Source organism: Lentzea sp. NPDC102401, from assembly GCF_044765805.1.
GTDB classification, from domain to species: domain Bacteria; phylum Actinomycetota; class Actinomycetes; order Mycobacteriales; family Pseudonocardiaceae; genus Lentzea; species Lentzea sokolovensis.
The window spans coordinates 336,848-449,022 of the sequence record NZ_JBIWKS010000004.1 but is presented as its reverse complement, the minus strand read 5'-3'; the positions used below and the strand labels follow the sequence as shown (position 1 = coordinate 449,022).

Here is a 112,175-nt window from a genome sequence, read left to right as displayed (position 1 = left end):
CCTGCGGGATCTCATTGATGCGTATGAATCCGGAAACGTGGTCCGGGCAAAAGAAATCCACGAGTCGCTGCTGCCGTTGCTGCGACCATTCCGCCGGGTTCCCGGCGTGACGTACACGAAGGCTGCGCTGCGCCTGCGCGGACTGGACGTGGGTGAGCCCCGTCTGCCGCTGGTGCCTGCCGCAGCCGAGGACATCGAGGCCATCGCGGCCGAACTGGGAGTCAACGCGTGACCCAATCGACCGAACTACCGCCCGCACTGCCGGAAGGCGGCCTCCGCGTCGTCGCACTCGGCGGAATTGGCGAGATCGGCCGCAACATGACCGTCTTCGAGCATGCCGGAAGGCTGCTCGTGGTCGACTGCGGCGTTCTTTTCCCCGAAGACGACCAACCGGGCGTGGACCTGATCCTGCCCGACTTCCGCGCCATCGAGGACCGGCTCGACGACATCGAGGCCATCGTCCTGACGCACGGCCACGAGGACCACATCGGCGCGGTCCCGTTCCTGCTGAAGCTGCGCCCCGACGTGCAGGTCGTGGGTTCCCGCTTCACGCTGGCGCTGCTCGCCGCCAAGTGCCGTGAGCACCGCCAGACCCCACGGCTCGTGGAGGTCAAGGAGGGGGAGCGGCGCTCGTACGGGCCGTTCGAGCTCGAGTTCTTCGCCGTCAACCACTCCATCCCGGACGCGCTGGCCGTGGCCATCCGCACCGCCGCGGGGCTCGTCCTGCACACCGGCGACATCAAGCTCGACCAGCTGCCCCTGGACGGCCGCCTGACCGACCTGGCGGGCTTCTCGCGCCTCGGCGACGAGGGCGTCGACCTCTTCCTGGTCGACTCGACCAACGCCGAGGTGCCCGGCTTCGTGGTGCCCGAGCGCGAGATCGGCCCCGTGCTGGAGAACGTGATCCGCAAGGCGGACCAGCGGGTCATCGTGGCCTGCTTCGCCTCGCACGTGCACCGCGTCCAGCAGGTCCTCGACGTCGCCGTGCAGTACAAGCGCAAGATCGCGTTCGTCGGCCGGTCGATGGTCCGCAACATGGGCATCGCGTCCGACCTGGGCTTCCTGAACGTGCCCGACGGTCTGTTCGTCGACCTCGACGTCGCGATGCGGATGGAGGAGGACGAGGTCATCTTCGTCTCCACCGGGTCGCAGGGAGAGCCGCTGTCGGCGCTGTCTCGCATGGCCCGCGGCGACCACCGCCAGATCTCGATCCGGGAGGGCGACACGGTGATCCTCGCGTCGTCGCTGATCCCCGGCAACGAGAACGCGGTCTTCAACGTCGTCAACGGCCTCGCCAAGCTCGGCGCGACCGTCGTGCACCAGGGCAACGCCAAGGTGCACGTCTCCGGCCACTCACCGGCCGGCGAGCTCCTGTTCCTCTACAACGCCGTGCGGCCGTCCAACGTGATGCCGGTGCACGGCGAGTGGAGGCACTTGAGGGCGAACGCGGCTCTGGCGGTCGCCACCGGCGTTGCCGAGGACCACGTGGTGATCGCCGAGGACGGCGTCGTCGTGGACCTGATCGACGGCAAGGCGGCGGTGTCCGGCCGCGTCGTCGTCGGCCACGTGTACGTCGACGGCCTGTCCGTGGGCGACGTCGGCGAGTCGACGCTGTCGGACCGGCTGGTGCTGGGAGAGGGCGGCTTCATCTCGATCTCGGTCGCCATCGACCAGACGACCGGGCGGGCCGTGACGGCGCCGACGATCTCCGGCCGCGGCTTCTCCGACGACCCCAAGGCGCTGGAGGCCGTGGTGCCGCTCGTGGAGATGGAGCTGGCGCGCACCGAGGCCGAGGGCATCGCCGACACGCACCGCGTGGCTCAGGCCGTGCGCCGCGTCGTCGGGCGTTGGGTGGCGGAGACCTACCGCCGCCGGCCGATGATCGTGCCGACCGTCATTCCGGTGTGACCGTGACCCTGCTGTGATCTGCGTCCCCCTCGTCCGCTAAAGTCTGGTCCCAGACCATGGACGAGGGGGTTCGCCCTATGGCCGGTAACGACGTCTTCAGCCCTCCGGGCAAAGAAGACATTCTGCTTCCACCTATTTTCACCTGGCGCGAGCCGCTGGGTCTGCCGTTCGACTTCTCCGTCACCAAACCGCAGGCGCTGCTGGTCCTGTCGGTGGCGATCATCCTGGCGTTCTTCCTGGTCACCACCAGGAGCATGAAGCTGATCCCGTCGCGCTGGCAGTTCGCCGCCGAGTCGGTCTACGACTTCGGTCGCAACACCATCGCGCGTGAGCAGATAGGCGCCAAAGAATTCGCGCCGTACGTGCCGCTGATCGTCAGCATCTTCTGCTTCGTGCTCGTGAACAACCTCTACGGGTTGATTCCGTTCATCCAGTTCCCGACGTTCACGCACAGCGGGTTCCCCGCGGCCGTCGCGTTGCTGATCATTTTCCCGCTCTACCACTACGTGGGCATCAGGAAGTTCGGGCTCAGGGGCTATCTGCGCAACCAGTTCGTCATTCCGGACGTGCCGAAGCCCGTGCTGTGGGGCCTGCTGATCCCGACCGAGGTCATCCTCAAGTTCTTCTTCGACCCGGTGAACCTCGCGATCCGGGTGTTCGCGGCGATGTTCGCGGGCCACCTGCTGATCCTGGTGTTCACGATCGGCAGCGAGTTCCTGCTGTTCAACGCGCCGATCTACCTCAAGCCGGTGTCGCTGCTGGGCTTCGCGCTCGCCATCGCGCTGTTCTTCCTGGAGGCGCTGGTGCAGGTTCTGCAGGCCTACATCTTCGCCCTGTTGTCGGCGCACTTCATCGGCCGAGCGCTGGCGGAGCAGCACTGATGGGGATGTACGTCGGTGTGCGCGGCTGGGTCGAGTTCACCCACGGACAGCGCGAAGTGGTCGAGCAGGTGCTGGCCACGCACCACCACGACCTGTACTCCGCCGGGTGGGCGATTCCGTCGCGGCCGTTCAACTCGACGCTGTACGTGTTCTACGGCGGCGACATCCGTGAGCAGTCCGTCGACTGGCTGCGCGCGCAGGTCGCCGAACTGGCGCGGCTGGTGGATGCCGACGGCGATCGGCCGGTCGGGTTCTTCCTGCTGACCGACGAGCGGTTGCAGGCGAGCGCGTGGACCGTGCAGGACGGCGACGTGCGTGAAGGTGCGGCGCCGGTCGAGCTCCGCCCGTTCGCTCGCTAGCGCCGCTGGACTAAGGGCGCTGGCACACCAGGTGCAGCGACTCCTCGGGCATGGCGCCGGGGTAGGACGGGGTGAAGACCGGCCGGCTCCGGCGCACGACCCGCAGGCCGACCTGGCCCAGGTGCGCCTCGAAGTTCTCCTCGGAGAACGACGACACCTCGATCTCCTGGCCCATCCAGGGCAGGGTGACCTGTTCGACGTCGACGGCGACGGTGGCGAGGAAGAAGTGGCCGCCGGGCCGCAGCCAGGTCGAGATCCGGCCGAGGGTCTGGATGATCTCGGCCTGGGTCATCTGCAGCAGCGAGAAGACGGCGCAGATGACGTCCCACGAACCGGGAGGTGACTCGAAGTCGCGGATGTCGATCTTGTGGAACGTGGCGTCGGGGACCTGGGTGGTCGCGATGTCGACCATCACCGGGGAGACGTCGAGACCGGTGACCCTCATGCCCGCCTTGGCCAGCGTCCGCGCCACGGGAACGCCCGTGCCGCAGCCGATGTCCAGGACGCGCGAGCCGGAGGGCTGGGTCGCGGCGAACCACGCGAGAGTGCCGTGCAGTGCGGGCTGGTGCGACCAAGCGCGTTGGTATTCCAGCCCGAGAGTGTCGAATACCTCGGCCGCGTTCATTCCCCGCCCCTCATTTCGGCCCAATCCACCTGAGTGAAGTGTGGAGAACCTCTCTGCACGCCTTCTGGATGGCTTCTGGACGAAAACTGACGGTAGGTTGCTAGCTGAACGCGGACAGCGACGAAGTGAGACACAGGGTGCAGAACGAGTTGCGCGTCAGCTTGCTGGGCGCGCTCGCGGCCACGGTGGACGGCAAGGAGCTCACGCTCGGTCCGCCGCGGCAGAGAGCTGTGCTCGCCGTGCTCGCGTTGCGCGCGAATCACGTCGTGTCGCGCAGTGAGCTCATCGACGCCGTGTGGGGCGAAGATCCACCCGCCAGCGCCGACAACGGCATCCACACCTACGTCGCGGGGCTCCGCAGGCTCTTCGAACCGGACAGGGCGTCGCGGGCGCCGAGTTCCGTGCTGCTCTCCACGAACGCTGGATACTTGCTGAGGTTGCCGTCCGGTAGTTCGGACGCCGCTGTTTTCCGCGCGCGTCTGGACGAGGCCGGGCGTCTGCGCGACAGGCCCGCCGAGGCCATCACGGCGTTCGACACCGCGCTGGATCTGTGGCGGGGCCTCGCTCTGGACGGTGTCCCCGGGCCGTTCGCGGCGGTGGAACGCGCGCGCCTGGCCGAGATGCGACTCACGGCCGTGGAGCAGCGTGCGGCGTTGATGCTGACGGTCGGGCGTGAGGCCGAGGTGGCGGCGGAACTCACCACGTTGGTCAGCGCGCATCCGTTGCGCGAGAGGCTGCACGGCCTGCTGATGTCCGCGCTGTTCCGCGGCGGACGGCAGGCGGAGGCGCTCGCCGTCTACACGGACCTGCGCCGGCTGCTGATCGAGGAACTGGGCATCGAGCCCGGTCCGGAACTGCGCCACCTGCACGAACAGGTGCTCGTCGGCCGTCACGACCCGCAGCCGGAACCCGCGGCGCCCGTGCTGGTGCCGGTCCAGTTGCCGCACGAGATCCGCGACTTCACCGGCAGGGAGAAGGAGCTCGCGAAGCTCGCCGAGGTCGTTCCGCACGACCACTCGCCGGTGCTCGTCGCGATCACCGGCACCGGCGGCGTCGGCAAGACCGCGCTGGCCGTGCGGTTCGCGCATCAGGTGGCGTCGCGGTTCCCGGACGGTCAGCTGCACGTCGACCTGCGCGGGTTCGACTCGTCGGCGCCGCCCGTGCAGCCCGCCGCCGCGTTGCACCAGTTGCTGCAGAGCCTCGGCGTGCCGTCCGAACGCATTCCGGAGGACCTGCCCGCGAAGTCCGCGCTGTACCGCAGTGTCCTTGCGGGCAAACGGGTTCTGGTGCTGCTCGACAACGCGCGGCTGGCCGAGCAGGTCCGTCCGCTGCTGCCGGGCCGGTCGACGTCGATGGTGCTCGTGACGTCCCGCAACCACCTCGGCGGCCTGGTCGCCCGTGATGGCGCGCATTCGCTGACGTTGTCGATCCTGACCCGTGACGAGGGGCTGGCGCTGCTGACGTCCGCGGTGGGCGCGGACCGCGTCGCCGCCGAACCCGCCGCCGCGGCCAAGCTCGTCGAACTGTGCGGGCATCTGCCACTGGCGGTGCGGATCGCGGCCGAACGCGTCGTCACGCGCCCGCATCTCACGCTGGCCGATCTCGCGAGCGATCTCGCCGACGAGCACGACCGGTTGAACGTGCTGGCCACGGGCGACGACGAGGACACGGCCGTGCGTGCCGCCTTCTCGTGGTCGTACCTCGCGCTGAAACCGGACGCCGCCAGGATGTTCCGGCTGATCGGACTGCATCCCGGCGCCGAGATCAGTCTGAACGCCGCGGCAGCGCTCGTGGGTGCGCCGGTGTCGCGGGCGCGAACGTTGCTGGACGTGCTGGCTGGCGGGCACATGGTGGAGGAGGTCGCGCGCGGCCGGTTCCGGCTGCACGACCTGCTTCGCCTGTACGCCACGGAACTCAGTGCCACCGAGGAGTCGTCGGACGGCCGCGACGAGGCCGTGAAACGCCTGCTGGGCTGGTACTTCGACACCGCGAACGCCGCGGGCACCGTCATCGCACCGCCGGACCACCCCGCGTTCCTGCTGCCTCCACTGTCCACTCAGGACTTCATCGCGCACGACGAGGCCTTCACCTGGTGCCGCACGGAATCCGCGAACCTGCTGGCGGCGGCGAGGCTCGCGGAGGAGCACCACTCGCCGGCGGCGTGGCAGATCCCGGTGGCGCTGTGGAACTACTTCATCGTGTCGAGTGCACTGGACGAGTGGACTCGCACGTACCGCGTCGCCGAACGCACCGCCGCCCGTGACGGCAACCAGGCCGCGCGCGCGTGGGCGGTGCACGGCCAGGCGCTCTCGGCGTTCCGCGGTCAGCGTTTCGCGGACGCGTTGGAACTCTTCGACCGCGCGCTCGCGATCCGGCGCGAGATCGGCGACTCCGCCGGTGCCGCGTGGAGTCTGACCGGCCTGGGCATGGCGTACGGCGGCCTGCGCCAGTTCGACCTCGCCGTCGATCGGTTCGGCGAGGCCCTGCGCGGGCACGCCGAGGTCGGTTCGTGGTTCGGGGAGGGCGGCACGAGGTTGTTCCTGAGCGACAACCTGCGCTCGGCGGGTCAGTTCGAGGCGTCGCTGGAGTCGGCGCGGACGGCGTTCGAACTGATGGACTCGCACGACGCTCCCCACGGCAAGGCCATGGCGCTCGTGAGCATCGGCTGGGCGCAGGCGAAGCTGGGGCTGCGCGTCGAGGCGCGCGACTCGTTCCGGCACGCGGTCGCGTTCCTGCGCGTGCTCGGCGACCGCAAGAGCCTCGCGGAGGCGTTGCACGGCTTGGGGGAGACGAGTGCCGGTCAGCCGGACGTGGCGCGGACGCACCTGCTGGAAGCGTTGACGATCTACGAGGACTACGACCACCCGCTCACTCCTGAGGTGCGGGCTCGGCTGCACGAGCTCTCCTAGGGGCGATCCCTGATGTGCTCGTGCTGATGCGTAGGCAAGCTACATGTCATGCAGAAGCGCGCTCGGACCCTGTTGGTGTGGCTGCACGTCGTCACGTCCGTGGGCTGGCTCAGCCAGGCCGTGGCGTTGCTCGCCCTCGTGCTCTACGGCATGAAGTCGGGTGACCTCAACGCGTTCAGGATGGCTCGCTACCTCGACCACAGCGTGCTCGCGATCATGGCCAACACCAGCGCGTTCAGCGGCTTCATGCTCAGCGCCACGACGCCGTGGGGCTACTTCCGGCACTGGTGGGTGCTCGCGAAGTTCGTGATCACGATCAGCCAGCTCTACATCGGCGTCTTCATCCTGAGCGACAACCTGCAGGAAGCCCTGAACGGGCACGTCACCGCGTGGATGCCGGTCGGCACCGCGCTCATGATCGGCGCGATCGCGTTCCAGGCGTGGCTCAGCGTCGCGAAACCGTGGGGGCGCACGCCGTGGGCGGACTCGAAGGTCAAGCTGCCCACGGCGAGCGCGTTCACGTTCGTCGCGGCACTGGTCATCCCGGTGATCGACTTCGCGATCAGCCTGTGGAGGGGCAATCCGATGCCGCTGCTCATGCTGATCACGGTGATCGGTTACTCGATCAGGCGGGCCGCCAGGGCGAGACGCCGGTCGTCGGGCGGGTCGGGTCCTGGAAGCGCGGCACGTCCGGCTCGTCGAGACGCAACGGCGCCAAGCCCTCGGTGATCGCGCGCATGATCCGCTCGTGCGCGCGCCGGGCGTCGCCCATCGTCTCGGCGTTCAGGTCCGTCAGTTCGACGGGCTTGCCGAAGTGGACCTTGAACGTCGGCCGCTTGCGGACCGCGCGCAGCCACGACGTCAGGTACGGCAGAGCGTCCCTCCAGCCGGAGACGTGCAGGTTGCCCCAGTACACGGCCTCGTGCGCGCCCCACTGGCTGATGGGGATCACCGGGATGCCGCCGCCCAGCGCCATGCGGGCCACGCCGGTCTTGCCGCGCTCCGGCCACAGACCGGGGTCGAGGCTGATCTTGCCCTCGGGATAGACGGCGATCGGGTCGCCGCCCTTCCGCAACGCCTCGACGGCCCGGTGCATCGCCTCACCGACGTTCGCCGACCGCCGATCGACGCGCAGGTGACCGCACGCCTTCAGCGCCGGGCCCAGGATCGGTGCGTCGAGCAGACCGCCCGCGAGCATGAACCGCGGGTTGACGCCGATCTTTCGGCAGGCCGCGATGAGCACCATCGGGTCGAGGTTGCCGATGTGGTTGGAGGCGAGCAGCAACGGCTTGCCGAGAAGGTCCGGCGGGATGTCGCCCGAGACCTCGAGCTTGCCAGTCAGCGCGATCAGGCCCCGGTCGACCACCATGAGCACGCGCCAGAAAAGCGGTGTGGACACGCGGGGCAGCGTACGGCGTGTCGGAACGACACCGTGCCGGTTCCGGAGAACCATGAGGTTTCGCACGCGTCCCAGTTGCGAACGTGGCTGGTGAGACGCGAGGGACTACCTTATACACATGGCCGGGCGCACAGGGACTTCGAGAAAGACCACGTCACGCGGCAAAGCACCAGCCAAGCCGCGGGCGCGATCCACCGCGTCCAGAAAGCCCGCACCACGCAAGAGTGGCGGCGCCATCAGTGCCGTGTGGGGTGCTTTGGGCCGTGGTGTCGGCAGCATCGTGCGCACCGTCAGCCGTACCAAGGACCTCGATCCCGAACACCGTCGTGACGGCCTGGGACTGCTGCTGATCGCGCTGGCGGTCATCACCGGCGCGGGCGTGTGGTGGCAGGCGGGCGGACCGGTCGGGCAGTGGGTCGACGTCGCCGTGCGCAGCTCCGTCGGGTTCCCGGCGGTGATCGTGCCGGTCGTGCTGCTCGGCATCGGCGTCACGCTGATGCGCACCGACCCGAAGCCCGACGCGCGGCCGCGGCTGATCATCGGCTCGTTGCTGATGATGATCGGCGTGCTCGGCATGTTCCACCTCATCGGCGGCCTGCCGATGGACCCGCTGCAACGCCGTAGCGCCGGTGGAGCCCTCGGTTATCTGGCCGGTGGATTCCTGGCGCAGGGTTTGACGCCGTGGGTCGCCGGGCCGTTGCTGTTCCTGATCTTCGGCTACGGCCTGCTGGTCGTGACGCACACGCCGATTCGCCAGGCGCCCGAACGCATTCGCTCGCTGCTGCACCCCGGCACCAAGTCCTCGGACGAGCCCGCCGACGAGGAGGAGCCCGCCGAGGAACCGAAGCCGGTGCGCCTGCGCCGCCCGTCCCGCCGCCGTCAGGCCGTCGAACCCGTCGAGGAGGAGACGCAGTCCGAACTTCCGCTGGACGAGCCTTCGGAGCCCGCCCCGAAGCCCGCTCCGAAGGAGAAGAAGGCCGTGGCGCCGGCGATGGCCGTGCGTGCCGTCGAGGGCGAGTACCAGCTGCCGCCGCCGGACGTGCTCAAGGACGGCGACGCGCCGAAGACCCGCAGCAAGGCGAACGACCTCATGATCGAGGCGATCTCCGGCGTGCTGGACCAGTTCTCGATCGACGCCCAGGTCACCGGCTTCACCCGCGGCCCGACGGTCACGCGCTACGAGGTCGAGCTCGGCCCCGGCGTGAAGGTCGAGAAGATCACCGCCCTGACCAAGAACATCGCGTATGCCGTGGCGACGGACAACGTCCGCCTGCTGGCCCCGATCCCCGGCAAGTCGGCCGTGGGCATCGAGGTCCCCAACAGCGACCGCGAGATGGTGCGGCTGGGCGACGTGCTGCGCGCGTCGTCCACGGTCAAGGACACGCACCCGATGGTGATCGGCCTCGGCAAGGACATCGAGGGCCACATGGTCACCGCGAACCTGACGAAGATGCCGCACCTCCTGGTCGCGGGCTCCACGGGTTCCGGTAAGTCGTCGTTCGTGAACTCGATGCTGGTCTCGCTGCTCGCGCGAGCGACGCCGGACGAGGTCCGCATGATCCTGATCGACCCGAAGATGGTCGAGCTGACGCCGTACGAGGGCATCCCGCACCTGATCACGCCGATCATCACGCAGCCGAAGAAGGCGGCGGCCGCGCTGGCGTGGCTCGTCGAGGAGATGGAACAGCGCTACCAGGACATGCAGGTCAACCGCGTGCGTCACGTCGACGACTTCAACCGCAAGGTGAAGTCCGGCGAGATAACCGCGCCGCCCGGCTCCGAGCGCGTCTACCGGCCGTACCCATACATCATGGCGATCGTCGACGAGCTCGCCGACCTGATGATGACCGCCCCGCGCGACGTCGAGGACGCGATCGTCCGCATCACGCAGAAGGCCCGTGCGGCCGGCATCCACCTCGTGCTGGCGACGCAGCGCCCGTCCGTCGACGTCGTCACCGGTCTGATCAAGACGAACGTGCCTTCGAGGCTGGCCTTCGCGACGTCGTCCCTGACGGACTCGCGGGTCATCCTGGACCAGCCGGGCGCCGAGAAGCTGATCGGCATGGGCGACGCCCTGTACCTGCCGATGGGCGCCTCGAAGCCGGTGCGCATCCAGGGCGCGTTCGTGGGCGACGAGGAGATCTCGTCGATCGTCGAGTTCACCAAGAACCAGGCGCAGCCCGAGTACACCGACGGCGTCACGGCGCAGAAGGCGGCGGAGAAGAAGGAGGTCGACGCCGACATCGGCGACGACCTGGAGCTGCTCGTGCAGGCGACCGAGCTGATCGTGACGTCGCAGTTCGGCTCGACGTCGATGCTGCAACGCAAGCTGCGCGTCGGGTTCGCGAAGGCGGGGCGCCTCATGGACCTGCTGGAGACCCGCGGCGTGGTCGGGCCGTCCGAGGGCTCGAAGGCACGTGAGGTGCTGATCAAGCCGGACGAGCTCGAGTCCGTGGTCTACCTGATGCGCGGAGGCGGCCCCGCCGACGACGAGGACTGAGGACTACTTCAGGCCGGCCTTCTGGATGCTCGTGGCAGTGGAGCTCGCGCTGCCACCGAACTCGCGCACGGCGGCGTAGTACAGGTCAGCGGTGCGCTTGCACGCCCAGTTGGACCCGCACTGCTTGTACATGTCGGACTTGAAGTTGTTGTCGATGCGCAGGCGGTTCGTCTCGTTCCACCGGCCCTGCCGCTTGTAGTTGCGGTAGCCGAAGTCGTGACGCTCGCAGGTCGGCAGGAACTTGAAGCCGAAGGGGTTGTCCGGCGAGTACGAACAGCCGTCGGACGACCAGTCGAGCTGGCCCGCGTAGGGCTGCTGCGCGCGCAATGTTGTGAACTGGCTGATGGTCTTCGAGAACAGGTAGTCGTCGGTCACCGCAACGATGTCCACGGCGTGCGCGGGGGCACTCGTGAAGATCAGGGCGATGGAGGCGGCGACACCCACGAAGGCGGAGCGCAGGGTCTTCGTCGACATGGCGAGCTCCTCGGAGTGTGAGCAGGGTCTCGCCAGTTGTAGCGGGTGATCGACTGTCCTCGGTAGACACGATCTGATGAACGTCAGGTGATCATGTGCCCGCACGCGATCGCCGTGGCCACGCGAAGCTCGCGGGGGAGTCCCAGCGCGTGCAGCATTTCGTTGTCCGCTACTCCGCCGAGCAGACAGCCGCCCAGTTTCTGCTCCGCCAAACGGAGGCAGATGGTCTGCGCCGCGGCACCTGCTTCGATCAAGCCGAAGCGTCCCGCGCGTTCGCCGTACTTCTCGAACGAGTCTTTGTCCGTTAACACCAGGACGATCGTCAGCGGTGGCGTCGAAGGCGTTCCGAGGATCTCGGCCAGGTTCTCCGGCGCCGGGCCGATGTCCTGCAGCGCGTGGCGGGCGATGTCGTAGCGGACCGCGCGTCCGTCGAAGAACGCGTAGCAGCGCAACGGATGCAGTCCGCCCGCGGACGGGCAGCTGTTGTCCGACAGTGCGCCCAGGACGGTGCCGAGTTGCTTGTCCGTCAACGGTTTCGGAGCGAACTCCCGCGTGCTTCTGCGTGCCTGGAACAGCTTCTGCAGCCGGTCGTGCGGACGGGGCAGCACAACCGGCGGCGAAGGCAGTTCGAGCGGGTCGATCAACGCCGGTCGCGGCCGGAAGTCGCGCAGCCGGTCGCCTAGCCTGCGCTGGTGCAGCGGGGAGAACCGGCTCGCGGCCCAGAAGTCGTCGAACATCGGCGTCACCCCAGCGGATGCGGTGCGGGATTGGGGAACACGCCCGGTGAGGCGTGCGGGTAGCGCCAGCCGAGCTCGCGGGCACGGCCGCCGAGGTGCGGCCAGCGGTGATCCGAGTGCAGCGGCGCGAGGTCGGGGGACAGGACGCGGACGCAGTGCAGTCCGACGGCCGACAGCTCCGGTGTCGTGAGTTCGCGGTAGGCGAGGCGGATGTCCGCGCGGTCGAGCGCGTGCACGAGTTCGGTCAGTTCCTCGCTGGTACCGCGGGCTTCGGCGTCGCGCGGCGGGTCCGTCTCGAAGCCGCCGAACCACGGCAGCGCGTCCCACTTCGACGGGTGCGTGGCGTAGTAGACGGCGTGCTCGTCGAAGTCGGTGGCCTCCTCGACGGGCCGGTCGCCGTTGCGCGCCAGCCAGACCTCGATGAACACCGTGCCCTGGATCCACTCCTCGTAGGCCTTCCGCACCGCTTCCGCCACCGTCGCGCGGCAGGCGAGACCCAGCGTCGGGCGCGGTCTGCCCGCGATCGGCAGTGAACCCGCGACGGCGACCACCGGGTGCGGACTGTAGGCGGGCGTGAGGTCGAACGCCATCGCGCCGTGCGGAAGGTCGGCGGTGAACTGTTGCGGTGCAAGGGAATGCAGCCAGGTCGTGGTGAACGCGTCGCGCTCGACCAGTTCCTGGACCGCCCGCAACAAGGCGCTGGTCGTCGACGGACCGGCCGCGAGCCCAGACGACGTCGCGGGCAGCCCGTACGAGGCGTCCAGGCCGACGAGACCGGCGGGCACGCGGATCGGTTCGTTGCCGGGCAACGTCCACGCCCGCGTGTACGGCGTGTCGACGTATCCCTTGCGGTAGCGGTAGTTCGGGGCCACGCGCTGCTCGACCGTGTGCAGGCTGAAGTGTTCCAACGGCCAGCACTCGCCGTCCGTGGCGATCTCCAGCGGCGCCCGTGCGGCCGCGTGCCGTTCCAGCGCCTCGGCCACCGCCGCGACCTTCGACGTGCCACCGGACGTGCCGCCGGTGGCGAACGGCTCCGGCACCGCGGCCCAGCCTTCGACGTCCACATCGGACAGACTGTGCGGCACGGGATGCAGTTGCGACACCACTCCCTGCCGCCAGCCGACCGCGCGCTCGATCAGCGCCTCGGCGACGGTCTTCACCGCTTCCCCCGGTAGTGCCGGAAGATCCAGTAACCCATTGTCAGCGCACCGCCGATGTAGAGCACGCCGGCGACCCACGCGGCTCCTTCGCCGAGGGTGGCGATCGGTGCCAGCGCGTACAGGACGATGAAAGGCTCCACGACCCACAGCGCCGCCCAACCCAGCAGTCGTACCAGGCTCATCCACGGCTTGGGCGACCGGGCGATGAACCCTGCGGCGACGGCCCACCCCAGCGCGACGCCGAAGCCCCCGAGCCACCAGCCCCAGTGCAGGTCGAAGACCGCGCCCAGCGTGACGAACGGCAGCACGACGACGAGCAACGGGAAGATCGCGGAGGGCAGGACGAGCGCGCTGCGTGGCCGGGGAAGCTCTTTCGTGTCCTGGTACAGGGCCTCCGGGATGTGCACGGCCGCGCCGACCGAGGAAACCGCACAGCAGCAACAACAACAGCAACAGGTGGGCGTCGCGGCGCTGGCGGCGGCCGCACCCGGCGAGAACTGGTCAGGTAACCGGACTGCCGTCGCGTTCAAGGTTCCCCCAAGGAAGTGACACGCGCCCGAACTGGACCTTCGGGCAGATCTCGCAGTCGGCGGCGGGCAGCACGCTCTCGCGCGTCGTGGTGAACTCGTCGAGGTTGACGGTCACGACCGCGTCCAGCAGGGCCAGCGAGCCACCGCGGATGTTCTGAATCGCCTGCATGGCAAGAGAGATAGGGAACTCGTGCCGGAGAGCCCCAGGGCGCGGGGGAGGCGGCGGATCCCCCCAGCGCCGCCCCGCCCGCACCGCGAGGCACGCCAGGCACGCACCGGCACCGGGCACCACGAAGGGCCCGACAGCGGCGGTGTGGTGGTACGCGAGGTCCAGCAACAGGTGCGGGACCGTCGTCTCGCGCGCCACCTCGATCAGGTCGACCAACGTGCCGGTCGTCCGCACGACGAGCAGCAGGTCCGGATTCTCGTTGTGCGGCAACCGCTCTACCAGCCCGGCGGGTGCCTCCCCCACGACGCGTGTGCCGACCCCCATCGGCTTCGCGTCGTCGTTCGGCAACCCGGCCGGGCGGAGAGCGCCCAGGGTCCTCAGCTGGGCCACGTGCAGGCGTTCCGGTTCCCCCAACCGGCTTTCGTCGACCGTTCGAGCCACTCCCCTCAACGCTGGTTCGAACAGTCCTGCCAGCGCCACGGCCACCGCCCTGGGCAGGTCTGGAATCAAATACGCGAGATCGGCTCCCGCGTAGACGACGAGGCCTTCGTCCCGAACCTGGGCGTGCCAGGCGGGATCAGCGACCAGGCTCATCCTCGTCCCCCCGTTTCAGGAAGTTCTCGATCTCCTGCTCGCTCGGCAGATCCCCCGCCGGATCCATGAGGTTCTCGGCGATCGGCGGCAACGGCTGCTCGGCCCACGCCGGCTGGTAGTCGTCGCTGGGCAGCAACCCGTGCCGTGACGCGAACTCCTCGGCCGCGTCCCGGATCGACTCCCGCAGCGTCCCCACCACCGCGGTCTCCGCCGTGTACGTCAGCTCGACCAGCAACGCCCGAACGTTCTCGAGCTGGTTCTCGTCCCCGGCCTTGCGTGCCAGCTCAGGCCAGAACTGCCGTTCGAACAACCGCACGAAGTCCGCCGCCACCGCGTCGGTCGCCGTGCGCAGGCGCGTGAAGCTGTCCATGACGTCATCGCTGGGCACCCTGAGGCCGGCAAGCCTGCCGCCCGCTTCGAGTGCCCAGCGACGCGTGTGCGGCCAGCCGTACTTCCACCGCACCAAGCCCAACCGCATAGCCCGGAGGAGGAGTCGCGGTTGGACGTCTCCCGTCGGAATCAGGTGCTTGATGTCGCGCACCTTGATCCGAACCCAGTCGTCGGGCCCCTCGGCCTCGCTGAAGCCGAGAACCGCGGCGACCGACTCGCCCTTCTCGCGTGCCGTGATCAGCTCGGCGATCGCGGGCAGCGAGAACCCCCGCTGCTGCAACCGCTGGACCAACGTCAACCGCTCGACGTGCGAGGCGTCGTAGTACGCCACGCGTCCCTGCCGTCTCGGCGCGTGCAGCACACCCTTCGTCTGGTACATGCGAATGGTGCTGCTGGGCAGGCCGATCCGGGCAGCGAGCTCGTCGACGGTCAGCGATTCGGGCACACCGCAGATCCTGGTGTGCGTGGTTCTTTGAGTCAAGACTCTTCGAGTGATTACTCGAAGAGTTACAACTCCAGAAGCATCCGGCTGTTGCCGAGCGTGTTCGGCTTCACGTAGCTCAGGTCGAGGAACTCGGCGACACCCTCGTCCACCGACCGCATGATCTCCTCGTAGACCTCGGGGCTCACCGGCGTGCCCTCGATCTCGACGAAGCCGTGCTTGGTGAAGAACTTGGTCTCGAACGTGAGCACGAAGATGCGCGTGAGCTGCAGCTCCCTGGCGGTCGCGATGAGCTGCGCCACGATCCGGTGACCGACGCCCTTGCCCAGCGCCATGGGGGAGACCGCGACGGATCGGATCTCGGCCAGGTCCTCCCACATCACGTGCAGGGCCCCGACGCCGAGCAGTTCGCCGTCCTCCTCGGCCACCCAGAACTCCTGGACCGCCTCGTACAGCGTGACCAGCGGTTTGGCCAGCAGAACCTTGCCCGCGTACCCGTCGATCAGCGCCTTCATGGCGCGCACATCACTGGTGCGGGCGCGCCGCACGACTACCCCACTGGTCACAACCGTCAAGTATGAGGTGGGCACGATTCCGGCCTGACAGCCCGACCCGGTTACTCTGAGCGCCGTGTCTTCTCCCACCACTCCGCGACGTGTGTCGCTGCTGACCCTGGGCTGTGCCCGCAACGAGGTCGACTCCGAAGAGCTCGCCGGACGCCTCGGTGAGGGCGGCTGGGAGCTGGTGGACGAGGGCGCGGACGTCGTCGTCGTCAACACGTGCGGCTTCGTCGAGCAGGCCAAGAAGGATTCGGTCGACACGCTGCTCGCCGCGTCCGACACCGGGGCCAAGGTGGTCGCGGTCGGATGCATGGCGGAGCGGTACGGCAAGGAGCTCGCGGACAGCCTCCCGGAGGCGGCCGCGGTCCTGGGCTTCGACCAGTACAACGACCTGGCCGAGCGCCTGCAGGACGTGCTGCACGGCAAGCCCGTCGAGTCGCACGTGCCGGTGGACCGCCGCACGCTGCTGCCGATCACGCCCGTGAAGCGCCAGGAAGCCAGCAAGGACGTCCAGGTGCCCGGCCACGGCTGGGGACCGACCAAGGTCCAGCGCAGGCGTCTGGACGACGCCCCCGTGGCGCCGTTGAAGATCGCGTCCGGCTGTGACCGCCGGTGCAGCTTCTGCGCCATCCCGAGCTTCCGCGGCGCGTTCGTGTCGCGGCACCCGGACGAGATCGTGGCCGAGGCCATGTGGCTCGCCGAGAACGGCGTCAAGGAGCTGTTCCTCGTCAGCGAGAACTCGACGAGCTACGGCAAGGACCTGCCGCGGGACCAGGGTGCGCTGGAGCAGCTGCTGCCGCGCCTCGCGAGCATCCCCGGCGTCGAACGGGTGCGGGTCAGTTACCTGCAGCCGGCCGAGACCAAGCCGTCCCTGGTGGCCGCCATCGCGAAGACCGACAAGGTCGCGAACTACTTCGACATGTCGTTCCAGCACTCCAGCGAGAACGTGCTGCGCCGCATGCGCCGGTTCGGCGACACCGACAGCTTCCTCAAGCTCGTGTGGCAGATCCGCGAGCACGCGCCCGAGGCGGGCATCCGCAGCAACTTCATCGTGGGCTTCCCCGGCGAGACCGAGGCTGACCTGCAGGAACTCGAACGCTTCCTCACGGAGGCGCGGCTCGACGCCGTCGGCATCTTCGGATACTCCGACGAGGACGGCACCGAGGCCGAGGAGCTCGACGGCAAGCTCGACGCCGACACCATCGCGGAACGGGTGCAGCGCATCGGCAACCTCGTCGAGGAGCTGACCAGCCAGCGCGCAGAGGACCGGGTGGGCGACGAGGTCGTCGTGCTGATCGAGCACGAGGAGGACGACGAGAGCGACTGCGTCGGCCGGGCCGAGCACCAGGCGCCCGAGGTCGACGGCGAGTGCATCGTGCTCGAGGCCGAGGGCCTCAAGCGCGGCGACTTCGTGCGCTGCCGCGTGGTCGACTCCGAGGGCGTCGACCTGGTCGTAGAGGTCATCGCGACATGACTGAGGCCAGGAAGGTCCCGCTGCTCAACGTCGCCAACGTCCTCACGGTGGCGCGGATGCTGCTCGTACCGGTCTTCCTGTTCTCCCTGTTCGAAGCGGGTGGCTTCGACACGACGTGGCGCCTCATCGCGTTCGGGATCTTCGCCGTCGCGAGCTTCACCGACCACATCGACGGCACGCTCGCCCGCAAGCACGGGCTCATCACCGACTTCGGCAAGATCGCCGACCCGATCGCGGACAAGGCGCTGACCGGGTCCGCGCTGGTGGGCCTGAGCATCCTCGACGTACTGCCGTGGTGGATCACGATCACCATCGCCGTGCGCGAGATCGGCATCACGCTGCTGCGGTTCTGGGTGATCCGCTACGGCGTGATCCCGGCCAGCCGCGGCGGCAAGGCCAAGACGCTGGCCCAGGTCATCGCGATCGGGCTGTTCGTCCTCCCGCAGAACGACGTGCTGCAGCTCATCGCGTGGGTGATCATGGCCGTCGCGCTGGTCCTCACCATCGTCACGGGAATCGACTACGTCGTCCACGCGTTCAAGATGAAGGCAAGGGCAGGACGGGCGGTGCTGTGACCAGCGTTGTCGAACTGCTCAAAGCTAAGAACCAGACCGTCGCCACGGCCGAGTCGCTGACCGCGGGTCTGCTGTGCGCGACGATCGTCGACACACCGGGGGCGAGTGCCGTGGTCCGCGGTGGGTTGATCGTCTACGCCACCGAGCTCAAACACGAGCTCGCGGGCGTGGACCAGCGGTTGCTCGACGAGCACGGAGCCGTGCATCCCGACGTCGCGATCCAACTGGCCGAAGGCGCCAAGAAAAGGTGCAAATCGGACTGGGGAATCGGGCTCACCGGGGTCGCCGGCCCCGATCCGCAGGACGGAGTCGCTCCGGGGACGGTCCACATCGGCTTGAGCGGCCCTGGAGTGTCCACAGTGCGGACAATCACGGTGAGTGGCGACCGCAGAGCGGTCCGTTCCGCCGCCGTGGAAAAAGCGCTGGTCCTGCTCTCGGATTACCTGCTGGTGACCGATGCCGGGAACAAATGATGACTCCGCGTTCGTTCGCCCTTGGCGGACGTGTTCGGAAGTCAGTGCCCGTTGTCGGTGTCGATCGGTAACGTAGGGACACGGCCGGCCGGAAGGAGGCGCGCGATGACCGTGCTGCTACGCGAGGCGATCGGTGATCGACTTCGCCATGCCCGCACCAACCAACGCCGCACGCTGCGCGAGGTCTCTCGGACCGCCCGCGTGAGCCTGGGGTACCTGTCCGAGGTGGAGCGCGGCCGCAAAGAGGCGTCCAGCGAGCTCCTCGCGGCCATATGTGACGCTTTAGAACTGCCCTTGTCCGAGTTGCTGCACCACGTGGCCTCCGACATCGGAGCCGTCCAGCAGACGCCGGACACGGTTCCCGACACCGTCCCGGACGGACGAGCGGATCGGGGCAAGCTGGAAGGTGGCCGCGTGCTGCCGTCCACGCTCTCGGACGACCTGTCCGACCTGCGCCTGCAGCCCATGCTGACGCACAGGCTCACGAGCAAGATCGGCGAGACGCCCAAGGCAGTCGTCGCGGCGTAACCCCATGTCATCCACGACCCCGCTTGCACTCTCAGGACGGCTCATGCTCACGGAGAGCATGAGCCGTTCTTCGTTCGGTGACTTTGGGGGACGCCCCCAAACCCCCGGCTGGCGAGCGGGGTCGCCTGCATTCGGGTGATGTGTCACCGACTGTGGTCCCCGCCACGTGACGGTCTGCAACAAGACTGCGTCTTCGGACGTTCAACAGGGCAACGACGCTTCGGGCTGAACGGCAGGCAACGGCTTGGCATCAGCACGCTGGGTCACCGCGTCCTGGGGCGCGGGTGAGGGCAGGATTGGCACGTCGTCAGGCGTGTACTCCTAAGTCCCGGGGTGGGTCAGGGTGTTCCCGGATATCTCCCCGTGTCGGTGGATACGCCGACGCACAATTGAGACGATGGATCCAACACCGGCACCGAGAAGGCAGGCGTAGGAGATGGCCAGTCCGTTCGTGAAGTTCTGGAAGTACCTGATGGCGTCGTTCTCGTCGAAGATCGACGAGCACGCTGACCCGAAGGTGCAGATCCAGCAGGCCATCGAGGAGGCGCAGCGGCAGCACCAGGCCCTCTCTCAGCAGGCTGCGGCCGTCATCGGCAACCAGCGCCAGCTGGAGATGAAGCTGAACCGCCAACTGGGCGATGTCGAGAAGCTGCAGGCCTCCGCCCGTCAGGCCCTCGTGCTCGCCGACGAGGCGCGCGCCAAGGGCGACGAGCAGAAGGCGACGCAGTTCGAGAACGCGGCGCAAAGCTTCGCCACCCAGCTCGTCACCGCTGAGCAGGGCATCGAGGACCTCAAGACGCTGCACGACCAGTCGCTGCAGGCTGCCGCGCAGGCCAAGCAGGCCGTCGAGCGCAACTCGATGATGTTGCAGCAGAAGCTGGCCGAGCGCACCAAGCTCCTCAGTCAGCTCGAGCAGGCCAAGATGCAGGAGCAGGTCTCCGCGTCGCTGACCCAGATGAGCGAACTCGCCGCGCCGGGCAACGTGCCGTCGCTGGAAGAGGTTCGCGACAAGATCGAGAAGCGCTACGCGACCGCGATCGGGTCCGCCGAGCTCGCCCAGAACTCGGTGCAGGGCCGGATGCTCGAGGTGCAGGCCTCGACCACCCAGATGGCCGGTTCGTCGCGTCTGGAACAGATCCGCGCGTCCATGCACGGTGGTCAGGCGAACACGCCGGCCCAGGTGACCGCGGGCAACAGCGCGGCCGCGCAGATCCAGGCCGAGATCGCGCAGCGCGTCCAGTCGGAGCAGAAGACCACGCAGCAGCAGGTCCCGCCGGCTCAGCAGAACTGAGCGGGACGCAAAGGAGCCAGCAGGTGATCATGGAGCCCTGGAGAAACCGTCCCAACAACGAGATCGTCCGCAAGGTCGTCAACGAGTTGGGTGCGTCGCTCCAGGGCCACCCGCTGGCCGAGCAGGCGCGCTATCGCATGCAGAAGTGGAACGACCCGCGCGCCAAGCTCGAACGCAAGCGCAAGCGCACGAACGCCGTGCTGACGTTCTGGCTGATCGTCATCTCGATGCTCGGCACCCTCGCGGTGCTGGGCTTCACCGGCGTGCTCGGCACGTGGGCCGCCGTCACCGGTTCGATCGGCGCGGCGGTGCCCGCCGTCCTCGCCGTGCGCAGCGGGTTCAAGCTGCGTGAGCTGGGGGCCGCACGGCAACGGCTCGCGTTGTCGCCTCCACCACCGCCCCGGCCGCCACTGCCGGCGCACATCTCGTCCGCGCGCGTTCCGATGGAGAAGCTGCACGGCGCCGAGGACACGATGACGCAGCTGCTCCTGCAGCTCGACTCGCCGGCGCTCACGTCGATGCCGACCGAGTCCGTCCAGCACGCCCGCCAGACCGCCCAGGAGGCCTCCTCGGCGATCCGCGCGGTCTCCGCACAGCTCCAGGCCGTCGAACGCGCTCGGGACACCGCGCCGCCGCTGGAGCGCGCGCCGTTGGTCGAGGGCGTGCGGGTGCTCCGGATGCAACTGGCGGACGGCGTGGACCGCTACTGCGCGTTGGTGGCCGAGGCGGGTAAGGCCCTGGCGGCGAGCACGCAGTTCCAGAACCCGGGCGAGGTGCTGGACGACGCCACGGACCACATGGCCGGGCTCGCGTCCGCGATGCGAGACGTGTCAGGCTATTAAACGCATCTAATGTGACGCTCGGTAATCGAGTGCGCCTATTCGGCGGTTCTCTCTGGAGATCCTTAGGGCAATCGTGTGATTATCGGACCGTTATCTAGCCGTAGCCGCTACATGGCGTGGCAGGATTCCGGGGCCGGTCTGCGGGAAGTCCGGCTGAATTGCCGGGAGGCAGTGCGTTGGCGTTGTGGACCGTGCACGGGGACGGTCGGATCACCGACAGTGAAACCGTCGCACCCCAGGAGAGGGTGAGCTGGCCGCTCACCATCGGGTTCGGAGTGCAGCACCTGGTCGCCATGTTCGGCGCGACGGTGATCGTTCCCACCGCCACCGGTCTTCCTGTCGCCACCACCCTGATGTTCTCCGGCCTGGGCACGCTGCTGTTCCTGGTGATCACCAAGAACCGCGTCCCGAGCTATCTCGGTTCGTCCTTCGCCTTCGTCGCGCCGCTGGTGGCCGCGCGCGAACAGGGCATCTCCGCGCAGCTCGGCGGGGTCGTCGCCGCGGGCCTGCTGGTGATCGTCGTCGGCATCGCGGTCAAGGCGCTCGGCGTGCGGCTGCTGGAGTCGGTCATGCCGCCGGTCGTCACCGGTGCCGTCGTGATCATCATCGGCCTGAACCTCTCGCACCAGGCCACCTCGAACTTCGCCGAGCAGCCACTGGTCGCCGCACTGACCACCGTCGTGATCCTGCTGGCCGGCGTGCTGGGGCGCGGCCTGGTGTTCCGGTTCTCGATCCTGATCGGCTTCGTGGCGATCTGGATGGGCGGCCTGGCGTTCGGCGCCGTGTCGTCCGAGCGGATCACCGCGCTGCGCGACGCGGCGTGGGTCGGCCTGCCGAAGCTGTACCAGCCGGAGCTGCGGCCGTCCGTGGTGCTGCTGATGCTGCCCGTGGTGATCGTGCTCGTGGCCGAGGTCGTCGGGCACGTGAAGGCGGTCGCGGCGCTGACCGGCCGCAACCTCGACGGCAGCGCGGGCGACGCGATCATCGCGAACGGCCTGTCGACCGCGTTGTCCGGTCTCGGCGGTGGCGCCGGGACGACGACGTACTCCGAGAACATCGGCGTGATGGCCGTGACCCGCGTGTACACGACGGCGGCGTTCGCGTTCGCCGGTGTGTTCGCCACGCTGCTGGCGTTCTCCCCGAAGGCCATCGCGCTGTTCGGGACCATCCCGCCGGGCGTGCTCGGCGGCTGCACGCTGGTGCTCTACGGCCTGATCGTACTGATCGGCGTGCGGATCTGGATGGACCGCGGCGTCGACCTGGCGAACCCGGCGAACGCGATGGTCGGCGGCGCCGCGCTGGTGGCCGGCGTCGGCGACCTGACCATCGCGATCGGCGATCTGGAGATGGGCGGCATGGTGTGGGGTTCGCTGCTCGTCGTGATCCTGCACCCGATCATGCGCTGGCTCAGGGCTGCACGCCGTAACTGACCGACACACGTTTGTGTGGTTTTCGTCCCTCCAATTCGGACCGATCCAGTTTCCGGTCCAGGGAGGGAGAATCACCATGGTCGCCGCGTACTTCGTGGTGCTGTTCATGGCCTGCGCGATCATCGCGGGCAGCTTGGCCGCGACCCGCATCCGACTGCTGCGCCATCGCCGATGACGTCGCTCGCGTGGCTCATGGTTCCGCTGGCGATGATCGGTGTCGTCCGCGTGTGCGTCGTTCTGGTGGCGGCCGATCTCTACGATCTCTCGTTGTGCCGCTCACGTCCGTTGCCCTACGCGCCAACGGTGTGGGTCGTCATCCCGGCCTACAACGAGGAGTTGTGCGTCTCCCGCGCGGTGCAGTCCGTTTTGGACAGCGACTACGGGGACGTGTCGGTGGTCGTGGTCGACGACGGCTCGGTCGACGGCACGGTGGCCGCGTTGCGGCACTTCGGGCCCCGCGTTCTCGTTGTCTCGCAGGAGAACACGGGCAAGGCGGCGGCGATCAACACCGGCATGCGCCTCGTCGGCGACGGCCTGGTGATGGTGCTGGACGCCGACTCGTCGTTGTCCCGCACCGCCGTCTCGAAGATGGTCGCGCACTTCGCCGACCCGATGGTGCTCGCGGCGGCGGCGAACGTGAAGATCGCCGACCAGCGCGGTGTGCTGGGCTGGGTGCAGCGCCTGGAGTACGCGGTGGTGCACCGGCTCAAGCAGGGCTACACGGTGTTCAACTGCGAGTACGTCATCGGCGGCGTCGGCTCGATGTTCCGGACGTCGATCGTGCGCGCGTGCGGCTACTTCGACACCGACACGATGACCGAGGACATCGACTTCTCGATGAAGATCCTGTCCGTGCGCGGCAACTTCGACTGGCGCATCATCTTCGCGGCCGACGCGATCGCGTACACCCAGGCCGTGCCGTCGCTCAAAGGCTTGCTGCGGCAACGGTTCCGGTGGAAGTTCGGACGGCTGCAGGCGTTCTACAAGCACCGCTCGCTCTTCTTCGGCAGGTCGTGCACGCGTCTTCTCTCGTGGGTGCACCTGCCGTACACGGCGGCGGGGGAGGTCCTCGTGCTGTTCGAGCCGGTGTTCATCTACGTCGTCGTCACCGCGACGTTCCAGACGGGTTGGTTCACCGGCATTCTCCTGCTGTGCGCGGTCTACACGGGCGTCGCGTTGTTCACGATCATCGGCGACATCTCCGAACCGTGGCGGGCCAAGGCGCCGTTGCTGGCCTTGGCGCCGTTGGCCTACCCGCTGCTGATGGTGATCGTGTTCGTGGACTTCGTCGCGGTGCTGCGCTCGTTGTTCACCGTGCTGCGCGGCTACCGTCCGGTTGGCCGCTGGGAGCACGTCGAACGCACGCTCACCTCAGTGCCCGGTTGATCCTCGACACGAGCCCAGGGCCCTCGTAGATGAACCCGGTGTAGATCTGCACGAGGCTCGCGCCGGCGTCGATCATGCGCTTGGCGTCGTCGGCGGTCGCGATGCCGCCGACGCCGATGACCGGCAGGTCGCTGTTCTTGGTGATGAACCGGACCACGTCGTTCGCGCGCCGGGTGAGCGGCCTGCCGCTGAGTCCGCCGGTCTCGGACGCGTGTTCGCTCGTGAGGCCCTCACGGCTCAGCGTGGTGTTCGTGGCGATGAGGCCCTTGATGCCGTTGTCGACGCACACCTGGATGACCTCGGCGATGGCGTCCTCGGTGAGGTCCGGCGCGATCTTGACCAGCATCGGCTTGTCCGTGGCCCGCGTGAGCGTCTGGACGAGCTCGGTGAGCGCGCCCTTGTCCTGCAGGCTGCGCAGACCGGGCGTGTTCGGCGAACTGACGTTGATGGCGTAGTAGTCGCCGTGGTCCTGCAGGGCGTTCAGCGAGTTCAGGTAGTCCTGGACGGCGTCCTCGACCGGCGTGATCTTGGACTTGCCGAGGCTGATGCCCAGCGGCGCCTTCAGCGGCGTCCGGTCGAGCTTCGCGGCAAGCGCTTGCGCACCCGCGTTGTTGAAGCCCATCCGGTTGATGATCGCCTCGTCCTCGCGGAGCCGGAACAGGCGCGGCTTCGGGTTGCCCGGCTGCGCGTGCCACGTGACGGTGCCTACCTCGACGAACCCGAACCCCAGCGCGGCCCACGCCGGCAGCGCGCGCCCGTCCTTGTCCAGGCCCGCCGCGAGGCCCACCGGGTTCGGGAAGCGGACACCGAAGACGGTGCGCGGGTTGTTCTGGTTGCGGGCGAACTTCGCCAGCGGGCTCAGCTTGGCCATTACGTTGAGCGTGGTCTCGTGGACCCGCTCCGCGTCGCCGCCGTGCATTCCGAACAACGCCTTGCGAACCACCTGCTTGTACACCACGCGCCCACCCTATAACGCCAGCTCAGGGTGGGCGCGGGCCCCTCTAGTTCCCGACCTCTGCCAGGCAGTCCGGTGCGGGGTTGCGGATCGGGCCCGTGTAGCCCAGCCCGGTGTTGCGGTTCGGCAGGTTCGAGACGCCGAGCAGCACCGAGTACCCGTCCGGGACGTCACCGGGGCTCATCGTGACCGAGCCGTTGTCCGAGATGCGCGGAAGCACGTAGCCGCCGAGGAGGTCCATCTTGGTCTCGTCCAGGGCCGCGCAGTCCCGTGACATCGGCACGGCCTTCGCGCCGATCCCGTACTCGCGCAGCTTCGCGTTGGCCGCGTCGACTCCTTTGATGTCCCGGATGGTGACCGTCACGCTGCCGTCGGCGTTCTTGGTGACCGCGTAGGCCTCGCTGCCGGTGCCGCTGATCGCGACGGTCGCCGCACCGGCGATGGCGAGCGCACCGGCCGCGGCCAGCAACGGCCGTGCGGACCTCCTGCGCTGTTCTGGCGCCTCTTCGACCGTCTGACCGTGCTCTCGCATCAGGTCGTCGAGCAGGTTGTCCTTGAACGTCGTCATCGCTGTCCCCCGTTCGATGCCAGGTCGCGGACCTTGCCGCGCACCCGGAAGAGCCTGATCCGCAGCGCGCCGGACGACATGCCCAGCACCTTCGCCGCGTCCTTCGGTGTCATCCCGACCAGATCGACGAGTTCGATCACCTCGCGGTCGGCGGGACTGAGCGCCGCCATCGCGGCGATGAGCTCACGGCCTTGCCGTTCCGCGTCGATGCGCGTGACCAGGTCGGCGATCTCGTCGGTGTCGAGCACGCGCCGTCCGTGAATGCGCGTGACCACTTTCCGGCCGCGTGTGACGGCCTCGCAGTGCTGCGCGAACACCCGCCGTGCGATGCCGAGAACCCAGCCTCGTGCCGTGCCCCGGCTGCGGTCGAACGTCCCGAACGACGTGATGGCCGCGACGAACGTGTCCGCGGTCAGGTCGGCGGTCGTCTGCGGGTCTGCGGTGCGCCGCGCGAAGTACGACGTGACCACGTCGAACTCGGCCTCGTAGATCTCCTCGAACGCACGCGCGGCGCGGGTGGGAGACGGCGGTGGTGGATGTCGTGGTGCTGTCATCGGCTGACTCACGCTAATGGTTGCCGACTTCGCTCCACGCCGTTACGCGCCTGTGCATGATGAGCGGCATGGGGGACATCACCGGAGAGGCGCGCGCTCTGCTCGCAGGCGGTGCCACCGCACCAGAAGCGTTCATCGCGCTGTGGCGGCCAGGTAGGCCTACTACGACGTGACGCTGGCCGTCAGCGTGGCGGTGGGCAACTCGGTTGAGAACGCGGACGAGATCGCCGCCTGGGCGCAGACACTGGAAGGAGCCGGGTACTTCGGGCTTCCAGGGCTGTTGCCGATGCCGTCCGGCCTGGGCCACCACTTCCTGAGGCTGATGGACGCGGGCCACCTCGACGAGGCTCGGCAGGAGCTCGACCGGCTCCACGCCGTCACATCGGCTTGGGCACCTTGATCGTCGCCTGCTCGTCCAGCGGCATCCGCGGCTTCGTCCGGAACGTCACCGGCAGCCCCCGCAACCCGCGGCTCCCGAGCGACACCCGCCACCCCAGCGGCTGCGAGGTGTCCAGCGCCAGCCCGGCGCAGCGCCCCAGCAGCGTCCGGAACGCCACCTCGCCCTCGAGCCGGGCCAGCGGCGCGCCCAGGCAGAAGTGGATGCCGTGCCCGAACGCCAGGTGCTGCCGGTCGGCCCGTTCGATGTTGAGCTGGTCGGCCCGCGGATAGCGGTTCTGGTCGTGCTCGGCCGAGGCCAGCGAGAGCAGCACGACGTCGCCCGCTGGGATCTGCACGCCGCCGATCGTCAGCGGCTGGGTGGCGAACCGCAGCAGGTGCGAGGTCGGCCCGTCGAACCGCAGGAACTCCTCGACGGCGCCGGGCAGCAGGGACGACGAGCGCTGCAGCAGTTCGAGCTGCTCGGGGTTGCGCAGCAACGCCAGCGCGCCGTTGCCGACGAGGTCGACGGCGGTCGTGTAGCCCGCCACGAGCAGCAGGAACGCCAGCGAGGCCAGTTCGCTGTCGGACAGCGCGGACTCGCCGGTCGCGCGGGCGAGGCCACCGATCAGGTCGTCGTCACCGGACGTCCGCTTGTGCGTCACGAGGTCGCGCAGGTAGCCGGAGGTCTCCTCACGGGCCGAGGACGCGTCACCGTCCGCCAGCCCGGTGACCACGTCCGCCCAGTAGCGGAAGTTCTCCTGGTCGACGGCGGGAACGCCGAGCAGTTCCATGATCACGGTGATCGGCAGCGGCGCCGCGAAGTCCGCGATCAGGTCGCAGCGTCCCGAGTCGGCGAAGCCGTCGGCCAGCTGGGCGGCCACCTGCTCGATCCGGGGACGCAGGGCGGCGATGCGGCGGGGCGTGAGCTGGCTCGACACCGCACGGCGCAGGCGGGTGTGATCAGGCTCGTCGCTGTTCATCATGTGCTCGGACAGATCGCCGAACCACCACGACGCGAAGTGCGGATGGCCGCGCAGGGGTTCGGTGAGCGCCGAGCCGTGCGAGGACAGCAGCGGGTTGTCCAACGCGGCGCGCACGTCGGGGTATCGGGTCACGAGCCACATCGGCACGCCGAAGGTCTCGACCCGGTGCACGGGGCCCGCGTCGCGCAGGCTCTTGAGCACGGCATAGGGGTCGTCGGTGAAGCCGGGGCGCAACGCATCCAGATTTACCGCCATATTGGGGCACACGGCCAGGAGAGCGTCTCGGTTCAACCGGACTGGCATTTTGGGCAGAAGTACACGAATCTGCCGTCGATCTCGTCCGATCGGACTCTTGTGCGGCAACGCAAACAGGGTTTGCCGGTCCGCTCGAAAACGTAGTGCTGCACGCGCAGGTCGCCGGTGGTGCTCTGTTCCGGCCGCCACTGGTTGGCCTGCAGGAGTTTGCGTGACAACGCAACCGCACGTGGGGCGTCCACAGATGACACCGGGACCGTCGGCAGAACGCGCAACAGGAAACACACTTCCGCGCGGTAGAGATTGCCGACGCCGGCCATGATCCGTTGATCCAACAATGCGAGGCCGACAGGCCGGGAAGGGTCGGCGGTCAACCGCCGAACGGCCTCAGCGGCGTCGAAGTCCGGCGCGAGAAGATCGGGCCCGAGATGTGAGATCAGTTCATCTTCGCGTGCGGTCGGCACGAACTCCATGTCGTGCAACGCGAATCCGATGGCCTGCCGGTCGTCGACCTCGAACACCGCACGGGCCTGGTGCGCGGGACGGCGCCAGCGCTCTCCAGGCCGGTAGAGGTGCCACGCGCCGTCCATGCGGAAGTGGCTGCGCAGGCTGTTGCCGTCGGAGAAGTGGGTGAACATGTGCTTGCCGTACGTCCGCACGCCGAGCACGTCGAGACCGGCCAGATCGAGTGCGGCCAGCCGGGGGTGGCGCAGTTCGCCGCGCCGCAGCGTCTTCCCGGCCAGCGCCTCGTGCATGCGATGGCCGGCCAGGAAGACGGTGTCCCCCTCAGGCATCCACCGCTTCCTGGATCTCGTCGTCGTTGAAGTCGTGGTGCACGGCCCGCCGGCGACTCCGCGAGATGCGCTGGATGCGGGCGAGCAGCAGGTTGAACGCCAGCGCCACCTCGCGCGCGCCCGGCGTGCCCCACTCGTGGATCGGCATGCACGCGCCCTGTGCCTGCTGCACGGCGAGACGGTCCGGCAACGCCACCGGCATCACCAACGGCCCGAAGATGTCGCGCAGCTCCTCGATGCGGAACTGGTGCTCGTGCGAGCGCGGCCGCACCCGGTTCACCACGACGCCCAGCGGCTGCAGGTCGGCGTTGTTGCTCTCCCGCTCGTTCTGCACCGCCTCGAACGCCCGCTGCACACCCGCGACCGCGAACATCGTCGGTTCGGTGACCAGCAGCGCGCGGTCGGCCGCCACCAGCGCCGAGCGGGTCAGCTGGCCCAGCGACGGCGGGCAGTCGAGCAACACGAGCTGGTACGGGAACTCGTCGTACATGTCGCGCAACGTGCGCAACGCGTCTTTCAGACGATGCAGCCGGGACTCGTTCGGATCCGGGTGGTTGAGAAGCTCGGCGTCCTCGGAGCCGGACAACACGTCGATGCCGTCGCCCCACCTGCTCGGGCGGATCGCCTGCTCGACGTTCTCCTCGGACGGGTCTTGCAGGACGTCGTAGATGCTGGCCTTGGACTCCTCTGGCTCCAGCGTCGACGTGGCGTTGCACTGCGGATCAAGATCGATCACGAGCGTGCGGACGCCACGGCGGAGGGCGGCAGAGGCCAGGCCGAGCACCACCGTCGTCTTGCCGACGCCTCCCTTGAGGCTGAGCACGGACACCGTATGCACAGACCTACTCTAGGGTCTCCTACTCTGTTGGACATGCGACCGGACGCCGTACAGAGGGTGCTCGACGCCGAATTGGCCGCCGCACGCGAGCGCAGGGGTGGGGAACCGCCCCGTGTGCTCGACGTTGGAGGCGGCAGCGGTGTCTGGGCCGTACCCCTAGCCGCAGCGGGATGCGCGGTCACGGTCGTGGAGCCTTCGCCGAACGCGTTGGCCACGTTGAACACCCGTGCGCGCGAGGCCGGGGTGACCATCAACGCGGTCCAGGGCGACACGGACTCGTTGGGCGTTCCCGCTGGTGAGGCCGATCTGGTGCTGGCGCACGGGCTGCTGGAGGTCGTCGACGACGCACCGGCCGCGCTCGCCTCGCTGGCCGCGGCGGTCGCACCCGGCGGCGCGGTGTCGGTGCTGGTCGCGAACCGGTTCGCGGCGATCCTGCACCGCGCGATCGCCGGCCGTATCGTCGACGCGCGAAGGTTGCTGGACGACGACGCCGGTCAGCTCGCGGGCACGCGTGACCCGTTGCAGCGCCGGTTCGACGTCCCGGGTCTTGAGAAACTGGTTCTCGAGGCGGGGCTTTCCGTCGAGCTTCTGCAGGGTCATGGCATCGTCTCCGACCTCGTGCCCGGTGTGGTGCTGGACACGAATCCGGGTGCCGCCGACGCGCTCGCCGAGCTGGAACTGGCCGCCGCCACGCGGTCTCCGCTCCGGGACGTCGCAGCCCGGCTGCACGTGTTCGCCCGCCGCACCGCCCACTGACTGTGACCTTTCACCCGGCTTTGCATTCGGGACTTTTATGACCCTGATGAGTGGTCCCAAACAAGGCGGCGGCGAAAGATAATGGCTTCCGCCGCCGACGTAGGGACCAACGCGATGGAAAGTTCCGACCTGCTGGCCTCATTGGTCAACGAGGCCGTAGCGGGTGACCGGCACGCCGTCGAACGGCTGCTGGGCTCCGTGCGTCCACTCGTGGCGCGGTACTGCCGTGCGCGTGTCGGTCGCAATGAAAGGGCGTACGCGTCGGCGGACGACGTGGCGCAGGAAGTCTGCCTGGCGGTGCTGACGGCCCTGCCCACCTATCGTGAGCAGGGAAGACCCTTCCTGGCGTTCGTCTACGGCATCGCCGCGCACAAGGTCGCGGACGCGCATCGGGTCTCGGCGCGCAACCGCTCCGAACCTGTCGCCGAGGTGCCGGACGGGCCGTCGCTGACCATCGCCCCCGAGGAGAACGCGCTGCTCGGCTCGCTCTCGGTGCGGCTGGGCCAGTTGCTGCGCGGGCTGCCGGACAAGCAGCGCGAGATCCTGCTGCTGCGCGTGGTCGTCGGGCTGACGGCGGAGGAGACGGCTGAGGCGATCGGTTCGACGCCGGGTGCCGTGCGGGTGGCTCAGCACCGTGCGCTGGCGAAGCTGAGGACGTCCGTGGGGGTCGAGGAGCTGATTTGACCGGCGCCTTCTACGACGGACTGGCCGGGACGTACGACCTGATGTTCCCGGACTGGGACGCGTCGATGGCCCGGCAGGCGTCGCAGCTCGCGGAGTTCATCCCGCGAGGTGCGCGCGTTCTGGACTGTGCGTGCGGCATCGGCACGCAGGCGATCGGTCTGGCTCTGCGCGGCTATGAGGTCGTGGGCACCGATCTGAGCCCCAAGGCGGCCTCTCGGGCCGTTGTGGAGGCCTCTGCGCGTGGCGTCACCTTGCCCGCGTTCGCCGCGGACATGCGCTCACTGCCGTTCGCCGATGCCTCGTTCGACGTCGTGCTGGCCGCGGACAACGCGCTGCCGCACCTGCTGACCGCCCGGGACGTCCTGGCGGCGTTGCGAGAGATGCGGCGCATGCTTCGTCCCGGTGGCCGGCTCATCCTCTCGACGCGCGACTACGACGCGATTCGCAGCGAACGGCCGTTGTCGACCCCTCCCTCCGTCGGGCCGGGGCGGGTCGTGTGGTTCCAGCTCTGGCATTGGGACGGCGACCAGTACGAACTGGAGATGTTCCGGCTGCACGAAGCCGACTCCTGGCGCGTCGTGGTGGGCAAGGCACGGTATTGGGCGATTACTCGTCACGAAATCACTGAATTGGCGGAACGCGCCGGTTTCGATTACGCGGAGTGGTCGCTCCACGCCTATTACCAACCGCTCTTCGTTGCTGCAAACGGGTGACGTTTGAAGTTTCTCCCTACTTTCCGCATAAGGAGTGACGCGTCGCACGTCTCCTCCACGGGACGTCGACGAGGGGACACTTCGGATGGAGAGTTCGGCTTTATCCGCAGAGCTGGTGAGCCTGGCCGTGCAAGGCGAGCGCAGGGCCACTGACCAGCTACTTCGCTACCTGCGACCGCTGGTGGTGAAGTACTGTCGCGCGCGTGTCGGACGTTCCGCGACAACTGCGGACGACGTCGCGCAGGAGGTCTGCCTGGCCGTGCTGACGGCCCTTCCGAAGTATCGGGAGCAGGGCCGGCCGTTCCTGGCGTTCGTCTACGGCATCGCCGCGCACAAGGTCGCCGACGCGCATCGGGCTCTGGGACGTAACCGTGCGGAGCCGGTGGCCGAGGTGCCCGACCAGGAGGTGCGAGGCGCCGGGCCGGAGGAGTTCGTGCTCCGCGACGAGCTGAACGGCACCCTGGGACGGCTGCTGCACCTCCTGCCGGACAAGCAGCGCGAGATTCTCGTGCTGCGCGTCGTGGTGGGGCTGTCCGCCGAGGAGACCGCGGACGCCGTGGGCTCGACGCCGGGTGCGGTGCGCGTTGCCCAGCACCGGGCGCTGGGTCGCCTTCGCAAGGAAATCGCCGCATTGGCTGTCCCGATCGGGTGACATTCGTTTGCATTTGTGACGATTCGTGGCGAGTGCGTGGGGTGGACGCACCCAAACGACATACCTAGAGGGCAGGAAGACACCGACATAGGGACCAGGGGGCATGGGAAGTTCGGACTCAGCGCTTGCCGCCGACCGGCTGCGCGTCGACGGGGTGCTCGTGCAGCACTTCCGCGAGTCGGGGCTTTCCGGGCCGCGCTGGGACCAGTTCCACCGCCAGCTTCTCGGGTACGGCCTCACGTTCGTTACCAAGCTCGTGCGGTCCGGCGCCATGTTCTCCCGGTGCGGGAGGCACGGCCGCTTCCTGCACCAGCAGGAGATCCCGCTGCAGGAAGCCGAGGAACTGGCCAGCGACGCGGTCTACGAGGGCTTCGTCTACTTCCGCGACCGGGGCTTGCTCGGCAGGGAGTGGTCGGTCGAGCGCGGACAGCCGTTGAACGAGTACTTCGTCAACGCGTGCGTGCTCGCGTTCCCGAACGTCTACCGGCGCTGGCAGACGCAGGCGCACGGCTGGCAGGACGTGCGGCTCGTGGACAGCCTGGCCTCGCTCGAACACGTCGTGGCCGAGGGGACTCCTGAGGACGCGGTCATCGAACAGCAGGCCGCGAACGCCGCGTTCGCGACGCTGAGCGAGGACGGCAGGCGGTTGCTCTTCCTTCATGACCAGGGCTATTCGCATGCGGAGATCGCCGAGTTGGTGCGACTCACCCCGCGCGCGGTCGAAGGACGGATCCGGCGGGCGCGTCTCGCGGTGCGCCGGCGTCCAGAAGAGGAACGGTGATCTGCGTGGAGTTCACACCCGGCCTGCACCGCAAGGTGCCCGCGGAAGCCGTCAGGGGCTCGTCCGTCGGTGGGCCGGTCTCCGCTGCTCCGGGCGTTGTCGACGCTCTGGTGGAGCGGACTGCCGTAAGTGGGAAGGAGCCGGTCGACCCACCTTCGCCGTCGTATTACACCGGTCATCCCGAGAAGGCCGACGACCACGTCGCGCGCGCTGTCACCGGTGACCGCGCCGCCATCGAACGGCTGCTCGGCACCATCCGGCCGTTGGTCGTCAGGTACTGCCGTGCGCGCGTTGGGTCGTTCGCGTCGGCGGACGACGTGGCGCAGGACGTGTGCCTGGCCGTGCTGACCTCACTGCCGTCGTACCGCGATCAGGGGCGTCCGTTCCTGGCGTTCGTCTACGGCATCGCGGCGCACAAGGTGGCGGACTCGTTCCGCAGCTTCTCGCGCAACCGTTCCGAGGCGGTGCCGGACCTGCCGGAGTCGATGGACACGGCGGCCGGACCCGAGCAACGGGCGATGCAGGGGGAGCTCTCCGAGCAGATGGCGACGCTTCTGCGCGTGTTGCCCGAGAAGCAGCGCGAGATCGTCGTGCTGCGCGTGATGGTGGGGTTGTCAGCGGAGGAGACGGCCGAAGCGGTCGGCTCCACGCCCGGCGCTGTACGGGTGGCTCAGCACCGGGCGCTGACGCGACTGCGCAAGGAGCTCAATAGCGCCAGCGAGTGATGTTGGCGATGCCCTGCGGGCTCGCGTCCTTGTAGCGCTCCATCTCGCCGCGCCGCACGTCGGCGAGCGTGCCCGCCAGTTCCAGGCCGAACGCCTCGGTGAGCACGGTGTCCTTCTCGAACTCGTCGACGGCCTCCTTGAGCGACGTGGGCAGCCGCTGGACGTCACCGAGCAGCGCGGGGTCGACGTTGAGGCCCTCCGGGAGCACGGCCTCGGTCGCGATGCCGTCCAGCCCGGCCGCGACCACACCCGCGACGACCAGGTACGGGTTCGCGGTCAGGTCGAAGCACTTGATCTCGAGGTTGTCCTTGATCAGGCGCAGGGCCGTCTCGCGGTTCTCCTCGCCCCACGCCACGAACGGTGCGGCCCACGTGTTCGGCACGAGCCTGAGGTAGCTCGCGAGAGAGGGACAACCGACCGCGCACAACGCGCGGAGGTGGGTGAGCACGCCCGCGCTGAACCGCCTGGCCTCGTCCTGGAAGCCGTCGAAGAGGTTCGCGCCGTCGCGCCAGAGGCTCAGGTGCAGGTGGCCGCCGTTGCCGACGCCGCCGTTGACGACCTTGGGGGAGAACGACGGGCGCAGGCCGTGCCGGATCGTGACGGCGCGGATGGTCTCCTTGACGAGCACGGCGGTGTCGGCGGCCGCCACCAGGCCTTCGGGTGCGGTGGAGACCTCGAACTGACCGGCGGCGTACTCGGGGTGGAACTGGAGGACCTCGACGTCCTGCTGGTCCAGGGCGTTGAGCAGGTCGACGCAGTAGTCGGACAGCTCGATCTGACGGGCGTGGCCGTACGCGGATCCGCTGGTCGCGGGCACCCAGTCGTCGGTGCCGGACTTGCCGACGCACCACTCGATCTCGAAGCCGGCCTGGGCGGTGAGACCTCTGTCCGCGAGGTTCTTCTGTGCTTTCCAGGCTTGCAGACGCTGGTCCATCGGGTAGGGGACGCCGCTCTGGAAGTGGCGGTCGGCAGGTGCCCAGGCCCAGCCCGGCTGACCCGCGAGCACTGTGAGGCGGTCGAGGTCGGGGTGCAGGCGCAGGTCGCCGACCGGGCCGCCGGCGAACCGGCCCTGGATGATCCAGTCGTCGAACAGGAACACGTCGAACACCGGTGACGCCCCCACGCCGTGCGCCGCCGCGTGGGCCAGCCGGCGCAGGGGGACGGACTTGGTGCGGGTGATGCCGCTGTTGTCGACCCAGGTGAGCGCCACGACGCTCACGTTCCGCGCGTTGAGCCCGTCGAAGAGTTCCGTCGCCCGGTCGAACCGCTGGTCCCGTTCCGCAGAGTCCACGATCCTAAGGTTATGGGCATCTTGCCGTTCGTCGCCGAACTCGGGCTGATAGATCACCACTGCCACGGTGTGCTGCGGGTCGACAGCACGCGCCCGGACTTCGAGTCGCTGTTGCTGGAGGCCGATGCGGTCTCTCCGCTGGGCGGATCGTTCTTCGACTCGGCGATCGGGTTCGCGGTGCGGAGGTGGTGCGCCCCGTTGCTGGACCTGCCCCGGCACGCGCCGGCCGAGGAGTACCTCGAACGGCGCAACTCGCTGCACATCGCCGAGGTGTCGCGGACGTTCCTGATGGCGTCCGGGATCCACACGTTCCTGGTGGACGGCGGGTTCCAGCCGGAGCGGTTGTTGTCGGCGGAGGAGCTGGCAGGGCTGGGCGGGGGTGTCGCGCACGAGATCGTGCGGCTGGAGGTCCTGGCGGAGACCTTGCGGCCGTCGGTGTCCCCCTCTGAGTTTCTGGTGGCCGTTCGGTCCCGGCTCGCGTCGTCTTCGGCGGTGGGGGCGAAGTCCGTTGCGGCGTACCGGATGGGGCTGGGTCTTCCGGGCGTGCGGCCCGCCGACGCGGACGTGGAGCGGGCGGTGTCGGCCTGGTCGGCGGGGCGGCTGGAGGACCCGGTGGTGATCACGTGGCTGGCGTGGGAGGCGTTGGACGCCGGGCTGCCGTTGCAGTTCCACGTCGGCTACGGGGATTCGGACATCGATCTGCACCGCTGCGATCCGTCGTTGCTGACGCCGTTCCTGCGCGCGACCGCGGGGTTGGGTGTGCCGGTGTTGCTGCTGCACAACTATCCGTTCCACCGTCAGGCCGGGTATCTCGCGCAGGTGTTCCCGCACGTGTTTTGCGATCTCGGGCTGGCGACGCACGGGCTGGGGCATCAGGCGTCGCGCGTGTTCGCGGAGGCGTTGGAGATCGTGCCGTACGGGAAGTTCCTGTTCTCGTCCGACGCGTTCGCTCTGCCCGAGTTGTACTACCTCGGCGCGTTGATGTTCCGGCGCGCGTTGTCGGACTTCCTGGCTGATGGGCTGCGGCGCGATGCCTTCGCCGAGGAGGACGCGCACCGGATCGCACGGCTCATCGCGTCGGAGAACGCGGCGCGCGTGTACAAACTGTAGGATTCGTCTCGAACTGACGTTCGAGAGGGGTGTTCATGGGTCGCAGTGCGAACCTGCCACGCGGCCTGGTCGACCGGTTCCGTGCGCGTGACGGCGTCTGGCCTGACGACACGGGCTGCAGGATGCTGCACGTCGACATGGACGCCTTCTACGCGTCGGTGGAGATCCGCGAACGCCCTGAGCTCGAGTCCGTGCCGGTCGTGGTCGGGGGTGTCGGCGGGCGTGGTGTCGTGTGTTCCGCCAACTACCTCGCGCGTGAGTACGGCGTGCGTTCCGCGATGCCCACCGCACATGCTCGCCGGTTGGCGCCTCACGCCGTGTACCTGCCGCCGCAGTTCGATCTCTACCAGGAGGTCTCGCGCGGAGTCATGGCGATCTTCCGCGACATCACGCCGCTGGTGGAGCCCTTGTCGTTGGACGAGGCGTTCCTCGACGTCGGCGGTGCGCTTCGCCGGCTCGGCCTGACACCTGGTGGCGTGGGGGAGCTGATCAGGTCCCGCGTGTTCGCGGCTCATGGCGTGAGTTGTTCCGTCGGTGTCGCCTCGACGAAGTTCCTCGCGAAGCTCGCTTCTGGCATGTGCAAGCCCGACGGCATGATGGTCGTGCCTCACTCCGCGTCCTTGGACTTTCTGCACCCGCTGCCGGTCTCCGCGTTGTGGGGCGTCGGCGCGAAAACCGCCGCGCGCCTGGAGGAACTGGGCCTGGTGACCGTCGCCGACGTCGCCGCGATGCCTCTCCCGCGCCTGCGCCGCAAGATCGGCGTGGCGTTGGCGGAGCACCTTTTCGCGCTGGCCGCCGGGGTCGACGAACGCGCGGTGGTGCCGGTGTCGCGGGAGAAGTCGATCGGCGCCGAGGAGACCTTCGAGGTCGACGTCACGGACCGCACGCTGCTGCGCCGCGAACTGCTGCGGCTCTCCGAACGTTCGACGGGTTCGTTGCGCGCCAAGGGTCTGCTCGGCCGCACCGTGTCGATCAAGGTCCGCTTCTCGGACTTCACGACGATCACCCGCTCGCGCACCCTGCCGGTGGCAACGGACGTGACGCAGGAGGTCTACCGGATCGCCGCCGAACTGCTGGACACCCAGACCCCGCCCGGCGCGGTCCGTCTGATCGGCGTCCGAATAGAGGGTCTTGACAACGCCGACTCCGCCCAGCAACTGATCTTCGACGCCCCGGAACGCGGCTGGCGCGAAGCCGAGCAAGCCGCTGACCAGGCCCGTTCCCGCTTCGGCTCACTGGCCGTGCGGCCTGCCTCGCTGCTGCGCGAGAGTCCGGAAAGGACAGCGGAGTTCGAACCGAAGCCCGAGTGATCGCGACTTGTCCACAACCTCGAAGTTGTCCACAGGTTGCGCTCGCCCCCCGGCTCCCCGCCTCTTCCCAGCCGCACCATTGACCCATGCGCCACCCCATCGACCTGGAAGCCCTGGGCACCCTCTTCGTCCACCGAGTAGCCCCGGTCGCAGCCCTGATCCACATAGGACTGTCCTCGTCCCTGATCGACCAACGCTCCCGCCCGGGCGGCCCCTGGCAGCGCCTGTTCCCGACCATCTTCCTGCTGTCCAGGGCAGGCCCGTCCCGCGAACAACTGGTGCAGGCCGCCCTCCTCTACGCGGGCGAGGGCGCGATGCTCACCGCGTTCGACGCCCTCTACCTGCACGGCATGAGATCCGTCCTGCCGGCGGCGGACGCGATCCACGTCCTGGCCCCACGCCACTCGAGAGCCTGGGGCCACGCCACCCTGCACCTGGAACGAACGGACCGTCTCCCCAAACCGGCCCTGCGCAGAGGCTTCCACGTAGCACCCCTGGAACGCGCCGCCGTGGACGCGATCCGCCGCACCCGCTCGATCCCGGACACCAAGGCCATCCTGGACGAGGTGTCGCACTACGTCGGCATCCAAGCCCTGCGAGCCGAGCTGGCCATGGCCCCGCGCAAGGGCACCACCCTGGCCCGCAAACTGCTGGGAGACTCCCCGGCCCGCCAACTGGAACTGGCCGTGATGGACCGCCGCCCGCTCGCGGTCCCGCAGGCCCGAACCCCGCTGCCGATCGGCTGACCCGCCCGCCCACAAGGCATTCGAGCCGGTCCAAGCCGCGTCGACACGCTGCCGGACCTGTCCGCGCCCAGGCCACCGACCCGGCCACCGAACGCAGCCCTTGACCCGACCTCAACCTGGGCCGACAGTCCCAACCCGGCCTTGCCCAACCCAACCCAATCAGGCCCGCAACCCAATCAGGCCCGCAACCCCAACGTGGCCTTGCCCGGCCCGAGAACCTCATCGCGCTCGCGGCGCTCCAGTGAGATCAGGCCCTTGGCCAGCGCGTACACCGCGGGCACGACGAACAGCGCCAGCTTCACGCCGGCGAACGGCCGCTCGATCAGGGCGTAGTTCTCCAGCGCGAGCAGGCCGCCGATCAACCCGAAGGCGAGGACGTGGAAACCGACGAGCGATGCGACCGAAATGGCAGCACGCAACGAAACACGCATGAGTAGAGCGACCTTCCCCCAAAGCCCCCGGCGCCGCCCCCAGATGACGGCAGCACGAAGTGCGCACGAAAGCACGGTCACGACTCGATCCCGAAAGAACGGTCGGCCCGAAACGACAGGAGGTGTGTCAACCAGCCGATCGGCCAGTCCGCGTACCTCTGCGGGATGACATCCGCCCGTGCAGCTCCGGCCTTCAGATGGAGGTGGGGTAACGCTCGGTGTCCCTACGGTCACTGACGCAACACCTCATCTAGCGCTGGAGGTAGACCAGTGAGAGCAGGACAGCGAGGTGCCCGTCGGGGGATCACCGCGCTCGCGTTGTCAGCAGGCCTCGTCACCACAGGAACGATCACGGGGACGACGGCCGTCGCGCACGCGGGCGAGCAGTCATCGGGGCAGGGGGACCGGAGCGTCACGCTGATCACCGGTGACCGGGTGGAACTGGCGGGAGACCGCGTCGTGCGGGTCGTGCCGGGTCCCGGCAGGGGCAGGCTTCCGGTGCGCACCTTCACGCGGGACGGGCATCAGCACGTGGTGCCCGCGGACGCGATCGCGTTGGTGGACAGCGGAAAGCTCGACCCGAGGTTGTTCGACGTGACGTCGTTGGCCGAGTTCGGCTACGACGACTCGCGGCGCACCACCGTCCCTGTGATCGTGCGGCCGGCGGCGGGCGCACGATCGGGCGTCACGGCGTTGGCGGCCAAGGGATCGGTCAACGGGCTGGTGACCGGCACGGTCGAGAAGTCGGGCAGCGCCTGGGAGTCGCTGCGCGGTGGCGCGGTCGAGAAGGTGTGGCTGGACGGCGTCCGCAAGGTGTCGCTCGACCGCAGCACCAAGCAGATCGGCGCGCCTGCGGCCTGGCAGGCGGGTGTCACCGGCAAGGGCGTGAAGGTCGCGGTGCTCGACACGGGCGTCGACGAGAAGCACCCGGATCTGCAGGGCAGGCAGATCGCTGAGAAGAACTTCACCGACTCGCCGGACAACACCGACGAGGTCGGGCACGGCACGCACGTCGCGTCGACCATCGCCAGCAAGGGCGAGCAGTACCGCGGTGTCGCGCCGGACGCGGAGATCCTCGACGGCAAGGTCTGCCAGCCCGGTGGCTGCAGCGAGTCGGCGATCCTCGGCGGCATGCAGTGGGCGGCCGAACAGGGCGCGAGCGTCATCAACATGAGCCTGGGCGGAGGTGACACCCCGGAGATCGACCCGATCGAGGAGGCCGTCAACCGGATCTCCCAGGAGACCGGCGCGCTGTTCGTCATCGCGGCGGGCAACTCCGGGAGCCCGGAGACGATCGGCTCGCCCGGTAGCGCCGAGTCCGCGCTGACCGTCGGAGCGGTGGACCGCAACGACGGCATCGCGCCGTTCTCCAGCCGTGGGCCGGCCGCGGACGGTGCGGTGAAGCCGGACGTCACCGCGCCCGGCGTCGACATCGTGGCGGCCGAGGCCGGTACGCAGGGCCACGTCTCGATGTCCGGCACCTCGATGGCGACGCCGCACGTCGCGGGTGTCGTCGCGCTGCTCAAGCAGCAGCACCCGGACTGGACCGGCGCACGGCTCAAGGCGACCATCATGGCGTCGGCCAAGGCCAACCCGTCGCTGACGGCGTTCGACCAGGGCACCGGTCGCGTGGACGTGCCGAAGATGCTGGCGCAGCAGGTGATCGCCGAACCGGCGAACATCAACTTCGGGGTGCAGCAGTGGCCGCACGACGACGACCAGAAGGTCGTCCGCGAGGTCACCTACCGCAATCCCGGCAAGGAGCCCGTCTCGCTCGACCTGAGCGTGGACGTCAAGGGACCGGACGGCAAGCCCTCGCCCGCCGGTCTGTTCACCGCGTCTCCTGCGAAGATCGCGATCCCCGCCGGCGGCGAGGCCAAGGCCACGATCACCGCTGACACCAGGGCGAACGCGCCCGACGGCGCCTACAGCGGCGCGATCGTCGCGTCGAACGGCCTGCGCACGCTCGTGAGCGTCAACCGCGAGGTCGAGAGTTACGACACCGCTGTCTCGGTGCTGGGCAACGACGGCAACCCGGCCGAGTCCCACAGCACGGTCTTCGTCAACACCAAGACCGGCAAGGCCTATCCGGGACTGGCCGAGAACGTCCGCCTGCCCAAGGGCGAGTACCTCGTGGACAGCGGCGTCATCACCCCGGACTTCAAGGTCGTGTTCCAGGTGCAGCCGAAGTTTCAGGTGACCGGCAAGGGGTCGATCACGATCGACGCGCGCAACGCCAGGCCGGTCGCGCTCAGGACCCCTGACGCCGCGGCCAAGGGCATGATCGGCACCATCGGCTACTCCACCCAGGTCGCGGGCAGGACCTTCGGCCACGGCTGGGCGTTCTTCGACGGACTGGCGGGCCAGGTGTCCACCGCGCAGATCGGACCGGCCGCGCCGGGCTTCACCACGACGATCGCCGAGCAGTTCCAGGGCACACCCCGCGACGAGAAGACCCCGGTCAGCTATCGCCTGATGTACACCGAGAACGGCATGCCGACCGGCTACGAGCGCACCGCCAGGGCGAACGAGCTCGCCGAGATGACGACGAGCTTCCGCTACGCCGGTGAGGGCCGTCAGCACGGCATCGCGGTCATGCCGAACCCGGTCGACGGCAGCGGCGGCTTCGGCTGGTTCACGCAGGTGCCGGAAGGCGGCCGCGCGATCGACCTCGTCTCGACCGTCACGGGCACGTGGAGCTGGATCTACGACCGGGTCGGCCCGGACAACAACAACGAGTACTCGACCGAGACGCCCAACCGTTCCTTCAGGGGCGGCAAGAAGTACTCGCAGACGTTCGGCGCCGCGATCTTCGGCCCGTCCGTCCCGTCGGCGCCCGGTTTCGGCCTCGCGAGGCTCGAGGACCAGATCGCCGTCAGGGTGCCGCTCTTCACCGACAGCAACGGCGGCGCGGGCAGGTTCACCGGCGGAACGGCGAAGACCTCGTTGTTCCACAACGGAACCAAGCTCGGCGAGCAGGACCGTCCGACCGCGATCTTCGACGTCCCGGCGGCGGAAGGCACCTACCGGGCCGAGATGGAACACAGCCGCGACGCGGAGCTGTCGAACAGGGTGAGCGGCGCCTGGACCTTCAAGGCCAAGCACACCACCGACATCACGCACCTCCCGCTCACGGTGGTCCGCTTCCTGCCGAAGCTCGACGACAAGGACACCGCGCACGGCCGCCTGCTGCTCGTGCCGCTGAAGGTCGAGCAGGCGCAGACCACGCCGAAGGTCAAGCGCGTCACCGTCGAGGTGTCCTTCGACGACGGCGCGACCTGGAAGCAGGTGCAGGTCGCCGGCGACAAGGCGATCGTGCACCACCCGAAGAACGCCAAGTTCGCCTCGCTGCGCGCCAAGACCACGGACGCGGCGGGCAACACCGGCGAGGTGACGATCATCCACGCCTACAAGATCGCAAGCTGACCGGCCAGAGCTGACCGGCCAGAACTGTCAGACCCGCTGACTAGCATCGGATTCGGGGGATCCACCCTCCGGCCTCTCAGGGCCCGGGATCCCCCGAATCCGAGCTTACTCAGCGGGTCTGACACTTTTCATGGCCGTTTCAGGGCCGCCGGTACTGCGCGGGCGAGCCGACGGTCGCCGGATCCTCGTAACTCCCGGCCTTCCCCCGATCGACGTGGAACGTGGTCAGCGTCGACACCGGCGACGACGCGTCCCGCCGGTCCCCGATCACCTTCATGTGCGTGGTGAACCGCTGTGGCGTCACCTCGTACACGTCGTAGCCGTACCTGTTGCCCTCGAAGTACTTCAGGTGCGGGTTCGCCGCCCCCATCACCGGCCCGTTGACCGCGTTCCACTCCGGCGAGTAGGCGCCGGACGTGACGGAGTGCGCGGTGAACTCCGTTCCGATCACCGGCGACGAGAGGTCGTCGAAGTCCGGCCGGATGTCGTCCACGAACGCCGAGTGCCAGTCGCCGGTCAGCACGACGAGGTCCTTCAGGCCCTCCGCGGCGACGTGGCCGAGCACCTCGCGGCGTTCGGCCAGGAAGCCGTCCCACTGGTCGGTGAAGTAGTAGCCGCCGCCGGTGCGGGCGAGCTGCGAGAGCATGATCGAGTTGATCCACACCTGCCACGCCTCTCGGGCAGAAGAAATGCCGTCCAGCAGCCACTTCTTCTGTTCGGCGCCCAGGATCGTGCCGTCGGGGAGGTTCTGCGCCGACCGGTACTGCCGCAGGTCCAGCACCGTCAGGTCGACCAGGGACCCCCACTGGCGGCGGCGGTGGATCTGCGGTTCGAGAGCGCTCCCAGCGCGGATCGGCAGGTGCTCGTACCAGGCCTGGTAGGCGGCGGCACGGCGCTTCACGAACGGTGCGGAGCCGTCGGTTCCGCTGTAGTCGTTGGCGACCTCGTGGTCGTCCCAGGTCAGGAAGAACGGATGGGCGGCGTGGGCGTCGCGCAGCGACGGATCGCCCTTGTACAAGGCGTGGCGGCGCCGGTAGTCCGCAAGGGACAGCACGGCGGGGCCCTCGTGATCACGCACGTGCGTGCCGCCGACCTGGCCGTGTTCGTAGATGTAGTCGCCGAGGTGCACGACGAAATCCAGGTTCTCGGCCGCGATTCCGCGATGTGCCGCGTAGAAGCCGTCGTGGAACGCCTGGCAGTTCGCCGTCGCGAAACGGACCTTCGAAACCGGACCGACTGGGGCCGTGCGGGTGCGTCCGACGCGAGAACGCTTGCCCAGAGCCGAGAACTGGTAGTAGTAGGTCCGGCCCGGACGGAGACCGTGCACGGGCACGTGCACGCTGTGCCCCAACAGGTTCGACGCCGCGACGGTCCCGCACGCGACGCGCGACCGCATCGTGCGATCCAGCGCGACCGACCACTCGACCTCGACGATCTCGGGCAACGGCTGCTCGTGCGCCAGCGGTTCGGGAGCGAGCCGCGTCCACAGGATCACGCTGTCCGGCAACGGGTCACCGGATCCGACGCCCAGGCAGAACGGCGCCGCGTCCCACGAGGCACCCAGGTCGAGCGCGGCGGCGTGCGCCTGCGCGGGGGACAGGCCGGCCGACAGCGGCCACACGGTGCCGAGAGCGCCGGCGGCGGCCGCGGCGCGCAGGAGATCACGTCGGTTCAGCATCAGCGGGCCTCCACCGTGAACGAGATGTTGTCCGCGTAGCCGTCGTTCGACGTACCACCACCGGATCGGGTCATCTGCAGCGTCACGACCGCCGTCCTGCTCCCCGGCGGCACCGTGCCTCGAACCGAACGCTCGACCAGGCCCGTGCGGCCGGAGCGTTCCTCCGCCGTCACCGGTCCGAGCACCACGAGACCGCGCGGTGTGCCGCCCGAATCGAGGAACTCGACCGACAGCCGGGCCCCGTCCTGCTGCGCGGCGTAGCCGCCGAGCCAGCAGGACACGGCGAACTGAGACGGCCTGCGGGGCAATGTCACGCTCTGTCGCAGCGTGCTCAGTGGCGTGTCGCCGCCGCCGAAGAACGACGAGCCGCGCCGCGCCGGACCGGGATCACCGGGCCCCGGATACCCCTGGCCCGTGTCGTACCGCAGCACGACGGGAGCGCCCGCGACGACGAGCCAGCCGGTCAGGCCCTGCTCGGCGGCGCCGTTGACGATGAGTTCGGTCATGGCACTGATCCGAGCAAGCGGGGCTGTCCCGGACGGATCTCGAGGCCGAACGAGGTGTGAACGGAAGGCCACAAGGGGCTTGAGAGAGCCTCACGAAGGCCTCACCACTGCCCCAGGAGGATGATGGTGACAGAACAGACCGTATGAGAAGGCCGACTGGGTAGTCGCCGGGGCGCGCGGATCGTATCCTGGAAGGTGACGTCCCCAGGGTGGGTCGTCCGCCGGGTTCGGCGGAAACCGAAAACACCCGGCGCCCGCGACCGCTGTGCCGGAGGAGGAACGATGCCACTCTCCGAGCACGAGCAGCGACTGCTCGACCAGATCGAGCGCGCGCTCTACGCCGAGGACCCGAAGTTCGCATCTACCGTACGGGGCGCCAAGTTGCGGCGGCCGTCCAAGCGACGCCGTGTGCAGGGCATCGTGTTGTTCGTGGTCGGCGTGGCCGCGCTCATCACCGGCGTGATGCTCCCGCAGCTCGCGATCGCCAGCATCCCCGTGGTGAGCGTCTTCGGCTTCCTGCTCATGTTCTTCGGTGTGCTCATCACCCTGACGACACTGCGTCGCGGTGACCAGGTCGCCGAAGGAGCGCAGGAGGACGGCAAGCCCGCGCGCAGCCGCAGCTCGTTCTCCGAACGGATGGAAGAGCGCTTCCGCCGCCGCTTCGACGAAGAGCAGTAACCCACCAGATCTCACAGCGATGGGCCCGCCCCCGGAAGGGAGCGGGCCCATCGTCATGCCACGGGGTCCTGCCGCGGACCTACACCCCGACCGGCTCCCGGTCGGGCGTCTCGGCCGTCGGCGCGGGCGTCGGCTTGAGCACCGACTTCGGGAACAGCTTCGCGCGCAACGACAGCGGTGCGTTCTGTCGCAACGACTGTCGCACCGCGGCCAGCGCGCCGGGCAACGCCGGGTCGGCGGCCGGGTTCGGGCTGTACCAGGACCGCTCGATCGCTCCGATCACCAGCCGCAGCCCGTCCTTGCCCGCGTCGTCCAGGTTGTGCTCGCGCGCCAACCGGCGGGCGGCGAGCCTGATCGTCTCGGCGGCCGGCACCGGCGCGCCGCGGTCGATCGACTCCGCCATGAGCTCGCTCCACGCCGCCGTGGCCGCGCCCGGACCGAGCGCCGTCACCGCGTGCAGGCGGTTGCGCCGTCGCACGGCACGCACCAGCAACGGCGTGAACACGATCCCGGCGATCACCAGCACCACCGCGAGCCACCACGAGAGCAGCGCCGCCGCGAGCCCCACGCCGATCAGCCACAACCCCGCCGCGGCCGGTATCAGCAGCTTGCGCGCCCACGACACGCCCATCAGGCCCGCGCCGACCACGCCGAGCAGCGCCAGCACCAGGAAGATCGACAGCAACGCCGCCAGCACCAGCACCACGCCGAGCGCCCACAGGTGCCACGGCTGCGGCCCCTCGGAACCCGCCTGCGGCAGTCCCTGGTCGCCGTCGGTGCCGTCGGGCGAGGTGGAGGCCTGGGCCGAACCTGTCGCGGACGGCGCCACCGACGGCGCCGTCGTCTCGGCGGTCGGCTGCTCCTCCTGGCCCGGCGCGGTCTCGCGCAGGTACGGCGGGACGATGCCGCGGCCGTCGGAGACCGGGGTCGGGTCGAAGGTCATCCAGCCGTAGTTCGGGAAGAAGATCTCGACCCACGCGTGCGCGTCGTCGGTGCTGATCACCCGGTACGCGTTGTCCGCGGACGGCACCCCGGCGGTGAAACCGATCGCCACGCGCGACGGCAGGCCCACCACGCGGGCCATCACGGCCATCGCGGAGGCGAACTGCTCGCAGTAGCCGACCTTGCTCCGCAGCACGAAGTCGCTCAGCGCGTCCGTCGTGACGTCGCCCTTGGTCTCGAGCTGGTACTTGAAATCGGTGGTGGGGCTGTTGAAGAACGCCGTCAGCGCGGCGGCCTTGTCGAAGTCGTTCGTGGCGCCCTCGACGACCTTCTTCGCGAGGTCCACGACCTCCTGCTCGACCCCGTCGAACTTGTAGTACTCGCGATCGACCGCGTTCGCCTGGGTCGGTGCCAGCCGCAGCGACTGCTTCGTCGGCGTCGACATCACCGTGTCGAGCTCGTACGACTCCGGTTCGCGCTCCCGCTGGGTGTAGATCACGCCCTTCTTCGGGTCGAACTGGTAGTCGTCGTCCGGGGTGTCGATGCGGCGGACGGCGCCGTAGGTCGGCAGCCAGAAGCTCCGCCAGTCGCGCGGCTCGATGTTGATCCGGGTGGTCTTGCCCTCGCCGCGGTCGCCCGGCTGCGGCGGAAGCTCACCGCGCGCGGGCTGGCCACCGGGAGGACTGCCGCGTTCCCAGCCCTTGTTCGGCACGTACTGGGCCAGCGTGGACGCCCGCATGTACATCGGGTCGGTCATGCCGCGCACGTAGAACACCTCGGCCGTCCGGCCGCGGTTGAGCATGCCGCGCAGCGATGTCATCTCGCTCAGCCCGATGCCGCCCTTGCCGCCACCACCGGCACCGCCGCCGGGCAGCCTGCCGACCGTGCCGACGAGCGTGAAGCCCGCGCCGACGATCAGCGCGATCACCATCGCGATCGCCGCCACCGACGTCGCGGACCCGCCGGACCCGCTCGCCGACCCGGAACCGAGCCGGCCGCGCCACGCCTCGTGCCGGTGCTGGCCGTCGACCGCGAGCAGCATCGCGAACGCCGCCGCGCCCAGGATGAACGTCCAGAACGGCAGCATCTCGTCGGCCAGCGACGCGGGCACCGCGAACACGCACAGCAGCACCAGCCCGGACGCCGCCGGAGCCGCCGCGGCCACGGCCAGCGTGTCGACCAGCACCGCGACCAGGCCGATCGCCAGCACCACGAGCGCCTGGATCGCCGGTGACGCGTGCACCGGCGGCACCCCGGTCTGCACCTGCGCCACGGAGTCCGCGAGCACGTCACCGATCTCGCCCAGAGCCTCGGGGCCGGGGATGAACAGGAAGATGCCCGACCGCGTGTGCAACGCCGTGAGCAGGCACAACAGCACGAACACCTGGGCGACCGCGACCAGCGGCGGAGTCAGCCGGGTCGCTCGCAGGAATGCGCCGGTCACGGTGATCGCCACGATCACCACGCCGATCCGCGCCAGCCACAGGTCGCCCTCGATCACACCGGAGAGCGCGGTGGACGCGCAGAGCACCGCCAGCGCGGCGATCCACGGCGTCGCCGAGGTGAACCACTCGGGTTCGGTCCCTCTCGTCGCCGGAGCGGAACGGGTCCCCATCTCAGCCCACCTCCGAGCGCACCGACGGACCCCGGTTACCGGCCGAGGCGCACAACTCCTGCCACACCTGCTGCATCGACGCGGACGGCTTGGCGATCGCCACGCCCCAGCCCGCGCCGTTGAGCAGCCGCCGGGCGTCCTCGGGGTCCGGGGCGGCGGAGTCCGTGCCACCCGCCCACGCGTTCACGTCCAGCAGCACGGCCATGCTGCGCATGCCGCGCGGCCGGTACCGGATCAGTTCCTCCGCCGACGCCGGCGAGAGTCCGCCGAGCACCGCGATGACCTCCTGGCCCGCGCCGGGGTCCACGCCGCCGGTGAGTTCACGGCGGTGCGAGCCCTGCAGCGCCGCGAGCGAGTCCAGCACCACGTGGTCGCTGTGCCCGCCCTCGGCCGAGCCACCCGCGAGCACCCGCCCGTCCTCCGAGACCAGACGCACCTGGTGGCCGAAGTGGTGCAGGTGCAGGCAGATCGACGCCGCGAACGAGATCGCCCACTCCAGTGACGCCGTGGGACCGCTACCGCGGTGCGCGTGCACCCGGTGGTCGAGCAGCACGGTCGTGCCGCCGCGCCACGGACGTTCCTCGACGCGCACCATCAACTCGTCGCGCCGGGCCGTCGACCGCCAGTGGACCTTCCTCAGGTCGTCGCCCTGCCGGTACTGCCGCACGATCGCGTCGTCCTCGCCCTGACCGGCCCGCAGCCGCACCGAGCCGTCGTCGCCCGCGCCCATGCCGGAACCGCCGGGAAGACCCGACAGCCGCACCACGCGCGGCACCACGACCAGCCGCGACCGGCCGGCGAGCTCGCGGTCGAACTCGGCCAGGCCGAACGGGTCGGTGATCCGCGCCATCAGCGGGCCGACCTGCTGGACGCCGCGCATCACCGGCTTGAGCGGGTAGCGCAACGACGTCGGCGTGTTCCGGGGCAACCGCTCCACCAAGAACCGCGGCCGCGCGCCCAGGGCGTACGGCACCGTGTCCTCCAGCATCAGCCCGCCCGTGGGCAGCCGGCCGGTGCTGCGCAGGTCGAGCTTCACCTCGGACGCCGCACCCACCGGCACCCGGCTCGGGGCGAGGAACCGGGCGGCGTGCAACCCCACCCGAGCCCTCGTCGCGAGCCACGCGGCCAGCAGGGGCAGCGCGATCACGAACGCGGCGACCCGCAACAGGTCGCGTTCGTTCAGCACCGCGGCGCACACTCCGGCGGCGAACCCCGCGGCCAGCAAGCATCTTCCGCGCGTGGTCAGACCGGAGAGTGCGGTGCGCATCGTTAGCGTGGCGTCCCTGCGTTGTTGTTGTTCATGCTGCGGACGAACGCCGCGCTCGGGTCGAGTGCCGCCGTCGGCACCGGCACCCGCTGCAACAGCGCCCTGATCAGCTCGGCGGGGGACCGGCGAGCGGCCTGCGCCTCCGCCGTGAGCACCAGCCGGTGGGCCAGCACCGGGATCGCGATCGCGTGGATGTCGTCCGGCACCACGAAGTCACGGCCGGCCAGCGCGGCCTGCGCGCGTGCGGCGCGGACGAGGTGCAACGTGGACCGCGGCGAGGCACCCAGCCGCAGCTCCGGCAGGCGGCGCGTCGCCGAGACCACCTCGACGGCGTACCTGCGGACCTCAGGAGACAGGTGCACCCGGCGCACGGACTCGACCAGCCGCAGGATCTGCGCGGCGTCCGAGACGGGCCTCAGGTCGTCGAGCGGGTTGTGACCCGCGTGCTCGTCGACCATCGCCAGCTCGGCCTGCGGGTCCGGGTACCCGATCGACACGCGCGCGGTGAACCTGTCGCGCTGTGCCTCCGGAAGGGCGTAGGTGCCCTCCATCTCGATCGGGTTCTGCGTCGCGATCACCATGAACGGCGAGCCCAGCGGGTACGTGTTGCCGTCGACCGTGACCTGGTGCTCCTCCATGCACTCCAGCAGAGCGGACTGCGTCTTGGGGGAGGCGCGGTTGATCTCGTCGCCGACGACGATGTTCGCGAAGATCGGTCCAGGCCGGAACTCGAAGTCGTTCTCCTGCCGGTTGTAGATGGAGGAGCCGGTGATGTCGCTCGGCAACAGGTCGGGCGTGAACTGCACTCGGCTCACGGTGCAGTCGATGGAGCGGGCAAGCGCTTTCGCGAGCGAGGTCTTGCCGACACCCGGCACGTCCTCGACCAGCAGGTGCCCCTCGGCGAGCAGCGTCACGAGCGCAAGGCGGACCACGTCTGGTTTACCGACGAGCACCCGCTCGACGTTCGCGGCGATCCGCTGAACGGCGCCGTGCAACTCTCCCAGAATCTGATCGACCGGCGCGTGACTGTTCGCGCTTGGGCTTCCCGGCGTCACTAAACCTCCAGCAGCCGTGTCCGGAACACGGACGTGTGAGCGTTTCACGCAGTGTGTCAAACCACGGCTAAGTGCCCTACACCTGCGGGCTACATCGGGTTCGCTCCACCAGCATCCACCTTCCCCCACCAACTCGCCGCAACTCTCGGTTTTGACGGAAATTTCTAGGCCGTTCGAGTGCTAATTCCGGGCTGAACCCTCACCCGCGAAGGTGGTGACTGACCAGCTCCCCCACCGTCCCCCCACGCTCCCCCACGGCGTCTACCTGGGCAAATGTGTCACGACATGCTGTGCGGACACCTGTTTCAACGTTGACTGTGGTGAAAAGTGGGGTACTGTGGCGGCCGGTGGGGCAGACGGGGGCTCCGCTGCCGGTCCGTCGCCCGGTGAGGGAGGTGGCTGCCGATGTTCCTCGGCACTCACTACCCGCGCCTGGACGACAAGGGTCGGCTGACACTGCCTGCGAAGTTCCGGGACGAACTGGCGGGAGGTCTCATGGTCACCAAGGGCCAGGACCACTGCCTGTACGTGTTTCCCCGGGCTGAGTTCGAGCAGATGGCGAAGAAGGTCGCCGAGGCGCCGTTCACCAACGACGCCGTACGCGCCTATCAGCGGTATCTGTTCGCAGGAACGGACGAGCAGCGTCCGGACGGTCAGGGCCGCGTCCTGATCGCACCGGAACTGCGCCGGTATGCCGGGCTGACCAAGGAGTGCGTGGTCGTCGGCGCGTTCACCAGGATGGAGATCTGGGACGCGGCGGCCTGGCAGACCTATCTCGACGAGCACGAGGACGGCTACGCCACCGCTCGCGAGGAGGTCATTCCGGGCGTCTTCTGATGGCGGTCAGCCGAGCAACAGGCCGGATGTTCCACACGCGATTCGGGTGCCGTGAGGCCTCGGTCCGCTCGAGAATCGGCCCTGGCGCACCTTCCCCGGCGCCAGGTTCGACGGGCGGGCGGGGACCTGACGTCACCCGAAACGCGCATAAGGGGAGTAGAGAGACCATGGATCAGCCGCGGCACGTTCCGGTGCTGCTGGACCGCGTCCTGGAACTCTTCGCTCCAGCGCTCTCCGGCAAGCCTGCCATCGTTGTCGACACGACCCTCGGCATGGGCGGCCACTCCGACGCGCTGTTGAGCGCCCACCCCGAACTCACCCTCATCGGGCTCGACCGCGACCCGCAGGCCATCGAGATGGCCGGCAAGCGTCTCGCTCGCCACGGTGACCGCGTTCATCTCGTCAACGTCACCTACGACCACATCGACGAAGCCGTGGAAGACCTCGGCTATTCGCGCGTGGACGGTGTGCTGATGGACCTCGGCGTGTCCTCGTTGCAACTGGACGAGGAGGAGCGCGGGTTCGCGTACTCGAAGGACGCCCCGCTCGACATGCGGATGTCCAAGGGCACCGGCATGACGGCGGCGGACGTGCTGAACACGTACGGGCACGGCGACCTGGCGCGGATCCTCTCCACCTACGGCGAGGAGCGGTTCGCGGGCAAGATCGCCTCCGCGGTGCTGCGGGAGCGCGAGAAGGAGCCGTTCACGAACTCGGGCCGGCTCGTCGAGCTGCTCTACGCCGTCGTGCCCGCGGCTTCGCGGCGCACCGGCGGCCATCCGGCGAAGCGCACGTTCCAGGCGCTGCGGATCGAGGTCAACGGCGAGCTGGAGTCGTTGCGGCTGGCACTGCCCGCCGCTCTGGGCGTGCTGCGCGTCGGCGGCCGGATCGTCGTGGAGTCCTACCAGTCCCTCGAGGACCGGATGGTGAAGCAGGCGATCGCGGAACTCGCGAAGTCCAAGACGCCGCCGGGCCTGCCGGTCGAGCTGCCGGGTCACGGACCCGAGGTCAAGTTGCTCACCAGGGGCGCGGAACTCGCGACCGAGAAGGAAATCGAGGACAACCCGCGTGCGGCGCCGGTGCGCCTGCGGGCGGCGGAGCGGATCGGAGAGCCGAGATGACGGCACCCGCACGGGTCGGTGGGTCGTCACCCCGCGACCCCTCCCCGAAGAAGAACCAGGACAAGGTCCAGGAGAAGGACAAGGCCCGGCGGCGGACCGCCGGTGCCGAGCGTGCTTACGCGCGCCGGGCCCAGCGCGCCTCGAACCTGCGCGGCGGTTCCGCGAGCCCGCAGCAGAAAGCCGTGTCCAAGGCTCCGTTCGTCGTGCTGGTGATGCTCGTGCTGGGCGCGGGCGTCGCCGGGATCATGTACTTCTCCACCCAGGCCGCCGCGGACACCTACCGGCTTCAGGAGGCGCGGGCCGAGGCCGAGAAGCTGACGCTGCAGATGGAGCAACTGCGCCGCGAGGTGGCGCTGCTCGAGTCGCCGACCGATCTCGCGCGCCGCGCGGGGGAGATGGGCCTGGTCGAGCCATCTAACCCGGCACGGCTGCGGCAGAACCCGGACGGCTCGATCGAGGAGTTCGGCAAGCCGAGCGCGCCGACCAAGTCGACGCCCCCGCCCCCGCCGTCCTCCGAGCCGCCCGCACCGCCCGCGGGCCAGACTCCACCCGCCGGCCAGCAGCCGCCGGCGGGTCAGACGCCTCCGGCGGGTGGCTGATGCCCGGTCCGCAGACCAGGGGACCGCGCCGGCCGTTGTCGGTGCGCGGCTCCCGCCCGGCCGCGCGCCTGGGCGGCAACAGCAGGCTGCGCATCGGCGTCGGCCGGATCCTGCTGATCGGCGCCCTGCTGATCGCGGGCGTCAAGCTCGTGCAGGTGCAGGGCCTGCAGGCGGCCGAGCTGTCGGCGCAGGCGCAGAAGCAGCGCACGACGCCCATCGACATCCCCGCCGAGCGCGGGTCGATCCTCGACCGCAACGGCAACCAGCTCGCGTTCTCGATCGAGGTGCGCGCGCTCTACATCCTTCCGCAGCGCGCGCGTAAGGCATGGGACGAAGCGCACGCGAAGGACGAGAAGAAGTATCCGGGGACCTACGAGGACCGCGCGCGGGAGATGGCCAAGTTCATCTCCTCGACGCTGGGCCCCGAGGTCAACGGGGAGAAGACCGACGAGGAGTCCGTCTACCAGCAGCTCGTCAAGGACATCTCCTACGAGGTCCTGGTCAGCGAGGCGGAACCGGCCAAGGCCGCGAAGATCGTCGAGAAGTTCCCCGCGGAGATCGGCTCGGAGTACCGCTCCAAGCGCATCTACCCCAACGGTGACCTGGCGGCGAACATCATCGGCGCCGCGAACTGGCGCCAGGAGGAGAAGCCGCCGACCGTCCAGGGCATCCTCGGTCTGGAGAACGCCCAGGACAACGTGCTCGCGGGCCGCACGGGCCGGCGCGTGGTCGACACGATGTCCGGCGACGACACCCTCGTCATCCCGAACACCGAGCGCGAACTCGTGAAGCCGCAGCCCGGCAAGAGCCTCGAACTCACCATCGACATCGACACCCAGTACGCGGTCCAGCGGATCGTCGCCGACTACGCGAAGAAGACGGGCGCCAAGAACGCCTCCGCCGTCGTGCTGGACAGCCGCACCGGCGAGATCGTCGCGATGGCCAACGACAAGACCTACGACCCGGCCAACTTCGGTGTGGCCGGCGAGGACCAGAAGCGCAACACCGCGGTCGCGTACAGCTTCGAGCCCGGCTCCGTGAACAAGATCGTCACGGCCGCCGCCGCCGTCGAGTACGGCCTGTTCAAACCCGACGACGTGCTGCAGGTGCCGGGGTCGATCAAGGTCGCCGACCGGGTCATCAAGGACGCGTGGAGCCACCCGACGGTGCCCATGTCGTTCACCGGCGTGTTCGCCAAGTCCTCCAACGTCGGCACGCTGATGACCGCCCAGGAGGTCGGCCAGGAGCGCTACGCCGAGATGCTGCAGAAGTTCGGTCTCGGCCGCCGCACGAACTCCGGCGTCCCCGCCGAGGAGGCGGGCCAGGTCCCGCCGCTCAACCAGTGGTCCGGCTCGACCTTCGGCAACCTGCCGATCGGCCAGGGCCTCTCGATGACGCTGCTGCAGATGACCGGCATGTACCAGGCCATCGCCAACGACGGCGTCCGCGTCCCGCCGCGGCTGATCCGCGCCGAGATCGGCGAGGACGGCGCGCGGTCGGAGAAGCAACGGCCCGAAGGCGTCACCGTGGTGTCGCCGGAGACCGCGAAGACCGTCCGCCAGATGTTCCGCTCGGTCACGCAGTCCGATCCGCGGGACGCGAACCAGAACGGCACCGGCAAGCCGGCCGCGATCCCCGGCTACCAGATCGCGGGCAAGACCGGCACGGCGCAGCAGATCGACCAGAACTGCAAGTGCTACTCCCAGAGCCAGTACTGGACCACGTTCGCCGGCATCCTCCCGGCCGACAACCCGCGCTACGTCGTCGGCGTCATGCTCGACGCGCCGAGCAACGCCCAGTCGGCCGCGCCCGTGTTCCACGACATCGCGACCTTCCTGACCCAGCGGTTCCAGGTGCCGATGTCGGCCGAGCAGACGCCGTTCGTGCCGCTGCAGCTGTAGCCCGTTCCGGCGGGCGCGCATTCTTGGTCGCGCGCGCCCGTTTCGCAAGTGACCTGAGCCACGCCCAGGCGTGACAACAGGACATTCCATTGTTTCACAGTGAAAAATTCTTCGTAATGAGACGCGATCCATCACGTCTAATACTCCGAAACCGGAGTGGCAAGGCGAGATGGGGTTTGGCGTGCGTTTCCTCGGATATTCGATCTTGGCAGGGGTCCTGGCGGTGACGATGGTTCCCGCAGCTCAAGCAGGTGAGGACGAATGGAAGACCGAGTCCTTCTGGCTGCACATGAACAGCACCCCGACAAATGATCAAATGATCGCCACCGAGGCGCAGCGCCGTTCCTACGTGGTGCTCAACGCCTGGGAAACCGATCTTGCCGCGAAGTTCAAGGCCGCCAATCCGAAGATCCAGACCTTTGTCTACAAGGATCTCTCGTCGACGCGCAGCTATGCGTGCTCGAACGGCGCCGACGATTCCGATCTCCCCACCGGTGTCGGTTACTGCGAGGCCGACCCCTCGTGGTTCCTGCTCGACTCCACGGGCAAGCGCTTCGAGTACGACGGCTACGAGGGCCACTGGCAGATGGACGTCGGCAACGTCGGCTACCAGAACACCTGGGCCGACAACGTGGTCGCGTCCTCGGCCAAGGTCTTCGACGGCGTGTTCATGGACAACGCCCTGTTCGCCTGCGACACCTACCACGACGGCGTCTGCCCGGCCGCGTACCCGACCGACGAGTCGATGCGCGAGGCCTACCGCTCCATGCTCGCCAACACCAGGCAGAAGTTCGTGGACGCGGGCCTCAAGACCGTCGCGAACATGTCCAACGCCCGCCTGCACGACGGCGCGTGGGACTCGTACGTCGAACACCTCGACGGCGGCTTCGACGAGTGGTGGCTGACCTTCGGCGACAAGGACCTGCTCTCCGAGTACTCGCAGGGCTGGAGCCGGCAGATCGCCCAGATCACCGCCAACGAGGCCAAGGGCAAGATCACCTGGGTCCAGCCGCACCACAGCGGCGCCGAGCAGCCGTTCCGCTACGCCTTCGCGAGCTACCTGCTGGCCAAGGGCGAGCACGCCGCGATCTCCGAGATCGATCAGACCGACCGCTACGACGGCCCCTCGCAGTGGCGCACCGAGTACGACTGGGACCTCGGCGCGCCGCTCGGCGAGCACCACGAGGTGGCCGCGAACGTGCACCAGCGCGACTTCGAGTGCGGCACCGTGATCGTCAACGCGAACAAGACGGGCAGCGCCCCGATCACCCTGCGGCTCGCCGAGACGCAGTTCAACGAGCACAACGCCCCGGTCACCTTCGTCGCCCTGCCGGGCACCACCGGAACGGTGCTGCGCAAGAGCTGTTAGAGCTTCGCGCGGTCGTCGTGCATCGGCTCCGGCCGGGCCACCAGCACCGGGCAGGACGCGTGGTAGAGCGCGGCCCGCGTGACCAGCCCGACCCCGTCGTGCTGCCCGCCCCGCCCCACGACCACGAGGTCGGAGTCCAGTGCGGCCAGGGCCTCGTGCGGATGCCGTGACTCCACCAGTACTTCGGGGGTCAGTTCGGGAGCGGTGGTGCGCAGGAACAACACGGCCCGGCGGATCGTGGCCTCGTCGCGCGGCACCGTGTCGCCGTGCTGGGCCGGCAGGTGGATGTGCAGCAGGCGGAGCCGCGCTCGGCGGGTGCGGCAGAGCTCGACCGCGCGCCGCAGCACGACCGGGTCCTCGCACCCGCCGACGGCAGCGGTGATCCAGCCGTGTTCGCCGCGGATCGCCTCAGGGCGTCCGCGCACCACCACGACGCCGCACCGCGCGCGGCGCAACACCGGGAGGACGAGGGAGCCCAGCCCCAGGCTGCGGTGCTGTTCGCCTTTGCACCCCAAGACCAAGGTCGCGCTGGAGTCCGATGCCCTCACCAGTGCGGCCACCGGGTCGTCTCCGCTCGGGCGGAAGTGGGCGGTGAGCATGGGCAGTCGTTCCAGGACCCGCTGGACCGTCGTGTCGCCGGGGTCCGCGAGGTACACCTGAAGATCCGTCCGGAGCGACCACGCGTGCCGCGCGGCCCACTCGAAAGCGTGATACGCGGACTCGGAAGTGTCGACTCCGACTGTCACGGAACGACTGAAATCGGGTGACCAGAAGGAAAATCTCCTGGGTTCCACCGCCGTGCTGGTTTTCATCGCCGCCTCCTGCCGCTCCCTACCTCACCGCAGCCGCACCGGTGCTCACAGGGCCCTAAGTCACAAAGGGGGCAGTAACTTGTTCGGCCGGACGGGCTCGCTGGACAGGACCAGCGACGAGGGCCACCCCAACGGCCCAGAGCCGCTGATCATCACCCGAACGCCAACGCGCCGCTCGACCACTCTGCGCACGCCGGTAGCCTCTTGCCCGTGCCTGCCAAGCTCGAGGGCAAGGTCGCGACCGCCCCGCCCCGCCCCAACGCCATTCGCCCTGCTTCCGTGGCTGCTCTCGCCGCGGTCGCCGACGTGCACCTGACCAGGCCAGCGCATGCCGACGTCCAGGTGACGGGGGTTACTCTGCGTGCACAGCACGTGGTCGCCGGAGACCTCTACGCCGCGCTGCCGGGCGCCAACGCGCACGGTGCCGACTTCGCCGCCACGGCGATCGCGAACGGTGCCGTCGCCGTGCTGACGGACGAGGCCGGAGCCGCCCGCGACGCCCTCAAAGACGTGCCCGTGCTGATCCACCCACGCCCCCGCGAGGTCGTGGGACTGCTCGCCGCGCACGTCTACGGACAGCCGTCGACCAAGATCAAGCTGTGGGGTGTCACCGGTACGTCCGGCAAGACCACCACCACGTACATGATCGAGTCGGTGCTGCGCGCCGCGGGGAAGAACACGGGCCTGATCGGCACGGTCGGCACCCGCATCGGCACCGAGCAGCTCGGCAGCTCGCACACCACGCCGGAGGCGCCGGACCTGCAGGCGCTGTTCGCGGTGATGGCCGAGCGCGGCGTCACCGACGTGGCGATGGAGGTGTCGAGCCACGCGCTGCACATGGGCCGCGTCGCCGCCACCGAGTTCGAGATCGGCGCGTTCACGAACCTGAGCCAGGACCACCTCGACTTCCACGCGGACATGGAGGAGTACTTCCAGGTCAAGGCGCAGCTGTTCGACGGCCGCGCGCGCAAGGAGGTCGTCTGCGTCGACGGCGAGTGGGGCGACCGGCTCGTGAAGCCCGGCACCATCACCGTCGCCACGACCAAGCCCGCAGACTGGACGTCGAGCGAGATCCAGGTGTCGCCGACCGGTGAGCAGACGTTCACCGCGCACGGCCCCGGTCTCGACATCGAGATCCACCTCCCGCTCGCGGGCAGCTTCAACGTCGCGAACGCCCTGCTCGCCATCGCCTGCCTGCACGTGGAGGGCATCGGCGCCGAGGCGATCGCGGAGGGCCTGCGCAACGTCCAGGTGCCCGGCCGCATGCAGCGGATCGACGAGGGCCAGGACTTCACGGCCGTCGTCGACTACTCGCACAAGCCCGCCGCCGTCGCGCTCGCGCTCGACGCCGTGCGCGCCAAGACCGACGGCCGGGTGATCATCGTGCTCGGCTGCGGTGGCGACCGGGACCGCGCCAAGCGGCCGTTGATGGGCGAGGCCGCCGCCGAACGGGCCGAGGTTTTGATCATCACCGATGACAACCCCAGGAGCGAAGACGCGTCCTCTATTCGGGCCGCCATGCTCGAAGGGGCCCTCGCCGCGCACGACAGGGGCGAGGTGCTCGAGATCGGCGACCGGAGGCTCGCGATCCGCAAGGCCGTCGAGCTGGCTCTTCCGGGCGACGTCGTCGTCGTGGCGGGCAAGGGACATGAGACGGGACAAGAGATCGCCGGCGTGATCCAACCGTTCTCGGACGTCGAGACGCTGACCGCCGCGATCAGAGAGGCGCACCGTTGATCGCACTCACGCTCGCCGAGATCGCTGAGATCGTCGGCGGACGCCTGCACGCGACCGATGGCAGTCCGGTGGTCACCGGCTCCATCGAGTTCGACACCCGCAAGGTCACCGAGGGGGGCCTCTTCCTGGCACTGCCCGGTGAGCGCGTGGACGGCCACGACTTCGCCGCGCAGGCCGTGGCGTCGGGCGCGGCCGGTGTGCTGGCCGGCCGCGAGGTCGACGCTCCCGCGGTGATCGCGCCGCCGGTGCGGACCAAGCACGCCAACGCCTACGTGCTCGCCGGCGACACGACCGGCGAGGGCGCCGCGGTGCTCGAAGCGCTGGCCAAGCTCGCCCGCCACGTGACGGACCGCCTCAAGGACCTCACGATCATCGGCATCACCGGCTCGGCGGGCAAGACGTCCACCAAGGACCTCATCGCCCAGGTGCTCAGCCCGACGGGCGAGACCATCGCGCCACCCGGTTCGTTCAACAACGAGCTCGGCCACCCGTGGACCGCGCTGCGCGCCACCGAGGACACCCGCTTCCTCGTGCTCGAACTGTCCGCACGCGGCATCGGCCACATCGCGAACCTGACCGAGATCGCGCCGCCGAAGTTCGGTGCCGTGCTCAACGTCGGCACCGCGCACCTCAGCGAGTTCGGCTCGCGTGAAGGCATCGCGCAGGGCAAGGGCGAGCTGATCGAATCGCTGCCCGAAGACGGCGTCGCGATTCTGAACGCCGACGACCAGTTGGTCGCGGGCATGGCCAGCCGCACGAAGGCCAAGGTCGTCCTGGTCGGCGAGAGCCCGAACGCGGACGTCCGCGCCGAGAACATCGAGCTGGACGAGCAGGCCCGCGCGAGCTTCACGCTGAAGACCGCGCAGGGCGACGCCCAGGTCAAGCTGTCGCTGAACGGCCCGCACCAGGTGGGCAACGCGCTGGTCGCGGCCGCGATCGCCCTCGAACTGGGCGCCACGCCGGCCGAGGTGGCGCAGCGGCTCGGTGCGGCGGAACGGGTCTCCGCGCACCGCATGGTCATCACCGACCGGGCGGACGGCGTGACCGTCATCGACGACGCGTACAACGCGAACCCCGACTCGGTGCGGGCGGCGTTGAAGGCGCTGGCGACGATCTCGCGCGCCACCACGCCCGCCCGCCGCAGCTGGGCCGTCCTCGGCCCGATGGCGGAACTGGGCGACGACGCGGTGCGCGAGCACGACGAGATCGGCCGCCTGGTGGTGCGCCTGGACATCAGCAAGCTCGTGGTCGTCGGTGAGGCGGCCCGCGCGATGCACCAGGGTGCGCACCTGGAAGGATCTTGGGGAGACGAATCCGTCAGGGTGCCGGACGCGGACGCGGCGATCGCGCTGCTCCAGGGGGAAGTCCGGCCCGGTGACGTCGTGCTGGTCAAGGCATCGAACGCCTATCGCCTGTGGCGCATTGCCGAGGCCCTGCTGGAGGCAGGAACCAAGTGAAGAGCATCCTGATCGCCGCAGCGATCGCACTGGCAGTGTCGATCCTGCTGACGCCCTACCTGATCAAGATCTTCTCTCGCCAGGGCTTCGGCCAGGAGATCCGCGAGGACGGTCCGCAGCACCACAAGACCAAGCGCGGTACGCCGACCATGGGTGGCCTCGCCATCCTGGTCGCGATGTGGGCCGGTTATCTCGGCACGCACCTCGTGAACTCGATGTCGGCCTCGGCGTCCGGCCAGACCCCGACCGCGTCCGGCCTGCTCGTGCTGATGCTGACGACGTCGCTGGGCATCGTCGGCTTCCTCGACGACTTCATCAAGATCCGCAAGGCCCGCAACCTGGGCCTGAACAAGACGGCGAAGCTGGTCGGCCAGTTCATCGCGACGATCACGTTCGCGATCCTGGTGCTCCAGTTCCCGAACAAGGACGGCCTGACGCCCGCGTCGGTCAACCTGTCGTTCGTCCGCGACATCACCGTGGTCTCGTTCGGCGTCATCGGGTTCATCGTCTTCTGCTACGGCATGGTCGCCGCGTGGTCGAACGCCGTGAACCTGACCGACGGCCTCGACGGCCTCGCCGGCGGTTCGTCGGCGATGGTGTTCGGCACCTACGTCGTGATCTCGTTCTGGCAGTTCCGCTACAACTGCTCGAGCTACGCCGTGGCCGGCTGCTACGACGTGCGCGACCCGCTGGACCTCGCGGTGATCGCCGCGGCCGCGATGGCGGGCTGCATCGGCTTCCTGTGGTGGAACGCCGCTCCGGCCAAGATCTTCATGGGTGACACCGGCTCGCTCGCGCTCGGCGGCCTCGTCGCCGGTCTCGCGATCGCGACCCGCACCGAGCTGCTGATGATCGTCATCGGTGGTCTGTTCGTGGTGGAGGCCCTGTCGGTGGCGTTGCAGGTCGCGGTCTTCCGCACCTCACGACGGCGCCTGTTCCGAATGGCGCCGTTCCACCACCACTTCGAGCTGGCCGGCTGGGCGGAAACCACTGTCATCATCCGGTTCTGGTTGATGGGCGGCATCTGCTGCATGTTCGGTCTCGGCGTGTTCTACAGCGAGTGGCTGACGGGCGGTTTCTAGAGCTATGACCAAGCTGGCCGGAACAAAGGTGCTGGTGGCCGGTGCTGGAGTGACCGGCAGGTCCGCCGCGGAGGCGTTGCTCGCGGCGGGCGCCGAGGTCGTGGTGACGGACTCGTCGCCGGAACGGCTGGCGGCTCTGGAGACCATGCTCGAAGGCGTCGAACTGGTGCCGGGGCTGGTCGAGCCTCCCGCCGGGACGTCGCTGGTCGTCACGAGTCCGGGCTGGCAGCCGTCGAGCCCGTTGCTCGCGGCCGCCTCGTCGGCGGGCATCGAGGTGATCGGCGAGGTCGAGCTGGCCTGGCGGATGGGCACCGAACTCGCCGACCCGCCGGTGTGGCTCGCGGTGACCGGCACGAACGGCAAGACCACGACGGTCGGCATGCTGGAGTCGATCCTGCACGCCGCCGGCGCGGACGCCGTGGCCTGCGGAAACGTCGGCCTGCCGGTCGTGGACGCGCTGCTGGCGGGCCGCCGGGTGCTCGCGGTGGAGCTGTCGAGCTTCCAGCTGCACTGGGCGCCCTCGGTCCGGCCGCAGGCGGGCGCGCTGCTCAACCTCGCGGAGGACCACCTCGACTGGCACGGCGGCATGGACGCCTACGCGCAGGCCAAGGCCCAGATCCTCACCGGTGAGGTGGCGATCGGCTGGCTCGACGACGAACTCGTCGGCGACCTGCTGGAGGCCTCACCCGCGCGGGACCGGATCGGCTTCACCCTCGACGAACCGGAGGACGGCCAGCTCGGCGTGCGCGACGGCTGGCTGGTCGACCGCGCGTTCGCCGACGACGAGGCGCTGGTCGAGATCGCGAAGATCCGCCCGGCAGGCCCTCCCGGCATCGCCGACGCTCTCGCCGCCACGGCACTGGCGCGCGCGTACGGCGTGCCGTCCGAGGCCGTGCGCGAGGGCTTGGAGGCGTTCGAACCGGCCGCGCACCGTGCCGTGCTCGTCACGGTCGACGCCGCGGACGTCAAGTACGTCAACGACTCGAAGGCGACGAACCCGCACGCGGCCGTGGCCTCCCTGCGAGCGTTCGACAGCGTGGTCTGGATCGCCGGTGGCCTGCTGAAGGGCGCGTCGGTCGAGGACATGGTCCGCACCGAGGCCCATCGGCTGAGGGGAGCGGTGCTGATCGGCGCCGATCGCCAGGTCATCGCGGACGCGCTGGCGAAGCACGCGCCGGACGTGCCGGTCCGCGTGCTCGACGTCGCCGGCGACGAGGACCCGATGCAGGAGATCGTCCGCACCGCGCAGGAGTTCGCGCAGTCCGGCGACACGGTGCTGCTCGCACCGGCGGCGGCGTCGATGGACATGTTCAGCGACTACGCACATCGCGGACAGGCGTTCACGGATGCTGTAAAGCGCCTCACGGGTGGCCGGTAGGGTTCGAAACGGGCGACACGCCCCAGGAATCCCCGTTCGAGCGCTTGACACAGGAGACGATGATCTGGTGACCGTCGTCGCCGACAAGCCGAGAAGCAAGCGGAAGGTTCGTCCCGCGGGCCGCGTCGCCTCGTTGCGCAGCGGTCTGACGTCGTGGATGAGCAGGCCGCTGGCCGACTTCCACCTGTTGCTCGCGATCTTCGGCATGCTCACCGTGCTCGGCCTGGTGATGGTGCTGTCCGCGTCGGCTCCGGGACAGGTCGCGTCGGGCGTGTCCGCGTACAGCGTGTTCCAGAAGCAGCTGATCTACGTGTGCATCGGCGCCGTGCTGTTCTGGGTGATGCTGCGGTTCCCGTTGCGCAAGCTCCGGCACTTCTCGACGGCCGCGATGGCCATCGGCGTGGTGCTGCTGGCGCTGGTGCTGACGCCGCTGGGCGACGTCCGCGGTGGTGCCCGGTCGTGGTTCACCGTCGGGCCGATCTCGTTCCAGCCGATCGAGGCCGTGAAGCTCGCGCTGGCGTTGTGGGGCGCGCACGTCCTGGTCACCAAGCGGGCGTTGCTCTCGCAGTACCGGCACCTGCTGGTGCCCGTCGTGCCGGTCGCGATGCTGGTGTTCGCGCTGGTCATGCTGCAGCCCGACCTCGGCGGCACGATCACGCTCGGTGTGGTGCTGATCAGCCTGCTGTGGTTCGTGGGCGCGCCGATGCGGCTGTTCGGCGTGATCGCCGGCGGCGCGGTGGCGGGTGCCTTCGTCCTCGCGATCGGCGCCGCGTACCGGCTGCAGCGCGTGACGACGTTCCTCAACCCCGACGCCGACCCCGAGGGCGCGGGTCACCAGGCCCGTCAGGCGATGTTCGCGCTCGCCGAGGGCGGCCTGTTCGGCAAGGGCCTCGCGCGGGGGAGCTCGCAGTGGCGGTACCTGCCCAACGTCGAGTCGGACTTCATCTTCGCCGTCATCGGCGAGGAGCTCGGGTTCGTCGGATGTGCGCTGGTCCTGGTGCTGTTCGGCATGCTCGCGTGGGTCGGCCTGCGGATCGCGTCGCGCAACACCGACCCGTGGATCCGGATCGTGTCCGCGACGCTGACGGTGTGGCTGGTCGCGCAGGCCGCGATCAACATCGGCTATGTCGTGCGGCTGCTGCCCGTCACGGGCCTCACGCTGCCGTTGATCTCCTCCGGTGGCACCTCGGTCGTGACGACCATGGTGGTGTTCGGCATCCTCGCGAACTGCGCCCGGCACGAGCCCGACGCCGTGGCGGCGCTGCGTTCGCTCGGTCCCGGCCGGGTCGGCGGGCTGCTCAGGCTGCCCGCTCCCGAGGCGTACCGGCCGCCCGCCAAGCGCAAGCCGGTCCGTCCGTCCACGCCTCCACGCGCACCGGGCAGGCGCACCGCGCAACTCCCGGTCGTCGACGAACGTCGTATGGCTGGACGCTCCGCTCCGCCTTCGGAGTACCGTCGCCGCGAATCGCGGCGGACACAGGGCCGTTCAGAGCAAGGCCGGTCGACCCGCGGTCGCGGGCGATACAACTGATCGATCATCTCTTCGCCGACAATTTGGGAGAAGTCTTGACCGGGCACCCTGCCCCCAGTGGTCCGTGCGTCGTGGTCGCAGGTGGTGGCACCGCGGGTCACATCGAGCCGGCACTGGCGCTGGCCGACGCGGTCATGCGGCTGCGGCCGGACGCGCGCGTCGTCGCGCTCGGCACCGCGCGCGGCCTCGAGAGCAAGATCGTGCCGGCCCGCGGGTACCCGCTGGAGCTGATCCCGCCGGTGCCGATGCCGCGCAAGCCCACGCTGGACCTGCTGAAGCTGCCGCTGAACGTGCGCGGCGCCGTGAAGCAGACCCGTGAGGTGCTGGAGCGCGTCGGCGCGGACGTCGTCGTCGGGTTCGGCGGCTACGTGGCGCTGCCCGCGTACCTGGCCGCGCGTGGCCGCATCCCCATCGTCGTGCACGAGGCGAACGCCAAGGCCGGGCTCGCGAACAAGGTCGGCGCCAAGTTCGCCGCGCACGTCGCCGCGGCCGTGCCGGACTCCGGTCTCACCGACGCGGAGATCATCGGCATCCCGCTGCGCCAGTCGATCACGACGCTGAACCGCGCCGCGTTGCGCGACGAGGCCCGCCGCTTCTTCGGCCTGGACCCGCACGCACCGGTGCTGCTGGTGTTCGGCGGTTCGCAGGGCGCGCGTTCGATCAACGAGGCCGTGGCGCCCGTGGCGGCGGAGTTCGCCCGCGCCGGCGTTGGCGTGCTGCACGCGTACGGCCCGAAGAACTCCGTTGCGGTGCAACAGGTTCCGGGCGCTCCGGCGTACGTGCCGGTGCCGTACCTGGAGCGCATGGACCTCGCGTACGCCGCCGCGGACGCCGTGCTGTGCCGTTCGGGCGCGATGACCGTCGCCGAGGTGTCGGCCGTCGGCCTGCCCGCGATCTTCGTGCCGCTGCCGATCGGCAACGGTGAGCAGGCTTTGAACGCCGGCCCGGTCGTCTCCGCGGGCGGTGGCCTGCTGGTGCCGGACTCGGAACTGACGCAGCAGTTGGTCGCGTCGCTGGTGGTGCCGCTGATGGCGGACCGCAACCGGCTCGCGCAGATGTCCGCCGCGACGCTCGGCACCGGCCGCCGCGAAGCGGACGAGATCCTGGCCCGCTCCGTGCTGGAGGTGATCAAGAAGTGAGTCTCGAACGAGTTCACCTCGTCGGCATCGGTGGTGCCGGCATGAGCGGCATCGCCCGCATCCTGCTGGCCCGAGGCGCGCAGGTGTCCGGTTCGGACGCCAAGGACTCGCGGACCGTGCTGGCCCTGCGCGCCCAGGGCGCGCGGATCGCCGTCGGCCACGACGCGTCGAACCTGGACCAGCTCGTCGGCGGTCCGACCGAGGTCGTGGTGTCGACCGCGATCAAGGACACGAACCCGGAGTACGCGGCGGCCCGTGAGCGCGGCATCACCGTGCTGCGCCGTGCCGAGGCTCTCGCGGCGTTGATGGAAGACCATCGCGTCGTGTGTGTCGCCGGAACGCACGGCAAGACGTCGACCACGTCGATGCTCACCGTCGCGTTGCAGCACTGCCGCGTCGACCCGTCGTTCGCGATCGGCGGCGACCTGAACGAGTCCGGCGCCAACGCCCACCAGGGCACCGGTGGCGTGTTCGTGGCCGAGGCGGACGAGTCCGACGGCTCCTTCCTGTTCTTCTCGCCGTCCGTCGCCGTCGTGACGAACGTCGAAGCCGACCACCTCGACCACCACGGCACCGTCGAGGCCTACACGGCCGTGTTCGACTCGTTCCTGGAGCGGATCGTGCCCGGCGGCGTACTGGTGTCCTGTGTGGACGATCCCGGCGCGGCGCGGCTGATCACCGAGGCTCGCGCGCGTGGGATCCGGGTGCGCGAGTACGGACGTTCGGCCACCGACGCGCGTCTCGTCGACTACAAGCCGCTCGAGTCCGGTGGCCTGGCGTCGGTCGAGATCGACGGCGTGGCGGTCGAGGTCCGGGTCGCGGTGCCGGGCGAGCACATGGCGTTGAACGCGATCGCCGCGCTGCTGGCCGGTCTGGAGCTCGGTGCCGACCAGGCCGGGCTGCTCGAAGGCCTCGCCGCCTTCGGTGGCGTGCGGCGGCGGTTCGAGTTCAAGGGCCGCGGCAACGGCGTGTCCGTCTACGACGACTACGCGCACCACCCGACCGAGGTCGACGCACAGCTGCGTGCCGCGCGTCCGGTCGCGGGTGCCGGCCGTGTCGTCGTGGTGTTCCAGCCGCACCTGTACTCCAGGACCCGTACGTTCGCGACCGAGTTCGCCGCCGCGTTGTCGCTGGCGGACGAGGTCGTCGTGCTGGACGTCTACGGCGCGCGCGAGGAGCCGGAGCCCGGCGTGACCGGTGCCCTGATCGCGGACCAGGTCACGGCTTCCGTGCACTACGAGCCCTCGTTCGACCGGGTGCCGGCGCTGGTGGCGTCACTGGTGCGTGAGGGCGACCTGGTGGTGACCATGGGTGCGGGCGACGTGACGATGCTCGGCCCCGAGATCGTCAGCGCCCTGTCATGAGCGCACCGGTTCGCGGCAGGTCCACGCGAGTTCGCTCCGCGAACCGGAGACCGAAGAGTGCTGAGCACCGGGCGCGGCGCAGGGTGATCCTGCGCCGCCGCCTGGTGGCGTTGCTGTCCGTGATTTCCGTGCTGGCCTTGGCCTACTGCGTGTTCTTCACGCCGTTGCTGGGCGTCCGCCAGGTCGACGTCCGCGGCAACGTGGCGCTGACCGAGGACGAGGTCCGTGCCGTCGCGGCGATCGACTCCGGCTCCCCGTTGGTGCGCCTGGACCTCCAGGAGATCCACGACCGCGTGGCGGGCATCCCGCGCGTCGCCGCGGTCGAGGTCGAACGCCAGCTCCCCGGCACGGTCCGGCTGCTGATCACCGAACGCGCCCCGGTCGGCTCGGTGAAGCTGCCCGACGGCTTCCACCTGATCGACTCCACCGGCAAGGACTACGCGATCCTCCCGGCCGCCGCGCCGGGCGTCCCCGAACTGGTGCTCACCCTGCCCTCGTCCTCGGACCCGGCCACTCGCGCCGTGGTCGGGGTCGTGAACGGGCTGCCGGAGAAGCTGCGGCCCGAGGTGGTGTCGGTGGCGGCGACGACCAGTGCCGACGTGAAGCTGACGCTCACGGGGGACCGCGTGGTGAAGTGGGGCAGCTCCGACGACACGGCGCGCAAGGGGGCCGTGCTGCTCGTGCTGCTCACACGGGAGGGCAAGACCTACGACGTGTCATCACCTGACCTGGCCACGGTTTCCTAGCCCAGAGTCAGGTGGAAGCCCTCTGTCATGGCCTCCTGTTGCGTCTTCCAGATCACACCGCGGTTGGAGTTGCCGGTGCTCGCGCCGTAGAGGCGCTCGCCTGAGGGCAGGTCCCGCACCGTGAAGGTGAAGTAGCAGCTGTCCTTGCCCTTGTCCTCTTTGAGCGTGGACACACCCAGCACCTTGTTGTCCTGGTTGACGATCTCCACCTGCGCGCCGTCGCGCATGTCGCTGTAGCCACCCGACCCGCAGTACCCGGCGACGGTCATGCTGCCGTCCACGGAGAACGTGTCGGGGGCGCCCCACTCCGCTGAGGCACGGCCGAAGCCGAACCCGAGTCCGCCCGCTGTCAGTGCCACCAGCGCGAAGCCGATCGCCAGCCACGGCGGCCGGCGTTTCGGTGGTGGCTCCGGTCCTACGGTCTCTACTGGTGGAAATGGTTCCACTGCGGTCCTTCAGTTCGAGGTCGTGCTGTCAGCGCCGTGGTGCCGGCGGCCTTGACGGCGTCGGGAGCCGGCGCGAACGCCGGTACGGGGACCGAGGATTCGGCTGGGAGCACAAGGGATTCTCCTGAGGATCGCCGCTAGCCGTTCGGCCTCAGCCGCGCCATCGCGACCCGTACGACGAGGCTGCCCAGCCTGCTCGTGACGAGTTCCAACACGATCGCCTCGATGACGAGCGAACGCACGGACGCGGGTGCGGGTGCCAAGACATGCCTCCTGGTGATGAACGACTAACGTGCTCATCGGACAGCCACTCGCGGTATTAGCCAGAATGATCGTTGTCACCCGAAGGAAGTACTCGTGCCGGGCCACGTCGTAGTTGTGGGCGCCGGTCTCGCCGGACTGTCCTCTGCGTTGCACCTGCGGGGAACCGGTCGCCGGGTCACCGTGCTCGAGAAGGCCGACGCACCGGGTGGCCGGGCCGGCACCGTTCGCGTCGGCGGGTTCACCGCGGACAGCGGGCCGACCGTGCTGACGATGCCCGAGTACCTGGAGGAGGCGTTCGATGCGGTGGGGGAACGGCTTTCCGACTGGCTGACGCTCGAACGGGTCGATCCCGCCTATCGCGCCCGGTTCGCGGACGGGTCGGGTATCGCGGTGCACACCGATGCGGCCGCGATGGAGGACGAGGTCCGCACCGTCTGCGGCGCAAGGGAAGCGGCCGGGTACCGGGAGCTGCGACGATGGCTCGGTGAGCTGTACTCGGTGCAGCGCGAGCACTTCATCGGCGCGAACTTCGACTCGCCGTTCGACCTGCTGCGGCCGGAGCTCGTGAAGCTGGCGGCGCTGGGCGGGTTCGGGCGGCTGGAACCTCGGCTGCGGCGATTCTTGCGGGACGAACGGCTGATCAGACTCTTTTCGTTCCAGGCTTTGTACGCCGGTGTGCCGCCACAGCGGGCTCTCGCGGCGTACGCGGTCATCGCGTACATGGACACCATCGCGGGCGTGTACTACCCGCGCGGCGGGATGCATGCGGTGCCTCAGGCGCTGGCCGCAGCTGCGACGAAGCACGGCGCGGAGTTCCGTTACGACGCAACGGTCACACGGCTGGAGTGGCGAGGTGCGCGTGTGGTGGCCGTGCACACCGCTGAGGAGCGCATCGAGTGTGACGCGGTGGTGTTGGCGTGTGAGCTGCCGGACGCCTACCGGTTGCTCGGGAAGTCTCCGCAGAGGGTGCTGCCACATCGGTGGTCGCCATCTGCGGTGGTGTTGCACGCCGCGACGGACCGCACGTGGGACCTCGGGCACCACAACATCCTGTTCGGGGCGGCGTGGCGGGGCACGTTCGACGAGATCGTCCACAAGGGACGGTTGATGTCCGATCCGTCGTTGCTCGTCACGCACGCGCGGGACGGGCTGCACTACGTGCTGGCGCCGTGTCCGAACCTCAGGACCGGACCGATCGACTGGAAACGCGTCGGACCCCGCTATCGCGACGAGCTGGTGCGGACGCTGGAAGCGCGCGGGCTGGACGGCTTCGGCGCGGCGGTGCGGGACGAGGTGCTCGTGACGCCCGCGGACTGGGGCAACGCGGCGGGGACGCCGTTCGGGCTCGCGCACACCTTCGCGCAGACGGGACCGTTCCGGCCGCGCAACGTCGTGCGAGGCGCTGAGAACGTGGCGCTGGCGGGCGCGGGGACCACACCGGGTGTCGGTGTGCCGCCGGTCCTGATCTCCGGACGGCTCGCGGCCCGGCGGATAAATGCGGTGCGGCCGCGTTGACCCTCATGCAGGCTGCGCCGCATGACACGCACCGCACCACCACTCGTCGCCGATGAGCGCGCGACGTACACGGCCCTGCTGGACTACCTGCGCGCCACGATCGAACTGAAGGTCGAGGGCCTGGCCGACGGCGACGCGTCGCGGGCGGTGCTGCCGTCGAAGCTCACGACGGCGGCCGGCGTGGTGAAGCACGTGCGGTGGGTCGAGCACCACTGGTTCGAGGTGGTGCTCGCGGGACGTGCGTCGCGGGCCCCGTACACGATGGAGGACCCCGACGCGGACTGGCGCGTGGAGGAGGGCGAGACCCTCGCGGGGTTCCTCGCGGACTACCGCGCGCAGTGCTCGGTGAGCCGGGAGATCCTCGCCGGCCTGGAGCTCGACGCCGAGGTGCCGTTCCGGGGCGATCGGGCGGTCTCGGCCCGATGGGTGCTCGCCCACGTCATCGAGGAGACCGCCCGGCACGCCGGTCAGCTGGACGTCGTCAGGGAACTGCTGGACGGCACCGTCGGGGACTAGGCGACGCTGATGGTCCAGCTCTCGAAGGTGGTGTAGGTGCTGCCGCGGGTGTTGATCCACAGCTCCCGCCCGACCGGCATGAGGTAGCGCTGGTCGGAGGACTGCCGGATGCGGAAGTCGCCGGTCCTGACCGGTTCGAACGTCCACAGCTGCTGGGCGTCGGCCGGGTCGCAGTCGAACTCGTAGGCGTTGATGCCTCCGTGCTTCGCTGAGACGCACTTGCCCGACGCGATGTTGCGCAGCATGGTGTCGCCACCGATCTCGATCCGCTGGAACTTCTGCTCGGGCACGTCCGCGCAGGGCTGGTGGTAGACCGACGAGCTGTATCCCGTCGGCGTCACGCAGCCGTAGCTGGTGTCGTGCACGCTCGCGATGCGAACGATCTGGCCGGCGGTGTCGACGGGCACCGCGGTGCCGGTCTGCCGCACCCGCCAGCGCTGGTGGTTCGTGTCGGCGAACTCCCAGGTCCACACACCTTCCGTGGTGTCGGCGTAGACCTGACCGAACTTGATCCGCACCGTGCCCGCCACGTCCGGCACCAGTTCGGCGAACTGGGTCGTCTCCGCCTCGTCGTCGCAGACGTCGTGCCACAGCCCGAACGTCGTGTCCATGCACGAGCGCGTGCCGAGGTTGCGCAGCAGATGTCGGTCGTTGCCCAGCGGGATCTGCTCGAAGCGCTGGCTGGGCGTGTCGTCGCAGGCGGCGAGTTCGTGCAGGCCGTCCCGCGGGTTCGGTTGCAGGCACTGGCCGTGCGCGACACTGCTGATCTCGATGATCGGATTGCCTTCCGGCGCCGCACTCGCGGGTGCGGCCGTCACTGCCCCCAGAGCGATCGCGGCCAGCACGACGCTCAGCATCTTCATCCCCATCTACCGACGGTGGCGACGGGACGCCTGGAAAGGTGTGGAAGTGACGTAGGGATGGGCGAGACGATCTCTCATTCGACGTCCGACTAGGCTTGCGGTGCGTCGTCCTCAGGATCGCGCGCAACTACTTGACGGCACGACCGGGGAGTAGTAGCGCACAGTGTTGGGACCCTACGGCGTGGCTGCTGGACCGACGCACCGTCGGTGCTTACCGTCCAGCAGGAACATATGGGGTTGACATAACTCTGAACCTCGATGAGAGGTTGAGAGTTTCAATCCGGGTGCATCTCACCCAGCACAGCGCGGACCACGATCAGGAAGGCGGATCCGATGACGCCCCCGCACAACTATCTCGCGGTGATCAAGGTCGTCGGCATCGGTGGAGGCGGCGTCAACGCCGTCAACCGCATGATCGAGGTCGGGCTGAAGGGCGTCGAGTTCATCGCGGTGAACACCGACGCCCAGGCCTTGCTGATGTCTGATGCCGACGTCAAGCTCGACATCGGCCGCGAATTGACGCGTGGCCTCGGCGCGGGTGCGAACCCCGAGGTCGGCCACAAGGCCGCCGAAGACCACCGCGAGGAGATCGAGGAGGTCCTCAAGGGGGCCGACATGGTCTTCGTGACCGCGGGTGAGGGCGGCGGCACGGGCACCGGCGGCGCGCCGGTCGTGGCCTCGATCGCCCGCAAGCTCGGCGCACTGACCATCGGCGTGGTGACGCGCCCGTTCTCGTTCGAGGGCAAGCGCCGCGCCAAGCAGGCGGAAGACGGCATCCAGGCCCTGCGCAACGAGTGCGACACGCTCATCGTCATCCCCAACGACCGGCTGCTGCAGCTCGGCGACATCGGCGTCAGCCTGATGGACGCCTTCCGGTCCGCGGACGAGGTGCTCCTCTCCGGTGTCCAGGGCATCACCGACCTGATCACGACCCCCGGTCTGATCAACCTGGACTTCGCCGACGTCAAGTCGGTCATGTCCGGCGCGGGTTCGGCGTTGATGGGCATCGGCTCGGCCAGAGGAGAGGGTCGAGCGGTGCAGGCCGCGCAGAAGGCCATCAACTCGCCGCTGCTGGAAGCCTCGATGGAGGGCGCGCACGGCGTGCTGCTGTCGATCGCCGGCGGCTCCGACCTGGGCCTCTTCGAGATCAACGAGTCCGCGTCGCTGGTCCAGGAGGCCGCGCACCCGGACGCGAACATCATCTTCGGTACGGTCATCGACGACTCCCTGGGCGACGAGGTCCGGGTCACGGTGATCGCGGCCGGCTTCGACAGCGGCGGCCCCACGCACAAGAAGCTGGAGCCGACGGCGCTGTCCTCGCAGCCTCGGACCGCTACCGGACCCATCGCCTCTGCCACCGCGGTGCCCACGCACGTCCAGCAGCCGGTGGCGCAGACTCCGCCGCCCGTGCAGGCGCCTCCGGTTCAGCAGCCGGTGCAGCACGTGCAGCAGGCGCAGCCCGAGGTTCGGCAGGCTCCGCCTGTGCAGCAGCCTCAGACGACTGTGCCGCCGCAGCCCTCGCCGGCTCAGGGGAACGGGTACGTGCCTTCTGTGCCTCGGTCGCTTTCGCCGAACGGGTCGTTGCCTTCTCGGCCGGTGCCGGTCACCGAGGACCCGGATGACGAGGTGGACGTGCCGCCGTTCATGCGGCGGTGATGTGCCGGCGCGGCTGCTGGGTGCGGCTGTGCTGGGTTAGGCCGGGGTAGATGCGGCCTTGTGACTTGTGGCGATGATCTTGTCGGACCCCCTGAGCAGCGTTTGGGCTCAGGGGGTCTTCCTGTTGGGGGGACGCCTGCGTCAGCTTGGTCTCCGTTGGGGCGTTGGTCTGGCGGGTGGCGGCTTTGAGGGTGGTCGGCTTGCCTGGGGGCTTGCGTTGGCCTCGCGGGTTGTGACCGGGCGGGTTGCGACCGGGCGGGGGGCCTGACCGGGCGGGGGCCTGACCGGGCGGGCGGTTGGCTTGCGGGCGGCCGGCCTGCGTTGGGCGGGTCGTGACCGTGCACGTGGTCGGCTTGCGGGTCGCGGCCGTGCGGGTGGTCGCCTTGCGGGTCGTGACCGTGCGGGTGGTCACCTTGCGATCCGCGGCCGGACGGGTGGTCGCCTTGCGGGCGGCCAGCTTGCGTTGGGTGCTTCCCCTGGGGGCTCTGCCCCCAGACCCCCGGCAATCTGATCGGGGGGAGGGCGCCGTGGGTGGGTGGATGGCACGCCTGTTGCGTTGGGCGGCTGCCTGTTGCGTAGTGGGTTGCGTTGGCGGTGGGGTCCCGCCACGAGCCGCACCAGGAGCGGGCCACACCTGAGGGGTGAGGTCAAGTCGACGAAAAGCGTGTCGACTTGACCTCACCCCTCAGGTGCAGCAAGTGCTGTGGTGCGACTCGTGACGGGACCCCACCGCCGGGCCCGCTCGGTAAGAACGGCTCGCCTTCGGCGTCGCGGGTGGGTGGGTGGGTGGGTGCCGTGAGTGCGTGTGGGCTTGGGGCGGCTTGCCGGAGTGTGTCGGTGGCGCGAACTAGGGTGTGGGGGTGCGCATTCGTCGTGTTGTCACCACCCGCGCCGGTGGCGTGTCCAAGGGGCCCTACGAGTCGTTCAACCTCGGCGATCATGTTGGGGATGACGGGGAGGCGGTCGAGGCCAATCGTGCTCGGCTCGCGGAGGGCATCGGGCTTTCGCCCGACCGGTTGGTCTGGATGGAGCAGGTGCATGGGCGCACTGTTGCCACCGTGGACGGGCCGCAGGCTGAGCCGCTTGAGGCCACTGATGCTGTTGTGACGAAAAGGGCTGGTCTCGGGCTTGTCGTGTTGACGGCGGACTGCGTGCCGGTGTTGCTCGGCGATCAGGAGGCCGGGGTCGTCGGGGCGGTGCACGCCGGGCGTGTGGGGGCTCGGGTCGGGGTGGTTGTCGAGGCTCTCAAGGCGATGATGGCGCTGGGAGCCGAGCTTGAGCGCATCGAGGTTCTGCTTGGGCCCTCGGTGTGCGGCGAGTGCTACGAGGTGCCCGCGGACATGCAGCGGGACGTCGAGAAGCACTTGCCCGGTAGTGCGTCCAAGTCGCGGAAGGGTACGCCCGCGCTGGATCTTCGGGCCGGGTTGTGGAACCAGCTCGGGAGCGCCGGGGTCGGGAAGATCGGGGTCGACCCGCGGTGCACGTTCGAGGAGAAGGACCTGTTCAGCCATCGGCGGCAGGCGCCCACCGGGCGGCTCGCGTCGGTCATCTGGATCGAGCCGTGAACCGGGCCGAGGAGCTGAAGGAGAACCTCGCCGAGGTCGAGGAACGCATCGCCAAGGCGTGTGAGGCGGCGGGGCGGGCTCGGGACGAAGTGATGTTGCTCGCGGTGACGAAAACGTGGCCCGCGAGCGATGTGGAGATCCTTTACGGGCTCGGATTGCGGCACTTCGCGGAAAATCGCGATCAGGAGGCCGGCGTGAAGGTCGGCCAATTGAGACATCTCGAAGAAGCTCGTTGGCACATGGTCGGGCGATTGCAGCGCAACAAAGCGAAGTCCGTCGTCGAGTGGGCCGATCAGGTCGACTCGGTGGACAGCGTCCGGCTGGCGGAGGCGTTGGCCAGGGCGGCGCACGCGAAAGGCAAGACGCTCGACGTGTTGCTGCAGGTCAGCATCGATGGTGACACATCGCGCGGTGGGGTTGCTGTTGCGGATGTGGCGGAACTGGCTGGCGTGATCACTCGTTCGGGTGATCTTATTCTCCGGGGTGCGATGACTGTCGCGCCCAGGACGATGAACCCAGCGCAGGCGTTTCAGGCGTTGGTTTCGGTGGTATCTGGCCTACGTGATCATCATCCCACTGCCATCGGAGTGTCAGCGGGAATGAGCGGTGACCTGGAAGATGCCATCTCGCACGGATCGACCTGTGTGCGTGTCGGAACGGCGTTGCTCGGCAGCCGGCGACTAACCTCGCCGTAGGTTGTCGGGAACCTCGGGACCGTCCGCACCGTCCCTAAGAGTGGGGAACCGCCGAGGAGGGGCTGGAATGAGCGCTTTGCACAAGCTGAAGGCCTACTTCGGGATGGTCCCCGCCGAGTACGCAGACGACCCCGGCTACGACGACGACCGCGGCCGCTACGGCGACTACCGGTCCGAGTACGCGGCCGAGGCCGATGATTACGACCCATACCCGCGGCGCAACCGCGTGTTCACACCGGGCCGGTCGGAGCTTCAGGGCTCCGGATACCGGGCCGACATCGACGAGTCGGACGACTACGAGCCGGAGCCGCGGCGCGGGGGCAGCCCCTCGAGCACGCGACGCTGGAGTGCCGATGCACCCGTGCACGGCGCACTCGCTGTCGAGCCGCAGCGCGAGCCCGTGAGCAGGCTGCGTCCCGTTGCCGAACCGGCAAGCAACCCGTTGGCGCGCATCACCACGCTTCACCCCCGTACCTACAGCGAGGCGCGCACGATCGGGGAGCACTACCGCGACGGCACACCGGTGATCTTGAACCTGACCGACATGGACGACGCGGACGCGAAGCGTCTCGTCGACTTCTCGGCCGGACTCGCGTTCGCTCTACGCGGGTCCATGGACAAGATCACCAGCAGGGTGTTCCTTCTCTCACCGCCGAACGTTGACGTCACGGCGGAGGACCGCAGGAAGCTGGCGGAGGGTGGGTTCGGGAACCACGGTTAGAGTTGACCCGTGGACCCGATCTGGCTCGTCATCTTCTACGTCCTGTTCGCGTTCTCCCTGTTCCTGACCGCGCGTGTCGTGGTCGAGATGGTGAGGACGTTCGCGAGGGAATGGCGCCCGGCGGGCGGCGTAGCCGTGACGCTTGAGACCGTGTACACGGTCACCGACCCACCGGTCCTCCTGCTCCGTCGGGTGATCCCGACTGTGCGGATCGGGGGCGTCGGGCTGGACCTATCGATTATTGTGCTGTGGCTAGTCGTTATCATTCTGATGCGATTCGCAGATCCCAGGTGACGGGGAACCGTGGGATGACCGCAGCCCAGGAGTGCGAGAGGTGATCCGATGCCGTTGACCCCCGCTGACGTGCACAACGTTGCATTCAGCAAGCCGCCGATTGGCAAGCGGGGCTACAACGAGGACGAGGTGGACGCGTTCCTCGACCTGGTTGAGGGCGAGCTCGCCCGCTTGATCGAGGAGAACAACGACCTCCGTCAGCAGGTCGAGCAGCTCGACCAGCAGCTTGAGACGTCGCGCGCCGACCTCGACGACGCGCGTGCCAAGGCTTCTTCCAGCCCCATGACGACCCGTATGCCGGTCGAGGAGCCGCGCCGCCTGGCGCCGGTCCCGCCGCCTTCGGTCATGGAGCAGACGTCCCCCGGTGGTGGCGGAGACCACCACGTGCAGGCCGCGAAGGTCCTGGGTCTCGCCCAGGAGATGGCGGACCGGCTGACGGGCGAGGCGAAGGCCGAAGCGGACGGCATGCTGTCCGAGGCCCGCACGAAGTCCGAGCAGCTGCTGTCCGAGGCCCGCGCCAAGGCCGACACGATGGTCAACGAGGCACGCACGCGTGCCGAGACCATGCTCAACGACGCGCGGACGCGTTCGGAGACTCTGGAGCGGCAGGCCCGTGAGAAGGCCACCGCGCTGGACCGTGACGCGCAGCGCAAGCACGCCGAGGTGATGGGCAACATCACCCAGGAGAAGAACACGCTCGAGAAGCAGATCGACAAGCTGCAGACGTTCGAGCGCGAGTACCGCACGCGACTGAAGACGATGCTCGAGTCGTCCCTGCGCGACCTCCAGGACCGCGGCCCGGCCGCTCCGTCCGAGGGTCGTTCCCAGGGCTACTCGTTCGGCGCACGCGCTGAAGCGGGCTGAACTACTGTTCGCTAGGTGCTCTTCGTAGTTCTACTTCTGGTGCTGGCAGCCCTCGGGTTGCTCGTTCCTGCGCTGGCCACGTCCAACACGATCTGGGCGTGGTCGTCCGTGGGCGCGAGCGTGCTCGCCGCCTTGGTCCTTGCTTGGGACTGGTGGCGACGGCGACCGGGGGACCCCGCTGCCGACGCGCAGAGTGTAGATCAACAAGCTGTAGCTGATGATCAACGGGTAGTGGTGCCGGCGGAAGCCGACACGCCGCCCGCTGACGAGGAACCACTGGAAGAGGACACCGACGCGGCGGACCTGCTCGTCGTGGCCGATCTGGTGGACGAGGTCCGGGTGCTGGACGAGCGGCCCCGGTATCACCTGAGCTCGTGCTCCTGGCTTGCCGGGAGGCCCACGCTGGGCCTCCCGGTGCAGGAGGCACGGCAGTTGCAGTTCACGCCTTGCGCCCACTGCACCCCTGACGCGGTGCTGGTGCGCAGGAGCCGTACCGCCTGATTTCGTCCGTTCCGCGGACGAACCGTGCGGTCTGACGGTACGAACGAGCCATGAGGCGCAGAGCCCTGGCCCTCGTTTCCGCATTCGTCCTCGCCGGTGCAGCCCCCGCGACCGCTCAGCCTGAGCTGGCTCGGTGCGCGCCCGCAGATCTGCGTGGTGACGCGATCAGCTTCCGCACCGATGATCACGTCGTGTTGCGTGGGCTGGTGCTCGGCAGCGGATGGTTGTCATTGGCCCGGCAGTTCGCGGGTGACGGTTACCAGGTGCTTCTCCACCAGGCGCGAGCCGAGGTCGTTCCGAGGGGGCGAGTACCGGTACGGCCTGGACGTGATGGCCGCCGCGCGGGAACTCCAGCGTCTTGACGCGACCTCGATCGTGGCCGCAGGGGCCGGTACCGGCGCCACCGTTGTCGCCGCGACAGCCGAGAGGATCTCCGGCCTGAAGGGGCTGGTCCTGCTCACCCCGCTCGCGATCACCAGGCAGGGCACGGAACTGGACGCCGTGGCGGGCGTCAGGGCGGTCGAGGTGCCGTCGTTCGTCGCCGCGGCGCGGGACGACATCTTGGCCGATGGAGCACACGAGGTCGCCGGGGCCGCGTCGGACACCTTCCTCGAACGCTGGGTGCTGCCGATCACCGGCGTGGTGCTGCTGCTCGTGGTGGCCGGGGTGGTCGTGCTCCGCCGGCGGAACACGACCACCCCGCCAGACGTCAGCGCCGGTAGCTGATCTTCGCCCGGAACGTGCTGTCCGGCCTGTCCTCGTAGTGCTGTTCGATCGCGCCGTCGAACTCCGAGATCAGACCCTCGTCGTTGTACGCGATGTGTGTGACGTCGAAGTCGCCGCCGTTGTCGTACCAGCCGAAGCCGTGGTTCACGACCAGGACCTTCTGATCCTCGAAGTGGCCCTCGGTGATCCGCTGCCCGTCGTGGCGGTACAGCTCGATCATGAGGTACTCCCACCCGTCGGAGGACTCGCCCTTGATCCGGATGAGGTTGCCTTCCTCGGAGTCCTCGCGCACGGAGAACAGCTCCGGTGGCGTCCAGGTGCCGGAACGGCCCTGGGTGGGCCACGCACTGGCGTCCGAGTCCCAGATCAGGTGGCCGGTGGCGTCGGCCGAGGCGGGTGTCGCGGTGGCCAACAGCAGTGCGGATGCGGTCAGAACAGCTCGAATCACGAACTCCCCCAGAGATGTCAGCGGTTGAAGTCGACCCGTGCCCGGAACGCGTTGAAGGGCTGGTCTCCGCAGGTGTGCGTGATCGACGCCGCGAACACGTCGGTCCAGCCGTCGGCGTTGTACTCGACGCGGTCGACGGTGAAGTCCGCCGTGTCGTCGGTGCAGACGAAGCCGTCGCCGAAGACCCTGACCTGCTCGTCGTGGTACGAGCCGGCGGTGATCAGCTGTTCGTCGTGCCGCTTCAGCTCGACGAGGACGTAGTCCTCCACGCCGTTGGGCTCGGCGTGGATCCTGATCGTGTTGTCGGACCGGCGCAGCCCGACCCGGATCTCATCGGCGGGAGCCGACCAGGTCGCGGACCGGCCGCCGATCGGCCGGGCGTTGGCTTCGGCCTCGAAGGAGAACTCCTGTACCGGAGCGACGACGGTGGTGCTCAGCAAAGCGGCGAGTGCCAGAATTTTCACGTGATCCCCCAATCACCTCGTCGAGAAGTCTGGAGGAGGGGGAACTCGGTGCGCCATGCGTGAATCTACTCAGAGCACCACCGGGCGTGCGCCGTGCGCGGTGACGAGGCCGGGCAGGCGTTCGCGGCTCGTCACGACGACACGGCACCGCGGCGTACCCGGTAGCAGCGGCACGACCTGGGCGGTGTCGGCGGCGTTGTCGAGCACGATCAGCATTCGGCGGTCGGCCAGCAACGTGCGGTAGAGCGCTGTCTGCGCGTGCGGTTCCGGTGGGATGCCGTCGGGACTGGTGCCCAGCGCGGTGATGAACCCGCGGACGACGTCGGCCGGATCGGAACCGTCGAGGTCCACGAACAACTGGCCGTCCGGGTAGTCGGCGGCGTGTTCGTGCGCCCAGTGCAGCGCGAGCCGCGTCTTTCCCGTGCCTGCCGGACCGGTGATGGTGACGATCGGCCCGGCGAGGTCGAGAGCAGCCAGTTCGGCTGTCATTCCGGTGAAATCCGTTGGAGCGGCGGGAAGTTGGCGTGGACTCCACTGTGGACGCTGAGTCAACGACGCGTGCAGGTCGCGCAACGCGGGACCGGGGTCGAGGCCCAGTTCGTCCGCGAGCCGGTCGCGAAGCTGCGAGTAGTGGGCGAGCGCCTCGGGGCGTTGACCGGCGCCGATCAACGCGCGCATCAGCTGGCTCGCGAGCCGTTCGTCGAGCGGGCGTTCGGACGTGCGGGCGGTCAGCTCGGCGACCAGCGAGAGGTGCTCACCCGCGGCCAGGCGCGCGTCGGTGCGGTCGAGCTCGGCGGCGGTGATCTCGCCCGCCAGCGTCTCGCGCAGGCCGGCGAACCACGCGCCGTGCAGGCCCGCGAACGGTTCGCCGCGCACGAGCGCCATGGCCTCGTCGGGGCGTCCGAGCGCGACGAGAGAGCGGAACCGGTGCAGGTCGATGGACGCGGGGTCGGTCTCCAGCACGTACCCGCCGGAGCGGCGGACGATCGGGGTGCCGTCGAGCGCGGTCCGCAGCCGGGACATGTAGCTGTACAGGGCGGCCTTGGCCTGCCGCGGCGGCGCGTCGTCCCACACCCGTGCCAGCAGCTTGTCGATGCCGACGACCTGGTTGACGTCCACCAGCAGCACCGCCAGCACGCTCAGCTGGCGGGCGTGACCGACATCGACGAGGTCGGCGCCGAGCCGGATCTCAGGTGCGCCGAGGACGCGGAACTCGTGCCTCACCGGTCCAGGAACAGCAGCATGATCAGCAACCCCAGCAGCGCCAGGTCCACGACCACGCCCGCCGGCTTCGAGTCGTACCTCAGCCGGGTGATCGTGGCACCGACCATCAGCAGCCCGAGCCCCACGGTGGCCGCGTGCGCCACCCACTCCCACGTGACCAGGCCGATGACCAGGCCCGCCGCACCGGCCCACTCCAGTGCGCCGATGGTGCGCCACAGCGCCGGGTTCATCCGGAAGTGGTCGCGGGCCTCGAGTGACGCCTTCGCCCCGAACAGCTTGCCCGCGCCTGTCGCCACGAACAGCAGGGCCAGCACGATCGACAACGCGATGGTCAACGTCATCGCGCGAGCATACGGTTTGCGCCTGCGGTTACTCTGTAACTCACAGGCACCGATCCGGCCATCACCGGGGAGCCTCCGGAAGAACGGGTGCGCGAGCGCCTCAGTAGAACCGGACGGGGCCGGCCCGTCACAGCCGAAGAACGAGAGGCTCGTCGTCAGACGGGCAAGCGGGGTGGTACCGCGGCAGGCCGAGCCACATCGGCGTGTCGTCCTCGCGTGTCGCATCTGACCGCGAGGAGCAGTGAAGATGGCCTACCCCAGGGCCGGAGCGAACGAGGTCCCGGCGCAGCCGTCCTTTCCGAACCTCGAGCAGGACGTGCTCGGGTACTGGAAGGACGACGAGACCTTCCAGGCGAGCATCGACCGCAACCCGGTGGGCGAGAGCGGCGAGAACGAGTTCGTCTTCTACGACGGCCCGCCGTTCGCCAACGGTCTGCCGCACTACGGGCACCTGCTGACCGGCTACGTCAAGGACGTCGTGCCGCGCTACCAGACGATGCGCGGCAAGCACGTCGAGCGCCGGTTCGGCTGGGACACGCACGGCATGCCGGCCGAGTACGAGGCCGAGAAGCAGCTGGGCATCACGCAGAAGCACGAGATCGACGAGCTCGGCATCGAGAAGTTCAACGAGGCCTGCCGCACGTCCGTGCTGCAGTACACGGACCAGTGGCGCGAGTACGTGACGCGGCAGGCGCGCTGGGTCGACTTCGACAACGACTACAAGACGCTCGACCTCGACTACATGGAAAGCGTCATGTGGGCGTTCAAGGCCTTGTGGGACAAGGGCTTGATCTACGAGGGCTTCCGGGTGCTCTGGTACTGCTGGCGTTGCCAGACGCCGTTGTCCAACACCGAGACCAAGATGGACGACGCCTACCGGGACCGGCAGGACCCCGCCGTCACGGTGGCGCTGCGCCTCGAGTCCGGTGAGAAGGCCCTGGTCTGGACGACCACGCCGTGGACGCTGCCGAGCAACCTGGCCGCCGCCGTGCACCCGGACGTCGACTACGTGACCGTGGTCGGTTCCGACGGCGACAAGTACCTGCTGGCCGAGGCCCGCGTCGCGGCGTACGCGCGTGAGCTGGGCGAGGAGCCCGAGGTCGTCGCCCGCTGCAAGGGCTCGGACCTGGTCGGCAAGAAGTACCTGCCGCCGTTCGACTTCTTCGTGGGCCGCGAGAACGCGCACCAGGTCCTGACGGCCGACTACGTGACCACCGACGACGGCACGGGCATCGTCCACATCGCACCGGCGTTCGGTGAGGACGACAAGGTCGTGACGGACGCGGCGGGCATCGAGGTCGTCGTGCCGGTCGGGCCGGACGGCAAGTTCACCGCCGAGGTGGCGCCGTACCAGGGCGTGCACGTCTTCGAGGCGAACAAGCTGATCATCCGCGACCTCAAGGACGCGGGCCTGCTGCTGCGCCACGAGACCTACGACCACCCGTACCCGCACTGCTGGCGGTGTGCGAACCCGCTGATCCAGCGCGCGCTGTCGGCGTGGTTCGTCGCGGTCACGCAGTTCAAGGACCGGATGGTCGAGCTCAACCAGCAGATCAACTGGGTGCCGGGCCACATCAAGGACGGCCAGTTCGGCAAGTGGCTCGAGAACGCGCGCGACTGGAACATCTCGCGCAACCGGTACTGGGGCTCGCCGCTGCCCGTGTGGACCTCGGACAACCCCGAGTTCCCCCGCACGGACGTGTACGGGTCGCTGGACGAGCTGGAGCGCGACTTCGGCGTGCGTCCGGACAACCTGCACCGGCCGTTCATCGACGAGCTGACGAGGCCGAACCCGGACGACCCGAGCGGTCAGTCCGTCATGCGGCGCATCCCGGACGTGCTCGACTGCTGGTTCGAGTCGGGCTCGATGTCGTTCGCGCAGGTGCACTACCCGTTCGAGAACGCGGCGTGGTTCGAGAACCACTACCCCGGCGACTTCATCGTCGAGTACAACGGGCAGACGCGCGGCTGGTTCTACACGCTGCACGTGCTCGCGACGGCGTTGTTCGACCGTCCCGCGTTCCGCGACTGCGTGGCGCACGGCATCGTGCTCGGTGACGACGGTCAGAAGATGTCCAAGTCGCTGAAGAACTACCCGAGCGTCAACGAGGTCTTCGACCGCGACGGCTCGGACGCCATGCGCTGGTTCCTCATGGCGTCGCCGATCCTGCGCGGTGGCGACCTCGTGGTGACCGAGCGCGGCATCCGGGACGCGGTGCGCCAGGCGGTGCTGCCGCTGTGGAACTCCTGGTACTTCCTCGCGTTGTACTCCAACGCTTCCGGGAAGGAGGGCACGTGGCGCGTCGACTCGAAGAACGTGCTCGACCGGTACGCGCTGGCGAAGACGCACGACCTGGTGCGCGACGTCCAGGCGGCGATGGACGTCTACGACATCTCCGGTGCGTGCCAGCTGGTGCGCGAGTACCTGGAGGTGCTGACGAACTGGTACGTGCGGCGGTCGCGGCAGCGGTTCTGGGACGGTGACCAGGACGCGATCGACACCCTGCACACCGTGCTGGAGATCGTGACGCGCGTGACGGCGCCGTTGCTGCCGTACACGACCGAGGTCGTGTGGCGCGGGCTGACCGGTGGCCGTTCGGTGCACCTGACGGACTTCCCGTCGGTTGACGACGTGCCGGCGGACGACGCGCTGGTGGCGGCGATGGACGAGGTGCGTGACGTCTGCTCGACGGCGTTGTCGCTGCGCAAGGCGAACAAGCTGCGCGTGCGGCTTCCGCTGGCGCGCCTGACGGTCGCGTCGCCGGTGGCGGGCTCGCTGGAGGACTTCGCCGAGATCGTGCGCGACGAGGTCAACGTCAAGGAGGTGTCGCTGTCCACGGACGTCGACGCCTACGGGCAGTTCCAGCTGGTCGTCAACGCGCGTGCCGCCGGTCCGCGGCTCGGGCCGAACGTGCAGAAGGTCATCAAGGCCGTCAAGGCCGGCGACTGGTCCGAAGTGGACGGAAAGATCGTCGCCGCCGGTGTCGAGCTGTTCGAGGGCGAGTACGAACAGCGCCTGGTGGCAACGGATCCCGCCGCCACGGCCGCTCTGCCGGGCGGTGCCGGTGTCGTCGTGCTCGACACGGTGCTGTCGCCGGAGCTGGAGGCCGAGGGCGTCGCGCGTGACCTGGTGCGCGTCGTGCAGCAGGCGCGCAAGGACGCTCAGCTCGACGTGTCCGACCGGATCACGCTGACGCTGGAGCTTCCGGACGCGGTGCGTTCCGCTGTGGAGCCGCACCTGGAGTTCGTGCAGTCGGAGACGCTGACGACCTCGGTGGTGTTCGGCGAGGGCTCTGCGGAGGGCACGGTCGGCGACGGCCTGAAGGTGAAGGTCGCTGTCGCCAAGGCCTGATCCTCGGGCCGACTAGCAGGTGCGCGGGGTCGCCGTCTTCGGACGGCGGCCCCGCTTCCTGCGCATTCAAGAAAAATGTCAGATCTCGTCACTACGGTCGGAACCAGGCCAACCCGCAAGGGGATTGCCAAGGTTCCGACTGGGGGAAGTGCGAGATGAAGGCTTTGCTGATCGCGTCCATGAGTGCGCTGAGCCTGCTGACACCGGTGTCGGCGTCGGCGGCCATCTGCACGTGGACGTCCGCTGACCTGCCGCTGCCTGCGGACACTCAGTTCTCGGATCTCGCCGGCGCGGCCGCCGACGGCAGCTACGTGCTGGGCACGGGCGTCGCGACGCCGTGGAGAGACGTGGCCCTGTTGTGGCACAACGGTTCCGTTGAGTCGCTGCCGCTGGCGCCCGGCGAGGTCCCGAACGACGTCAACGCCTCGGGCACCGTCCTGATCAACTCCTCGGAGGGCCGGGCCCGCCGCGGTGGCGTGGAGCTGAACCCGTTGCCGGGCACCAACTACGCCTGGGCGGCGGCGCTCAACGGCTCGGGCACGGCGGTCGGCCGCTCCGGTGGTTCGATGGCGATCTGGCCTGCGGGGTCGGCGGACCCGCGCCCGGTCTCCGGCACCGACGACAACGCGAGCTGGACCGTCGCCGGCATCGACGAACAGGGCCGCGTGGCCGCCTGGCGCCTGGGCCAGGCCGGGGAGCCCACCCAGTCCTACGTGTGGGACGAGGCGGGCGAGCGCACCCTCCTGAGCCCGCTGCGGGGCTACAGCAAGACGAGGGTCCAGGGCATCCGCAACGGCCGGGTGGTCGGCTTCTCGGCACAGGAGCACTGGGCGAACCCGGTCGGCGTGGAGTGGGACCTGCGGGGCAACGTCGTTCGTGCCCTGGAAGGTTCGGCCGAGGCCACGGACGTCACCTCGTCCGGCGACGTCCTGGGGCGCACCGAGGGCGGCGACCTCCCCGGCCCGGCCGCGGTCTGGCGCGCCACGGGCCAGGTCGAACAGCCTCCGGTGCCCGCGCTCTACGAGGAGTTCGCGGACGACGGGTCGCTGTACGGCTGGTCGTACCGCGCAGGCACCTACACCCCCCGTGCACGCCCGCTGCGAGTGATCTCGCCACCAGACGCAACACCTCGCATCGATGCGGACACCTCCAGGCGATCGGTTGATCTCTCTGAGAGGTGTGGCGAATGGTTGCTTGGGATGGCGCCTGACGATGGGCGTCGCGGTGTTGATCACGGGTGCGTTCGTCGCACCCGCCGTCGCGCAGGCGGAGACGGGATGCGAGTGGATCAGGACCGAGGTCAGTCGGTCGTGATCTGGCATCAGGAGGCGCCGGGGACGGTGACGTTCCCGGCGCAGCGGTCTTCCGTCGACATGAACCGGAACGGCGTGTTGCTCAGCGCCGCGGCGAGGTGGACGGAAGGTCCGGTGGAGCGTTGGTGGTCTGGCCGGCCGAGTCCACCTCGCCGCGGCTGCCCGAAGGCACTGACGACGGGGTGTCGTGGTCGCCTCAGGGAATCGACGACGCGGGCAACGTCGTCGGCGGTGTCAGCGAGGACGGGCCGCGGCGGTACCACCTGTGGCATCGGCAGGGTCGACCAGTTGCCCCACGACGTGTTCCCGGACGTGTTCGGCGGGCGCTACTTCGCGGGTCCCGTGAAGCTGCGCTGCTCCTGACGCTTCATCGCCGTGCCGAGCACCCGCCGCACCAGCCGGACCCAGGGGGACCACCTGGCCGGTGCGGCGGGCTCGCGTCCCGCCGCGCGCTCGAAGTCGTCGAACAGGTCCTCCAGGCACGCGTCGTGCAGCCAGCGGACCACCAGCGCCCAGCGGATCCGCGTGGCCAGGGGGAAGTCGCCGACGAGTTCGTGCCGCACGACGGTGCCGGACGCCGACAGGGTGTGCGTGCCGTGGCCCTCGCGGAACGCGAAGGTGATCGACTCGCCGGGTGTGAACGAGGTGCAGTGGTAGCGGATCGGGCCGTGGCCGCCGTCCGCGCCGACCCCCAGTGGGCGGTCGAACTCCTGCTTGCCCCACGCGGGCGGCCAGAGTTCCTGGATGCGGTCGACGAACGGGCCCGCGGGCACGCCGAGGTCGCGGGTGTGGACGTTCCTGATCATGAGAATCCCCTTCCATACGCTGCCGTATGTTCCTGAAACGTACGGTAGCGTATGGAAGCGTGGTGCGGCGGAATCGTGATGACTGGACTGAGATAGCGCTGAGAGCGCTGGCCGAAGGCGGGCTCGGCGCGGTGGCGATCGAACCGCTGGCCGCGCAGGCGGGGGCCACGAAGGGCAGCGTCTACCACCACTTCCCGAACCGCGAGGCGTTGCTGAAGGCGACGGTCGAGCGATGGGAGCGGGAGCACACCGAGAAGGTCATCGAGCTGGTCGAGGCGGAGAAGTCACCGCGGGACAAGCTCAGGACGTTGTTCGGCACGGTGCTCGACCGCGGCCGCAAGGGCTCGGTGGAGATGGCGTTGCAGGCGGGCGCGGAGAACGAGGTGATCGCGCCGGTCCTGCGGCGCGTCACGGAGAAACGCCTGAACTACCTGACCGAGCTGTTCGAGCAGCTCGGGTTCGACCATGAGCACGCGAAGAAGCGCGCGCTCATCGCGTTCAGCCTCTATCTCGGTCAGGCGCAGATGTGGGCGACCCTGCCCGGCCTCGTCGAACCGGTGCTCGACGAGGCCGTGCAGGTGCTCACCGCGAAATGATCAGGCCGCCGTGTTCCACAACGCGTAGGCGATCACGTCCGCGTTGCGGTCGAGAGCCGTGGCGTTGACGTTGGACGTGGTGTCGCAGGAGCGGTGGTAGCACCGGTCGAAGGCCTGGCCGGCCGTGCCACCCCACTTCGCCGCCTGCGCCGAGGTCTTGGTCACCTCGGCGCCGGTGAAGGTGCCACCGGTCGGGATGTTCGCCCGCGCGAACGCCGCGTGGTCGGAGCGGCCGCCGACGTTGGTCAGCTCGGTCTGGACGCCGATCGAGGTGAAGCCCGCCTGCAGCCGCTGCTGCAGCGCCACCGAGCCGGTGGGCTGGCCGTCGGCGCCGTTGTAGACGAAGTAGCCGGGGTTCGGCGAGCCGGTCATGTCGAAGTTCAGGTACGCCTTGATCTTCGACTTCTCGGTGGTGGACAGGGAGTTCACATAGGCCGTCGAGCCGCGCAGGCCGAGCTCCTCCGCGCCCCACCAGCCGAACCGCAGGTGCTTGGTCGGCTGGAAACCGGTGGCCTTCACCTGGAGGGCGACCTCCAGGATCGACGCGGAACCCGTGCCGTTGTCGTTGATGCCGGGGCCCGCCGTGACGCTGTCGAGGTGGCCGCCCAGCATGACGACGTTGTTCGCGTCGCCGCCGGGGTAGTCCGCGATCAGGTTGTAGCCGGTGGCGCCGCCGTAGGTGAACGACTGCACGCGCGTCGTGTAGCCGGCCGCGTCGAGCTTGCTCTTGACCCAGTTGATCGAGGCCAGGTACCCCGGTCGTCCGTGAGCGCGGTTGCCGCCGTTGGCGTTCGCGATCGACTGGAACTGGTTCAGGTGTGCTTGGACGTTCGCGACATTGATGTTCGGTGCCGCCAGAGCCGCAGGGGCGGCCGCTTGCGCTGTGGTCGCTCCGGTCACCATCAAGGCGGCCGCCAGCGCGATCAGGATCCTCATGGTTCAACTCCGTGCAGGGTTAGGGATTGAGCCACAGATCAACATGCTCCACCGCGCATGAGCCCGCTAGAGGCGATCGTCGGATTCGTCGGAATCGATGGTGATCAACCAGAATGGTCCAGGTGGGTGACGTCACGGTCGTTCTGGGCATCGGCGCGGCCGTACTGCTGATCTCCGTGATCGCGGTGCGGGTGTCGACCCGGCTCGGGCTGCCCTCACTCCTGCTGTACCTCGGCATCGGCGTGCTGCTCGGCGAGGCCGCGTTCGGCATCAAGTTCGACGACGCCGACCTCACCCAGTCCCTCGGCATCGCGGCACTCGTGCTGATCCTGACCGAGGGCGGCATCACGACCCGCTGGAACGCGGTGAGGTCCTCGCTGTGGCTGGGCGTCGCACTGTCCACAGTGGCCGTTGTGGTGAGCGTGGCGGTGACCGGGACGGCGCTGCACTTCCTGCTCGGCCTCGACTGGCGGATGGCCTTGCTGTGGGGCGCGGTGCTGTCGTCCACCGACGCGGCCGCCGTGTTCAGCGTCCTGCGCTCGTTAGGCGTGGGGCCGCGGCTCACCGGTGCGCTCGAACTGGAGTCCGGCCTCAACGACGCGCCGGTCTACATCGCCGTGGTGCTGCTGGCCTCGTCGGACGCGATCTCGTGGACCGCGCCGCTGCTGGTGATCTACGAACTGGGTGTGGGCGCGCTCATCGGTGTCGCGCTGGGGTATCTCGGCGGGGCCGGGCTCAGACGCGCGGCACTGCCCTCCACCGGTCTGTACCCGCTCGCCACGGTGGCCGTGTGCGTGATGGCCTACACGGCCGGCGACCTCGCGCACGCGTCCGGATTCCTCGCCACCTACGTCGCCGCGCTGGTCCTGGGCAACGCCCGCCTGCCGCACCGCGCCGACACCCTCTCGTTCGCAGAAGGCCTCGGCTGGCTCGCCCAGATCGGGCTCTTCGTGCTGCTGGGTCTCTACGCCTCGCCGTCGCGGCTGCTCGACGTGCTGTTCCCCGCCCTGGTCGCGGGCTTGGTGCTGACGTTCGTGGGCCGGCCGCTGTCGGTGTTCCTCGCCTCGCTGCCGTTCAAGGTGCCGTGGCGGGAACAGGTGTTCCTCTCCTGGTCGGGGCTGCGCGGCGCGGTGCCGATCGTGTTCGCGCTGATCCCGTTGATCCAGGGGGTCGAGGGCGCGCGCGAACTGGTCGACGTGGTGTTCCTGCTGGTCATCGTGCTGACGGTGGTGCAGGGCACGACGCTGCCGTTCCTCGCCCGGCGCCTCGGACTGGTGAAGATGGGGGAGGCGCAGGAGGTCCAGGTCGACTCCTCGCCGCTCGACGAGCTGGGCGCCGAACTGCTGCAGGTGCACATCCAGCGCGGGTCGAAGCTGCACGGCGTCTACATGACCGAACTGCGGCTGCCCGTGGGCGCCACGGTCAGCCTCGTGGTGCGCTCGGGAAAGAGTTTCACGCCACAACCGACGACCCGGCTGCAGACGGACGACCAGTTGCTCATCGTCACCACCGAGGAAGCGCGCGATGCCGCTGAGCGGCGCGTACGTGCCGTCGACCGCGCCGGTCGCTACGCACGGTGGAAGGGCGAGACCGGCGATTAGTCGGTCACCGACGCTTCCCAGCATCTGAATCAGGTGTCGACGAGTGCGTCGGCCTCCGCTAACGTCGTCGGCAGGTCATGAGAGCCAGCGTCAAGCCCAAGCTTGCTGGCCGGCAACCCTCCAACCGCGGTGGGGTGCCCTTGGTGAGGACCTGGTCCGGCGCGTGGGGCGCCGGTCAAGCGCGGGCCTTCGCACGACGGGGCCCCTGGCCTCGGAGGCAGCTCGATGACGCTCGCGATCACCCCTGGAACCACCACCGCCGTTCCGGCTGTCGTTGGCGCTGAACTGCGGGTTCCGCTCGTCACCGGAGAGCGCGTCACCTACGCCAACCTCGACCACGCGGCCTCGGCGCCCTGTCTGCAGGAGGTGCGCGACGCCGTCGACGAACTACTGCCCTGGTACGCCAGCGTGCACCGCGGCGCCGGGTTCGCCTCGCAGGTCTCGACCCGCGTCTACGAGCAGGCCCGCGACCGCATCCGCCGGTTCGTCGGGGCGCACTCCTCCGACACCGTCGTCTTCACCCGCAACACCACCGATTCGCTGAACCTGTTGGCGCGCAGCGTTCCCAAGAACACCGCCGTCGTCCTGTTCGACAGCGAGCACCACGCGGCCCTGCTGCCGTGGCGCGGGCCGAACGTTCAGCGAGTCCCTGCCCCGTCTTCGTCCGGCGCTGCGATCGTCGCGCTGGACCGGGCGTTGGCCGCCGCCCCGGTCGGCCCTCGGCTCGTGATCGTCACCGGGGCGTCCAACGTCACGGGGGAGCTGTGGCCCGTCGCCGAGCTCGCGAAGGTCGCCCGCCGGCACGGCGCGCGGATCGCGCTCGACGCCGCGCAGCTCGCCCCGCACCGACCGATCAACGCCCGTGAGCTGGGCGTCGACTACATCGCGTTCTCCGGCCACAAGATCTACGCGCCGTTCGGCGCGGGTGTGCTGGTCGGCCGCGCGGACTGGTTGCAGCAGGCCCAGCCGTACCTGGTCGGCGGCGGTGCCACGTCGAAGGTGACCGACCACGGCGACCGCCTGGGCGTGGCCTGGTCCGCGGTGCCCGAGCGGCACGAGGCCGGCAGCCCGAACGTCGTCGGCGTGCACGCGCTGGCCGCGGCCTGCGAGATCCTGTCGCGGCACTGGGAGCAGACCGTCGCGCACGAGCAGGAACTGCTGACGCGCCTGCAGAACGGCCTGCGCACGATCCCCGGCCTCCGCGAGCTCGCGATCCTGACCGACGCCGACAAGGTGGGCGTCGTGAGCTTCACGATCTCCGGCTTCGACGCGGGCTTCCTCGCGGCGGCGCTGTCCGCCGAGTACGGCATCGGCGTGCGCGACGGAGCGTTCTGCGCGCACGTGATCGTGGGTCGTCTGGTCAAGCAGGCCGGATCGCACGAGGAACGTGCCGTGCGCGCGTCGATCGGTCTCGGCACGACGCCCGAGCACGTGGACCGTTTGGTCGCGGCGCTGCGCACTCTCGTCACCGAGGGTCCGAAGTGGACCTACGCGCAGCGCGACGGCCGCTGGGTTCCGCAGGACGACAACCGAACCCTGCCGCCGTTCCTCGCGTAGTCCCTGTAGTGGACAATGACCTGGTGAGTGACGAGGCCAAGGCCGCGGAGAAAGCTGCCGAGAAGGTCGCTGACAAGCCGGAGGAAGCGCAGGTCAGCGAGCCGGAGACGGTCGCGACGCCCGCGATCGTGGTCGAGGAGCCGGCCGCGGGGAAGATCGAGGAGAAACCGGAGGAGTCCCCCGCGAGGGCGGAGGAGGACGACGACGAGTTCTCGATCTCGGGTTCGATCTCCGGCTCGTTGCCGGAGCCGCGGACGAAGATCCTCGCGCTCCTGGCGGCCGGCGTGCTGGCCCTGGACGTGCTCACCAAGGTCGTGTCCGTGGCGTTCCTCGAGGGCGCCGACCCGATCAAGCTCTTCGGCGGCGTGCTCTACCTGACGTTCGTCCGCAACCCCGGAGCCGCGTTCGGCCTGGCCGAGGGGCAGACGTGGATCCTCGCGCTGATCGCGCTGGGCGTCGCCGGGTTCATCCTCTGGATCTCGCGCAACCTCCGCTCGCAGGGCTGGGCCGTCGGCCTCGGCCTGGTGCTGGGCGGCGCCGTCGGCAACCTCGCCGACCGCCTGTTCCGCGAACCGGGCCCGATGCGTGGCCACGTCGTGGACTTCCTGTCGCTGTTCGACCCGTACGGCCAGGTGTGGCCGGTGTTCAACGTCGCGGACATGGCGATCGTCGGCGGTGGCGCCACGATCATCGTGCTGGCGCTGCTGCGGCACGACTACGACGGGACCGTCCACAAGGACGAGCCCGCGCTCGTCGTGGAGCCCACGCCCACCGTGGAGTCCGACGGTGCGGCGGAGTCGAAGTAGCTGCTCCTGGTAGATTCAGCGGGTTCTGCAAGGAGAAGAAGGTCGAGGCACCCCGCGTGAGCGGATACCGAACGCTGCCGATTCCCGACGGTCTGGACGGCATGCGCGTCGACGCCGGCCTCGCGAAGTTGCTCGGCCTGTCCCGCACCGTCGTCACGGCCATCGCCGACGCCGGCGAGGTGCTGGTGGACGGCCGGGTCGCCGGCAAGTCCGACCGGCTCATCGCCGGGTCGATGCTGGAGATCACGCTGCCCGCGCCACCGCAGCCGGTCACCGTCCAGGCGATCCCCGTCGAGGGCATGGTCATCATCCACGAGGACGACGACATCATCGTCATCGACAAGCCCGTCGGTGTCGCCGTGCACCCGTCGCCGGGCTGGACCGGGCCGACCGTCGTCGGTGGGCTGCTCGCCTCCGGCCACCGCGTCGCCACGTCCGGTGCCGCCGAGCGCCAGGGCGTCGTGCACCGGCTCGACGTCGGCACGACCGGCGTGATGGTGGTCGCGAAGTCCGAGTCCGCGTACTCCGCTCTGAAGCACGCCTTCAAAGAGCGGACCGTCGACAAGGTCTACCACGCGATCGTGCAGGGCCACCCGGACCCGATCAAGGGCACCATCGACGCGCCGATCGACCGTCATCCCAAGCACGACTACAAGTTCGCCGTGATGCAGGACGGCAAGCCGTCCGTCACCCACTACGAGGTGATGGAAGCTTTCCGGGCCGCTTCGCTGGTCGAGGTGCACCTGGAAACCGGGCGCACACACCAGATTCGTGTGCACTTCTCGGCCCTGCACCACCCGTGCGTCGGCGACCTGACGTACGGGGCCGACCCGACGCTGTCCAAGCGGCTCGGGGTCACGAGGCAGTGGCTGCACGCGCGGCAGTTGGGCTTCCACCACCCGGCGGACGGCCAGTGGGTCTCGTTCACGTCCGAGTACCCGGACGACCTGTCCTCGGCGTTGGAAAAGCTGCGCGAAGAGGGCTGATTGCGTTTGGGTAAATCACCGGTTGACGACATTGCACTTGATGTTAATCGGTGTGCTCAATAGCGTTCTCGGCATGCACCTGACCATTCTCGCGGCCTCGGGCCGCACCGGTTCCGCCCTCACCCGCCAGGCGTTGGAGCGCGGGCACGTCGTCACCGCGATCGCCCGCGACCCGAGCCGGATCACCCTCGACCACCCGAGCCTGCGCAAGGTCGCCGGTGACGTGAGCACGCCGTTGAGCATCGACGCCGATTCCGTCGTCCTGTCCGGCCTCGGCACGGACCGGGCGGGCGTCCTGCTCGACGGCGCCAAGGCCGTGGTCGCCGCCGGACCACGCCGGATCATCTGGCTCGGCGCGTACGGAACGGGCGCGTCCGCCGACGCGGCGGGCGAGGGCGCCGCGGTGCTGTGGAAGGTGATGGGCGACCGGATCCCGGACAAGATCGCGGCCGACAACGCCGTGCTCGCCGCCGGTGGCACGGTCTTCCACGCCGGCGTGCTCAGCGACGAGCCCGGGAGCCCCGGCCGCACGGTCGGCCTGGACGCCGCGCCGCCGTTCGACCTCACCGCGAAGGTCAGCCGCGAGACCGTCGCCGCCGCGATGCTCGACGAGGCCGAGAACCCGCGCTTTCCCGGCGCGGTCGCGTTGCCGCTACCGGGCTAGTACGTCGGCCAGGGTCGTCCGCACCAGGTCGCGCAACCACGCGTGGGCGAGGTCGGAGTCGTAGCGCTGGTGCCAGTTGCAGTTGATCGACGCCTCCGGCGACTCGGCCGGCAGCGGACGGGTGACCAGCCCGAACGCCTCGATCAACGGCCGGCAGAGGATCGCCGTCGTGGTGATCAGCGCGTCGCTCGCCGCCGCGATCTGCAGCGCCGAGTGGACGGTAGCCACGGTCGCGATGACCTTGCGCTGCAAGCCTTCCGCGGCCAGCAGTTCGTCGATCGGGGCGGTCAGCCGGCCGCGCCGGGAGACCACCACGTGCGGATAGGCCGCGTACGCGCGCAGATCCAGTTCGGTGCAGGGATGGCCGGACCGCATGACCACGGCGAGCGGGTCGGTGCCGAGCGTCTCCGAGCGGAATTCGGGGAGGCCGGGCGTGCCACCGCCGAGTTCGAGGTCGACCCGGCCGTGCCGCAGGTCGTCGGTGTCGGCGGACTGCTCGGCGAGCACCCGCAGCCGCACGCCGGGTGCCTGCTCCGCGATCCGCGCGATCAACGCCGGCACCACCGACGAGGCGAGGGCGTCGTGGCACTGGATGGTGAACGTGCGCTCCAGTTCGGCCAGGTCCAGCTCACGGCTCGGCGCCAGCACGGCGTTGGCCTCGCGCACCAGCCGACGGACCTCGTCGGCGATCCCCAGCGCGTACGGCGTGGGCGTCATCGTGTGGCCGGTCCGCACGAGGATGTCGTCGCCGGTCACCTTCCTGATCCGCCCGAGCGTGCGGCTGACCGCGGGTGACGACAGGTGCAGCCGCTGCGCCGCCCCCATCACGCTGCCCTCGTCGAGCAGGGCGTCCAGCACGGTCAACAGATTCAGATCCGCTTGCATGACAGTCAATCTTGGAGGAAGCAATGCTCACCGCCACCACCGCCGCCGTCCGCCGTGCCGGAGCACGCATGCTGAAGCGCTACTCGACGGAGTCCCGCGCCTCCAGCCTCACCGAGATCGTCGAGGCCGTCCGGGCCAACGACGCCGCCGTCGTCGACCTGCTCAGGCCGGAACTGGCCGAGATCCGCCCGGACGCGCGCTGGCTCGACGACGAACACGGCTCCGGCCCGCTCGAAGCAGGCGAGTGGTGGCTGGTCGACCCGGTCGGCGGCAACATGAACGCGGTCCACGGCATGACGGACTGGAACATCGGGGTGAGCCTGGTCCGCGACGGCCGCCCGGTGCTCGCGGTCGTCTACTTCCCGCTGTTCGACGAGATGTTCACCGCCACCGAGGGCGGCGGCGCGTTCCTGAACGGCGTCCGGCTGAAGGTCTCGGACAAGACCTCACTGGACGGCGCGCTGGCCGGCACCGGTCAGGCCCAGCCCGGCCAGGGCGCGGAGATGGCGGACCGCGTCGGCGCCGCCTACAGCGCGATGGCGAAGGAAGCCCTCTACGTCCGGATCTCCGTACCGGTGACCCACCAGCTCGCCCAGGTCGCGGCGGGACGGATGGACGTGCACTGGCAGTACGACAACGTGCGCGCGCATGCGTCCGGTGTGCTGCTCGTGCAGGAGGCGGGCGGTGTCGTCACGGATCTCGACGGCAAGCCGTGGGAGCTGACGACCCGCGAGTACCTGGCCGCCGCACCTGGAGTGCACGCGGCAGCGCTCAAGACGTTGAACTAGTAGCGTGTCGCTGCTTCGATATGGCCCTGTGGCTGGGAGGCTGTTGTCATGGCCTCCCAGTTGAAACGGCCGGTCACGTTGTCGGCGCGGGATCGTGAAGAGCTGATCCGGTGGACCACGACGGGCGTGCACTCGGCGTCATCGATCATGCGGGCGCGGGTGCTGCTCGCGCTGGATACCTCGGTGGGTGAGCCTGATCCGAAGGTAGTGATCGCGGACCGTCTCGAGGTCTCGGGCGAGATGCTGCGGCTGGTCGCCAAGCGGTTCGACGAGACCGGTGGCGATGTCCTGGCCACGATCGGGCGCAAGAAGCGTGCTCTTCCGCCGGTGCCGTCGCCGGTGACCGGTGAGGTGGAGGCCCGGCTGATCGCGCTGGCGTGCTCGGCACCGCCGGCCGGGCATGCCCGGTGGTCGTTGCGGCTGCTGGAAAAACACGTCCAGCTCACCGAGGACATCCCGAATCTCGACCACTCGACCATCGGCCGGGTATTGAAAAAACGGAACTGCGTCCTCACCTGAGGAAGTGCTGGAACATCCCGCCGCGGGCGAACGCGGAGTTCGCCGCCCGCATGGAAGACGTCCTCGCCGTCTACGCCCGGCCCTACGACCCCGCCCGTCCCGTGGTGTGCATGGACGAGAAACCCTTCCAGTTCCTGGGCGAGGTCCGCGACCCGCTGCCGGCCCGGCCGGGCCGCGACGCCCGCCAGGACAGCGAATACGTCCGGTGCGGCACCTGCTCGATCTTCGTCTGGGCAGAACCCCTGCGCGGCTGGCGCCGGGTCCACGCCCTGACCCAGCGCACCAAACTCGACTGGGCCGGGCAAGTCAAAGAACTCCTGACCGTGGACTATCCCGACGCCGAGACCGTGGTGCTGGTCATGGACAACCTCAACACCCACACCATCGCCTCCCTCTACGAGGCCTTCGACCCCGGCGAGGCCTTCGCCCTGGCCCAGCGCCTGGAGATCCACCACACCCCCAAACACGGATCCTGGCTCAACATCGCCGAGATCGAACTCTCCGCACTGTCACGACAATGCCTCGACCGCCGCATCAGCGACCTCGACACCCTCAACACCGAGCTCACCGCCTGGCAACACGCCATCAACACCGAGCAACGCAAGGTCCGCTGGCAGTTCACCACCGACGACGCACGCGTCAAACTCCGCCACCTCTACCCCAAGAGTTAGCCGCGACGGTCTACTAGTCCTCGACGGTCCAGACCAGGGTGTTCAGGTCCACCTCGGGGCGCACGCTCCAACGGACCTGGATCACCTCGGTCGCGTCCGGCAGCACGAACACGCTGTGGCCGCCCGCGGTCTCGCCCGGCGCCACGCCGAGCTTGTGCGCGGGCCGCGAGGACAGCGAGACGGGCGCCTTCGTCACGGTCTCACCGGTCTTGGTGACCAGGACGAGGTACATGTCGGGCAGCGAGGTGTACGGGACCTGGGAGGTGTTCGTCACCTCGGTGTGCACGACCACGGCCCGTTCGCCCTCGGCGAGCTTGTAGCCGGCGGCGGTGAACAGGAAGTCCGCCGGGTCGACGACCTCGATCAGCTGGATCGACAGGCGGGCGCCTTCGAGGCTGTCCGCCTCCAGGGCCGTACCGATCTTGCCGGTCCGCGAGACGACGGGCTTGGGCTGCGGCTGGTCCGCGCGCACCCAGCCGGCTGACTGGGGCGGACCCCAGGTGGCCTGCGGCTGGACCGGGAACGGCTGGCTGACCGGCCCCTGAGGAGGGTAGGGCTGCTGCTGGACGGGGTGGGGGCCGCTCTGGTTCACCGCGTACGGGCCGGACGGCGGACCGCCCGCGTAGCTGCCGTAGGCGGCGGCGTTGGCCAGCGCCCGGCGCACGCCGTTCGGGTCGCACTCCACGCCCACGAGCAGCGGAAGACCGCTGCCGGAGAGGGTGATCAGACGCATGGCGGCCTCGCGCGGGTCCATCCCCAGGCGCTGGGCGATCTCGTGCACGGCGGCGCGACCTGACTCGGCGAGAACGGCGAGCAGGCGGGCGTCTACGGGATCGGGGGGCACCACGAAAAGAACGCTACCTGGCGGACTGGATCACCGTGCCACCGCCTACCTGATCGAGATCAAGGCAACGTGCGCTCTCGTGCGCCACTGTTGGTCTTCGAAGGACGTAGAATGCGGCCTTTTTCGCTGTCGCGGGACTTCGCCGGCTCATTGGCGGGTCGGCTTCTTGAGCCGAAGCAAGTCGGCTAGTCTCGACGAGCGCCAGGGGCCTTCCCGTTCCCCGTCATTCGCGCTAAAACGCTTGCCATACAAGGGGGTTGCCGGTGGCGGACTCGTTTGTGCACCTGCACGTGCACACCGAGTACTCGATGCTCGACGGCGCGGCCAAGGTGGCCCCGTTGTTCGAGGAAGCCGAGCGGCTCGGCATGACCGCTGTCGGTATGAGCGACCACGGCAACATGTACGGGTCCGACGAGTTCTACCAAACGGCGATGAAGACCGGCATCAAGCCGATCATCGGCATCGAGGCCTACCTCGCGCCGCACAACCGCCTGCACAAGAAGCCGGTCGCCTGGGGCGATCCCGGCCAGCGCAGCGACGACATCTCCGGTGCGGGCGCGTACACGCACATGACGATGTGGGCGCGCAACGCGGACGGCCTGCGCAACCTCTTCCGCCTGCACACCGAGGCGAGCAAGACGGGCTACTACTACAAGCCCCGCATGGACCGCGAGCTCGTCGCGGAGCACGCCGACGGCATCATCGCCACGACCGGCTGCCCGTCCGGCGAGGTGCAGACCCGCCTGCGGCTCGGGCAGGTCGACGAGGCGTTCAAGGCCGCCGCCGACTACCAGGAGATCTTCGGCAAGGAGAACTTCTTCCTGGAGCTGATGGACCACGGCCTCGAGATCGAGCGCCGGGTCCGCGACGGCCTGCTGGAGATCAGCAAGAAGCTCGCCATCCCGCCGCTCGCGACGAACGACAGCCACTACGTCACCAAGGACCAGGCGGACACGCACTCCGCGTTGCTCTGCGTGCAGTCCGGCAAGATGCTGACCGACCCGAACCGGTTCAAGTTCGACGGCGACGGCTACTACCTGAAGTCGTCCGAGGAGATGCGGCAGATCTGGAAGGACCTGCCGGAGGCGTGCGACAACACGCTGCTCGTCGCGTCGATGGTCGAGTCCTACGACGACATCTGGAGCGTCAAGGACCGGATCCCGAACTTCGAGGTCCCCGAGGGCGAGGACCAGGCCTCCTGGTTCCGCAAGGAGATCCGGCGCGGCCTCGAGTGGCGGTTCGCCGGCAAGGAAGTTCCAGAGGAGTACATCAAGCGCTGCGACTTCGAGGCCCAGGTCATCATCGACAAGGGCTTCCCGGCGTACTTCCTGATCGTCGCCGACCTGATCAGCTACGCCCGCAGCGTGGGCATCCGCGTCGGTCCCGGCCGTGGTTCGGCCGCGGGTGCCGCCGTGTCGTGGGCGATGGGCATCACGAACATCGACCCGATCCCGCACGGTCTGCTGTTCGAGCGGTTCCTGAACCCCGAGCGCACCGCCATGCCCGACATCGACATCGACTTCGACGACCGCCGTCGTGGCGAGATGATCCGCTACGCCAGCGAGAAGTACGGCGCCGACAAGGTCGCCCAGGTGATCACGTTCGGCACCATCAAGACCAAGGCCGCGCTGAAGGACTCGGCGCGTGTCCACCACGGTCAGCCGGGCTTCGCGATCGCCGACAAGATCTCCAAGGCGCTGCCGCCGCCGATCATGGCGAAGGACATCCCGCTCAACGGCATCGTCAACAAGAGCCACCCGCGCTACGGCGAGGCCGCCGAGGTCCGGTCGCTGCTGGAGACCGACTCGCAGGTGAAGGAGATCTTCGACACCGCGCTCGGTCTCGAGGGCCTGATCCGCAACGCGGGCGTGCACGCCTGCGCGGTGATCATGTCGAAGGACCCGCTCACGGAGTCCATCCCGCTCTGGTACCGCGACGACGGCTCGTTCATCACCGGCTGGGACTACCCGTCGTGCGAGAACATCGGCCTGCTGAAGATGGACTTCCTCGGGCTGCGCAACCTCACGGTGATGGGCGACGCGATCGAGAACATCGAGGCCAACCGCGGCAAGGACGCGGTCCCGGACTTCGACAAGCTCACGCTCGACGACCCGGAGACGTACGCGCTGCTCGGCCGCGGTGACACGCTCGGCGTGTTCCAGCTGGACGGCGGGCCGATGCGCGACCTGCTGCGCCGCATGCAGCCGACGACGTTCGAGGACATCGTCGCGGTCGGCGCGCTGTACCGCCCCGGTCCGATGGGTGTGAACGCGCACAACGACTACGCGGACCGCAAGAACGGCCGTCAGGAAGTCAAGCCGATCCACCCGCAGCTCGAGGAACCGCTCAAGGTGATCCTCGGCGAGACGCACGGTCTGATCGTCTACCAAGAGCAGATCATGTTCATCGCCCAGGAGGTCGCGGGTTACTCGATGGGTCGAGCGGACGTGCTCCGCAAGGCCATGGGCAAGAAGAAGGCCGAGGTTCTGGCCAAGGAGTTCGAGGGCTTCCGGGAGGGCATGCGCAACGACCCGCGCGGCTTCTCCGACGAGGCCATCCAGGCGCTGTGGGACACGATCCTCCCGTTCGCCGGCTACGCGTTCAACAAGTCGCACGCCGCCGCGTACGGCCTGATCTCCTACTGGACGGCGTACCTCAAGGCGAACTTCCGTGCCGAGTACATGGCCGCCCTGCTGACGTCGGTCGGTGACAACAAGGACAAGTCCGCGGTCTACCTGGCGGAGTGCCGCCGCCTGGGCATCAAGGTCCTGCCGCCCGACGTCAACGAGTCGGCGCTGCGCTTCGGTGCGGTCGGCACGGACATCCGCTTCGGTCTCGGCGCGATCCGCAACGTCGGCGCGAACGTCGTCGAGTCGATCATCAAGAGCCGCCGGGAGAAGGGCAACTACACGTCCTTCACGGACTTCATGGACAAGTCCGAACTCGTCGCCTGCAACAAACGCGTGATCGAGTCGCTGATCAAGGCAGGCGCGTTCGACGCGTTCGGCCACCCGCGCCTGTCGCTGATCCAGGTGCACGAGGACGCGGTCGACGCCGTCGTCCCGATCAAGCGCAAGGAGGCGGAGGGGCAGTTCGACCTGTTCGGTGGCGACAGCGCCGACGACCAGGACGACAGCAGCTCTCCGTTGGCACACCTCAAGTTCGGCACCGAGGAGTACCCGCGCAAGCAGATGCTGAGCCTCGAGAAGGAGATGCTGGGACTGTACGTGTCCTCGCACCCCCTCGACGGCGCCGAGCGGATCCTGCGCAAGTACGCGCCACGACCGATCGCCGTCGTGCTCGACGATCCGCCCAAGGAAGGCGAGTTGATCGTCTCCGGCATGATCTCGTCGATCGAGCGCCGGGTGAACAAGAACGGCCTGCCGTGGGCGATCACGGTGATCGAGGACCTGGACGCGTCCATCGAGGTCCTGTTCTTCCCGAAGTCCTACGAGGTGCTGCGCGACGACCTGGAGCTCGACTCCGCCGTGTGCGTGAAGGGCCGGGTGAACTGGCGCGAGGACAAGATGGCGATCTTCGGTGACGGTGTCGTCCCGCTCGACATCAGCGACGCGGAGGCGAACCCCGGCGCTGATCCGCCCCTCGTCCTCGGACTGCACACCAAGACGCTGACGCCGGAGCTGATCGAGGAACTGAAGAGCGTCTTCAAGTCCCACGAGGGCCAGGTCGCCGTGCATCTGGAGGTGCAGAAGCGCGACAAGTCGAAGGAGATGATGGTGGTGGGCAACTTCCGGGTGAACACGACGCCGTCGCTCTTCGGTGACCTCAAGACCATCCGCGGCATCACGATCCACCGTTAGAGATCGAGGACCAGGTCGGTTTCCGGTCGTGCGCAGCAGATCAGCGCGCTGCCGGGAGCCGGTGGTTCCAGCGGGTCCGGCCGGTTGACGACCGTGCCGGACAGCACCGGGGTCACGCAGGTGTGGCAGACGCCGGTGCGGCACGACCAGCGGGTCGGGACGTCGCAGGCCTCGGCCAGGTCGAGCAGGGACGCGTCGTCACGCCACGCCACCGTCAGGCCGCTGCGGGCGAACGTGATCTTCTGGCCGGTGCCTTCGGGGACGGGCTGGTGCGGCGCAACGGTTTCGGTGCCGACCAGACCTGGGTTGATGGCCGTGCGGGCACCGAACAGCTCACTGTGGATGCGGGCCGGATCGAGGCCGCGTTCGATCAGCGCTTCACGCATGTCGGCCATGAAAGCGTTGGGGCCGCACAGATACGCGCTCGCGTTGGTGGGCAGGTCGGCCAGGTCCGCGCGGGTGAGCCGCCCGTTGTCCGAGTAGTGGACGAGCTCGTGCGCTGGGTTGAGCTCGCGCACTTCGGCGGCGAAGGCGTAGTCGGCGGAACGCGTTGTGTGCAGCCAGAAGACCTCGCGGTCGGTGCCCTTCAGCGCGTGCAGCATCGCTAGCACCGGGGTGACGCCGACTCCCGCGGACAGCAGGATCACCGGTTCGTCACCGGCTTGCAGCGTGAAGTCGCCTCGGGGAGCGGCGACGTCGAGCGTGTCGCCGACCTTCAGGTGCTCGTGGAGCCAGGTGCTGACCACGCCGTCGCGTTTGACGCTGATCCGGTACGAGTCCGACGAGATCGAGTAGCTCCGCACTCCCGCAGGCGTGCGCACGGTCAGGTACTGACCCGGCTCGGGACGCGGACCGTCACCGGCGAGGCGGAACGACCTGATGGACGGGCTCTCCTGCGTGATCGCCTCGACCCGCAACGGCCGGAACCCTTCCCAGCCAACGGGTTCAGGCTCCGCGGGAGTCAGCAGGTCGTGGAACGAGCCTTGCCAGCCGGGGCTCAGCGCGGGGATGTCGACGGCCTTGCGGAGCTGTTCGGTGTCGCGGTCCGGCAGGTAGAGCAACGCGTCGATGGCGGCCACGCTCATCCGGTGCCGGCCGACCGCGGTGCGCACGATCTCGTCGCCTGCCCGGACCTCGCCCTCGGTGATGACCCGCAGGTAGAAGCCGGGGCGGCCGTGCGCGACCATCAACGACGGCATGCGCGGCTCGTCCAGCCGCATGCCGACGCGGTAGCAGGTGACGCGCGGCTGGGTGACCTCGAACTCGGCCGTGCCGACGCGGAACCGGTCGCCGACGTGCACATCGGCATCGGCCAGGCCCTCGACGGTGAAGTTCTCCCCGAACTGGCCGTACTCGAAGGTGCGGCCCAGCTCCGACCGCCAGTGCTCGTACGACTCCCGTTGGTACACGAGGACAGCGCGGTTCTCGCCGCCGTGCCCGCCGAGGTCGCCCTGGCCGTCCCCGTCGATGTTGAGCCTGCGCACCATCAGCGGTCCGTCGACCGGCTGCTTGAAGATTCCCGTGTGGACGGTCCGGTCGTGCCAGGAGACGTCCTTCGGCAGTCCGACGTTGAGCGACAGCAGGCGGGCCATCAGCGGTCTCCTCGCGTGCGCTGGTAGTGGCGGCGGGCCTTCATCCGGTTGCCGCAGACGGCCATCGAGCACCACCGGGCGCTGTTCGGCTTGCTGTGGTCGATCAGGAACAGCCGGCACTCGGGATTCGCGCACGGCCGCAACCTGCCAGGACTCGACAGCCGCAGCCCGTCCCAGGCGAGCACGGCCCGTGCGGCGGCGGTACGTCCTTCCGGCAGGTCGAGCTCCCACGTCACGCCGGTCGCGTCGACCCCGGCCCGTTGCCGGACGCCCTCGACGAACGGGCCGAGCGCCGCCGGTCCCTCCTCGCCGCGCACGACGGCCTGCAACGCGTCGCGTGCCGCGATCAGTGCGCGCAACTCGTCGTCCGAGGCGGGCTGATCGTGCGCTGTCAGCCAGCTCAGGCCTTCCTCCGCGAGCACGTCGTGCTGCCCGTCGTCCAGCACGGGTGTCGTGTTCAGCAGGTCGAGCAGCATCTCTAACCTCCAAAGTGACCCTTGACAGGTTATAGGACACTCTGCCTAACTGGCAAACATCACTTAAAAGGTTAGGAGATGGTCATGGGTCTGTCGTGGCAGCAAGGGCCGTTGGGGGCGAAGGCCGTGGGCCGGTTCCTCACTCCGGAGCCGTTGCCGGAGCGGCTGCTGTTCGCCGAACCGCTGCGCCGCCGGATGCGCGTGCGGCTCGCCGGTGAGTGGGTCGCCGACAGCGAGGACGTCGTGTTGCTGCACGAGCCCGGCCGCTACCCGGTCGCGTACTTCCCGCGAGACGACGTCACGGGCCTCGAAGACGAAACGCGCACGACGAACCACCGAGACCTCGGCGCGACGGCGTGGTTCGCGGTGGGGACGGCGAAACACGCGGCGTGGCAGCACGTCGACCTGCCCGCCCACGCGAAGGTGCTGGAGGGCAGGATCGCTTTCGCCTGGCGCGCAATGGACGCGTTCTACGAAGAGGACGAGCGCGTCGTCGGGCACGCGGCCGATCCGTACCACCGCGTCGACATCCGGCAGACCTCACGACACCTCGTCGTGCGTGACGGCGACCGGGTCGTCGCGGACACGAAAAGGCCGTTGGCACTGTACGAATCGGGTTTCGCGACGCGCTGGTACGTGCCGCGCGACGACGTCGACGCCTCGGCGTTGAAGCACGTCGAAGGCGAGACCTTCTGCCCCTACAAGGGTTTGGCGAGCTACTACGACATCGGTGACCGCAAGCGCGCCGCGTGGTCGTACCCGGAGGCGTGGGCCGAGTCCGCCCGGATCTCGGACTGGGTCTCGTTCGAGCCCGACGTCGTCGACGTCTACCTCGACGACCGGAAGCTGGCCTTGGAGCCTGGGCAAACCGTTGTGCCGCATGGCGTCGACCGCGGCCTCACCCCGGAAGAGATCAAGGAGCAGCAGCGATGAAGGTGCTGGTCATCGGTCGTGACAGCGACATCGCCGGGGCGGTGGCGGCCAGGGTGCGCGACGCCGGCGGCACCGTCGTCCTGGCCGGGCGCAACCAGGACGAGCACGTCGACCTGACCGACGAGAGCAGCGTCGCCGCGCTCGCCGAACGGGTCGGGAGCGTCGACCACGTCGTGTCCACCGCGTCGGCCAGGGCCCGCGGCACCGTCGCGGACCTCGACCGCGACGCCGTGCGGGCCTCGTTCGACGTCAAGGTCATCGGCCCGATCCTGCTGGCCAGGCACTTCGCGCCGCGCATGCCGCGCGACGGTTCGTTCGTCTTCTTCTCCGGCGCCTCCGCCCGCAAGGTCATGCCGGGCATGCTCGCGGTCGGTGCCACGAACGCCGCTGTGGACGCGGTGACCAGGAGCCTCGCCGTCGAGATCGCGCCGATCCGGGTCAACGCGATCTCGCCCGGCACCGTCGACACCGGTGCCTACGACGGCCTCGGCGCGGAGAAGAAGGCCGCGCTGTTCGCTTCCCGCGAGGCCACGAGCCCGGCAGGTCGCGTCGGACAGGCCGTGGAGATCGCCGACGCGGTGTTCTTCGCGCTCACGAACACGTTCATGACCGGCGTCTCGCTGGGTGTCGACGGCGGCGAGGTGCTGGTCTGACATGGACTACCGCATCGAGGTCGTCACGTTGCCCGTCAGCGACGTGGATCGGGCCATCACCTTTTACACGAGAATGGCCGGATTCGAGCTGGATGTCGACTATCGGCCCAACGACCAATTCCGCGTCGTACAGCTCACTCCGCCGGGATCGGCGTGTTCGATCCAGTTCGGCACGGGAATCGGCACCTACCTCGTGGTGAGCGACATCGAGGCCGCGCACCGCGACCTCGCCGGACGTGGACTGCAGGTAGGACCGTTGCGGCACAAGGCGGGCATGCCCGGCTGGCAGGGGGAGTTCGTCCCCGGCAGGGACCCCGCTCGCCGCAACTACGCCAGCTTCTTCGACTTCGCGGACCTGGACGGCAACACGTGGACGGTCCAGGAACGAGGATCGCTCGAGAAATAGTGGCGAGGGTTGAGTAAACGGGGTTAACTGGGTGAGGTGACGACACTCACCCAGTTGCCCGACGACTACGTCCAGAACCCGCACGACGTGCACGACATGCTTCGTGCCGAGGGGCCCGTGCAGGAAGTCCACATGCCACGTGGGCTCAAGGTCTGGCTCGTGACTCGGTACGACGAGGCGAAGATCGCCCTCACCGCCCCGCAGGTCAGCAAGAACATCGCGGAGGGCGGCCACCTGATGGCGGTGCACTCCCCGCCGAGCGCCGAGGTGCGCCGCGAGATCGAGCCCACGCTCGCCGTCCACATGCTGAACATGGACCCGCCCCACCACACCCGGCTGCGCAAGCTCGTGACCAAGGCGTTCACCGCCCGCCGCATCGAGCTCATGCGCCCGCGCGTCCAGGAGATCGCGGCCGAGCTGATCGCCAAGCTGAACGACGGCGACGAGGTCGACCTGCTGGAGGCGTTCGCGTTCCCGCTGCCGATCACGGTCATCTGCGAGCTGCTGGGCATCCCGATCGACAACCGCGACGACTTCCGCGAGTGGTCGAACCAGCTGCTGTCCTTCGGCACGCCCGAGCAGGTCCAGGCCGCGGCGTCCGCGATGGCCGGCTTCCTGTACCAGCACGTCACGACGATCGCCGAGGCCGAGCCGAACGACACGTTCTTCTCCGCTCTCGTGCACGCCGACGACTCCGGCGACCGGCTGAACACCGAAGAACTGATCTCGATGGCGTTCCTGCTGCTCGTGGCGGGCCACGAGACGACGGTGAACCTCATCGGCAACGCGGTGCTGTCGTTGCTGAGGAACCCGGACCAGCTGCAGATCCTCAAGGACCGCCCGGAGCTGATCGCGGGGAGCGCCGAGGAGTTCCTGCGGCTGGAGGGTCCGATCAACGTCGCGACCTTCCGCTACACCAGGGAGGACCTCGAACTGGGCGGCGTCACGGTGCCCGCCGGCGAGATCCTGATGGTGTCGCTGGTGGCGGCGAACCGCGACCCGGAGAAGTACGCCGACGCAGACCAGCTGGACGTGACGCGGTCCGCGCAGGGGCACCTCGCGTTCGGCCACGGCATCCACTTCTGCCTGGGCGCCCCGCTGGCCAGGCTGGAGTTCGACGTCGCGCTGACCCAGCTGCTCGCGCGGTTCCCGAACCTGACGCTCGCCGCGGAGCCGGAAACGCTGGTGTGGCGGGACAGCACGCTGATCCGCGGTCTGCACACCCTCCCCGTTCGTCTCGCCTAATGTCAGCCGGGTGGACGACCTGCTGAAGCTCGACCAGGCGCACGTCTGGCACCCGTACGGCCCGATGCCGGGCACCCAGGAACCGTTGCTCGTCTCGGAGGCCTCGGGTGTCCGGCTGACGCTGGCGGACGGCCGCGAGCTCGTGGACGGCATGTCGTCCTGGTGGGCGGCCATCCACGGCTACCGGCACCCCGTGCTGGACGCGGCCGTCACCGACCAGATCGGCCGGATGAGCCACGTGATGTTCGGCGGGCTAACGCACGAGCCCGCGATCAGGCTCGCCGCGAAGCTGGTCGAGATCACGCCCCCGGAGTTGCAGCACGTGTTCCTGTGCGACTCCGGCTCGGTGTCGGTCGAGGTCGCGGTGAAGATGTGCCTGCAGTACTGGCGTTCGCAGAACCGGCCGGAGAAGCGCCGCCTGCTGACGTGGCGCGGCGGCTACCACGGCGACACGTTCAACCCGATGTCCGTCTGCGATCCCGAGGGCGGGATGCATTCGCTGTGGCGTGGAATTCTGCCGCAGCAGGTGTTCGCGGACACGCCGCCGGCCGAGATGGACACCGCGTACGTCCAGCACCTCGCCGACCTGATCGAGGAGCACGCGGGTGAGCTCGCGGCGATCATCGTCGAGCCGGTCGTGCAGGGTGCGGGCGGCATGAGGTTCCACGACCCGCGCTACCTGCATGTTCTTCGTGAACTCGCGTACACGCACGACGTGCTGCTGGTGTTCGACGAGATCGCCACGGGCTTCGGGCGCACCGGTGAGCTGTTCGGCGCCGACCACGCGAACGTCAGCCCGGACGTCATGTGCCTCGGCAAGTCGCTGACCGGCGGTTATCTGACGATGGCCGCCACCCTGTGCACGTCACGGGTCGCCGACGGGATCAGCAGGGGCGAGGTGCCGGTGCTCGCGCACGGGCCGACGTTCATGGGCAACCCGCTGGCGGCGGCGGTGTCGCTGGCGTCGATCGACCTGCTGCTGTCCCAGGACTGGAAGCGTGAGGTCGCGCGCATCTCGGCCGGTCTGACGTCGGGACTCGCGCCCGCACGCGCGTTGCCCGGCGTTCGGGACGTGCGCGTGCTGGGCGCGATCGGCGTCGTGCAGCTGCATGAGCCGGTGGACATGGCGCGAGCCACCAAGGCTGCCGTGGACGCGGGTGTGTGGCTGCGGCCGTTCCGCGACCTGATCTACACGATGCCGCCGTTCGTCAGCACGGACGACGACATCGCGGCGATCTGTCAGGGCGTGATCGCGGCGGCGAGCTGAGTGTCGGTCGGCTCGACCAGGAACTTGCCGTCCGGCAGCACGACGACGGGGATGTTCTTGCGGCCGGCGATCTCGATCGCCCTGTCCCGCGCCTCGTCGTCGTTCTCGACGTCGACGTAGGTGAACGGCACGTTGTTGCGGGTCAGCCACGACTTGGCCCGGCGGCAGTCACCACACCATTCGGCGCCGTACATCACGATCGGTTGCTCGGTCATGCCCTCACGTTAGGTGACGACCTAAGGTGAGGACCTGTGAGCGTGCTGGTGATCACCGGAACCGGGACCGAGGTCGGCAAGACCGCCGTGACCGCGGGCATCGCGGCGCTGGCCAGGGCAGAAGGCAGACGGGTCGCGGTGCTCAAGCCCGCGCAGACCGGCCTGCTGCCCGGCGAGCCTGGCGACGTGGCGGAGGTGGCGCGGCTGGCGGGCGACGTGACGACCCGTGAGCTGGCCAGATACCCCGACCCGCTGGCGCCGAACACCGCGGCGAAGCGAGCGGGCATGGCCACCGTGCACCCCGCTGACGTCGCCGCTGCCGTGACGGAGCTCGACGCGGACCACGACCTGGTGCTGGTCGAGGGCGCGGGCGGGCTGCTGGTGCGGTTCGACGAGGGCGGTTCGACGCTGGCCGACATCGCGTGGGCGGTGAACGCGCCCGTTCTCATCGTGGCTCAGGCCGGGCTCGGCACGCTGAACACGACCACGCTGACGGCCGAGGCGCTGCAACGGCGTGGCATCGAGTCGCTGGGTGTCGTGGTCGGCAGCTGGCCGTTGCACCCGGACCTCGCCTCGCTGACGAACCTGGCCGACCTGCCCGACGCGGCGGGCGGCCCGTTGCTCGGCGCGCTGCCCCAGGGTGTGACGAAGCTCGGTTCTGTGGATTTCCTGGCCGTCGCCAAGAGATCGTTTTCACCGTGGTTCGGCGGAGAGTTCGACCCGGAGACGTTCGCGGCTCAATTCGCGGTCCAGTGATCTACGTCGCTCCACGATGAAGGATTCAGTGCGGCATAGTGCACGCCAGGCCACCGGAGGAGGAGAGACCGTGACCGCAGCACCGGAACAGATCGACGTGCTCGACGAAGCTCGTGAGCAGGTGCTCGAACGAGGCGTCGGGCTCACCGAGGCTCAGGTGCTGAAGGTGCTGGAGCTGCCGGAGGACCGGATCCCCGACCTGCTGGCGCTCGCACACGAGGTCCGTGAGCGCTGGTGCGGCCCCGAGGTCGAGGTCGAGGGCATCGTCTCGCTCAAGACCGGCGGCTGCCCGGAGGACTGCCACTTCTGCTCGCAGTCGGGCCAGTTCCCCTCGCCGGTGCGCTCGGCGTGGCTCGACATCCCCGGCCTGGTCCGCGCGGCGCGGCAGACCCGCGACACCGGCGCGACCGAGTTCTGCATCGTCGCGGCCGTGCGCGGCCCGGACAAGCGGCTGCTCTCGCAGGTGCGCGACGGCATCAAGGCCATCCGCGAGGACGGCAACGACATCCAGATCGCCTGCTCGCTCGGCATGCTCACGCAGGAGCAGGTCGACGAACTCGTCGCGATGGGCGTGCACCGCTACAACCACAACCTCGAGACGGCCCGCTCGCACTTCCCGGAGGTCGTGACCACGCACTCCTGGGAGGAGCGCTGGGACACGCTGCGGATGATCCGCGACGCCGGCATGGAGGTCTGCTGCGGCGGCATCATCGGCATGGGGGAGACGCTGGCGCAGCGCGCGGAGTTCGCCGTGCAGCTCGCGGAGCTGGAGCCGGACGAGGTGCCGTTGAACTTCCTCATCCCGAACCCCGGCACGCCGTACGAGAACTACCCGGTCGTGGAGGGCGCCGAGGCGCTGCGCACGGTCGGCGCGTTCCGGCTGGCGCTGCCGCGCACGATCCTGCGGTTCGCGGGCGGCCGTGAGCTGACGTTCGGCGACCTGGGCGCGAAGCAGGGCATGCTCGGCGGTATCAACGCGATCATCGTCGGCAACTACCTGACGAACCTCGGCCGCCCCGCGCAGCAGGACCTCGACATGCTCGAAGAACTGTCGATGCCCATCAAGGCGCTGAGCCAGACCCTGTGATGATTACGACCGTGTACTGCTCCTTCTGCGGCAAAGAGGAAGCTGACGGCGACCACGCGTTCTGCCGTCAGCGCCTGTCCATGATCGACCCGCCGCGGTACTGCGCGGAGTGCGCGCGCCGCATGGTCGTCCAGGTGACCCCGGACGGCTGGACGGCGCGCTGCAGCCGCCACGGAGAGACCATGTCGGCTCGGTAGTAACCTCTCGCGAATGGACGAGAAAGCAGCGCCGGTGCGCATCGAACCCGTGCCGGAGCCGCCGTACGTCTACCACTACTACATGCGGCCACGGCCGAAGGTCGTGGTGAAGCGGGACCTGCTGCCGGGCCTGGTGGTGGCGCTGACGACGTTCGCGTTCGGGCTGCCCGCCGCGTACCTGTGGTCGTGGCTGGCCCCGGCGCAGCTCAAGATCGTCTCGCCGCAGGACGGCAAGTTCTACCCGATCGGGGTGGAGAGCTACCACCGGCTCGACGCGCTGATGGTGTTCGTGCTGATCGGGTTCGGAGCCGGCGTGGTCACCGGGATCGCGACGTGGCTGCTGCGGCAGCGGCGCGGGCCCGTCGTGATGCTGGGGATGACCGCCGGCTCGTTCGCGGCGGGGTGGATGGCGCAGTGGATGGGCGTCAAGCTCGCCCTGGGCGGCTATCCGATGCCGGCGTCGATCAAGCCGAACGACACGTTGCTCATCGCGCCCGCTCTGGAGACGTGGTGGGGAATCATGGCGTGGCCGCTGGGCGCCGCGCTGGCCTACGGCTGCTGCACGGCGTGGAACGGCTTGGACGACCTGGGGCGGCGCCTCGGCTGAAAGAGGCACCGCCACAGTGACATTCCTAGAAGCGTGAGCGCGTCAGCCGACTCTGTACGCGAAGTCCGGCATGTCGGTGACGAACATCTGACCGGGCGCGTGCGTGATCGCGAACGCTGGCTTGGACTTCATCAGCACCGCCTGTGGCGTCACGCCGCACGCCCAGAACACCGGCACGTCACCGGGTTCGTGCTCGACGGCGTCGCCGAAGTCCGGTTCGTCGATGTTCCCGATCCCGAGCATCTTCGGGTCTCCCGCGCCGACCGGAGCCCCGTGCACCGACGGCATGAGCGCGGTGACCTTGTGCGCCATGTCCACAAGGGACTCCGGAATCCAGCGCATCGACACGACCATCGGGCCGTGCAGCCGCCCGGCCGGCCTGCACTGGATGTCCGTGACGAACATGGAGACGTTCTTCTGCTGCTCCACGTGCCGCAGCGGCACCCCGGCGTTGGTCAGTGCCGTCTCGAAGGTGAAGCTGCAGCCGATCAGGAACGTCACCAGGTCGTCGCGCCAGTGCTCGGTCGCGTTCTCGGGTTCCGCCACGAGCTCGCCGTTCTCCCAGATGCGGTACCGCGGCGCGTGGGTGCGCACGTCCGCGTCCTGCTTGAGGGCGCTGACGGTCTCGCCCGCGTCCAGCACGTCGAGCACCGGGCACGGCTTGGGGTTGCGGTGGGTGAAGAGGAGGAAGTCGTACGCCCAGTCCCTGGGGATGGCGATCAGGTTGGCCTGCGCCTGTCCCGGCGCTTGTCCCGCGGTCGTCATTCGAGCTCCTTGTTGACCGTCTCCGGCAGCCAGAACAGTGCGATGACAGCGATTCCGTACGCGGCCGCCCCGAACAGCATCGCACCGCCGATGCCCAGCCGGTCGGCCATGAACCCGACCAGACCGGGGAACACCGCGCCGAACGCGCGCCCGAAGTTGTACGTGAAGCCCTGCCCGGTGCCGCGCAGCTGCGTCGGGTAGAGCTCGCTGAGATAGCTGCCGAACCCGCTGAAGATCGCGGACATGCAGAACCCGAGCGGGAAGCCGAGGAACATGACCAACGTGTTGGCGCCGTTGGGAATCTGCGTGTACGCCACGATCAGCAGCGCGCTGGCGACGGCGAAGACCACGAAGGTCTTCTTGCGCCCCAGGTAGTCCGTGAGATAGCCGCCCGAGACGTACCCGATCCACGCGCCGGTGATGAGGAACGCGAGGTAGCCGCCCGTGCCGATGATGGTGAGGCCGCGGCCGGTCTGCAGGAACGCCGGCAGCCACGTCGCGAGCGTGTAGTACCCGCCCTGCACGCCGGTCGCGAGCAGCGCGGCGAACAGCGTGGTCTTGAGGATCGGGCCCTGGAAGATCTTCGGGAACGTGCCGCGTTCCTTGGGCTGCGACTTGGTCTCCGGTGCGTCGTCGACGTTGCGGCGCACGTAGAAGATGAGGATCGCGGGCAGCGCGCCCGTCCAGAACATGATGCGCCAGGAGAGGGCCGGGTCCGCCAAGCTAGCCACCAGCGTGTTGACGATGACCGCGAGCCCCCAGCCGACCGCCCACGCGCTCTGGACGAACGCCACCGTGCGGCCGCGGTACTTCGGCTTGCAGTACTCGGCCACGAGGATCGCCCCGGCCGCCCACTCGCCGCCGAAGCCCAGTCCCTGCAGGGCGCGGAAGACCAGCAGGGTCTCGTAGTTGGTCGCGAAGCCGCACAGCACCGTGAAGAACGCGTACGCCGCCACCGTGATGATCAGCGTTCTGGAACGGCCGAACCGGTCGGCCATGACGCCCGCCACCGCGCCGCCGATGGCGCTCATGAGCAGCGTGCTCGTGCCCAGCAGGCCTGCTTCCGCCTTGGTGAGGCCGAAGTAGCCGCTGATCGCGACCAGGCTCAGGGGCAGGACCCAGTAGTCGTAGGAGTCGAGCCCGTAGCCGCCGAAGGCGCCGACGAACGCGCGTCTGCCCTTCTGGCCGAGACTGCGGAACCAGGCGAAACGGCCTGTGTCCTCGGTCGTGGACGTGCTCATGGGACACCTCGCAGCGTGGTGGAGGAGTGGTCGGGTGTGATGTGGACCTCAGAGTAAGGATTGTTCAACAATCCCACAAGGCCACAATTCAACGATCCGACGATCGGCGCGCCTGGGATGGGCTTGATGGCGCCCGCGGGTGCGGCTCAACGGTGCTGCGGGCACGGCTCGGCGACCCACGTGGGCTGGGTGTTCGGACGGGGAGGCCCAGGGCAGGCGGTTTTGGGCGGGAGGGCTGCGCGTGCGTGAGGACCGGCGCGTACGGGCGGCGGTTCGGGGCGCGAGGGCAGTGCGTGCGGGTGATAAGGCTCGGGACAGGAGGCTCTGGGCGGGAGGGCAGCGATAACGTCCGGCGGGTCATGGCCCTTGCTCGGCGAGACGCTGCTGCCTGGCGGAACCAGGTGCTCGGGCCGCGTCACGGGAGCGGCGCTGGTGCCCAGGCCGCATCACCGCAGGCTTCCGCGCACTCGCGGGCCTGCTGCCGCACGCCGAGAAGTTCCAGGCCCGGCTCAGTCGGCCTGCGGCGCTAGTTCGGGCTCGGCACGTGCCCGAACTCGGTCAACGGCACCGGCACGGCCTTCAAAGCGCTCAAAATCCCGGTCTCCCGGTGCAGCATCCGCCGCACCAGCCGCAGCCGCCGCGCCGGCGACCTCTCCTCCAGCAACCGCTGCCGGTCCTCGACGGGCAGCAGGCAGTCGGCGGCCAGCAGGTACGACAGCGCGCCCAGGTCGCTGTCCTCGGCGGGCGACGACCAGTCCTCGCGGTGCCAGGCGGCGCCGCAGTAGCGTTCGTGGGCCGCGCGGGCGCCGCGTTCCAGGATCGGCAAGACCTCCAGGGCGGCCTCGGGCACCGGGGCGTCGTCCAGGTAGTCGACGTGGGCCAGCAGGTACGGCGCGGTCGTCGTGTCGACGTCCAGCAGCCGGAAGCGGCGCACTCCGCGCGTCACGATGTCGAAGCGGCCCTCGGGCAGCGGGCGGGCGTCGAGGAGGTCGGCGGAGCAGCCGATGTCCTTCAGGGAGTGGACGTTGTCGGCTCCGACCTCCCAGCCCTCCTTGATGCACACGACGCCGAACGTGCGCCCGAACAG

At 69.1% G+C, this 112,175-nt stretch carries 111 protein-coding genes and 1 riboswitch (2 of these 112 running past the window's edge); of the genes, 71 read left to right on the top strand and 40 right to left on the bottom strand.

Going from position 1 to position 112,175, the window contains the following annotated elements; translation table 11 throughout:
- The 4 genes from dapA to ACIRG5_RS17185 form a co-directional block, all read left to right on the top strand.
- Window positions 1-232, top strand: the 3' end of a protein-coding gene (gene dapA / locus ACIRG5_RS17200; protein ID WP_402905635.1) for a 4-hydroxy-tetrahydrodipicolinate synthase. The gene continues 665 nt to the left of window position 1, outside the view; only the last 232 of its 897 coding nucleotides appear in the window; the start codon falls outside the window, past its left edge; the stop codon is at window positions 230-232.
- Complete coding sequence (locus ACIRG5_RS17195) at window positions 229-1,908, top strand: ribonuclease J (RefSeq protein WP_093597582.1); 1,680 nt, start codon at window positions 229-231, stop codon at window positions 1,906-1,908. The genes dapA and ACIRG5_RS17195 overlap by 4 nt, the downstream gene beginning before the upstream one ends.
- A gap of 77 nt (window positions 1,909-1,985) precedes the next feature.
- Window positions 1,986-2,789, top strand: a complete 804-nt coding sequence (gene atpB / locus ACIRG5_RS17190; protein WP_402905633.1) for a F0F1 ATP synthase subunit A — start codon at window positions 1,986-1,988, stop codon at window positions 2,787-2,789.
- Complete coding sequence (locus ACIRG5_RS17185; protein ID WP_402905631.1) at window positions 2,789-3,148, top strand: hypothetical protein; 360 nt, start codon at window positions 2,789-2,791, stop codon at window positions 3,146-3,148. Before atpB ends, ACIRG5_RS17185 begins: the two co-directional genes overlap by 1 nt.
- Before the next feature lie 10 nt (window positions 3,149-3,158).
- Here ACIRG5_RS17185 and ACIRG5_RS17180 read toward each other — a convergent pair whose 3' ends face one another.
- Window positions 3,159-3,773: a class I SAM-dependent methyltransferase gene (locus ACIRG5_RS17180; protein ID WP_319977409.1), complete on the bottom strand. Its 615-nt coding sequence runs from the start codon at window positions 3,771-3,773 to the stop codon at window positions 3,159-3,161.
- Between the two features lie 137 nt (window positions 3,774-3,910).
- Between ACIRG5_RS17180 and ACIRG5_RS17175 the strand changes: the two genes are divergently transcribed.
- Window positions 3,911-6,682: a BTAD domain-containing putative transcriptional regulator gene (locus ACIRG5_RS17175; RefSeq protein ID WP_402905629.1), complete on the top strand. Its 2,772-nt coding sequence runs from the start codon at window positions 3,911-3,913 to the stop codon at window positions 6,680-6,682.
- Window positions 6,683-6,730: 48 nt separating this feature from the next.
- Window positions 6,731-7,411, top strand: coding sequence for a hypothetical protein (locus ACIRG5_RS17170; RefSeq protein ID WP_402905627.1), 681 nt, complete (start codon window positions 6,731-6,733; stop codon window positions 7,409-7,411).
- Here the strand turns inward: ACIRG5_RS17170 and ACIRG5_RS17165 are convergent.
- Window positions 7,308-8,081 (bottom strand): lysophospholipid acyltransferase family protein, encoded by a 774-nt coding sequence (locus ACIRG5_RS17165; protein ID WP_402905625.1) that lies wholly within the window; start codon window positions 8,079-8,081, stop codon window positions 7,308-7,310. The two genes, ACIRG5_RS17170 and ACIRG5_RS17165, sit on opposite strands and share 104 nt — an antisense overlap.
- A 118-nt stretch (window positions 8,082-8,199) precedes the next feature.
- On the opposite strand from ACIRG5_RS17165, the gene ACIRG5_RS17160 reads away from it, so the two are divergent.
- Window positions 8,200-10,581, top strand: a complete 2,382-nt coding sequence (locus tag ACIRG5_RS17160) for a DNA translocase FtsK 4TM domain-containing protein (RefSeq protein WP_402905623.1) — start codon at window positions 8,200-8,202, stop codon at window positions 10,579-10,581.
- A 3-nt stretch (window positions 10,582-10,584) separates the two neighbouring features.
- On the opposite strand, the gene ACIRG5_RS17155 is transcribed toward ACIRG5_RS17160, so the two are convergent.
- The 7 genes from ACIRG5_RS17155 to ACIRG5_RS17125 form a co-directional block, all read right to left on the bottom strand.
- Window positions 10,585-11,055 carry a phospholipase gene (locus tag ACIRG5_RS17155; RefSeq protein WP_360048049.1) on the bottom strand — a complete coding sequence of 157 codons (471 nt, stop codon included), beginning with the start codon at window positions 11,053-11,055 and terminating at the stop codon, window positions 10,585-10,587.
- Between the two features lie 83 nt (window positions 11,056-11,138).
- Entirely contained in the window at window positions 11,139-11,792 is a 654-nt protein-coding gene (locus tag ACIRG5_RS17150) for a nitroreductase family protein (protein WP_402905621.1), read from the bottom strand.
- A 5-nt stretch (window positions 11,793-11,797) separates the two neighbouring features.
- Window positions 11,798-12,952 (bottom strand): YcaO-like family protein, encoded by a 1,155-nt coding sequence (locus ACIRG5_RS17145; RefSeq protein ID WP_402905619.1) that lies wholly within the window; start codon window positions 12,950-12,952, stop codon window positions 11,798-11,800.
- A complete protein-coding gene (locus ACIRG5_RS17140) occupies window positions 12,949-13,359 on the bottom strand; it encodes a hypothetical protein (RefSeq protein WP_402905617.1) in 411 nt (136 codons plus the stop codon). Before ACIRG5_RS17140 ends, ACIRG5_RS17145 begins: the two co-directional genes overlap by 4 nt.
- A 94-nt stretch (window positions 13,360-13,453) precedes the next feature.
- Entirely contained in the window at window positions 13,454-14,245 is a 792-nt protein-coding gene (locus tag ACIRG5_RS17135; protein ID WP_402905615.1) for a hypothetical protein, read from the bottom strand.
- Complete coding sequence (locus tag ACIRG5_RS17130) at window positions 14,229-15,080, bottom strand: MerR family transcriptional regulator (RefSeq protein WP_319977392.1); 852 nt, start codon at window positions 15,078-15,080, stop codon at window positions 14,229-14,231. The genes ACIRG5_RS17135 and ACIRG5_RS17130 overlap by 17 nt, the downstream gene beginning before the upstream one ends.
- A 62-nt stretch (window positions 15,081-15,142) precedes the next feature.
- Window positions 15,143-15,643 (bottom strand): amino-acid N-acetyltransferase, encoded by a 501-nt coding sequence (locus ACIRG5_RS17125; protein ID WP_402905613.1) that lies wholly within the window; start codon window positions 15,641-15,643, stop codon window positions 15,143-15,145.
- Window positions 15,644-15,707: 64 nt separating this feature from the next.
- On the opposite strand from ACIRG5_RS17125, the gene rimO reads away from it, so the two are divergent.
- The 8 genes from rimO (at window position 15,708) to ACIRG5_RS17085 (ending at window position 23,636) form a co-directional block, all read left to right on the top strand.
- The gene (gene rimO / locus ACIRG5_RS17120; protein ID WP_319977390.1) at window positions 15,708-17,111 is read left to right on the top strand and encodes a 30S ribosomal protein S12 methylthiotransferase RimO; all 1,404 of its coding nucleotides are present in this window, start codon (window positions 15,708-15,710) and stop codon (window positions 17,109-17,111) included.
- Window positions 17,108-17,686: a CDP-diacylglycerol--glycerol-3-phosphate 3-phosphatidyltransferase gene (pgsA, locus tag ACIRG5_RS17115; RefSeq protein ID WP_402905610.1), complete on the top strand. Its 579-nt coding sequence runs from the start codon at window positions 17,108-17,110 to the stop codon at window positions 17,684-17,686. Before rimO ends, pgsA begins: the two co-directional genes overlap by 4 nt.
- Window positions 17,683-18,159 (top strand): CinA family protein, encoded by a 477-nt coding sequence (locus ACIRG5_RS17110; RefSeq protein WP_319977388.1) that lies wholly within the window; start codon window positions 17,683-17,685, stop codon window positions 18,157-18,159. Before pgsA ends, ACIRG5_RS17110 begins: the two co-directional genes overlap by 4 nt.
- 105 nt (window positions 18,160-18,264) lie before the next feature.
- The gene (locus ACIRG5_RS17105) at window positions 18,265-18,687 is read left to right on the top strand and encodes a helix-turn-helix domain-containing protein (protein ID WP_402905608.1); all 423 of its coding nucleotides are present in this window, start codon (window positions 18,265-18,267) and stop codon (window positions 18,685-18,687) included.
- Window positions 18,688-19,123: 436 nt separating this feature from the next.
- Complete coding sequence (locus ACIRG5_RS17100) at window positions 19,124-19,978, top strand: PspA/IM30 family protein (RefSeq protein WP_319977386.1); 855 nt, start codon at window positions 19,124-19,126, stop codon at window positions 19,976-19,978.
- A gap of 29 nt (window positions 19,979-20,007) precedes the next feature.
- Window positions 20,008-20,820: a hypothetical protein gene (locus ACIRG5_RS17095; RefSeq protein ID WP_402905606.1), complete on the top strand. Its 813-nt coding sequence runs from the start codon at window positions 20,008-20,010 to the stop codon at window positions 20,818-20,820.
- Between the two features lie 245 nt (window positions 20,821-21,065).
- The gene (locus ACIRG5_RS17090) at window positions 21,066-22,250 is read left to right on the top strand and encodes a uracil-xanthine permease family protein (protein ID WP_402905604.1); all 1,185 of its coding nucleotides are present in this window, start codon (window positions 21,066-21,068) and stop codon (window positions 22,248-22,250) included.
- Between the two features lie 171 nt (window positions 22,251-22,421).
- Window positions 22,422-23,636, top strand: coding sequence for a glycosyltransferase (locus ACIRG5_RS17085; RefSeq protein WP_402905602.1), 1,215 nt, complete (start codon window positions 22,422-22,424; stop codon window positions 23,634-23,636).
- On the opposite strand, the gene ACIRG5_RS17080 is transcribed toward ACIRG5_RS17085, so the two are convergent.
- From ACIRG5_RS17080 to ACIRG5_RS17070, 3 genes are read right to left on the bottom strand one after another with little or no spacing between them, the layout of a single operon-like run.
- The gene (locus tag ACIRG5_RS17080) at window positions 23,617-24,594 is read right to left on the bottom strand and encodes a quinone-dependent dihydroorotate dehydrogenase (RefSeq protein WP_402905600.1); all 978 of its coding nucleotides are present in this window, start codon (window positions 24,592-24,594) and stop codon (window positions 23,617-23,619) included. The two genes, ACIRG5_RS17085 and ACIRG5_RS17080, sit on opposite strands and share 20 nt — an antisense overlap.
- Window positions 24,595-24,637: 43 nt before the next feature.
- A complete protein-coding gene (locus tag ACIRG5_RS17075; protein WP_402905598.1) occupies window positions 24,638-25,159 on the bottom strand; it encodes a hypothetical protein in 522 nt (173 codons plus the stop codon).
- Entirely contained in the window at window positions 25,156-25,713 is a 558-nt protein-coding gene (locus ACIRG5_RS17070) for an RNA polymerase sigma factor (RefSeq protein ID WP_402905596.1), read from the bottom strand. Before ACIRG5_RS17070 ends, ACIRG5_RS17075 begins: the two co-directional genes overlap by 4 nt.
- Before the next feature lie 169 nt (window positions 25,714-25,882).
- On the opposite strand from ACIRG5_RS17070, the gene ACIRG5_RS17065 reads away from it, so the two are divergent.
- On the top strand, window positions 25,883-26,113 hold the full coding sequence (locus tag ACIRG5_RS17065) for a hypothetical protein (RefSeq protein WP_402905594.1): 231 nt from the start codon (window positions 25,883-25,885) through the stop codon (window positions 26,111-26,113).
- Here the strand turns inward: ACIRG5_RS17065 and ACIRG5_RS17060 are convergent.
- The 3 genes from ACIRG5_RS17060 to ACIRG5_RS17050 are packed head-to-tail and all read right to left on the bottom strand — an operon-like array spanning window position 26,091 to window position 28,961.
- Window positions 26,091-27,329: a cytochrome P450 gene (locus ACIRG5_RS17060; RefSeq protein ID WP_319977375.1), complete on the bottom strand. Its 1,239-nt coding sequence runs from the start codon at window positions 27,327-27,329 to the stop codon at window positions 26,091-26,093. The genes ACIRG5_RS17065 and ACIRG5_RS17060 overlap by 23 nt on opposite strands.
- Before the next feature lie 32 nt (window positions 27,330-27,361).
- A complete protein-coding gene (locus ACIRG5_RS17055; RefSeq protein WP_402905592.1) occupies window positions 27,362-28,123 on the bottom strand; it encodes an Fpg/Nei family DNA glycosylase in 762 nt (253 codons plus the stop codon).
- Window positions 28,116-28,961 carry a ParA family protein gene (locus ACIRG5_RS17050; RefSeq protein ID WP_360048076.1) on the bottom strand — a complete coding sequence of 282 codons (846 nt, stop codon included), beginning with the start codon at window positions 28,959-28,961 and terminating at the stop codon, window positions 28,116-28,118. The genes ACIRG5_RS17055 and ACIRG5_RS17050 overlap by 8 nt, the downstream gene beginning before the upstream one ends.
- Before the next feature lie 33 nt (window positions 28,962-28,994).
- On the opposite strand from ACIRG5_RS17050, the gene ACIRG5_RS17045 reads away from it, so the two are divergent.
- The 6 genes from ACIRG5_RS17045 (at window position 28,995) to ACIRG5_RS17020 (ending at window position 33,272) form a co-directional block, all read left to right on the top strand.
- Complete coding sequence (locus ACIRG5_RS17045; RefSeq protein WP_402905590.1) at window positions 28,995-29,717, top strand: class I SAM-dependent methyltransferase; 723 nt, start codon at window positions 28,995-28,997, stop codon at window positions 29,715-29,717.
- Window positions 29,718-29,831: 114 nt separating this feature from the next.
- Window positions 29,832-30,401, top strand: a complete 570-nt coding sequence (locus ACIRG5_RS17040) for a sigma-70 family RNA polymerase sigma factor (protein WP_402905588.1) — start codon at window positions 29,832-29,834, stop codon at window positions 30,399-30,401.
- Window positions 30,398-31,114, top strand: coding sequence for a methyltransferase domain-containing protein (locus tag ACIRG5_RS17035; protein ID WP_402905586.1), 717 nt, complete (start codon window positions 30,398-30,400; stop codon window positions 31,112-31,114). Before ACIRG5_RS17040 ends, ACIRG5_RS17035 begins: the two co-directional genes overlap by 4 nt.
- Before the next feature lie 85 nt (window positions 31,115-31,199).
- The gene (locus ACIRG5_RS17030) at window positions 31,200-31,766 is read left to right on the top strand and encodes a sigma-70 family RNA polymerase sigma factor (RefSeq protein ID WP_319977368.1); all 567 of its coding nucleotides are present in this window, start codon (window positions 31,200-31,202) and stop codon (window positions 31,764-31,766) included.
- A gap of 103 nt (window positions 31,767-31,869) precedes the next feature.
- On the top strand, window positions 31,870-32,547 hold the full coding sequence (locus ACIRG5_RS17025; RefSeq protein ID WP_402905584.1) for an RNA polymerase sigma factor: 678 nt from the start codon (window positions 31,870-31,872) through the stop codon (window positions 32,545-32,547).
- Window positions 32,548-32,654: 107 nt separating this feature from the next.
- Complete coding sequence (locus ACIRG5_RS17020) at window positions 32,655-33,272, top strand: sigma-70 family RNA polymerase sigma factor (RefSeq protein WP_402906188.1); 618 nt, start codon at window positions 32,655-32,657, stop codon at window positions 33,270-33,272.
- Here the strand turns inward: ACIRG5_RS17020 and ACIRG5_RS17015 are convergent.
- On the bottom strand, window positions 33,253-34,563 hold the full coding sequence (locus tag ACIRG5_RS17015) for a glutamine synthetase (protein WP_402905582.1): 1,311 nt from the start codon (window positions 34,561-34,563) through the stop codon (window positions 33,253-33,255). The two genes, ACIRG5_RS17020 and ACIRG5_RS17015, sit on opposite strands and share 20 nt — an antisense overlap.
- A 12-nt stretch (window positions 34,564-34,575) precedes the next feature.
- Here ACIRG5_RS17015 and ACIRG5_RS17010 point away from each other — a divergent pair, with 12 nt between their 5' ends.
- From ACIRG5_RS17010 to ACIRG5_RS17000, 3 genes are all read left to right on the top strand, one after another.
- On the top strand, window positions 34,576-35,673 hold the full coding sequence (locus ACIRG5_RS17010; protein WP_402905581.1) for an amidohydrolase family protein: 1,098 nt from the start codon (window positions 34,576-34,578) through the stop codon (window positions 35,671-35,673).
- Window positions 35,674-35,708: 35 nt separating this feature from the next.
- Complete coding sequence (locus tag ACIRG5_RS17005; RefSeq protein WP_402905579.1) at window positions 35,709-36,983, top strand: DNA polymerase IV; 1,275 nt, start codon at window positions 35,709-35,711, stop codon at window positions 36,981-36,983.
- 86 nt (window positions 36,984-37,069) lie between these two features.
- Window positions 37,070-37,729: a hypothetical protein gene (locus ACIRG5_RS17000; RefSeq protein ID WP_402905577.1), complete on the top strand. Its 660-nt coding sequence runs from the start codon at window positions 37,070-37,072 to the stop codon at window positions 37,727-37,729.
- 176 nt (window positions 37,730-37,905) lie between these two features.
- Here ACIRG5_RS17000 and ACIRG5_RS16995 read toward each other — a convergent pair whose 3' ends face one another.
- Entirely contained in the window at window positions 37,906-38,160 is a 255-nt protein-coding gene (locus ACIRG5_RS16995) for a hypothetical protein (RefSeq protein ID WP_402905576.1), read from the bottom strand.
- A gap of 270 nt (window positions 38,161-38,430) precedes the next feature.
- Between ACIRG5_RS16995 and ACIRG5_RS16990 the strand changes: the two genes are divergently transcribed.
- Window positions 38,431-41,586, top strand: coding sequence for a S8 family serine peptidase (locus ACIRG5_RS16990; protein ID WP_402905574.1), 3,156 nt, complete (start codon window positions 38,431-38,433; stop codon window positions 41,584-41,586).
- Between the two features lie 139 nt (window positions 41,587-41,725).
- On the opposite strand, the gene ACIRG5_RS16985 is transcribed toward ACIRG5_RS16990, so the two are convergent.
- Window positions 41,726-43,264 carry an alkaline phosphatase D family protein gene (locus ACIRG5_RS16985; protein ID WP_402905572.1) on the bottom strand — a complete coding sequence of 513 codons (1,539 nt, stop codon included), beginning with the start codon at window positions 43,262-43,264 and terminating at the stop codon, window positions 41,726-41,728.
- Window positions 43,264-43,770, bottom strand: a complete 507-nt coding sequence (locus ACIRG5_RS16980; RefSeq protein WP_402905570.1) for a hypothetical protein — start codon at window positions 43,768-43,770, stop codon at window positions 43,264-43,266. The genes ACIRG5_RS16985 and ACIRG5_RS16980 overlap by 1 nt, the downstream gene beginning before the upstream one ends.
- Window positions 43,771-44,052: 282 nt before the next feature.
- Here ACIRG5_RS16980 and ACIRG5_RS16975 point away from each other — a divergent pair, with 282 nt between their 5' ends.
- The gene (locus ACIRG5_RS16975; protein WP_093597478.1) at window positions 44,053-44,448 is read left to right on the top strand and encodes a DUF3040 domain-containing protein; all 396 of its coding nucleotides are present in this window, start codon (window positions 44,053-44,055) and stop codon (window positions 44,446-44,448) included.
- Between the two features lie 79 nt (window positions 44,449-44,527).
- On the opposite strand, the gene ACIRG5_RS16970 is transcribed toward ACIRG5_RS16975, so the two are convergent.
- From ACIRG5_RS16970 to ACIRG5_RS16960, 3 genes are read right to left on the bottom strand one after another with little or no spacing between them, the layout of a single operon-like run.
- Entirely contained in the window at window positions 44,528-47,005 is a 2,478-nt protein-coding gene (locus ACIRG5_RS16970; protein WP_402905568.1) for a transglutaminaseTgpA domain-containing protein, read from the bottom strand.
- 1 nt (window position 47,006) lies between these two features.
- Window positions 47,007-48,272 carry a DUF58 domain-containing protein gene (locus ACIRG5_RS16965; protein WP_402905566.1) on the bottom strand — a complete coding sequence of 422 codons (1,266 nt, stop codon included), beginning with the start codon at window positions 48,270-48,272 and terminating at the stop codon, window positions 47,007-47,009.
- Window positions 48,273-48,274: 2 nt separating this feature from the next.
- The gene (locus ACIRG5_RS16960; RefSeq protein ID WP_402905564.1) at window positions 48,275-49,327 is read right to left on the bottom strand and encodes an AAA family ATPase; all 1,053 of its coding nucleotides are present in this window, start codon (window positions 49,325-49,327) and stop codon (window positions 48,275-48,277) included.
- Window positions 49,328-49,732: 405 nt separating this feature from the next.
- On the opposite strand from ACIRG5_RS16960, the gene mraZ reads away from it, so the two are divergent.
- From mraZ to ACIRG5_RS16935, 5 genes are all read left to right on the top strand, one after another.
- Window positions 49,733-50,164: a division/cell wall cluster transcriptional repressor MraZ gene (mraZ, locus tag ACIRG5_RS16955; RefSeq protein ID WP_030479478.1), complete on the top strand. Its 432-nt coding sequence runs from the start codon at window positions 49,733-49,735 to the stop codon at window positions 50,162-50,164.
- A gap of 167 nt (window positions 50,165-50,331) precedes the next feature.
- Window positions 50,332-51,285 carry a 16S rRNA (cytosine(1402)-N(4))-methyltransferase RsmH gene (rsmH, locus tag ACIRG5_RS16950; RefSeq protein WP_402905562.1) on the top strand — a complete coding sequence of 318 codons (954 nt, stop codon included), beginning with the start codon at window positions 50,332-50,334 and terminating at the stop codon, window positions 51,283-51,285.
- Window positions 51,282-51,884, top strand: coding sequence for a hypothetical protein (locus ACIRG5_RS16945; RefSeq protein ID WP_402905560.1), 603 nt, complete (start codon window positions 51,282-51,284; stop codon window positions 51,882-51,884). Before rsmH ends, ACIRG5_RS16945 begins: the two co-directional genes overlap by 4 nt.
- A complete protein-coding gene (locus ACIRG5_RS16940; RefSeq protein WP_402905558.1) occupies window positions 51,884-53,785 on the top strand; it encodes a peptidoglycan D,D-transpeptidase FtsI family protein in 1,902 nt (633 codons plus the stop codon). Before ACIRG5_RS16945 ends, ACIRG5_RS16940 begins: the two co-directional genes overlap by 1 nt.
- 316 nt (window positions 53,786-54,101) lie before the next feature.
- Window positions 54,102-55,154 carry a putative glycoside hydrolase gene (locus ACIRG5_RS16935; protein WP_402905556.1) on the top strand — a complete coding sequence of 351 codons (1,053 nt, stop codon included), beginning with the start codon at window positions 54,102-54,104 and terminating at the stop codon, window positions 55,152-55,154.
- Here the strand turns inward: ACIRG5_RS16935 and ACIRG5_RS16930 are convergent.
- A complete protein-coding gene (locus ACIRG5_RS16930; RefSeq protein WP_402905554.1) occupies window positions 55,151-55,900 on the bottom strand; it encodes a universal stress protein in 750 nt (249 codons plus the stop codon). The two genes, ACIRG5_RS16935 and ACIRG5_RS16930, sit on opposite strands and share 4 nt — an antisense overlap.
- Before the next feature lie 276 nt (window positions 55,901-56,176).
- Here ACIRG5_RS16930 and ACIRG5_RS16925 point away from each other — a divergent pair, with 276 nt between their 5' ends.
- The 8 genes from ACIRG5_RS16925 (at window position 56,177) to ACIRG5_RS16890 (ending at window position 66,400) form a co-directional block, all read left to right on the top strand.
- The gene (locus tag ACIRG5_RS16925; RefSeq protein WP_402905553.1) at window positions 56,177-57,703 is read left to right on the top strand and encodes a UDP-N-acetylmuramoyl-L-alanyl-D-glutamate--2,6-diaminopimelate ligase; all 1,527 of its coding nucleotides are present in this window, start codon (window positions 56,177-56,179) and stop codon (window positions 57,701-57,703) included.
- On the top strand, window positions 57,700-59,160 hold the full coding sequence (gene murF, locus ACIRG5_RS16920) for a UDP-N-acetylmuramoyl-tripeptide--D-alanyl-D-alanine ligase (protein WP_402905551.1): 1,461 nt from the start codon (window positions 57,700-57,702) through the stop codon (window positions 59,158-59,160). The genes ACIRG5_RS16925 and murF overlap by 4 nt, the downstream gene beginning before the upstream one ends.
- Complete coding sequence (gene mraY / locus ACIRG5_RS16915; RefSeq protein WP_319977341.1) at window positions 59,157-60,242, top strand: phospho-N-acetylmuramoyl-pentapeptide-transferase; 1,086 nt, start codon at window positions 59,157-59,159, stop codon at window positions 60,240-60,242. Before murF ends, mraY begins: the two co-directional genes overlap by 4 nt.
- Before the next feature lie 4 nt (window positions 60,243-60,246).
- Window positions 60,247-61,620 (top strand): UDP-N-acetylmuramoyl-L-alanine--D-glutamate ligase, encoded by a 1,374-nt coding sequence (gene murD / locus ACIRG5_RS16910; protein WP_402905549.1) that lies wholly within the window; start codon window positions 60,247-60,249, stop codon window positions 61,618-61,620.
- Window positions 61,621-61,687: 67 nt separating this feature from the next.
- Window positions 61,688-63,151, top strand: a complete 1,464-nt coding sequence (gene ftsW / locus ACIRG5_RS16905; protein ID WP_402905547.1) for a putative lipid II flippase FtsW — start codon at window positions 61,688-61,690, stop codon at window positions 63,149-63,151.
- Between the two features lie 35 nt (window positions 63,152-63,186).
- On the top strand, window positions 63,187-64,290 hold the full coding sequence (gene murG / locus ACIRG5_RS16900) for an undecaprenyldiphospho-muramoylpentapeptide beta-N-acetylglucosaminyltransferase (RefSeq protein ID WP_402905545.1): 1,104 nt from the start codon (window positions 63,187-63,189) through the stop codon (window positions 64,288-64,290).
- Window positions 64,287-65,654, top strand: coding sequence for a UDP-N-acetylmuramate--L-alanine ligase (gene murC / locus ACIRG5_RS16895; RefSeq protein WP_402905543.1), 1,368 nt, complete (start codon window positions 64,287-64,289; stop codon window positions 65,652-65,654). Before murG ends, murC begins: the two co-directional genes overlap by 4 nt.
- A complete protein-coding gene (locus ACIRG5_RS16890; protein ID WP_402905541.1) occupies window positions 65,651-66,400 on the top strand; it encodes a cell division protein FtsQ/DivIB in 750 nt (249 codons plus the stop codon). The genes murC and ACIRG5_RS16890 overlap by 4 nt, the downstream gene beginning before the upstream one ends.
- On the opposite strand, the gene ACIRG5_RS16885 is transcribed toward ACIRG5_RS16890, so the two are convergent.
- Complete coding sequence (locus ACIRG5_RS16885) at window positions 66,397-66,759, bottom strand: hypothetical protein (protein ID WP_402905539.1); 363 nt, start codon at window positions 66,757-66,759, stop codon at window positions 66,397-66,399. The two genes, ACIRG5_RS16890 and ACIRG5_RS16885, sit on opposite strands and share 4 nt — an antisense overlap.
- Before the next feature lie 224 nt (window positions 66,760-66,983).
- Entirely contained in the window at window positions 66,984-67,109 is a 126-nt protein-coding gene (locus ACIRG5_RS16880) for a hypothetical protein (RefSeq protein ID WP_402905537.1), read from the bottom strand.
- A 94-nt stretch (window positions 67,110-67,203) separates the two neighbouring features.
- On the opposite strand from ACIRG5_RS16880, the gene crtI reads away from it, so the two are divergent.
- Both crtI and ACIRG5_RS16870 read left to right on the top strand, forming a co-directional pair.
- The gene (gene crtI / locus ACIRG5_RS16875; RefSeq protein ID WP_402905535.1) at window positions 67,204-68,625 is read left to right on the top strand and encodes a phytoene desaturase family protein; all 1,422 of its coding nucleotides are present in this window, start codon (window positions 67,204-67,206) and stop codon (window positions 68,623-68,625) included.
- 21 nt (window positions 68,626-68,646) lie between these two features.
- On the top strand, window positions 68,647-69,141 hold the full coding sequence (locus tag ACIRG5_RS16870; protein ID WP_402905533.1) for a DinB family protein: 495 nt from the start codon (window positions 68,647-68,649) through the stop codon (window positions 69,139-69,141).
- Here the strand turns inward: ACIRG5_RS16870 and ACIRG5_RS16865 are convergent.
- The gene (locus tag ACIRG5_RS16865) at window positions 69,138-70,010 is read right to left on the bottom strand and encodes an RICIN domain-containing protein (RefSeq protein WP_402905532.1); all 873 of its coding nucleotides are present in this window, start codon (window positions 70,008-70,010) and stop codon (window positions 69,138-69,140) included. The two genes, ACIRG5_RS16870 and ACIRG5_RS16865, sit on opposite strands and share 4 nt — an antisense overlap.
- 327 nt (window positions 70,011-70,337) lie before the next feature.
- Here ACIRG5_RS16865 and ftsZ point away from each other — a divergent pair, with 327 nt between their 5' ends.
- The 8 genes from ftsZ (at window position 70,338) to ACIRG5_RS16825 (ending at window position 77,026) form a co-directional block, all read left to right on the top strand.
- Window positions 70,338-71,660 carry a cell division protein FtsZ gene (ftsZ, locus tag ACIRG5_RS16860; RefSeq protein WP_402905530.1) on the top strand — a complete coding sequence of 441 codons (1,323 nt, stop codon included), beginning with the start codon at window positions 70,338-70,340 and terminating at the stop codon, window positions 71,658-71,660.
- A gap of 860 nt (window positions 71,661-72,520) precedes the next feature.
- Window positions 72,521-73,225, top strand: a complete 705-nt coding sequence (pgeF, locus tag ACIRG5_RS16855) for a peptidoglycan editing factor PgeF (RefSeq protein ID WP_402905528.1) — start codon at window positions 72,521-72,523, stop codon at window positions 73,223-73,225.
- Window positions 73,222-73,920 carry a YggS family pyridoxal phosphate-dependent enzyme gene (locus ACIRG5_RS16850; protein WP_402905526.1) on the top strand — a complete coding sequence of 233 codons (699 nt, stop codon included), beginning with the start codon at window positions 73,222-73,224 and terminating at the stop codon, window positions 73,918-73,920. Before pgeF ends, ACIRG5_RS16850 begins: the two co-directional genes overlap by 4 nt.
- A gap of 67 nt (window positions 73,921-73,987) precedes the next feature.
- Window positions 73,988-74,641, top strand: coding sequence for a cell division protein SepF (gene sepF, locus ACIRG5_RS16845; protein ID WP_402905525.1), 654 nt, complete (start codon window positions 73,988-73,990; stop codon window positions 74,639-74,641).
- Window positions 74,642-74,659: 18 nt separating this feature from the next.
- Window positions 74,660-74,935, top strand: coding sequence for a YggT family protein (locus ACIRG5_RS16840; protein ID WP_402906187.1), 276 nt, complete (start codon window positions 74,660-74,662; stop codon window positions 74,933-74,935).
- 48 nt (window positions 74,936-74,983) lie between these two features.
- Window positions 74,984-75,799, top strand: a complete 816-nt coding sequence (locus ACIRG5_RS16835) for a DivIVA domain-containing protein (protein WP_093597422.1) — start codon at window positions 74,984-74,986, stop codon at window positions 75,797-75,799.
- A 15-nt stretch (window positions 75,800-75,814) separates the two neighbouring features.
- Window positions 75,815-76,300: a hypothetical protein gene (locus ACIRG5_RS16830; protein WP_319977325.1), complete on the top strand. Its 486-nt coding sequence runs from the start codon at window positions 75,815-75,817 to the stop codon at window positions 76,298-76,300.
- A 249-nt stretch (window positions 76,301-76,549) separates the two neighbouring features.
- Entirely contained in the window at window positions 76,550-77,026 is a 477-nt protein-coding gene (locus ACIRG5_RS16825; protein ID WP_402905522.1) for a hypothetical protein, read from the top strand.
- Here ACIRG5_RS16825 and ACIRG5_RS16820 read toward each other — a convergent pair.
- The 4 genes from ACIRG5_RS16820 to ACIRG5_RS16805 form a co-directional block, all read right to left on the bottom strand.
- A complete protein-coding gene (locus tag ACIRG5_RS16820; protein ID WP_402905520.1) occupies window positions 77,010-77,474 on the bottom strand; it encodes a hypothetical protein in 465 nt (154 codons plus the stop codon). The genes ACIRG5_RS16825 and ACIRG5_RS16820 overlap by 17 nt on opposite strands.
- 17 nt (window positions 77,475-77,491) lie before the next feature.
- Window positions 77,492-77,938 (bottom strand): hypothetical protein, encoded by a 447-nt coding sequence (locus ACIRG5_RS16815; RefSeq protein WP_402905518.1) that lies wholly within the window; start codon window positions 77,936-77,938, stop codon window positions 77,492-77,494.
- 69 nt (window positions 77,939-78,007) lie between these two features.
- A complete protein-coding gene (locus ACIRG5_RS16810) occupies window positions 78,008-79,162 on the bottom strand; it encodes a BTAD domain-containing putative transcriptional regulator (RefSeq protein ID WP_402905516.1) in 1,155 nt (384 codons plus the stop codon).
- Window positions 79,159-79,503, bottom strand: a complete 345-nt coding sequence (locus ACIRG5_RS16805; RefSeq protein WP_402905514.1) for a DoxX family protein — start codon at window positions 79,501-79,503, stop codon at window positions 79,159-79,161. Before ACIRG5_RS16805 ends, ACIRG5_RS16810 begins: the two co-directional genes overlap by 4 nt.
- A 247-nt stretch (window positions 79,504-79,750) precedes the next feature.
- On the opposite strand from ACIRG5_RS16805, the gene ileS reads away from it, so the two are divergent.
- Window positions 79,751-82,855 (top strand): isoleucine--tRNA ligase, encoded by a 3,105-nt coding sequence (gene ileS / locus ACIRG5_RS16800; protein WP_402905512.1) that lies wholly within the window; start codon window positions 79,751-79,753, stop codon window positions 82,853-82,855.
- A gap of 155 nt (window positions 82,856-83,010) precedes the next feature.
- Window positions 83,011-84,531 carry a hypothetical protein gene (locus ACIRG5_RS16795; protein WP_402905510.1) on the top strand — a complete coding sequence of 507 codons (1,521 nt, stop codon included), beginning with the start codon at window positions 83,011-83,013 and terminating at the stop codon, window positions 84,529-84,531.
- Here the strand turns inward: ACIRG5_RS16795 and ACIRG5_RS16790 are convergent.
- Window positions 84,495-84,974: an SRPBCC family protein gene (locus ACIRG5_RS16790; RefSeq protein WP_402905508.1), complete on the bottom strand. Its 480-nt coding sequence runs from the start codon at window positions 84,972-84,974 to the stop codon at window positions 84,495-84,497. The genes ACIRG5_RS16795 and ACIRG5_RS16790 overlap by 37 nt on opposite strands.
- 62 nt (window positions 84,975-85,036) lie before the next feature.
- Here ACIRG5_RS16790 and ACIRG5_RS16785 point away from each other — a divergent pair, with 62 nt between their 5' ends.
- Entirely contained in the window at window positions 85,037-85,570 is a 534-nt protein-coding gene (locus ACIRG5_RS16785) for a TetR/AcrR family transcriptional regulator (protein ID WP_402905506.1), read from the top strand.
- On the opposite strand, the gene ACIRG5_RS16780 is transcribed toward ACIRG5_RS16785, so the two are convergent.
- Complete coding sequence (locus ACIRG5_RS16780) at window positions 85,571-86,506, bottom strand: M28 family metallopeptidase (protein ID WP_402905504.1); 936 nt, start codon at window positions 86,504-86,506, stop codon at window positions 85,571-85,573.
- Between the two features lie 122 nt (window positions 86,507-86,628).
- Between ACIRG5_RS16780 and ACIRG5_RS16775 the strand changes: the two genes are divergently transcribed.
- The 5 genes from ACIRG5_RS16775 (at window position 86,629) to ACIRG5_RS16755 (ending at window position 92,120) form a co-directional block, all read left to right on the top strand.
- Window positions 86,629-88,107: a potassium/proton antiporter gene (locus ACIRG5_RS16775; RefSeq protein ID WP_402905502.1), complete on the top strand. Its 1,479-nt coding sequence runs from the start codon at window positions 86,629-86,631 to the stop codon at window positions 88,105-88,107.
- Between the two features lie 73 nt (window positions 88,108-88,180).
- Window positions 88,181-88,295, top strand: a riboswitch (SAM riboswitch).
- 37 nt (window positions 88,296-88,332) lie between these two features.
- Window positions 88,333-89,664 (top strand): aminotransferase class V-fold PLP-dependent enzyme, encoded by a 1,332-nt coding sequence (locus ACIRG5_RS16770; RefSeq protein ID WP_402905500.1) that lies wholly within the window; start codon window positions 88,333-88,335, stop codon window positions 89,662-89,664.
- A gap of 23 nt (window positions 89,665-89,687) precedes the next feature.
- Window positions 89,688-90,470, top strand: coding sequence for a signal peptidase II (gene lspA / locus ACIRG5_RS16765; RefSeq protein WP_402905498.1), 783 nt, complete (start codon window positions 89,688-89,690; stop codon window positions 90,468-90,470).
- 101 nt (window positions 90,471-90,571) lie between these two features.
- Window positions 90,572-91,456 (top strand): RluA family pseudouridine synthase, encoded by an 885-nt coding sequence (locus tag ACIRG5_RS16760; protein ID WP_402906185.1) that lies wholly within the window; start codon window positions 90,572-90,574, stop codon window positions 91,454-91,456.
- 73 nt (window positions 91,457-91,529) lie between these two features.
- Window positions 91,530-92,120, top strand: a complete 591-nt coding sequence (locus tag ACIRG5_RS16755; RefSeq protein ID WP_402905496.1) for an NAD(P)-dependent oxidoreductase — start codon at window positions 91,530-91,532, stop codon at window positions 92,118-92,120.
- Here the strand turns inward: ACIRG5_RS16755 and ACIRG5_RS16750 are convergent.
- Window positions 92,109-93,005 (bottom strand): LysR family transcriptional regulator, encoded by an 897-nt coding sequence (locus ACIRG5_RS16750; protein WP_402905494.1) that lies wholly within the window; start codon window positions 93,003-93,005, stop codon window positions 92,109-92,111. The genes ACIRG5_RS16755 and ACIRG5_RS16750 overlap by 12 nt on opposite strands.
- Window positions 93,006-93,028: 23 nt before the next feature.
- On the opposite strand from ACIRG5_RS16750, the gene ACIRG5_RS16745 reads away from it, so the two are divergent.
- The 3 genes from ACIRG5_RS16745 to ACIRG5_RS16735 are packed head-to-tail and all read left to right on the top strand — an operon-like array spanning window position 93,029 to window position 94,983.
- Entirely contained in the window at window positions 93,029-93,793 is a 765-nt protein-coding gene (locus tag ACIRG5_RS16745; protein WP_402905492.1) for an inositol monophosphatase family protein, read from the top strand.
- Window positions 93,794-93,841: 48 nt separating this feature from the next.
- Complete coding sequence (locus ACIRG5_RS16740; RefSeq protein ID WP_402905490.1) at window positions 93,842-94,312, top strand: helix-turn-helix domain-containing protein; 471 nt, start codon at window positions 93,842-93,844, stop codon at window positions 94,310-94,312.
- Window positions 94,201-94,983 carry an IS630 family transposase gene (locus ACIRG5_RS16735; RefSeq protein ID WP_402906183.1) on the top strand — a complete coding sequence of 261 codons (783 nt, stop codon included), beginning with the start codon at window positions 94,201-94,203 and terminating at the stop codon, window positions 94,981-94,983. Before ACIRG5_RS16740 ends, ACIRG5_RS16735 begins: the two co-directional genes overlap by 112 nt.
- A gap of 13 nt (window positions 94,984-94,996) precedes the next feature.
- Here ACIRG5_RS16735 and ACIRG5_RS16730 read toward each other — a convergent pair whose 3' ends face one another.
- Complete coding sequence (locus ACIRG5_RS16730) at window positions 94,997-95,830, bottom strand: AsnC family protein (RefSeq protein ID WP_402905489.1); 834 nt, start codon at window positions 95,828-95,830, stop codon at window positions 94,997-94,999.
- Between the two features lie 305 nt (window positions 95,831-96,135).
- Here ACIRG5_RS16730 and dnaE point away from each other — a divergent pair, with 305 nt between their 5' ends.
- Window positions 96,136-99,648, top strand: coding sequence for a DNA polymerase III subunit alpha (gene dnaE / locus ACIRG5_RS16725; RefSeq protein ID WP_402906181.1), 3,513 nt, complete (start codon window positions 96,136-96,138; stop codon window positions 99,646-99,648).
- On the opposite strand, the gene ACIRG5_RS16720 is transcribed toward dnaE, so the two are convergent.
- On the bottom strand, window positions 99,645-101,240 hold the full coding sequence (locus ACIRG5_RS16720) for an MOSC domain-containing protein (protein ID WP_402905487.1): 1,596 nt from the start codon (window positions 101,238-101,240) through the stop codon (window positions 99,645-99,647). The genes dnaE and ACIRG5_RS16720 overlap by 4 nt on opposite strands.
- Window positions 101,240-101,716, bottom strand: coding sequence for a CGNR zinc finger domain-containing protein (locus ACIRG5_RS16715; RefSeq protein WP_402905486.1), 477 nt, complete (start codon window positions 101,714-101,716; stop codon window positions 101,240-101,242). Before ACIRG5_RS16715 ends, ACIRG5_RS16720 begins: the two co-directional genes overlap by 1 nt.
- Window positions 101,717-101,800: 84 nt before the next feature.
- Here ACIRG5_RS16715 and ACIRG5_RS16710 point away from each other — a divergent pair, with 84 nt between their 5' ends.
- From ACIRG5_RS16710 to ACIRG5_RS16690, 5 genes are all read left to right on the top strand, one after another.
- Window positions 101,801-102,649 carry a DUF427 domain-containing protein gene (locus tag ACIRG5_RS16710; RefSeq protein WP_402905484.1) on the top strand — a complete coding sequence of 283 codons (849 nt, stop codon included), beginning with the start codon at window positions 101,801-101,803 and terminating at the stop codon, window positions 102,647-102,649.
- On the top strand, window positions 102,646-103,302 hold the full coding sequence (locus ACIRG5_RS16705) for an SDR family oxidoreductase (protein ID WP_402905482.1): 657 nt from the start codon (window positions 102,646-102,648) through the stop codon (window positions 103,300-103,302). The genes ACIRG5_RS16710 and ACIRG5_RS16705 overlap by 4 nt, the downstream gene beginning before the upstream one ends.
- A gap of 1 nt (window position 103,303) precedes the next feature.
- On the top strand, window positions 103,304-103,708 hold the full coding sequence (locus tag ACIRG5_RS16700) for a VOC family protein (protein WP_402905480.1): 405 nt from the start codon (window positions 103,304-103,306) through the stop codon (window positions 103,706-103,708).
- 36 nt (window positions 103,709-103,744) lie between these two features.
- Window positions 103,745-104,953 (top strand): cytochrome P450, encoded by a 1,209-nt coding sequence (locus ACIRG5_RS16695; RefSeq protein WP_402905478.1) that lies wholly within the window; start codon window positions 103,745-103,747, stop codon window positions 104,951-104,953.
- A gap of 64 nt (window positions 104,954-105,017) precedes the next feature.
- Window positions 105,018-106,220 (top strand): adenosylmethionine--8-amino-7-oxononanoate transaminase, encoded by a 1,203-nt coding sequence (locus tag ACIRG5_RS16690; protein WP_402906179.1) that lies wholly within the window; start codon window positions 105,018-105,020, stop codon window positions 106,218-106,220.
- Here ACIRG5_RS16690 and ACIRG5_RS16685 read toward each other — a convergent pair.
- Window positions 106,193-106,435 carry a glutaredoxin family protein gene (locus ACIRG5_RS16685; RefSeq protein WP_402905476.1) on the bottom strand — a complete coding sequence of 81 codons (243 nt, stop codon included), beginning with the start codon at window positions 106,433-106,435 and terminating at the stop codon, window positions 106,193-106,195. The genes ACIRG5_RS16690 and ACIRG5_RS16685 overlap by 28 nt on opposite strands.
- A 36-nt stretch (window positions 106,436-106,471) precedes the next feature.
- Here ACIRG5_RS16685 and bioD point away from each other — a divergent pair, with 36 nt between their 5' ends.
- The 4 genes from bioD to ACIRG5_RS16665 all read left to right on the top strand — a co-directional run bounded on the left by bioD (window position 106,472) and on the right by ACIRG5_RS16665 (window position 109,082).
- Window positions 106,472-107,191, top strand: coding sequence for a dethiobiotin synthase (bioD, locus tag ACIRG5_RS16680; protein ID WP_402905474.1), 720 nt, complete (start codon window positions 106,472-106,474; stop codon window positions 107,189-107,191).
- A gap of 70 nt (window positions 107,192-107,261) precedes the next feature.
- Entirely contained in the window at window positions 107,262-108,278 is a 1,017-nt protein-coding gene (gene bioB, locus ACIRG5_RS16675) for a biotin synthase BioB (RefSeq protein WP_093597363.1), read from the top strand.
- On the top strand, window positions 108,278-108,475 hold the full coding sequence (locus ACIRG5_RS16670) for a hypothetical protein (protein ID WP_319977297.1): 198 nt from the start codon (window positions 108,278-108,280) through the stop codon (window positions 108,473-108,475). Before bioB ends, ACIRG5_RS16670 begins: the two co-directional genes overlap by 1 nt.
- Before the next feature lie 13 nt (window positions 108,476-108,488).
- Window positions 108,489-109,082, top strand: coding sequence for a DUF2567 domain-containing protein (locus tag ACIRG5_RS16665; protein WP_402905472.1), 594 nt, complete (start codon window positions 108,489-108,491; stop codon window positions 109,080-109,082).
- A gap of 42 nt (window positions 109,083-109,124) precedes the next feature.
- On the opposite strand, the gene ACIRG5_RS16660 is transcribed toward ACIRG5_RS16665, so the two are convergent.
- From ACIRG5_RS16660 to ACIRG5_RS16650, 3 genes are all read right to left on the bottom strand, one after another.
- On the bottom strand, window positions 109,125-109,847 hold the full coding sequence (locus ACIRG5_RS16660; protein WP_402905470.1) for a putative hydro-lyase: 723 nt from the start codon (window positions 109,845-109,847) through the stop codon (window positions 109,125-109,127).
- Window positions 109,844-111,088, bottom strand: coding sequence for an MFS transporter (locus tag ACIRG5_RS16655; RefSeq protein ID WP_402905468.1), 1,245 nt, complete (start codon window positions 111,086-111,088; stop codon window positions 109,844-109,846). Before ACIRG5_RS16655 ends, ACIRG5_RS16660 begins: the two co-directional genes overlap by 4 nt.
- A 526-nt stretch (window positions 111,089-111,614) precedes the next feature.
- A protein-coding gene (locus ACIRG5_RS16650) for an LON peptidase substrate-binding domain-containing protein (protein ID WP_402905467.1) crosses the window boundary here: on the bottom strand, window positions 111,615-112,175 show its 3' portion. Its footprint extends 120 nt past the window's final position; the window shows 561 of its 681 coding nt (coding positions 121-681); its start codon lies off the right edge, out of view; its stop codon occupies window positions 111,615-111,617.

What these genes read in the sequence shown, in the direction of transcription:
- atpB (WP_402905633.1), top strand. Translation starts at nt 1,986, where the DNA reads ATGGCCGGTAACGACGTCTTCAGCCCTCCGGGCAAAGAAGACATTCTG.
- ACIRG5_RS17185 (WP_402905631.1), top strand. Translation starts at nt 2,789, where the DNA reads ATGGGGATGTACGTCGGTGTGCGCGGCTGGGTCGAGTTCACCCACGGA.
- ACIRG5_RS17180 (WP_319977409.1), bottom strand. Translation starts at nt 3,773, where the DNA reads ATGAACGCGGCCGAGGTATTCGACACTCTCGGGCTGGAATACCAACGC.
- ACIRG5_RS17170 (WP_402905627.1), top strand. Translation starts at nt 6,731, where the DNA reads ATGCAGAAGCGCGCTCGGACCCTGTTGGTGTGGCTGCACGTCGTCACG.
- ACIRG5_RS17160 (WP_402905623.1), top strand. Translation starts at nt 8,200, where the DNA reads ATGGCCGGGCGCACAGGGACTTCGAGAAAGACCACGTCACGCGGCAAA.
- ACIRG5_RS17155 (WP_360048049.1), bottom strand. Translation starts at nt 11,055, where the DNA reads ATGTCGACGAAGACCCTGCGCTCCGCCTTCGTGGGTGTCGCCGCCTCC.
- ACIRG5_RS17150 (WP_402905621.1), bottom strand. Translation starts at nt 11,792, where the DNA reads ATGTTCGACGACTTCTGGGCCGCGAGCCGGTTCTCCCCGCTGCACCAG.
- ACIRG5_RS17135 (WP_402905615.1), bottom strand. Translation starts at nt 14,245, where the DNA reads ATGAGCCTGGTCGCTGATCCCGCCTGGCACGCCCAGGTTCGGGACGAA.
- pgsA (WP_402905610.1), top strand. Translation starts at nt 17,108, where the DNA reads ATGACTGAGGCCAGGAAGGTCCCGCTGCTCAACGTCGCCAACGTCCTC.
- ACIRG5_RS17105 (WP_402905608.1), top strand. Translation starts at nt 18,265, where the DNA reads ATGACCGTGCTGCTACGCGAGGCGATCGGTGATCGACTTCGCCATGCC.
- ACIRG5_RS17100 (WP_319977386.1), top strand. Translation starts at nt 19,124, where the DNA reads ATGGCCAGTCCGTTCGTGAAGTTCTGGAAGTACCTGATGGCGTCGTTC.
- ACIRG5_RS17095 (WP_402905606.1), top strand. Translation starts at nt 20,008, where the DNA reads ATGGAGCCCTGGAGAAACCGTCCCAACAACGAGATCGTCCGCAAGGTC.
- ACIRG5_RS17085 (WP_402905602.1), top strand. Translation starts at nt 22,422, where the DNA reads ATGACGTCGCTCGCGTGGCTCATGGTTCCGCTGGCGATGATCGGTGTC.
- ACIRG5_RS17075 (WP_402905598.1), bottom strand. Translation starts at nt 25,159, where the DNA reads ATGACGACGTTCAAGGACAACCTGCTCGACGACCTGATGCGAGAGCAC.
- ACIRG5_RS17070 (WP_402905596.1), bottom strand. Translation starts at nt 25,713, where the DNA reads ATGACAGCACCACGACATCCACCACCGCCGTCTCCCACCCGCGCCGCG.
- ACIRG5_RS17060 (WP_319977375.1), bottom strand. Translation starts at nt 27,329, where the DNA reads ATGGCGGTAAATCTGGATGCGTTGCGCCCCGGCTTCACCGACGACCCC.
- ACIRG5_RS17055 (WP_402905592.1), bottom strand. Translation starts at nt 28,123, where the DNA reads ATGCCTGAGGGGGACACCGTCTTCCTGGCCGGCCATCGCATGCACGAG.
- ACIRG5_RS17045 (WP_402905590.1), top strand. Translation starts at nt 28,995, where the DNA reads ATGCGACCGGACGCCGTACAGAGGGTGCTCGACGCCGAATTGGCCGCC.
- ACIRG5_RS17040 (WP_402905588.1), top strand. Translation starts at nt 29,832, where the DNA reads ATGGAAAGTTCCGACCTGCTGGCCTCATTGGTCAACGAGGCCGTAGCG.
- ACIRG5_RS17030 (WP_319977368.1), top strand. Translation starts at nt 31,200, where the DNA reads ATGGAGAGTTCGGCTTTATCCGCAGAGCTGGTGAGCCTGGCCGTGCAA.
- ACIRG5_RS17025 (WP_402905584.1), top strand. Translation starts at nt 31,870, where the DNA reads ATGGGAAGTTCGGACTCAGCGCTTGCCGCCGACCGGCTGCGCGTCGAC.
- ACIRG5_RS17010 (WP_402905581.1), top strand. Translation starts at nt 34,576, where the DNA reads ATGGGCATCTTGCCGTTCGTCGCCGAACTCGGGCTGATAGATCACCAC.
- ACIRG5_RS17005 (WP_402905579.1), top strand. Translation starts at nt 35,709, where the DNA reads ATGGGTCGCAGTGCGAACCTGCCACGCGGCCTGGTCGACCGGTTCCGT.
- ACIRG5_RS17000 (WP_402905577.1), top strand. Translation starts at nt 37,070, where the DNA reads ATGCGCCACCCCATCGACCTGGAAGCCCTGGGCACCCTCTTCGTCCAC.
- ACIRG5_RS16995 (WP_402905576.1), bottom strand. Translation starts at nt 38,160, where the DNA reads ATGCGTGTTTCGTTGCGTGCTGCCATTTCGGTCGCATCGCTCGTCGGT.
- ACIRG5_RS16985 (WP_402905572.1), bottom strand. Translation starts at nt 43,264, where the DNA reads ATGCTGAACCGACGTGATCTCCTGCGCGCCGCGGCCGCCGCCGGCGCT.
- ACIRG5_RS16980 (WP_402905570.1), bottom strand. Translation starts at nt 43,770, where the DNA reads ATGACCGAACTCATCGTCAACGGCGCCGCCGAGCAGGGCCTGACCGGC.
- ACIRG5_RS16975 (WP_093597478.1), top strand. Translation starts at nt 44,053, where the DNA reads ATGCCACTCTCCGAGCACGAGCAGCGACTGCTCGACCAGATCGAGCGC.
- ACIRG5_RS16970 (WP_402905568.1), bottom strand. Translation starts at nt 47,005, where the DNA reads ATGGGGACCCGTTCCGCTCCGGCGACGAGAGGGACCGAACCCGAGTGG.
- ACIRG5_RS16965 (WP_402905566.1), bottom strand. Translation starts at nt 48,272, where the DNA reads ATGCGCACCGCACTCTCCGGTCTGACCACGCGCGGAAGATGCTTGCTG.
- mraZ (WP_030479478.1), top strand. Translation starts at nt 49,733, where the DNA reads ATGTTCCTCGGCACTCACTACCCGCGCCTGGACGACAAGGGTCGGCTG.
- rsmH (WP_402905562.1), top strand. Translation starts at nt 50,332, where the DNA reads ATGGATCAGCCGCGGCACGTTCCGGTGCTGCTGGACCGCGTCCTGGAA.
- ACIRG5_RS16945 (WP_402905560.1), top strand. Translation starts at nt 51,282, where the DNA reads ATGACGGCACCCGCACGGGTCGGTGGGTCGTCACCCCGCGACCCCTCC.
- ACIRG5_RS16940 (WP_402905558.1), top strand. Translation starts at nt 51,884, where the DNA reads ATGCCCGGTCCGCAGACCAGGGGACCGCGCCGGCCGTTGTCGGTGCGC.
- ACIRG5_RS16935 (WP_402905556.1), top strand. Translation starts at nt 54,102, where the DNA reads ATGATCGCCACCGAGGCGCAGCGCCGTTCCTACGTGGTGCTCAACGCC.
- murD (WP_402905549.1), top strand. Translation starts at nt 60,247, where the DNA reads ATGACCAAGCTGGCCGGAACAAAGGTGCTGGTGGCCGGTGCTGGAGTG.
- ACIRG5_RS16890 (WP_402905541.1), top strand. Translation starts at nt 65,651, where the DNA reads ATGAGCGCACCGGTTCGCGGCAGGTCCACGCGAGTTCGCTCCGCGAAC.
- ACIRG5_RS16870 (WP_402905533.1), top strand. Translation starts at nt 68,647, where the DNA reads ATGACACGCACCGCACCACCACTCGTCGCCGATGAGCGCGCGACGTAC.
- ACIRG5_RS16865 (WP_402905532.1), bottom strand. Translation starts at nt 70,010, where the DNA reads ATGGGGATGAAGATGCTGAGCGTCGTGCTGGCCGCGATCGCTCTGGGG.
- ftsZ (WP_402905530.1), top strand. Translation starts at nt 70,338, where the DNA reads ATGACGCCCCCGCACAACTATCTCGCGGTGATCAAGGTCGTCGGCATC.
- sepF (WP_402905525.1), top strand. Translation starts at nt 73,988, where the DNA reads ATGAGCGCTTTGCACAAGCTGAAGGCCTACTTCGGGATGGTCCCCGCC.
- ACIRG5_RS16835 (WP_093597422.1), top strand. Translation starts at nt 74,984, where the DNA reads ATGCCGTTGACCCCCGCTGACGTGCACAACGTTGCATTCAGCAAGCCG.
- ACIRG5_RS16805 (WP_402905514.1), bottom strand. Translation starts at nt 79,503, where the DNA reads ATGACGTTGACCATCGCGTTGTCGATCGTGCTGGCCCTGCTGTTCGTG.
- ileS (WP_402905512.1), top strand. Translation starts at nt 79,751, where the DNA reads ATGGCCTACCCCAGGGCCGGAGCGAACGAGGTCCCGGCGCAGCCGTCC.
- ACIRG5_RS16795 (WP_402905510.1), top strand. Translation starts at nt 83,011, where the DNA reads ATGAAGGCTTTGCTGATCGCGTCCATGAGTGCGCTGAGCCTGCTGACA.
- ACIRG5_RS16790 (WP_402905508.1), bottom strand. Translation starts at nt 84,974, where the DNA reads ATGATCAGGAACGTCCACACCCGCGACCTCGGCGTGCCCGCGGGCCCG.
- ACIRG5_RS16780 (WP_402905504.1), bottom strand. Translation starts at nt 86,506, where the DNA reads ATGAGGATCCTGATCGCGCTGGCGGCCGCCTTGATGGTGACCGGAGCG.
- ACIRG5_RS16770 (WP_402905500.1), top strand. Translation starts at nt 88,333, where the DNA reads ATGACGCTCGCGATCACCCCTGGAACCACCACCGCCGTTCCGGCTGTC.
- ACIRG5_RS16760 (WP_402906185.1), top strand. Translation starts at nt 90,572, where the DNA reads ATGCGCGTCGACGCCGGCCTCGCGAAGTTGCTCGGCCTGTCCCGCACC.
- ACIRG5_RS16755 (WP_402905496.1), top strand. Translation starts at nt 91,530, where the DNA reads ATGCACCTGACCATTCTCGCGGCCTCGGGCCGCACCGGTTCCGCCCTC.
- ACIRG5_RS16750 (WP_402905494.1), bottom strand. Translation starts at nt 93,005, where the DNA reads ATGCAAGCGGATCTGAATCTGTTGACCGTGCTGGACGCCCTGCTCGAC.
- ACIRG5_RS16745 (WP_402905492.1), top strand. Translation starts at nt 93,029, where the DNA reads ATGCTCACCGCCACCACCGCCGCCGTCCGCCGTGCCGGAGCACGCATG.
- ACIRG5_RS16740 (WP_402905490.1), top strand. Translation starts at nt 93,842, where the DNA reads ATGGCCTCCCAGTTGAAACGGCCGGTCACGTTGTCGGCGCGGGATCGT.
- dnaE (WP_402906181.1), top strand. Translation starts at nt 96,136, where the DNA reads ATGCTCGACGGCGCGGCCAAGGTGGCCCCGTTGTTCGAGGAAGCCGAG.
- ACIRG5_RS16720 (WP_402905487.1), bottom strand. Translation starts at nt 101,240, where the DNA reads ATGGCCCGCCTGCTGTCGCTCAACGTCGGACTGCCGAAGGACGTCTCC.
- ACIRG5_RS16715 (WP_402905486.1), bottom strand. Translation starts at nt 101,716, where the DNA reads ATGCTGCTCGACCTGCTGAACACGACACCCGTGCTGGACGACGGGCAG.
- ACIRG5_RS16710 (WP_402905484.1), top strand. Translation starts at nt 101,801, where the DNA reads ATGGGTCTGTCGTGGCAGCAAGGGCCGTTGGGGGCGAAGGCCGTGGGC.
- ACIRG5_RS16705 (WP_402905482.1), top strand. Translation starts at nt 102,646, where the DNA reads ATGAAGGTGCTGGTCATCGGTCGTGACAGCGACATCGCCGGGGCGGTG.
- ACIRG5_RS16700 (WP_402905480.1), top strand. Translation starts at nt 103,304, where the DNA reads ATGGACTACCGCATCGAGGTCGTCACGTTGCCCGTCAGCGACGTGGAT.
- ACIRG5_RS16690 (WP_402906179.1), top strand. Translation starts at nt 105,018, where the DNA reads ATGCCGGGCACCCAGGAACCGTTGCTCGTCTCGGAGGCCTCGGGTGTC.
- ACIRG5_RS16685 (WP_402905476.1), bottom strand. Translation starts at nt 106,435, where the DNA reads ATGACCGAGCAACCGATCGTGATGTACGGCGCCGAATGGTGTGGTGAC.
- ACIRG5_RS16670 (WP_319977297.1), top strand. Translation starts at nt 108,278, where the DNA reads ATGATTACGACCGTGTACTGCTCCTTCTGCGGCAAAGAGGAAGCTGAC.
- ACIRG5_RS16665 (WP_402905472.1), top strand. Translation starts at nt 108,489, where the DNA reads ATGGACGAGAAAGCAGCGCCGGTGCGCATCGAACCCGTGCCGGAGCCG.
- ACIRG5_RS16660 (WP_402905470.1), bottom strand. Translation starts at nt 109,847, where the DNA reads ATGACGACCGCGGGACAAGCGCCGGGACAGGCGCAGGCCAACCTGATC.
- ACIRG5_RS16655 (WP_402905468.1), bottom strand. Translation starts at nt 111,088, where the DNA reads ATGAGCACGTCCACGACCGAGGACACAGGCCGTTTCGCCTGGTTCCGC.